Origin of the sequence: Bacillus sp. FSL K6-1366 (genome assembly GCF_037976695.1) — a bacterium.
Taxonomy (GTDB): domain Bacteria; phylum Bacillota; class Bacilli; order Bacillales; family Bacillaceae; genus Bacillus; species Bacillus subtilis.
The window spans coordinates 3294727-3410069 of the sequence record NZ_CP150268.1 but is presented as its reverse complement, the minus strand read 5'-3'; the positions used below and the strand labels follow the sequence as shown (position 1 = coordinate 3410069).

117 protein-coding genes, 3 pseudogenes, 1 riboswitch and 1 other annotated feature (2 of these 122 only partly in view) are annotated in these 115343 nt (G+C 44.4%); of the genes and pseudogenes, 51 read left to right on the top strand and 69 right to left on the bottom strand.

The features are described 5' to 3' along the window. The 3 genes in view from MHI44_RS17820 to MHI44_RS17810 are tightly spaced (at most 28 nt apart) and all read right to left on the bottom strand, a layout consistent with a single transcriptional unit that may run on beyond the window. On the bottom strand, positions 1-528 hold the 5' portion of the coding sequence (locus tag MHI44_RS17820; protein ID WP_339202502.1) for an NAD kinase. 273 nt of this gene lie to the left of the window's left edge; the window shows 528 of its 801 coding nt (coding positions 1-528); the start codon lies at positions 526-528; its stop codon lies beyond the left edge, outside the window. 18 nt (positions 529-546) lie between these two features. Continuing rightward, a complete protein-coding gene (yjbM, locus tag MHI44_RS17815) occupies positions 547-1182 on the bottom strand; it encodes a GTP diphosphokinase (protein WP_003245294.1) in 636 nt (211 codons plus the stop codon). A 28-nt stretch (positions 1183-1210) separates the two neighbouring features. Further along, entirely contained in the window at positions 1211-1579 is a 369-nt protein-coding gene (locus tag MHI44_RS17810; RefSeq protein WP_024573346.1) for a hypothetical protein, read from the bottom strand. Positions 1580-1703: 124 nt separating this feature from the next. On the opposite strand from MHI44_RS17810, the gene MHI44_RS17805 reads away from it, so the two are divergent. From MHI44_RS17805 to MHI44_RS17785, 5 genes are all read left to right on the top strand, one after another. Beyond that, positions 1704-2276, top strand: a complete 573-nt coding sequence (locus MHI44_RS17805; RefSeq protein WP_015715669.1) for a CYTH domain-containing protein — start codon at positions 1704-1706, stop codon at positions 2274-2276. Between the two features lie 14 nt (positions 2277-2290). Next, the gene (gene cwlQ / locus MHI44_RS17800; protein WP_339202501.1) at positions 2291-3025 is read left to right on the top strand and encodes a bifunctional muramidase/murein lytic transglycosylase; all 735 of its coding nucleotides are present in this window, start codon (positions 2291-2293) and stop codon (positions 3023-3025) included. Positions 3026-3279: 254 nt separating this feature from the next. After that, entirely contained in the window at positions 3280-3678 is a 399-nt protein-coding gene (locus tag MHI44_RS17795; RefSeq protein WP_003232928.1) for a group 2 truncated hemoglobin YjbI, read from the top strand. Further along, a complete protein-coding gene (spxH, locus tag MHI44_RS17790; protein WP_003245184.1) occupies positions 3675-4574 on the top strand; it encodes a protease adaptor protein SpxH in 900 nt (299 codons plus the stop codon). Before MHI44_RS17795 ends, spxH begins: the two co-directional genes overlap by 4 nt. A gap of 314 nt (positions 4575-4888) precedes the next feature. After that, positions 4889-5056 (top strand): hypothetical protein, encoded by a 168-nt coding sequence (locus tag MHI44_RS17785; RefSeq protein WP_003244944.1) that lies wholly within the window; start codon positions 4889-4891, stop codon positions 5054-5056. Positions 5057-5093: 37 nt separating this feature from the next. Here MHI44_RS17785 and pepF read toward each other — a convergent pair whose 3' ends face one another. Both pepF and coiA read right to left on the bottom strand, forming a co-directional pair. Beyond that, positions 5094-6923 (bottom strand): oligoendopeptidase F, encoded by a 1830-nt coding sequence (gene pepF / locus MHI44_RS17780; RefSeq protein WP_339202500.1) that lies wholly within the window; start codon positions 6921-6923, stop codon positions 5094-5096. Positions 6924-7152: 229 nt separating this feature from the next. Further along, positions 7153-8274 (bottom strand): competence protein CoiA, encoded by a 1122-nt coding sequence (coiA, locus tag MHI44_RS17775; RefSeq protein ID WP_339203578.1) that lies wholly within the window; start codon positions 8272-8274, stop codon positions 7153-7155. A 73-nt stretch (positions 8275-8347) separates the two neighbouring features. Here coiA and MHI44_RS17770 point away from each other — a divergent pair, with 73 nt between their 5' ends. Then, positions 8348-8467, top strand: a complete 120-nt coding sequence (locus MHI44_RS17770; RefSeq protein ID WP_339202499.1) for a hypothetical protein — start codon at positions 8348-8350, stop codon at positions 8465-8467. Here MHI44_RS17770 and mecA read toward each other — a convergent pair. Continuing rightward, the gene (gene mecA, locus MHI44_RS17765; protein ID WP_003232942.1) at positions 8462-9118 is read right to left on the bottom strand and encodes an adaptor protein MecA; all 657 of its coding nucleotides are present in this window, start codon (positions 9116-9118) and stop codon (positions 8462-8464) included. The genes MHI44_RS17770 and mecA overlap by 6 nt on opposite strands. Continuing rightward, positions 9085-9225: a hypothetical protein gene (locus tag MHI44_RS17760; RefSeq protein ID WP_119122854.1), complete on the bottom strand. Its 141-nt coding sequence runs from the start codon at positions 9223-9225 to the stop codon at positions 9085-9087. Before MHI44_RS17760 ends, mecA begins: the two co-directional genes overlap by 34 nt. Positions 9226-9394: 169 nt before the next feature. On the opposite strand from MHI44_RS17760, the gene MHI44_RS17755 reads away from it, so the two are divergent. After that, entirely contained in the window at positions 9395-10051 is a 657-nt protein-coding gene (locus MHI44_RS17755; protein ID WP_003232944.1) for a TerC family protein, read from the top strand. A gap of 42 nt (positions 10052-10093) precedes the next feature. Here the strand turns inward: MHI44_RS17755 and spx are convergent, their stop codons facing one another. The 8 genes from spx to oppA all read right to left on the bottom strand — a co-directional run bounded on the left by spx (position 10094) and on the right by oppA (position 18338). Beyond that, a complete protein-coding gene (spx, locus tag MHI44_RS17750) occupies positions 10094-10489 on the bottom strand; it encodes a transcriptional regulator Spx (protein WP_003245483.1) in 396 nt (131 codons plus the stop codon). A 180-nt stretch (positions 10490-10669) separates the two neighbouring features. Then, positions 10670-11248, bottom strand: a complete 579-nt coding sequence (locus MHI44_RS17745) for a GNAT family N-acetyltransferase (RefSeq protein ID WP_003224597.1) — start codon at positions 11246-11248, stop codon at positions 10670-10672. 163 nt (positions 11249-11411) lie between these two features. Next, positions 11412-12629 (bottom strand): MFS transporter, encoded by a 1218-nt coding sequence (locus MHI44_RS17740; RefSeq protein ID WP_339203575.1) that lies wholly within the window; start codon positions 12627-12629, stop codon positions 11412-11414. Between the two features lie 107 nt (positions 12630-12736). Beyond that, a complete protein-coding gene (oppF, locus tag MHI44_RS17735) occupies positions 12737-13654 on the bottom strand; it encodes an oligopeptide ABC transporter ATP-binding protein OppF (RefSeq protein ID WP_003245567.1) in 918 nt (305 codons plus the stop codon). A 1-nt stretch (position 13655) separates the two neighbouring features. Then, a complete protein-coding gene (oppD, locus tag MHI44_RS17730; RefSeq protein ID WP_014906294.1) occupies positions 13656-14732 on the bottom strand; it encodes an oligopeptide ABC transporter ATP-binding protein OppD in 1077 nt (358 codons plus the stop codon). 4 nt (positions 14733-14736) lie between these two features. Continuing rightward, entirely contained in the window at positions 14737-15654 is a 918-nt protein-coding gene (gene oppC, locus MHI44_RS17725) for an oligopeptide ABC transporter permease OppC (protein WP_003232954.1), read from the bottom strand. 3 nt (positions 15655-15657) lie between these two features. Next, entirely contained in the window at positions 15658-16593 is a 936-nt protein-coding gene (oppB, locus tag MHI44_RS17720) for an oligopeptide ABC transporter permease OppB (RefSeq protein WP_003245554.1), read from the bottom strand. A 107-nt stretch (positions 16594-16700) separates the two neighbouring features. Continuing rightward, positions 16701-18338, bottom strand: a complete 1638-nt coding sequence (gene oppA, locus MHI44_RS17715; protein ID WP_339202498.1) for an oligopeptide ABC transporter substrate-binding protein OppA — start codon at positions 18336-18338, stop codon at positions 16701-16703. A gap of 470 nt (positions 18339-18808) precedes the next feature. Continuing rightward, positions 18809-19023 (top strand) — a binding site (T-box leader). Between the two features lie 58 nt (positions 19024-19081). On the opposite strand from oppA, the gene trpS reads away from it, so the two are divergent. Further along, the gene (gene trpS, locus MHI44_RS17710) at positions 19082-20074 is read left to right on the top strand and encodes a tryptophan--tRNA ligase (protein WP_003245134.1); all 993 of its coding nucleotides are present in this window, start codon (positions 19082-19084) and stop codon (positions 20072-20074) included. Positions 20075-20108: 34 nt separating this feature from the next. On the opposite strand, the gene MHI44_RS17705 is transcribed toward trpS, so the two are convergent. The 9 genes from MHI44_RS17705 to fabH all read right to left on the bottom strand — a co-directional run bounded on the left by MHI44_RS17705 (position 20109) and on the right by fabH (position 29972). Next, a complete protein-coding gene (locus tag MHI44_RS17705) occupies positions 20109-20861 on the bottom strand; it encodes a YjbA family protein (protein WP_003232959.1) in 753 nt (250 codons plus the stop codon). Positions 20862-21065: 204 nt separating this feature from the next. Then, positions 21066-21977 carry an oligopeptide ABC transporter permease AppC gene (gene appC / locus MHI44_RS17700; RefSeq protein WP_003232961.1) on the bottom strand — a complete coding sequence of 304 codons (912 nt, stop codon included), beginning with the start codon at positions 21975-21977 and terminating at the stop codon, positions 21066-21068. Positions 21978-21993: 16 nt separating this feature from the next. Continuing rightward, complete coding sequence (locus MHI44_RS17695) at positions 21994-22944, bottom strand: ABC transporter permease (RefSeq protein WP_014476430.1); 951 nt, start codon at positions 22942-22944, stop codon at positions 21994-21996. An 81-nt stretch (positions 22945-23025) separates the two neighbouring features. Beyond that, positions 23026-24657, bottom strand: coding sequence for a peptide-binding protein (locus MHI44_RS17690; protein ID WP_029317612.1), 1632 nt, complete (start codon positions 24655-24657; stop codon positions 23026-23028). Positions 24658-24744: 87 nt separating this feature from the next. Continuing rightward, positions 24745-25734, bottom strand: coding sequence for an oligopeptide ABC transporter ATP-binding protein AppF (appF, locus tag MHI44_RS17685; protein WP_029317611.1), 990 nt, complete (start codon positions 25732-25734; stop codon positions 24745-24747). Further along, positions 25731-26717 (bottom strand): oligopeptide ABC transporter ATP-binding protein AppD, encoded by a 987-nt coding sequence (appD, locus tag MHI44_RS17680; protein ID WP_003232965.1) that lies wholly within the window; start codon positions 26715-26717, stop codon positions 25731-25733. Before appD ends, appF begins: the two co-directional genes overlap by 4 nt. Positions 26718-26908: 191 nt before the next feature. Continuing rightward, positions 26909-27694, bottom strand: coding sequence for a DUF2268 domain-containing protein (locus MHI44_RS17675; protein WP_014479439.1), 786 nt, complete (start codon positions 27692-27694; stop codon positions 26909-26911). A gap of 75 nt (positions 27695-27769) precedes the next feature. Then, positions 27770-29011, bottom strand: coding sequence for a beta-ketoacyl-ACP synthase II (gene fabF, locus MHI44_RS17670; RefSeq protein ID WP_003244890.1), 1242 nt, complete (start codon positions 29009-29011; stop codon positions 27770-27772). A gap of 22 nt (positions 29012-29033) precedes the next feature. Continuing rightward, entirely contained in the window at positions 29034-29972 is a 939-nt protein-coding gene (fabH, locus tag MHI44_RS17665; RefSeq protein ID WP_003232971.1) for a beta-ketoacyl-ACP synthase III, read from the bottom strand. Between the two features lie 164 nt (positions 29973-30136). Between fabH and yjzB the strand changes: the two genes are divergently transcribed. Continuing rightward, positions 30137-30376: a spore coat protein YjzB gene (gene yjzB, locus MHI44_RS17660; protein WP_003232972.1), complete on the top strand. Its 240-nt coding sequence runs from the start codon at positions 30137-30139 to the stop codon at positions 30374-30376. 29 nt (positions 30377-30405) lie between these two features. Here the strand turns inward: yjzB and comZ are convergent, their stop codons facing one another. From comZ to MHI44_RS17640, 4 genes are all read right to left on the bottom strand, one after another. After that, positions 30406-30597: a ComG operon transcriptional repressor ComZ gene (gene comZ / locus MHI44_RS17655; RefSeq protein ID WP_003224559.1), complete on the bottom strand. Its 192-nt coding sequence runs from the start codon at positions 30595-30597 to the stop codon at positions 30406-30408. A 14-nt stretch (positions 30598-30611) separates the two neighbouring features. Next, positions 30612-31565: a transcriptional regulator Med gene (med, locus tag MHI44_RS17650; protein ID WP_339203572.1), complete on the bottom strand. Its 954-nt coding sequence runs from the start codon at positions 31563-31565 to the stop codon at positions 30612-30614. 89 nt (positions 31566-31654) lie between these two features. Then, a complete protein-coding gene (locus tag MHI44_RS17645) occupies positions 31655-32212 on the bottom strand; it encodes a hypothetical protein (protein ID WP_015252365.1) in 558 nt (185 codons plus the stop codon). 81 nt (positions 32213-32293) lie between these two features. Then, on the bottom strand, positions 32294-33028 hold the full coding sequence (locus MHI44_RS17640) for a hypothetical protein (RefSeq protein ID WP_032721340.1): 735 nt from the start codon (positions 33026-33028) through the stop codon (positions 32294-32296). Positions 33029-33276: 248 nt separating this feature from the next. Here MHI44_RS17640 and MHI44_RS17635 point away from each other — a divergent pair, with 248 nt between their 5' ends. Beyond that, entirely contained in the window at positions 33277-33462 is a 186-nt protein-coding gene (locus MHI44_RS17635; protein ID WP_003245236.1) for a DUF2929 domain-containing protein, read from the top strand. A gap of 45 nt (positions 33463-33507) precedes the next feature. Here MHI44_RS17635 and MHI44_RS17630 read toward each other — a convergent pair whose 3' ends face one another. From MHI44_RS17630 to MHI44_RS17570, 13 genes are all read right to left on the bottom strand, one after another. Then, complete coding sequence (locus tag MHI44_RS17630) at positions 33508-33687, bottom strand: YjzC family protein (protein WP_003245356.1); 180 nt, start codon at positions 33685-33687, stop codon at positions 33508-33510. An 85-nt stretch (positions 33688-33772) separates the two neighbouring features. Then, the gene (gene argF / locus MHI44_RS17625) at positions 33773-34732 is read right to left on the bottom strand and encodes an ornithine carbamoyltransferase (RefSeq protein ID WP_339202497.1); all 960 of its coding nucleotides are present in this window, start codon (positions 34730-34732) and stop codon (positions 33773-33775) included. Continuing rightward, complete coding sequence (locus MHI44_RS17620; protein WP_339202496.1) at positions 34720-37812, bottom strand: carbamoyl phosphate synthase large subunit; 3093 nt, start codon at positions 37810-37812, stop codon at positions 34720-34722. The genes argF and MHI44_RS17620 overlap by 13 nt, the downstream gene beginning before the upstream one ends. Further along, entirely contained in the window at positions 37805-38866 is a 1062-nt protein-coding gene (locus MHI44_RS17615; protein ID WP_339202495.1) for a carbamoyl phosphate synthase small subunit, read from the bottom strand. The genes MHI44_RS17620 and MHI44_RS17615 overlap by 8 nt, the downstream gene beginning before the upstream one ends. A gap of 71 nt (positions 38867-38937) precedes the next feature. Then, the gene (locus MHI44_RS17610) at positions 38938-40095 is read right to left on the bottom strand and encodes an acetylornithine transaminase (protein WP_317680067.1); all 1158 of its coding nucleotides are present in this window, start codon (positions 40093-40095) and stop codon (positions 38938-38940) included. Then, entirely contained in the window at positions 40092-40868 is a 777-nt protein-coding gene (gene argB / locus MHI44_RS17605; RefSeq protein ID WP_339202494.1) for an acetylglutamate kinase, read from the bottom strand. The genes MHI44_RS17610 and argB overlap by 4 nt, the downstream gene beginning before the upstream one ends. 14 nt (positions 40869-40882) lie before the next feature. Beyond that, positions 40883-42103: a bifunctional ornithine acetyltransferase/N-acetylglutamate synthase gene (argJ, locus tag MHI44_RS17600; protein ID WP_212058995.1), complete on the bottom strand. Its 1221-nt coding sequence runs from the start codon at positions 42101-42103 to the stop codon at positions 40883-40885. A 19-nt stretch (positions 42104-42122) separates the two neighbouring features. Next, entirely contained in the window at positions 42123-43160 is a 1038-nt protein-coding gene (argC, locus tag MHI44_RS17595) for an N-acetyl-gamma-glutamyl-phosphate reductase (RefSeq protein ID WP_041850987.1), read from the bottom strand. A gap of 205 nt (positions 43161-43365) precedes the next feature. Further along, positions 43366-43860, bottom strand: a complete 495-nt coding sequence (locus MHI44_RS17590) for an MFS transporter (protein WP_010886476.1) — start codon at positions 43858-43860, stop codon at positions 43366-43368. Between the two features lie 44 nt (positions 43861-43904). After that, complete coding sequence (locus MHI44_RS17585) at positions 43905-45335, bottom strand: FAD-binding oxidoreductase (protein WP_328568509.1); 1431 nt, start codon at positions 45333-45335, stop codon at positions 43905-43907. 60 nt (positions 45336-45395) lie between these two features. Further along, positions 45396-45566 (bottom strand): YqaE/Pmp3 family membrane protein, encoded by a 171-nt coding sequence (locus tag MHI44_RS17580; protein ID WP_003232996.1) that lies wholly within the window; start codon positions 45564-45566, stop codon positions 45396-45398. Positions 45567-45630: 64 nt separating this feature from the next. After that, entirely contained in the window at positions 45631-45939 is a 309-nt protein-coding gene (locus tag MHI44_RS17575; RefSeq protein ID WP_003232998.1) for a metal-sulfur cluster assembly factor, read from the bottom strand. Positions 45940-46002: 63 nt separating this feature from the next. After that, the gene (locus MHI44_RS17570) at positions 46003-46770 is read right to left on the bottom strand and encodes a prolyl oligopeptidase family serine peptidase (RefSeq protein ID WP_339202493.1); all 768 of its coding nucleotides are present in this window, start codon (positions 46768-46770) and stop codon (positions 46003-46005) included. A 120-nt stretch (positions 46771-46890) separates the two neighbouring features. Here MHI44_RS17570 and yitU point away from each other — a divergent pair, with 120 nt between their 5' ends. From yitU to MHI44_RS17555, 3 genes are all read left to right on the top strand, one after another. Further along, positions 46891-47703 (top strand): 5-amino-6-(5-phospho-D-ribitylamino)uracil phosphatase YitU, encoded by an 813-nt coding sequence (yitU, locus tag MHI44_RS17565; protein WP_014476412.1) that lies wholly within the window; start codon positions 46891-46893, stop codon positions 47701-47703. 103 nt (positions 47704-47806) lie between these two features. Further along, on the top strand, positions 47807-47959 hold the full coding sequence (locus MHI44_RS17560; protein WP_017695668.1) for a hypothetical protein: 153 nt from the start codon (positions 47807-47809) through the stop codon (positions 47957-47959). Then, positions 47960-48157 carry a DUF3813 domain-containing protein gene (locus tag MHI44_RS17555; RefSeq protein ID WP_003245613.1) on the top strand — a complete coding sequence of 66 codons (198 nt, stop codon included), beginning with the start codon at positions 47960-47962 and terminating at the stop codon, positions 48155-48157. A 30-nt stretch (positions 48158-48187) separates the two neighbouring features. Here MHI44_RS17555 and MHI44_RS17550 read toward each other — a convergent pair whose 3' ends face one another. Together MHI44_RS17550 and MHI44_RS17545 are read right to left on the bottom strand one after the other, a co-directional pair. Next, complete coding sequence (locus MHI44_RS17550; protein WP_014479419.1) at positions 48188-48643, bottom strand: BsuPI-related putative proteinase inhibitor; 456 nt, start codon at positions 48641-48643, stop codon at positions 48188-48190. A gap of 18 nt (positions 48644-48661) precedes the next feature. Then, positions 48662-49504, bottom strand: coding sequence for a YitT family protein (locus MHI44_RS17545; RefSeq protein ID WP_003245017.1), 843 nt, complete (start codon positions 49502-49504; stop codon positions 48662-48664). A gap of 137 nt (positions 49505-49641) precedes the next feature. Here MHI44_RS17545 and MHI44_RS17540 point away from each other — a divergent pair, with 137 nt between their 5' ends. Further along, positions 49642-50493, top strand: a complete 852-nt coding sequence (locus MHI44_RS17540; protein ID WP_017695667.1) for a DegV family protein — start codon at positions 49642-49644, stop codon at positions 50491-50493. Positions 50494-50539: 46 nt separating this feature from the next. Here the strand turns inward: MHI44_RS17540 and nprB are convergent, their stop codons facing one another. The 4 genes from nprB to MHI44_RS17520 form a co-directional block, all read right to left on the bottom strand. After that, complete coding sequence (gene nprB / locus MHI44_RS17535) at positions 50540-52156, bottom strand: neutral protease NprB (RefSeq protein WP_009966979.1); 1617 nt, start codon at positions 52154-52156, stop codon at positions 50540-50542. Between the two features lie 135 nt (positions 52157-52291). Beyond that, positions 52292-52585, bottom strand: a complete 294-nt coding sequence (locus tag MHI44_RS17530) for a DUF3784 domain-containing protein (RefSeq protein ID WP_003233021.1) — start codon at positions 52583-52585, stop codon at positions 52292-52294. 19 nt (positions 52586-52604) lie between these two features. Next, the gene (locus MHI44_RS17525) at positions 52605-53192 is read right to left on the bottom strand and encodes a hypothetical protein (RefSeq protein WP_017695665.1); all 588 of its coding nucleotides are present in this window, start codon (positions 53190-53192) and stop codon (positions 52605-52607) included. Next, positions 53189-53536 carry a PadR family transcriptional regulator gene (locus MHI44_RS17520; protein ID WP_003245674.1) on the bottom strand — a complete coding sequence of 116 codons (348 nt, stop codon included), beginning with the start codon at positions 53534-53536 and terminating at the stop codon, positions 53189-53191. The genes MHI44_RS17525 and MHI44_RS17520 overlap by 4 nt, the downstream gene beginning before the upstream one ends. A gap of 177 nt (positions 53537-53713) precedes the next feature. On the opposite strand from MHI44_RS17520, the gene MHI44_RS17515 reads away from it, so the two are divergent. The 3 genes from MHI44_RS17515 to MHI44_RS17505 are packed head-to-tail and all read left to right on the top strand — an operon-like array spanning position 53714 to position 55745. Continuing rightward, positions 53714-54250, top strand: coding sequence for an SdpA family antimicrobial peptide system protein (locus tag MHI44_RS17515; protein WP_101172495.1), 537 nt, complete (start codon positions 53714-53716; stop codon positions 54248-54250). After that, on the top strand, positions 54235-55164 hold the full coding sequence (locus MHI44_RS17510; protein ID WP_167408047.1) for a sporulation-delaying protein SdpB family protein: 930 nt from the start codon (positions 54235-54237) through the stop codon (positions 55162-55164). Before MHI44_RS17515 ends, MHI44_RS17510 begins: the two co-directional genes overlap by 16 nt. Continuing rightward, a complete protein-coding gene (locus MHI44_RS17505; protein WP_003244950.1) occupies positions 55161-55745 on the top strand; it encodes a sporulation delaying protein family toxin in 585 nt (194 codons plus the stop codon). The genes MHI44_RS17510 and MHI44_RS17505 overlap by 4 nt, the downstream gene beginning before the upstream one ends. 52 nt (positions 55746-55797) lie before the next feature. Here the strand turns inward: MHI44_RS17505 and MHI44_RS17500 are convergent. Next, positions 55798-56695: pseudogene (locus MHI44_RS17500) on the bottom strand (S1 RNA-binding domain-containing protein). Positions 56696-56793: 98 nt separating this feature from the next. Here MHI44_RS17500 and MHI44_RS17495 point away from each other — a divergent pair. The 7 genes from MHI44_RS17495 (at position 56794) to MHI44_RS17465 (ending at position 64059) form a co-directional block, all read left to right on the top strand. Next, positions 56794-57285, top strand: a complete 492-nt coding sequence (locus tag MHI44_RS17495) for a YajQ family cyclic di-GMP-binding protein (RefSeq protein WP_014479415.1) — start codon at positions 56794-56796, stop codon at positions 57283-57285. Positions 57286-57391: 106 nt separating this feature from the next. Beyond that, a riboswitch (SAM riboswitch) is annotated at positions 57392-57509 on the top strand. An 89-nt stretch (positions 57510-57598) separates the two neighbouring features. After that, entirely contained in the window at positions 57599-59437 is a 1839-nt protein-coding gene (locus MHI44_RS17490) for a bifunctional homocysteine S-methyltransferase/methylenetetrahydrofolate reductase (RefSeq protein WP_003245847.1), read from the top strand. A gap of 89 nt (positions 59438-59526) precedes the next feature. Further along, positions 59527-59976 carry a GNAT family N-acetyltransferase gene (locus tag MHI44_RS17485; protein WP_305090547.1) on the top strand — a complete coding sequence of 150 codons (450 nt, stop codon included), beginning with the start codon at positions 59527-59529 and terminating at the stop codon, positions 59974-59976. 5 nt (positions 59977-59981) lie between these two features. After that, positions 59982-60830 (top strand): GNAT family N-acetyltransferase, encoded by an 849-nt coding sequence (locus tag MHI44_RS17480; RefSeq protein ID WP_305090548.1) that lies wholly within the window; start codon positions 59982-59984, stop codon positions 60828-60830. 111 nt (positions 60831-60941) lie between these two features. Then, positions 60942-62210, top strand: coding sequence for an MFS transporter (locus MHI44_RS17475; protein ID WP_003233041.1), 1269 nt, complete (start codon positions 60942-60944; stop codon positions 62208-62210). Between the two features lie 8 nt (positions 62211-62218). After that, a complete protein-coding gene (locus MHI44_RS17470; RefSeq protein ID WP_339202492.1) occupies positions 62219-63334 on the top strand; it encodes a mandelate racemase/muconate lactonizing enzyme family protein in 1116 nt (371 codons plus the stop codon). A 95-nt stretch (positions 63335-63429) separates the two neighbouring features. After that, on the top strand, positions 63430-64059 hold the full coding sequence (locus tag MHI44_RS17465; protein WP_009966972.1) for a YitT family protein: 630 nt from the start codon (positions 63430-63432) through the stop codon (positions 64057-64059). Between the two features lie 44 nt (positions 64060-64103). On the opposite strand, the gene MHI44_RS17460 is transcribed toward MHI44_RS17465, so the two are convergent. Further along, on the bottom strand, positions 64104-64862 hold the full coding sequence (locus MHI44_RS17460; RefSeq protein ID WP_086343688.1) for a phosphosulfolactate synthase: 759 nt from the start codon (positions 64860-64862) through the stop codon (positions 64104-64106). Beyond that, a complete protein-coding gene (locus tag MHI44_RS17455) occupies positions 64859-65545 on the bottom strand; it encodes a 2-phosphosulfolactate phosphatase (RefSeq protein ID WP_088325555.1) in 687 nt (228 codons plus the stop codon). The genes MHI44_RS17460 and MHI44_RS17455 overlap by 4 nt, the downstream gene beginning before the upstream one ends. 184 nt (positions 65546-65729) lie before the next feature. Here MHI44_RS17455 and MHI44_RS17450 point away from each other — a divergent pair, with 184 nt between their 5' ends. From MHI44_RS17450 to cysC, 3 genes are all read left to right on the top strand, one after another. Continuing rightward, complete coding sequence (locus MHI44_RS17450; protein WP_015252390.1) at positions 65730-66440, top strand: phosphoadenylyl-sulfate reductase; 711 nt, start codon at positions 65730-65732, stop codon at positions 66438-66440. A gap of 112 nt (positions 66441-66552) precedes the next feature. Further along, the gene (gene sat / locus MHI44_RS17445) at positions 66553-67722 is read left to right on the top strand and encodes a sulfate adenylyltransferase (protein WP_029317592.1); all 1170 of its coding nucleotides are present in this window, start codon (positions 66553-66555) and stop codon (positions 67720-67722) included. Beyond that, entirely contained in the window at positions 67719-68318 is a 600-nt protein-coding gene (cysC, locus tag MHI44_RS17440; RefSeq protein WP_003245829.1) for an adenylyl-sulfate kinase, read from the top strand. Before sat ends, cysC begins: the two co-directional genes overlap by 4 nt. Before the next feature lie 27 nt (positions 68319-68345). Here cysC and MHI44_RS17435 read toward each other — a convergent pair whose 3' ends face one another. Next, the gene (locus MHI44_RS17435; RefSeq protein ID WP_003245141.1) at positions 68346-69152 is read right to left on the bottom strand and encodes an alpha/beta hydrolase; all 807 of its coding nucleotides are present in this window, start codon (positions 69150-69152) and stop codon (positions 68346-68348) included. A gap of 205 nt (positions 69153-69357) precedes the next feature. On the opposite strand from MHI44_RS17435, the gene MHI44_RS17430 reads away from it, so the two are divergent. Continuing rightward, positions 69358-69996, top strand: coding sequence for a pentapeptide repeat-containing protein (locus MHI44_RS17430; protein ID WP_032721312.1), 639 nt, complete (start codon positions 69358-69360; stop codon positions 69994-69996). A gap of 7 nt (positions 69997-70003) precedes the next feature. Here MHI44_RS17430 and MHI44_RS17425 read toward each other — a convergent pair. Then, positions 70004-70339 (bottom strand): annotated as a pseudogene (locus MHI44_RS17425) (PLP-dependent aminotransferase family protein); the annotation flags it as partial. 183 nt (positions 70340-70522) lie between these two features. Here MHI44_RS17425 and MHI44_RS17420 point away from each other — a divergent pair. Together MHI44_RS17420 and MHI44_RS17415 are read left to right on the top strand one after the other, a co-directional pair. After that, complete coding sequence (locus MHI44_RS17420; RefSeq protein WP_339202491.1) at positions 70523-72388, top strand: DEAD/DEAH box helicase family protein; 1866 nt, start codon at positions 70523-70525, stop codon at positions 72386-72388. A gap of 14 nt (positions 72389-72402) precedes the next feature. Continuing rightward, positions 72403-72726, top strand: a complete 324-nt coding sequence (locus MHI44_RS17415; protein ID WP_339202490.1) for a hypothetical protein — start codon at positions 72403-72405, stop codon at positions 72724-72726. A 625-nt stretch (positions 72727-73351) separates the two neighbouring features. Here the strand turns inward: MHI44_RS17415 and MHI44_RS17410 are convergent. Continuing rightward, complete coding sequence (locus MHI44_RS17410; protein ID WP_339202489.1) at positions 73352-73504, bottom strand: recombinase family protein; 153 nt, start codon at positions 73502-73504, stop codon at positions 73352-73354. 74 nt (positions 73505-73578) lie between these two features. Here MHI44_RS17410 and MHI44_RS17405 point away from each other — a divergent pair. Further along, positions 73579-74067, top strand: a pseudogene (locus MHI44_RS17405) (LysE family transporter); the annotation flags it as partial. A 49-nt stretch (positions 74068-74116) separates the two neighbouring features. Next, positions 74117-74626 (top strand): DinB family protein, encoded by a 510-nt coding sequence (locus tag MHI44_RS17400; protein ID WP_339202488.1) that lies wholly within the window; start codon positions 74117-74119, stop codon positions 74624-74626. A 50-nt stretch (positions 74627-74676) separates the two neighbouring features. Here the strand turns inward: MHI44_RS17400 and iolX are convergent, their stop codons facing one another. The 3 genes from iolX to MHI44_RS17385 all read right to left on the bottom strand — a co-directional run bounded on the left by iolX (position 74677) and on the right by MHI44_RS17385 (position 77808). Next, complete coding sequence (gene iolX / locus MHI44_RS17395; protein WP_339202487.1) at positions 74677-75705, bottom strand: scyllo-inositol 2-dehydrogenase; 1029 nt, start codon at positions 75703-75705, stop codon at positions 74677-74679. A gap of 208 nt (positions 75706-75913) precedes the next feature. After that, positions 75914-76927: a transcriptional regulator DegA gene (degA, locus tag MHI44_RS17390; RefSeq protein ID WP_003245813.1), complete on the bottom strand. Its 1014-nt coding sequence runs from the start codon at positions 76925-76927 to the stop codon at positions 75914-75916. A gap of 17 nt (positions 76928-76944) precedes the next feature. Then, positions 76945-77808 carry an AraC family transcriptional regulator gene (locus MHI44_RS17385; RefSeq protein WP_003245539.1) on the bottom strand — a complete coding sequence of 288 codons (864 nt, stop codon included), beginning with the start codon at positions 77806-77808 and terminating at the stop codon, positions 76945-76947. A gap of 123 nt (positions 77809-77931) precedes the next feature. On the opposite strand from MHI44_RS17385, the gene MHI44_RS17380 reads away from it, so the two are divergent. Beyond that, complete coding sequence (locus MHI44_RS17380; protein WP_003233074.1) at positions 77932-79299, top strand: MATE family efflux transporter; 1368 nt, start codon at positions 77932-77934, stop codon at positions 79297-79299. Positions 79300-79328: 29 nt separating this feature from the next. Here the strand turns inward: MHI44_RS17380 and farP are convergent, their stop codons facing one another. After that, positions 79329-80153 carry a farnesyl diphosphate phosphatase gene (gene farP / locus MHI44_RS17375; RefSeq protein ID WP_144482589.1) on the bottom strand — a complete coding sequence of 275 codons (825 nt, stop codon included), beginning with the start codon at positions 80151-80153 and terminating at the stop codon, positions 79329-79331. A gap of 231 nt (positions 80154-80384) precedes the next feature. Here farP and MHI44_RS17370 point away from each other — a divergent pair, with 231 nt between their 5' ends. Continuing rightward, entirely contained in the window at positions 80385-80864 is a 480-nt protein-coding gene (locus MHI44_RS17370; RefSeq protein ID WP_021479592.1) for a DinB family protein, read from the top strand. 129 nt (positions 80865-80993) lie between these two features. Here the strand turns inward: MHI44_RS17370 and asnB are convergent, their stop codons facing one another. Continuing rightward, positions 80994-82838: an asparagine synthase (glutamine-hydrolyzing) gene (asnB, locus tag MHI44_RS17365; protein ID WP_029726288.1), complete on the bottom strand. Its 1845-nt coding sequence runs from the start codon at positions 82836-82838 to the stop codon at positions 80994-80996. A gap of 145 nt (positions 82839-82983) precedes the next feature. Between asnB and MHI44_RS17360 the strand changes: the two genes are divergently transcribed. Further along, on the top strand, positions 82984-83565 hold the full coding sequence (locus MHI44_RS17360; protein ID WP_124059933.1) for a DUF2777 domain-containing protein: 582 nt from the start codon (positions 82984-82986) through the stop codon (positions 83563-83565). 30 nt (positions 83566-83595) lie between these two features. Here the strand turns inward: MHI44_RS17360 and wprA are convergent, their stop codons facing one another. The 3 genes from wprA to MHI44_RS17345 form a co-directional block, all read right to left on the bottom strand. Further along, entirely contained in the window at positions 83596-86280 is a 2685-nt protein-coding gene (wprA, locus tag MHI44_RS17355) for a cell wall-associated protease WprA (RefSeq protein WP_339202486.1), read from the bottom strand. 167 nt (positions 86281-86447) lie between these two features. After that, complete coding sequence (locus MHI44_RS17350; RefSeq protein ID WP_003244937.1) at positions 86448-86804, bottom strand: YisL family protein; 357 nt, start codon at positions 86802-86804, stop codon at positions 86448-86450. A gap of 115 nt (positions 86805-86919) precedes the next feature. Further along, positions 86920-87825: a fumarylacetoacetate hydrolase family protein gene (locus MHI44_RS17345; protein ID WP_339202485.1), complete on the bottom strand. Its 906-nt coding sequence runs from the start codon at positions 87823-87825 to the stop codon at positions 86920-86922. Between the two features lie 154 nt (positions 87826-87979). On the opposite strand from MHI44_RS17345, the gene MHI44_RS17340 reads away from it, so the two are divergent. From MHI44_RS17340 to MHI44_RS17305, 8 genes are all read left to right on the top strand, one after another. Continuing rightward, the gene (locus MHI44_RS17340) at positions 87980-88903 is read left to right on the top strand and encodes a CotH kinase family protein (RefSeq protein WP_134991603.1); all 924 of its coding nucleotides are present in this window, start codon (positions 87980-87982) and stop codon (positions 88901-88903) included. 145 nt (positions 88904-89048) lie between these two features. Then, on the top strand, positions 89049-89219 hold the full coding sequence (yisI, locus tag MHI44_RS17335) for an aspartyl-phosphate phosphatase YisI (protein ID WP_003233086.1): 171 nt from the start codon (positions 89049-89051) through the stop codon (positions 89217-89219). A 422-nt stretch (positions 89220-89641) separates the two neighbouring features. Beyond that, positions 89642-89863: a spore germination protein gene (locus MHI44_RS17330; RefSeq protein ID WP_003233088.1), complete on the top strand. Its 222-nt coding sequence runs from the start codon at positions 89642-89644 to the stop codon at positions 89861-89863. 14 nt (positions 89864-89877) lie between these two features. Further along, on the top strand, positions 89878-90111 hold the full coding sequence (gene gerPB, locus MHI44_RS17325; RefSeq protein ID WP_003233090.1) for a spore germination protein GerPB: 234 nt from the start codon (positions 89878-89880) through the stop codon (positions 90109-90111). A gap of 22 nt (positions 90112-90133) precedes the next feature. After that, on the top strand, positions 90134-90751 hold the full coding sequence (locus MHI44_RS17320) for a spore germination protein GerPC (RefSeq protein ID WP_003245548.1): 618 nt from the start codon (positions 90134-90136) through the stop codon (positions 90749-90751). After that, positions 90748-90924 carry a spore germination protein GerPD gene (gene gerPD, locus MHI44_RS17315; protein WP_003233093.1) on the top strand — a complete coding sequence of 59 codons (177 nt, stop codon included), beginning with the start codon at positions 90748-90750 and terminating at the stop codon, positions 90922-90924. Before MHI44_RS17320 ends, gerPD begins: the two co-directional genes overlap by 4 nt. After that, positions 90924-91325, top strand: coding sequence for a spore germination protein GerPE (locus MHI44_RS17310; protein WP_010886467.1), 402 nt, complete (start codon positions 90924-90926; stop codon positions 91323-91325). The genes gerPD and MHI44_RS17310 overlap by 1 nt, the downstream gene beginning before the upstream one ends. A gap of 31 nt (positions 91326-91356) precedes the next feature. Beyond that, positions 91357-91575: a spore germination protein gene (locus tag MHI44_RS17305; RefSeq protein WP_003233096.1), complete on the top strand. Its 219-nt coding sequence runs from the start codon at positions 91357-91359 to the stop codon at positions 91573-91575. A gap of 36 nt (positions 91576-91611) precedes the next feature. On the opposite strand, the gene hlpB is transcribed toward MHI44_RS17305, so the two are convergent. The 5 genes from hlpB to addB all read right to left on the bottom strand — a co-directional run bounded on the left by hlpB (position 91612) and on the right by addB (position 103749). Continuing rightward, complete coding sequence (gene hlpB, locus MHI44_RS17300) at positions 91612-91914, bottom strand: HNH nuclease-like protein HlpB (protein ID WP_003233097.1); 303 nt, start codon at positions 91912-91914, stop codon at positions 91612-91614. A gap of 13 nt (positions 91915-91927) precedes the next feature. Next, positions 91928-95320, bottom strand: a complete 3393-nt coding sequence (gene sbcC, locus MHI44_RS17295; RefSeq protein ID WP_339202484.1) for an exonuclease subunit SbcC — start codon at positions 95318-95320, stop codon at positions 91928-91930. Further along, positions 95317-96492 carry an exonuclease subunit SbcD gene (gene sbcD, locus MHI44_RS17290; RefSeq protein ID WP_339202483.1) on the bottom strand — a complete coding sequence of 392 codons (1176 nt, stop codon included), beginning with the start codon at positions 96490-96492 and terminating at the stop codon, positions 95317-95319. The genes sbcC and sbcD overlap by 4 nt, the downstream gene beginning before the upstream one ends. A 71-nt stretch (positions 96493-96563) precedes the next feature. Further along, positions 96564-100262 carry a helicase-exonuclease AddAB subunit AddA gene (gene addA, locus MHI44_RS17285; protein ID WP_339202482.1) on the bottom strand — a complete coding sequence of 1233 codons (3699 nt, stop codon included), beginning with the start codon at positions 100260-100262 and terminating at the stop codon, positions 96564-96566. Further along, positions 100249-103749, bottom strand: coding sequence for a helicase-exonuclease AddAB subunit AddB (gene addB / locus MHI44_RS17280; RefSeq protein WP_339202481.1), 3501 nt, complete (start codon positions 103747-103749; stop codon positions 100249-100251). Before addB ends, addA begins: the two co-directional genes overlap by 14 nt. 183 nt (positions 103750-103932) lie before the next feature. Here addB and MHI44_RS17275 point away from each other — a divergent pair, with 183 nt between their 5' ends. Further along, on the top strand, positions 103933-104370 hold the full coding sequence (locus tag MHI44_RS17275; protein WP_003245806.1) for a ferritin family protein: 438 nt from the start codon (positions 103933-103935) through the stop codon (positions 104368-104370). A 117-nt stretch (positions 104371-104487) separates the two neighbouring features. Continuing rightward, the gene (locus MHI44_RS17270; RefSeq protein ID WP_032728981.1) at positions 104488-104814 is read left to right on the top strand and encodes a four-helix bundle copper-binding protein; all 327 of its coding nucleotides are present in this window, start codon (positions 104488-104490) and stop codon (positions 104812-104814) included. A 29-nt stretch (positions 104815-104843) separates the two neighbouring features. Here MHI44_RS17270 and MHI44_RS17265 read toward each other — a convergent pair whose 3' ends face one another. After that, entirely contained in the window at positions 104844-106571 is a 1728-nt protein-coding gene (locus tag MHI44_RS17265) for an SgrR family transcriptional regulator (RefSeq protein ID WP_339202480.1), read from the bottom strand. Positions 106572-106684: 113 nt separating this feature from the next. Between MHI44_RS17265 and MHI44_RS17260 the strand changes: the two genes are divergently transcribed. Both MHI44_RS17260 and MHI44_RS17255 read left to right on the top strand, forming a co-directional pair. After that, positions 106685-107890, top strand: coding sequence for an MFS transporter (locus MHI44_RS17260; RefSeq protein ID WP_247471468.1), 1206 nt, complete (start codon positions 106685-106687; stop codon positions 107888-107890). A 106-nt stretch (positions 107891-107996) separates the two neighbouring features. Next, on the top strand, positions 107997-109151 hold the full coding sequence (locus MHI44_RS17255; protein WP_015383286.1) for an AbrB family transcriptional regulator: 1155 nt from the start codon (positions 107997-107999) through the stop codon (positions 109149-109151). A 213-nt stretch (positions 109152-109364) separates the two neighbouring features. Here the strand turns inward: MHI44_RS17255 and ntdR are convergent, their stop codons facing one another. Continuing rightward, positions 109365-110354 carry an NTD biosynthesis operon transcriptional regulator NtdR gene (gene ntdR, locus MHI44_RS17250; protein WP_029317580.1) on the bottom strand — a complete coding sequence of 330 codons (990 nt, stop codon included), beginning with the start codon at positions 110352-110354 and terminating at the stop codon, positions 109365-109367. Between the two features lie 103 nt (positions 110355-110457). Here ntdR and ntdA point away from each other — a divergent pair, with 103 nt between their 5' ends. The 4 genes from ntdA (at position 110458) to glcP (ending at position 114946) form a co-directional block, all read left to right on the top strand. After that, positions 110458-111783: a 3-dehydro-glucose-6-phosphate--glutamate transaminase gene (gene ntdA / locus MHI44_RS17245; RefSeq protein ID WP_317680028.1), complete on the top strand. Its 1326-nt coding sequence runs from the start codon at positions 110458-110460 to the stop codon at positions 111781-111783. Beyond that, positions 111755-112603: a kanosamine-6-phosphate phosphatase gene (ntdB, locus tag MHI44_RS17240; protein ID WP_106073787.1), complete on the top strand. Its 849-nt coding sequence runs from the start codon at positions 111755-111757 to the stop codon at positions 112601-112603. The genes ntdA and ntdB overlap by 29 nt, the downstream gene beginning before the upstream one ends. A gap of 13 nt (positions 112604-112616) precedes the next feature. Then, on the top strand, positions 112617-113669 hold the full coding sequence (gene ntdC, locus MHI44_RS17235; protein ID WP_106073786.1) for a glucose-6-phosphate 3-dehydrogenase NdtC: 1053 nt from the start codon (positions 112617-112619) through the stop codon (positions 113667-113669). A gap of 71 nt (positions 113670-113740) precedes the next feature. Then, positions 113741-114946 carry a glucose/mannose transporter GlcP gene (gene glcP, locus MHI44_RS17230; RefSeq protein WP_080529148.1) on the top strand — a complete coding sequence of 402 codons (1206 nt, stop codon included), beginning with the start codon at positions 113741-113743 and terminating at the stop codon, positions 114944-114946. A gap of 147 nt (positions 114947-115093) precedes the next feature. Here glcP and MHI44_RS17225 read toward each other — a convergent pair whose 3' ends face one another. Further along, positions 115094-115343, bottom strand: the end of a protein-coding gene (locus tag MHI44_RS17225; RefSeq protein ID WP_015252419.1) for a MarR family transcriptional regulator. The gene runs 278 nt beyond the window's last position; the window shows 250 of its 528 coding nt (coding positions 279-528); the start codon falls outside the window, past its right edge — the gene reads right to left on this strand; it ends in the stop codon at positions 115094-115096.

Below are 115343 nucleotides of genomic sequence, written 5' to 3'. Positions count from 1 at the left end.
GATAGACGGATGGATAATCGCTCCGCCCAGCGCCTTATTGTAGGCTGTGCTGCCTGATGGAGTTGACAGGCAGAGGCCATCGCCCCGGAAGGTTTCAAAGAGCTGCCCTTTGATTTCCACATCAGCAACAAGGCTTCCTTCGATGCTTTTAATCGTACATTCATTCAAAGCTAAGTATCTTTCTTCCCGCTCGTTTTCGTGATAGGTCACAATGACTTCGAGAATCGGATATTCGACTGTATGATACGGCGTTTTCGCGATGGCAAGAACAAGTTTTTCAATTTCATGAGGAACCCAGTCGGCATAAAAACCCAGATGACCTGTGTGAACGCCGACAAATGCTGTTTTGTCCAAGCGGTCGCTGTATCTGTGAAAAGCATACAAAAGCGTTCCGTCGCCTCCGACTGAAATAACGATTTCCGGTTCATTTTCATCCAGTTCCATATCAAAATCCAATAAATACGCCTGTATTTTGCTTTTCAGCGTATCAGAAACTTGATCTCCTTTTGATGATACGGCAAATTTCATGCTCTTCTTCCCCTTTACCTATTGTTGCTCGCTTCCTTTTTTCTTTCTTGAAAAGGCAGCTTGAGCTTCCTGTACTTCACCCCTGATCTCCGACATCTCTTCATCAAGCCGGGAAGCCGCTTCAGAAGCGCGCTGAAGCCTTAGTTTTACTTTTTCAGGAATGTTTCCGCTGTATTTATAATTCAATGAATGCTCAATGGTCGCCCAAAAATTCATCGCCAGTGTACGGATCTGTATTTCTACGAGAACATGCTTTTCTCCGGATACCGTCTGCAAAGGGTACAGCACAACAAGATGGTATGATCGGTATCCGCTCTCTTTATGTTCCGCAATATAATCCCTCTGATCCACAACGGTGAAATCTTTTCTGGCAAAAAGCATCTCTTTTACGATTTGGATGTCATCGACAAATTGGCACATGATTCTAAGGCCAGCAATGTCCTGCATGGTTTCAATTTCATGCAGCGGTATGCTTTTCCGTCTCGCTTTTTCAAGTATGCTCGCCACAGGCTTGACGCGTCCGGTCACAAATTCGATCGGTGAATGGTCGTCCTCGTATTCATATAGTGTGCGGATCCCCTTGAGCTTCACTTTCAACTCTTCGACAGCCTGGCGGTACGGCACTAAAAAACGCTCCCATTGTTTGTCATCCATCATACATCCCCCAATTCCGAACCAGTTTCTATAAAAACACGCGTTTCACTTTTTCTTCCATTTCTTCTCCATAGTTTGCATTATCCTTTATATTTTCTAAAAGATATTCCAGCTCCTCATGCAGGCCTGCCAGTTCAATTGTTTGGTTTCCTGCCTCTAAAACAACCGGTATTTTTTGTGCATGGGCCTGCTTCAGTTCCGGCCATACATGTTCCTTTATAATGACATATTCAAAAGAATCAGCTAATTCAAGTATGTATACAAAAGCAAAGTGGTCAGAATCAACAAGCATTTGACCTGACGGCTTGCGTTCCGCTTCGTTTCCTTCTGTCTGACAGGCAAGGCGAAGCTGATCATCCGATAATGTTGCATTCAAAATTTCGATTCTGTTTTGCATAATGCTCTCCTTTTTTAAACAAAGTACAGATTCATTTTATCATATCGAGCTCGATATTGATAAACCTAACATCTAAAGAGATAATAGTAAAAATAAGATTTACAGGGCGGAAAGGAAGAGCATCATGAGCCAAGAAATTGAAATCGAATTTAAAAACATGCTGACCAAACAAGAATTCAAAAACATAGCAGCGGCACTCCAGCTGACAGAAAAAGATTTTACAGATCAAAAGAATCATTATTTTGATACAGACAGCTTCGCGCTGAAACAAAAACATGCTGCGCTTCGTATCCGCAGAAAAAACGGAAAGTATGTCCTTACATTAAAGGAGCCGGCAGATGTGGGGCTTCTGGAAACGCACCAGCAGCTTTCAGAGGTATCAGATCTCGCTGGATTTTCAGTTCCCGAGGGCCCTGTGAAGGACCAGTTGCACAAGCTTCAGATCGATACGGATGCCATACAATACTTTGGATCTTTAGCAACAAACCGTGCGGAAAAAGAAACAGAAAAAGGCTTAATAGTTTTAGACCACAGCCGATATTTAAATAAAGAGGACTATGAAATTGAATTTGAGGCGGCGGATTGGCATGAGGGCAGAAAAGCCTTCGAAAAGCTGCTTCAGCAATTCAGCATTCCTCAGCGCGAAACCAAAAATAAAATTCTGCGTTTTTATGAAGAAAAACGAAAGTCTATATAAGGTGGAATGACATCGTGAATGTAACGAATTGGGCAGCTTTACTTCAGCTTCAGGCACTACAGTCCATATCTAATGCACGCAGCAGCTCGGACACTCAGAATACGGAAAGCCCGCTTTCAAGTTTTAGCTCTTTGCTCAGCCAATATACAAACGGCCTGGCATCTCAGCAATCAGCACCTTCTTCATCGCCAAGCCCGCTCAGCATGCTGAACAGCGCGAATACAACAGCGCCGTCACTGCTTTCAGCGTATGGGCTTAACTCATATACGAGCAGCAATTCAGGTTCAATCACAAAAGCGGCAGAAAGCACTGAAACAGCTGCTGCAGATTCAGCTTCAAACAAACATGAAGCAAATCAGATCAGTTCGGGAGACTTCTCTATTGACAGTGCGATTAAAAAAGCCGCTGATAAATATGGCGTTGATGAAAAACTGATCCGCGCCGTCATCAAACAGGAATCAGGCTTTAATGCAAAAGCGGTCAGCGGAGCAGGTGCGATGGGCCTCATGCAGCTGATGCCGTCAACAGCAAGCTCACTTGGCGTTTCCAATCCGCTTGATCCGCAGCAAAATGTGGAGGGCGGAACGAAATATTTAAAACAAATGCTGGATAAATACGACGGCAATGTGTCTATGGCATTAGCGGCTTACAACGCCGGACCGGGGAATGTTGACCAATACGGAGGCATTCCTCCTTTCCAAGAAACGCAAAACTATGTAAAAAAAATAACTTCAGCTTATTACGCGTAACCAGAGGTGCTCTTTCCCTCTGGTTTTTTTGCGAAGTGAAATCTTACGCATTCCTGATTTTTATGTGATATGATATGAAATACAAACCCCGGCTGTCAGCCGAAATGAGTCATCAAACGCATAAAAGGCAGTTTGTTTGTAGAAATGATGCCTTGTTGCTAAAATAAATCTAGATGAAACAATGAAATACAGAAAATTACTTTTTGCAATAGGATTTATGATTCCTATTAGCCATATTTAAAGGAGTAGTCAACATGGGACAATCGTTTAACGCACCTTATGAAGCGATTGGAGAGGAACTTCTATCGCAACTTGTTGATACTTTTTATGAGCGTGTCGCGTCTCATCCTTTGCTGAAGCCGATTTTTCCAAGCGATTTGACAGAAACCGCCAGGAAACAGAAGCAATTCTTAACTCAGTATTTAGGCGGGCCTCCGCTTTATACTGAGGAGCACGGCCATCCTATGCTCAGAGCAAGGCATCTTCCCTTTCCAATTACAAACGAGAGAGCTGATGCGTGGCTCAGCTGTATGAAGGACGCAATGGACCATGTAGGGCTGGAGGGCGAAATTCGTGAGTTTTTGTTTGGCCGGCTGGAGTTGACAGCAAGGCATATGGTGAATCAAACGGAAGCGGAGGATCGATCATCTTGACAAACTATCAGCATGAGCTATACTTCGCCCATTGCCACGGTCATCCAAAAAAACCGCTTGAAATTTATATGTTTGTAGACCCTTTATGTCCTGAATGCTGGTCCTTAGAGCCCGTCATCAAAAAGCTGAAAATCAGATACGGACGTTTTTTCACCTTACGCATTATCGCTTCCGCAAGCCTTACCGCTTTAAATAAAAAGCGAAAAAAGCATCTTCTCGCAGAAGCATGGGAAAAGATCGCGAGCCGCTCTGGCATGTCATGTGACGGCAATGTCTGGTTCGAACAGGATCAGCCGCTTTCATCGCCTTATATGGCTGCTCTCGCTTTTAAAGCAGCCGAATTGCAAGGACGAAAAGCCGGCATGCAATTTCTCAGAAATATGCAGGAGAGCCTATTTGTTTCAAAGAAAAATATTACGGATGAAAACGTGCTTTTGGAGATTGCTGAAAATACAAGTCTCGATCTTGAAGAATTCAAAAAAGATCTGCATTCTCAAAGCGCGGTCAAGGCGCTTCAATGTGACATGAAAATTGCTGCTGAGATGGATGTTTCTGTTAATCCGACACTGACGTTTTTTAATACGCAGCATGAGGATGAAGGGCTTAAAGTTCCTGGCAGCTACTCATATGATGTATATGAAGAAATTTTATTTGAGATGCTTGGCGACGAGCCGAAGCCGTCGGAAACACCGCCTTTAGAATGTTTTATTGAATATTTCCGCTTCGTTGCCTCGAAGGAAATTGCTCTTGTATATGACCTGAGCCTTGAAGAGGTAGAAAAAGAAATGAAAAAACTGGCGTTTGCTAAAAAGGTTGCCAAAGTGGAAGCCAAACACGGAATGTTTTGGAAGTCTCTCAGCACTTATTCTGATGAATATCAATCATGTGAAAAATAGCCGCAGGCGTGCATATGCTTGAGGCTGTTTTTTTACGCCCTAAACCAAACGCATGTTCTGTTTTTAGCACTAAAGAAACCGCGCCGGGATAAGCGCGGTTTCATATGTCTTAACGACAACAAAGGGGATGGGAGAAATTTTTCACGGTCAAACAAAGGGGTAATGTTTGTTTGTGATCAATTTCACATCCTTATGATAACAAAAGATGTCGACTTTTGACAACCTCTATGCTTAATGTTCATATTTTTGTCACAAAACATAACGAAGTGCATTCACTCATATCCTTATAAGGAAAAAGAACGAGGAGGACCGCCATGATGTCTACTTTGATCTCAATTGTGTGCATTGCTGTTTTTTTCTGCTTGAATATCTTAGGCATGATGCATATGCTGCCGCTTTATATTACCTCTCCTCTGCTGTTTCTGTCTATTTTGTTTACCCTCTACCGCTTGAATCACCGGAAAACCTTTAAAGGGTTTTAAAAAAGCCTGTGCGTCATTTCCGCACAGGCTTACTTTTTTAAGACTGCTTGACTTTCATCAGCAGCTCTTCCATTTCATCAAGTTTTTCTTCAAACATTTTGCACGCGGCTTCGATTGGCTCTGGAGACGTCATATCAACACCCGCTTTTTTCAGGACATCAATCGGGTATTGTGAGCTTCCCGCTTTCAGGAAGTCAATATAACGGTCAACCGCCGGCTTTCCTTCCTTCAAAATCTGGCTGCTTAATGCTTGGGCAGCGCTGTACCCTGTCGCATACTGATACACATAGTAATTGTAATAGAAGTGCGGAATACGCGACCATTCAAGGCCGATTTCCTTATCAATCACCATGCCGTCTCCAAAATACTTTTTATTCAGGTCGTAATAGACATTTGTCAGAAGCTCAGGTGTAAGCGGCTCGCCTTCTTGCGCCTTAGTATGAATCAGATGTTCAAATTCAGCGAACATCGTTTGTCTGAAGACCGTTCCCCTGAAGCCCTCAAGCATATGGTTGAGAATATATAAGCGCTGTTTTTCATCCTCTAAATTGTTCAGCAAATATTCGCCAAGGAGCGCTTCATTTGTCGTAGAGGCAACTTCCGCGACAAAGATGCTGTAATTGCCGTATGGATAAGGCTGGTGCTTTCTCGTATAGTAGCTGTGTACGGAATGTCCAAACTCGTGCACGAGCGTAAAGAGATTATTGACGTTATTATGCCAGTTCATCAAAATATACGGATTCGTGCCGTAAGCTCCTGATGAATAAGCCCCATTGCGTTTGCCTTTATTTTCGTAAACGTCCACCCAGCGGTTTTCCAGTCCTTCTTTTAGGATAGAGGCATATTCTTCCCCTAAAGGTGCAAGGCCTTTCAGCATGTAATCTTTGGCTTCCTCGTATGTCACCTTCATCCCAGCATCTTTCACAAGCGGTGTATACAGGTCATAGATATGCACTTCATTAAGCTCAAGCACTTTCTTTCTTAGCGCAATATAGCGGTGCAGGAGCGGCAAATGCTTATTAATCGTCTTAACAAGGTTATCGTATACTTCCTCAGGAATACTGTTGTTAGAAAGCGCAGCCTCACGCGCTGACTTGTATTTTTTCACTCTCGCGTAGAAGTTGTCCTTTTTCACAGTGCCGCTAAGCGTCGTGGCCATTGTGTTTTTATATTGTCCGTACGTTTTATACACTGCGTCAAACGCATTTTTGCGGACTTCACGGTTTTCACTTTCCAAGAAATTAATAAAGTTGCCGTGAGTGATCTGTTTCTCATTCCCATCTTCGTCTTTAATGGATGGAAACGTTATATCTGCGTTATTTAACACACTGAATGTATTTGAAGATGACCCCAGTACCTCGGAGGCTTCAGCAAGCAGTGCCTCTTCCTTCTCGCTCAGCACATGCGGACGTTCCTTTGTAATCTCCTCAATCGCATGAGAGTACAGCTTTAATTCTTCTTTTTCAAGAATGAACTGCTGCAGTTTGTCTTCTTCTATGGATAAAATCTCCGGAACCAGATAAGCTGTCGCGCTTGCGGCCTGTGTATACAGGTTTCCCGCCTTGTCATTCAGCCCCTGGTAAAAGGAGTTCCCAGTATCCTGGTCAGAGCGCATATGCGCATATGTGTACAGCCTACCCAGCCGCTCCATCACTTTATCTTGATACGTAAGAGCCTCGTATAAATGATCAGCTGAATCTGCCAGCTTTCCTTTATACTTAGATAAATTCGGAATTAATGCTTTTACAGCTTGAAATTCTTTATTCCAGGCCTCATCACTAGGAAAAATATCCTCAAGTCTCCATGTGTCTTCTGCCTTTACCTCACTTCTGTCAGGCAGTTGGTTTGCTTTTTTTTCCTCAGCCATGGTGATCCCCCTCGTCTTCTTTGATTCAAGCCAATTGAAAAAACAGCTGTTTCTCAATAAACTTGTGTTGTGAATATCTTCCGGTTTTTCACTGCCTTTTGTCAAATCATATGCAGTAATGAAGAGAACGAATGCCAAAAAAGCAGTAAAAACACGAAAAACCTTTCCTTTTGTGCCTTTCACAGCCTGCCCACCACCTTTGTCTTAGGGTGAGCCAAATAAGACAAACTCATTCTATAAAACAGCTGCGGTCTCTTTCTATGAGATCCTGCATGGAGTGTATGCCACCTGCAGGCTGATTCAGCACATATACTTCTTTCTGAGTCTCCCTTAAAAATCCCTTCTTGCACAAAAAATCAATATACTGTTTAACCGCTTCTGAAAGACACTCTTCGCTGCATTCAAACCTGAGGGCAATGTTCTTATTATGAATGTGCAGTTTGCACTGCTGCAAAACGGCTGAAAAACGAATTGGCGCACGTTTACCTCCAAGATCCGTCATAAACAAATAAAGAAAACCCTGCCACACAAAAACCGGACTCTTAAAAACTGCCCCTTTTCTAACAGGAACAAACACTTCAGTCGGCAGAAAAGAAAAAGGCGTCTGCCGCTTCTCATAAAACAGCAGCCTAAGGCGATTTGTTTCCTTTGAGTTAAACCGATGGGGTTTATGGCGAAAACGGTGAATCGCTTTCGTCCAGCCTGAATATTGAATTGAGGGTTTCGGTTCAGTGAAAAAAAGATCGTCTGCACCTGCCCGATGAATAGGGATCGTTTGGACTGAGGAATAAGAATGGTTTGTGTAGAATGGAATGATGTGGCTGAGCCGGAGAAAAGAACGCCTTTCAGGACAATAACATATCAGCTCTCTGTATGGACTTGCATTGATAAACTGCCAATGAAAAGCTGAAAGCTGATAAAAGGACGAAGCAGTCCGTTTTAAGCGGCTGTATCCCATAATCCACTGCGGGATGATTCCTTCTTGTTTGAAGCCCTCTGTCCGCTTTTGAAAGACATCTGGAGCGATAGTGGCGCATTGATATTCAACAGCAAGCATATGCTCCTTGATCCTTGCCATGACGTCTGGTCTTTGGTTGATTGTCCTTATATACGGCTCCAATATTGGTGAAGCCCGTTGCGTTTTCAGCCATACATACAGCTGTCTTTTTCCTTCTAAGTGGTAGGCGCTTTCCGGTTCGATGTCTATGGAGCAGGACTTGTTCTGTTTATGGGCAAAATGCGGCGCTTTTTGAAGTCCGAGCTTCACAGCTAGCTCTCCCCCGCATACCGGACAGAAGAACCGTCTCCGCTTTAATTTCTGGTTTTGCTGAGCGCCTAGAAGGTGAAACATTTGGCCGTCTTCAGTCACAGCACTAAACAATTGTCATCTCTCCTTTCCAGATGAAGTATACTTTCTGGAAAAGATGATCAACTCCTGTTCGTATTTTCCGCTTGTCTATATGTTTTTGATTTTTCACATCTCTAAAATGGCATTTTCGTGCATAAAAAAAACCGATTTCCGGAAGGAAATCGGTTTGCTATGATGCAAAGTGTTTTTTTATCGTTTCTAGAGCATGCTCTGAAATAATCAGCTTGCCGTACTCTTCAAGACGGTGTATGCTGATTGAGGATTCATTTGCGTACTCCAGCAGGATGCTTAGCTGATTTTCAACCTCTTCATCAGTCATATTGCAAAAATCTACATATAAATAATATCGGTTCTCAAACGAATATAAAGTCGTTTTGCTTCCGTTAACGTTCAAATTAGATAGAGAAATAACATCCTCAAAATCGCCAAATCGCAAGACAAATTGAAGCTTTTGCTCCTTCTCTTCCTGATTGACGGCTTGCTCTTCTTTCTGGAAATCATCCAGCAAGGCGTCAAGATCCTCAGATGCTGGTTCTTGCTTTTTATCCTCAGGAATCGGCAGTTCGAGCTTTTGTCCGTCTTTGGAAAGCTGGGCTTTTGTGACGATGATTTCTAATCCTTTGTCCAGTGCCTGAACTTGAATCCAAAGTGGGCCTTCCACAGCGAATTCCTCTTCTTCATGAACTTCATCCATGACTTCCCAGAAAAGTTCTTCACTGCGCTCACGGTTATACCAAATTTCTTCTCTGTCAAAACCGCGATCTTCAATATCTCCGTAAGACATATAAAATTTTACTGTATGCTCGTTAATTCTTTCAATTTCCATTTGCCAACCTTCCCTTCTATATAAGATGTTGAAGGGACATCTAAGCTCCCGATTAATTGTACTTTACTACACTTTACCCATTCCGTCCACATCTTAACCTTAACCAAGGCCAGTGTGAATTCCTTTGTATTTCTATTTTATGATAAAACAGTCACAAAAGAAATAAAAATGCACCTTTGCCTAAAAAACGGCAGTTCAGGCGGCTGATATCATAAAATACAACCTGTCTCATATAGTAGTAGTACAAGCGAAGGACTGAAAGCGAGGTGCCGCTTCATGGAGCATGACTATCTGATTTCTCTGCTTGTCATTGTTGGGATTGACCTGATCCTCGGCGGAGATAACGCGGTTGTTATTGCCATGGCCAGCAGACATTTGCCGGACAAGCAAAGACAGCAAGCCATTATTCTCGGAACATTTATTGCCGTTGCCATGAGAATCGGATTAACAAGTGCAGCTGTATATCTTTTGAACATTCCGTTCTTGCAGTGCGCCGGCGGAATTTTCCTGCTGTATTTAGGATATCAGCTGCTGATTGAAAAAAAAGACACGAAGCACATTAAAAGCAGCACCTCCCTGTGGAGAGCGATACGAACGATTGTGCTTGCAGATCTCTTTATGTCGCTGGACAACGTTATCGCAGTTGCGGGAGCATCACACGGTGAGTTTTCTCTCGTTGTTATAGGTTTGTGTGTATCGGTTCCGGTTATTATTTGGGGCAGCAAACTCATCCATATTGCACTAGAGAAAATACCGCTTCTGATTTACGCGGGAAGCGGGCTGCTTGCTTATACTGGCGGAGAAATGATTGTCAGAGACAAAAAGCTGTCGCTTTTTATGGCGCAGCACGGCACAGTTGAAACGCTCCTCCCCATTTTGACGGTTGCGTTTGTCATCCTTGCGAGCATTTATTACCAGCAGGTTGAAAAATAAAAGAAGGCTGATGACTCAGCCTTCTTTTGATGATACGATCTATTAGTTTGCCAAACGCTGTGCTTCTCTTAATTGGAAAGAGCGAACTTTTCTTGGCAGGAAACGTCTGATTTCGTCTTCGTTATATCCGACCTGCAAACGTTTTTCGTCAATGATGATCGGACGGCGAAGCAAACCTGGATGCTCGTTGATCAAGCGGTACAAATCTTGCAGCGGCATAGATTCAACGTTCACATTCAGTTTTTGGAATACTTTTGAACGGGTTGAGATGATTTCATCTGTTCCATCCTCAGTCATTCGAAGAATTTGTTTTATTTCATCAATTGATAAAGGTTCAGAGAAAATGTTTCTTTCTACAAATGGAATCTCGTGCTCCTCGAGCCACGCTCTCGCCTTTCTGCATGAAGTACAGCTTGGTGATGTGTATAGTGTAACCATTCATCTTCACTCCTCTAATTAGTAGGATGAACATCTATTTTATTCTTAAATTGAAATTACTCTAAAAAAGGAATCTTTACAGGTATTATACTATAAAAAAGTAAGTGTGAACAGTATCCTAAGAAAAAAATGTGTCAATCCAGCAAATTTTTAATGTTCATGATATGTTCTAATTCTCAATTAGCTTAACTGATCGAAAATATTTTTTTGTTTTTCTTCATCAATGAGTTTCAGGACTTCATCCGTTTTTTCGTACGATTCCCCGTACCATTTCTCGTCTTTATAAGTATGAATGTTTTCATATGTTTGTTTCATGGCTTCAAGAATTTCTTCTTCTGATTCTGTTTTTGGTGACCAGTACAGAATCTCCATCTTGTTTACTTCATTCGTAGCCAATGACCGGCGCCGGTACCCAATTGACTGAGCATGCTTGAAATGCTCTCTTTGATAAAACCTCAGGCGTTTTTCTGTATCAGTATCATCTTCATCAACAGGTTCCACCTCGAGCAATATGGGCTTATTTTTCTTTTTCAGCTTCGCGATCAATTTGCCGCCAAGCCCCTGCCCTCTTGCATCCTTAGACACATACAGATAATCAACGAAGATAAAAGAATCGAATTCCGCAAACATTAAAATATGATGTTTGCCTTCATCTTTATGATAAATATCGCTTCGCTCTTTCAGAAGAGCTTCCATATGCGCTTTTGATTTCATTTCTTCAATTGGAAAGTACTCGCTAAGCTTTTCATACCAGTTCATTGATTTGCTCCTTATGAGTTCGTTGTCTTCATACTTTTAGATATACCCCATTTCTTCTTGTTTAAACAGCCTTACATCTATAAAGACGTGCGAACTTCCGCCATGGTTTCATTTTTTTTCAGCAAAAACCGAGCCAGCTGCTCCGTTCATTTTGAAGTGTATCTCATTGAACTCGATTTTCTCGCCTGTAATGAACCAGACGGGGCTGCGCCAGTGCAATCAGAAATGTCATGATATATAATGCAGCAGCCGCGATAAAAGCTATTTTCGCACCAGCAGCATCAGCCACTAGCCCCATAATGGAGTAGGTGACGCCTGACCAAGGAGTCAAAATCGCATTTTTTGCAGCCATGATTCCGATGCGTTTCTGCTCGGGAATAACCTCCTGCAGCATGGTTTCCTGGCAAATATCACGCACCTGATAAAAAGGCCCCATTGCAGCACAAGCCAGAGCGCATAAAAACGGGACTGGAGAAAATGAAAACAAAAGGGTCAGCGCCGACATTACAAGCGAGCTGAACATAATGGCATAGCCCATATTCCGCTCAAAAAAAGAAGAAAAACGAATAGCAATCACACTGCCGACAATTGCGCCTATAAAATAGGAAGCGTTAAACATCCCCCACCACACCTCTGTTTCATGCAAAACAGCCGCAGTAAATGCGAGGAGAATAGCAGATGACCATACGGAACCCGCCAAAGCTTCTAACATGTCCATTACAGTAATGTCTCTTACAATAGGGATGATCATTAAATCCTTCCATATACTTCTGGCAGAAGCTGTTTCAGCAGTTCCTGCAGCCTCTTCTTCATTTACATGCAGCACACTGATGGAAGCTCCCGATAGAACAAACAGGCAAATGGCAGCGCCGACAACGAGTTCAAAAGGGACGGCGTACGTCAGAAGGCCTCCAAGGCCCCAGCCTGCTGTTAAGAACAATTGATTCGAGAGGGAGATCACACCATTCGCTTTTACATATTGCTTCTTTGGAACAATAATCGGCAGCAGCGCAAATCTTGCCGGCTGAAAAAAAGCGCCCGCGAAGGAAAAACAAAACACAAACAGCAGCGTAATCCAAAAGAATGCCTGTCCGTGATGAGTGACGCTGTATGCCATCAGTATTATAAAGACCGCTCTCAGCAGATTCGCTCCCGCAAGCACCTTTTTAAAACCGAGAATGCGAAGCACCGGAGAGACGCAAAAGCTTGCTGCTATACTCGCAAACGACATGAACGATAAAATAAGGCCCGCCAAAAAAACAGAGTCAGTCATTTGATAGACCCGGACCATTAAAACGATTGTGACGAGGACTCCTGCTAAAGATTGAAAAGATTGAGACAGCAATAGTGCAAAAACATTTTTGTTATGCAGAAATTGAATCGTATTTCGCCTCCGTTTTTTTCCTCTAATTGTAAATGTTATCATTCTCACTTTCTATGAGGACGCAAAAAAACCCTTCAAGAGAAATCTCTTGAAGGATTGATGAATCATGAAAAAGCTTTAAATTCGGCTTCCGTGCACATCACAAAATGTCCCGGTTTGACTTCACGGAATTCCATCGTTTCCCCATCCTTTAATTGATGGACGGACGGATCATATTTCTGGCGAACGCGATTTCTCTCATAGTCCGGATCAGGAAGCGGAATCGCAGAAAGCAATGATTTTGTATATGGGTGAAGCGGATTTTCATAAAGCTCATCTGCCGGCGCAAGCTCAACCAGTTTCCCGAAATACATGACGCCAATGCGGTCACTGATGTATTTGACCATCGATAAATCGTGGGCAATAAACAGGTATGTGAGCCCTTTTTCTTTTTGCAGTTCTTTCATTAAATTCACGACCTGCGCTTGAATGGATACATCCAAAGCGGAAATCGGCTCATCCGCGATAATGAATTCCGGATCAACAGCAAGCGCTCTGGCAATCCCGATTCTTTGGCGCTGGCCGCCGGAAAATTCATGAGGATAGCGGTTCGCGTGTTCCTTGTTCAATCCCACTGTTTCCAATAGTTCATGAACTCGCTGCATCCGCTCTTTTTTCGTTTTCGCCAGCTTATGAATATCAAGGCCTTCAGCAATAATATCAGCAACTGTCATTCTCGGATTCAGGGATGCATAGGGGTCTTGGAAAATCATCTGCATTTTGCGGTTGAATTCCAGCAGCTTTTTCCGCGATTTTCTCCCGTGCACATTTTCGCCGTTGAACAGCACCTCACCATCGGTTGCTTCGTACAGCCTGATAATGCTTCGGCCTGTTGTCGATTTACCGCAGCCAGATTCACCAACCAGCCCTAATGTTTCACCTTTATAGATATCAAATGATAAATCATCTACAGCCTTAACCGTTCCCCTCGGCGTGACAAAGTGCTGTTTTAAATGTTTGATTTCTAATAGTTTTTCAGTCAATTCATTCACCTTCTCTCACTAAGACAGGTTTTTCAAACGTGTTTGCCAGTTTACGCATTTTCGCTTTTACCGCTTCAGGCGGCTCTACCTTTGGCGCGTCAGGATGAAGCAGCCACGATTTTACATAATGAGTATCGGATACCTTAAACATTGGCGGCTCCTGTTCAAAATCGATTTTCATCGCGTAAGAGCTCCGCAGGGCAAAAGCATCTCCTTTTGGCGGGTTTGTCAAATCAGGCGGCGTGCCCGGAATTGCAGTCAGCTCTTCCTCTCCTGAACTTTCCAGTGTCGGCATGGATGCAAGAAGCCCCCAAGTGTACGGATGTCTCGGATCGTAGAAGATTTCGTCTACCGTACCGGTTTCTACAATCTGTCCCGCGTACATGACAGCGACCCGGTCAGCAACGTTAGCCACAACACCAAGATCGTGTGTGATAAAGATGATGGACGTGTCAATTTTCTTTTGCAAATCCTTCATTAATTCCAAAATTTGCGCTTGAATCGTTACATCAAGAGCAGTTGTCGGCTCATCGGCGATCAGAAGCTTCGGATTCGCTGCAAGCGCCATGGCAATGACAACCCTCTGTCTCATCCCGCCTGAAAATTCATGCGGAAATTGGTTCACCCGCTTTTCCGGCATTGGGATACCGACTAATTCCAGCAGTTCAACCGCGCGTTTTTTAGCCGCTTCCTTCGAGATCTTTTCGTGTTTAAAAAGCACTTCCGTAATTTGTTTACCGACCTTCATCGTTGGATTTAAGGAGGTCATCGGATCTTGGAATATCATGCCGATCTCTTTTCCCCGGACATTTTGCATTTCTTTTTCGGACAGCGGCACCAGATCCTTTCCTTCAAACAGGATCTCACCGCGTTTGAAATAACCCGGAGGCATTGGAATCAGCTTCATAATCGCTTGAGAGGTTACACTTTTTCCGGAACCTGATTCTCCAACAATGGCCAGCGTCTCCCCTTTATCCAGATGGAAATTCACTCCGCGGATCGCCTGGACCTCTCCGCCATATGTTTTAAATGAAATTGCTAAATCTTTTACTTCTAATAGGCGTGTCACCCGTATCACTCCCTTATTTACGTAACTTAGGATCCAATGCGTCTCTTAATCCGTCGCCGACAACGTTAAAGCCAAACATTGTAATGCAGATAAATCCGGCAGGGAAGAATAAACGCCACGGATAATAGGTCAATGCAGGCAATCCGTCAGAAGCCATCGTTCCCCAGCTTGCCAGCGGAGCCGGAACACCAAGTCCCAAATAGCTTAAAAAGGCTTCTGTAAAAATCGCAGTAGGAACTGTCAGTGTCATCGTGACCAAAATAGAACCCATTGCGTTTGGCACGATATGTTTAAATAGAAGACGGGATGTTTTTGCACCCAGTGTCTGTGAAGCAAGCACATACTCCTGATTCTTCAGCTGCAGCACTTGTCCGCGCACGATTCTGGCCATATTAATCCAGCCTGTAATCGTCATGGCAATAATAATCGTAAATAGACCTTTCGGAAGAACAACCATCAGTAAGATAACCATTAATAATGAAGGAACTGCCCAAAGGATATCAGCGATACGCATCATGATTTCATCTGTTCTTCCTCCGCGGAAGCCTGAAATGCTCCCCCAAATGACGCCGATCAGCAAATCGAGAACAGCAGCTGCAACACCGATAAAGATTGAGATTCGCGCCCCTACCCATGTACGGACGAAAATGTCCCGTCCAAGATCATCTGTTCCGAACCAGTGATCTTTTGAAGGCGGCTTATCCGCATTTAAGAGATTAGTAGTTGAATAATCATACCTTGAGAACATCGGCGCAAAAATTGCCATAAGGATAATAAGTACGATAATGATAAGCCCGACCATTGCAAGCTTATTGCTGCGGAAGCGAAGCATCGCATCTTTCCAGAGGGAAAGGCTCTTTTTACTTATTTTTTCTGCATCGCCGGCATTCGCTGCGGCTGGTTCAAACATGTTTTTTGGAATGTTCTGCATGGCCTAGGCTCCTTTCTTTGCTTTGGAAAGCTTGATTCTTGGATCAATAATGCCGTATAACACATCTACGATTAATACACACAATAGCAGGATGACACTGAAGAACACCGTTACACCCATAATGACCGTATAATCACGGTTTGTAATACTGTTGACGAAGTGTGCACCAAGCCCCGGAATCCCAAAAATGGTTTCAATAATGAAGCTCCCCGTTAAGACCTGTGCGGCCATCGGGCCCATATATGTAACAACCGGCAAAAGCGCGTTTCGAATGGCGTGCCGCACTGTAACCGCTGGGCGGGAAAGCCCTTTCGCTTTCGCTGTGCGGATATAATCACTGTTTAACACTTCGATCATGCTTGAACGGGAAAGTCTGGCAATAAACGCCATCGGCATGGAAGCAAGTGCGATGGAAGGCAAAAAGGTGTATGCCCAGGAATCCCACCCCGCGACCGGAAACAGCCCAAGCTTCATGGAGAACACATATTGCAGAACAGCCGCCATGATAAAGCTCGGAACCGAAATACCAAATATCGTTAAAATCGCGACGGTATAATCCTGCCACTTATTATGGTAAAGGGCTGCAATGACCCCAAACAATACACCTAACGCTAAAGCGAGGAGAATAGCTTCTGCTCCAAGAGTAAATGAAACGGGGAAACCTGAACTGATCAGGTCGTTAACACTCTGACCTTTATATTTAAATGACGGTCCGAAATCCCACATTGCAACTGATTTCAAATAACTGACATATTGTACAAACAGCGGCTTGTCCAAGCCATAATGCGCATTTAAATTTGCTTCAATTTCAGGCGGAAGCTTTTTCTCACCTGAAAATGGCCCGCCCGGTGCTGCTTGCATTAAGAAGAATGTCACAGTTACAATCACAAATAGTGTGATAATCATATAGACTAAGCGTCTTCCGATATATTTTAGCAAGGGGGAACACCTCCATGGTTTTTACATTTTTATACTCCATCAGTAAGAAAGGTATATGGGGCTTTTCTCCCCATATACCTTGAGGTCTTTTATTTTCAGACGTAGCCTTATTTAAAATATGCGTTTCTGAAATAAACCTCACCAGTACCTGGCATGATAACACCTTTTAGGTTTTCATCCTGTACCCAAGTATCAGTATAGAAATAGATTGGGGCAACCGGCATTTCATCAATGAAAATACCTTCTGCTTTTTTCAGCAGCTCTGCACGTTTTGTTTTATCTGTTTCAGTTTGTGACTGATTCAGAAGCTTTTTGAATTCTGGATTTTCCCAGCCTGTATCGTTATTTCCTCCGTTTTTGTCGCGGAACAATTCAAGGAAGTTGATAGGATCATTGAAGTCGCCGAGCCAGCCCATACGGCCGATTTGATAATCTTGGCTGTGGAGCTTATCAATATAGACATTCCACTCTGAGTTATCAAGCTCAACATCAACGCCTAAATTTTTCTTCCACATTTCTTGTACTGCTTGAGCGATTTTCGCGTGTGCGTCATCAGTGTTGTAAGACAATTTGATTTTTGGCAAATCAGATGCCTTGCTTAAGCCCATTTCTTTTAGGCCTTTATCAAGGTATTCTTTTGCTGTTTTGACATCATTGTCTTTGAAGTATCCTTCTTTGTTATCCTCAAATCCCTTCATTGTAGGCGGCACTGCAGCCATTGCCGGGATTTGCTCTCCTTGCGTAACGTTTTTAACAATCGACTGACGGTCAAGCGAATATGTTAAAGCTTTACGGATATTGACGTTGTCTAATGGCTTAGCTTCAGTGTTGAATTTGTACCAATACACTCCTGCAATCGGCTCAACATGTAAAGAACCGTCTTTTTTCAGGGTCGGCAGGGATTCTGTCGGAAGCTGTCCGAGCGGCATACCGGCCCAATCAAGTTCGCCAGCTTGGAATTTTTTTAGTTCCGTATTGTTATTGTTGATCATAACCATATCGATTTTCTTCAGTTTGACTTTGTCTTTATCCCAATACTGGTCATTTTTTTCGAGAGTAATAGAGCCGCTGTGTTTCCATGCCGTCATTTTGAACGGCCCGTTTGATACATAATCATCTCCGGCATTTGTATTCCACTTTTTATTTTTCTCTGCAATTTTCTTATTGATCGGCATATACGTATAGAACGCAGTTAATTCAGTGAAATATGGAGTCGGGTTATTTAATTCAACCTTCAGCGTTTTGTCATTCACAGCTTTTACTGCCACATCGTCTAGGCTGCCTTTTCCGGTATTCGCCGCTTCAGCACCTTTTATGTAGTAGAGCTGGTAAGCGTATTGTGATTCATTATTAGGGTCAAGCGCCCATTTCCAAGCATATTCAAAATCTTGTGCAGTTACAGGGTCTCCATTAGACCATTTCACACCATCACGAATGGTAAATGTATATGTCTTTCCGTCCTTGCTCGTTTCAATTTTAGAAGCCATGCCTTCTTCAGGCTCACCATCTGCATTGATACGTGTCAATCCTTCAAAAGTCTGACGGATAACACCGCCTGATACTGAATCATTTGCCAATCCCGGATGTAAGGAGAACGGCTCAGTTTTAATATTAATGTTAAGTGTCGTCTTTCCTTTACTGTCCTTTTTCCCTTCACCGTTTGATCCGCTGCTGCCAAAGCCGCACGCGCTCAGCACGAGAGTGAAAATGAGCATCAACGTGACAATCGACCAACGTTTTTTCATATTCGCAAACCCCCTAATAATAATTTTCAGCTCCTTACGGCTAAATCCTCAGAAATATCAGACAAATGAACCTGAGTTTCCACAACTTTTATTCTGTTCCGTCTTTTCTGATTATTTTTGTAAAAAAGCTGTAACAATAGAGTGAACAAGTTCATTATAATGAAACAAATAATTTATTGCAATATTATTTTATCAATTTAAAATATTTAAACTTCGTTAGTTTTTCTTCCATGAACATAATATCCTTCTACCATTTAAAGCATAAATTGATTAAAAACTTTTTCATGTGTTTTCTGCCCATATTGCTTTTTACATATAATATCTGCCTGTTTTTACGCTGATAGCAGTTATCATTTAAGGATTTTACAGCACTCGTGTTATTTATATTATTACAATTTTACTGGAAAAAAGAATGTTTTTTCATGATGACAATTGGTTATAATTGATTTATAATGAAGCAATCAAAAGAAAAGCTTGCTATGAAAAAGAGTAGTACACGTTTCACCTGTTTGAAGAGAGTCTGCGGTGCTGGGAGCAGATAACGGGCAATGTGGAATGGACTTTGGAGCAGCTGACCGAACTGGAAAAAAGTAGGCTCAGCCGGAGCAGTCTCCGTTACAAACGTCAGAGTGATTCCATTTTAATGGAATAATCAGGGTGGTACCACGGTTCATTCGTCCCTTTTTTACAGGGGAAGAATGAGCCTTTTTTATTATGTTTTAAGAAATGAGGTTGATGTTTTCATGAAACAAACGATTTTTTCAGGTATTCAGCCAAGCGGCTCAGTGACGCTCGGCAACTATATCGGTGCAATGAAGCAGTTTGTCGAACTGCAGCATGATTATAACAGCTATTTTTGCATCGTGGACCAGCATGCGATAACTGTTCCTCAAGACCGGCTTGAGCTTAGAAAGAATATCCGCAATCTCGCAGCGCTTTACTTAGCTGTCGGACTTGATCCAGAAAAAGCAACATTGTTTATTCAATCAGAGGTCCCCGCGCATGCGCAGGCCGGATGGATGATGCAGTGTGTCGCCTATATCGGCGAGCTTGAGCGGATGACTCAATTTAAGGACAAATCCAAAGGCAATGAAGCTGTCGTCTCCGGCCTGTTAACATATCCGCCGCTAATGGCCGCTGATATTCTGCTGTACGGAACGGATCTTGTACCTGTCGGCGAGGATCAAAAGCAGCACCTTGAGCTGACGCGGAATCTTGCAGAACGCTTCAACAAAAAATACAACGACATCTTTACGATTCCGGAAGTGAAAATTCCAAAAGTCGGTGCACGTATCATGTCTCTGAATGATCCGCTGAAGAAAATGAGCAAATCTGATCCGAATCAGAAAGCTTATATTACATTGCTGGATGAGCCGAAGCAGCTTGAAAAGAAAATCAAAAGCGCTGTAACGGATTCTGAAGGCATTGTGAAATTTGATAAGGAAAACAAACCGGGCGTTTCAAACCTTCTTACAATTTATTCAATCCTCGGCAATACGACAATTGAAGAGCTTGAAGCAAAGTACGAAGGAAAAGGCTACGGCGAGTTTAAAGGTGATTTGGCAGAAGTCGTGGTGAACGCATTAAAACCGATCCAGGACCGCTATTATGAGCTAATAGAATCTGAAGAATTAGACCGGATTCTTGATGAAGGCGCGGAACGAGCGAACCGGACAGCAAACAAAATGCTGAAAAAAATGGAGAATGCCATGGGTCTTGGAAGAAAAAGACGCTAATCAAAAAACCGCTCTTTGCAAAGAGCGGTTTTTTTTAGTTGACCTTTGATTCGTTTTCCATTTCCCACAGCTTTTCGAAAAAAGGCTGTCCTTTTATTAGGTTTTCGCAAAAAGCTAGGTGCTTGTCCGACCAGCCTTCAATTGTTTCGTTATACAGCATGTCCCAAATCTCTTCAAAGCTCATCCTTTTGATTTGTTCATACATATGCGGATTCCACTCTGTGTACCAGTAGCCGATTTCCGCCCGGTTTTTCAGCCCTTTCAATTGGTCAAGCGCCATAAACATCAGCTGCTTGATTTGCCGTTCTTTTCTCGTCAGTCCTCTGACATGTTCTGGTGCTAATGATAAGATGTGATATTCCTTAGAGGATTCCAGCTTCTTTGGCTCAAATTCATATGCTTCAGGCTCTACATCTTTTACCATTTCATAAACGAGCTGCTCCTGTCTTGGGATCAGACGGCTTTTTCTGACAGGGATCGTGTAGCCGATCGTGTCGACAGCTAAAATGCCGATTCCGTCTGTTACGACAAAACAATACTCAAGCTTTGTCCGCTCATGATTTTTCCGAATGTACGATTTCTGATGTACGTCTTCAAGCAAACCTTCCGGAAGCTCTGACAAATCGTTTTCTATGTAATGAAACAGTACTGACGGCACCCTTAACAGCGGCACCTGATCCAAAAGCTCAACCGTATCTTCCTTGCGCCATTCGTGAAAGTGGCATACATTGTAGCCATTTTCTTCCCCTTCAAACCAATTGACCCACACATCATGAAGAAATAACATCTCTAACCCCTCACTTTTATAAAAACTGTTGTCCACAGTATAGGCAAGGGATAGAGAAATTATTCCAAAGAGATTGAGGAAATCTGGAATCACTGGGTTTATGTAAGAATCATAAAAAGCAGATCTCTTTGTATATTTTCTGACAAAAGAAGATCTGCTTTTTTCTGATTTGGTGATATTTTATCACAGATATGATATTCATTTTTATTTAATATTTTTCGGGTCAAGCGCATCCCGCAGGCCATCACCGACAAAGTTGAAGCATAAAACGGTCATTAAAATAAATAGCCCGGGAAATAACGGGTACCACCATGCTTGAATCATTACTGTGAAATTCTGTGCGTCTTGAAGCATGTTCCCCCAGCTAGCGATTGGCGGCTGGATTCCAAAGCCCAAGTAGCTTAGCGCCGATTCAGCTAGAATAACAGACCCAACTTTCAGCGTAGCTGACACGATAATCGGCCCTAACGCATTGGGCAGGATATGAGAAAAAATAATTTTGTGCGTTTTTGTTCCAATTGTTTTAGCAGCAAGAACATATTCCCTTGAACGGAGCGACAAGAATTCTCCCCTTACTAATCGTGCTGTTGTGGTCCATCCTGTGAGACAGAAAATTAAAATCAGTTTGTCCACACCCGGCTTGAAGATGGTGACCAGCGTGATCAACAAGAAAATATCAGGAATGGATAACACAATGTCAACTACACGCATAATGACAGCATCCACTATTCCTCTGAAATATCCGGCTAATGCTCCTAAAACCGTTCCGATCAAAATCGAACCGACTACGGACGCAAATCCAACCAATAAAGAGACACGCGCTCCATATAGGATCCGGCTGAAAATATCACGTCCAAATTTATCCGTTCCCATCAGATGTTCAAGGCCCGGCGCCTTATATTTATCAAGCAGGCTTTGCTGCTCTTGGGGATAAGGTGCAATTAAAGGGGCGAAAACAGCAGACATAATAATGATAAAAAGAATAACGGCACCTAAAATGGCCAGTTTGTTTTTCGAGAATTTTTCCCAGAAAATCTTTGTCATTGTTTCTGGCTTTTTCGAAATATTTTCTTTCAGCCTGATCTCCGGCGAGGGAGTTGTTTGCAGCTCTGACATCTCTGTTTCCCTCCTTTTAATATTCGATCCGCGGATCAACAATCGCGTAAAGGATGTCTGCAATGAGGTTTCCGACAACGACAAGAACCGCCGAGATCACAGTCATTGCCATGATAACCGGATAATCGCGCTGGAATGCTGAATCGACAAACAGCTTTCCTAATCCCGGCCAAGTGAAAATCTGCTCTACGACAACCGCTCCGCCAATAAAGGAAGGAATCATTAAGCCGAAAATCGTAATAACAGGCAATAGTGCATTCCGCAAGCCGTGCTTAAATAATACTCGATTCTCTTTGAAACCTTTTGATCTGGCAGTCCGGATATAATCTTGATTTAAAACATCAAGCATATTGGATCTTGTATATCTCGTTAAGCCTGCCATATCAGCTGTCGCCAGCACAAAAGCGGGTAAAAGCAAATGATGAATCCGGTCTACTATACTGAAATCTGAGTTAAGGGTGGCGACTCCCCCGGTTGGAAACCAGCCGAGATTCACGGCAAACACCATGATTAAAATCAAACCGAACCAAAAATTCGGGATTGCCAAACCGATAAATGAAGTAAATGTAATGCCGTAGTCCAGCTTCGAATAAGGTTTTTTTGCAGAAATTACCCCGAATGGGATGGAAATGATCAGCGCCAAAATTGTTGACACCAGCATCAAGAGGAGTGTGTTGGGCAGCCGTGCTAAAATCAGTTCTGAAACAGGCGTCCCTTTTCTGATGATGGATGTGCCGAAATCGCCTTGAACCATATTGCCCAGCCATTTTAAATATTGAACATACTCAGGGTCATTGAGACCGTACTTTTCAATAAACTGAGCCCTGTCTGCCTGGCTGATCGTAGGATCCATCATAAGTGTCATCGGGTCCCCTGGAGCGGCTTTCATAATAATGAAAGACAAAATTGTAATTCCCAAAAGAATAGGAATCGAAGATAACGTTCTTCGAATAATATATGTAACCATATTCTTGTCCCCTTCGTTGTTCTTTTTCAAATTCAAAGGGGAAGGAAACGCACTCCCTCCCCTGCAAGGGAAAATTATAAATTATTGGGCAAGCCACCATTTTTCAATTTGGTACAACTCGCGTTTTGGATGATACACATAACCCTCTAAGTTAGCCGGCATCGCCATATGGTTGTTCGGATAGTAAAGGAAGGTATACGGCTGATCTTCAGCAAGTTTTTGGTAAATCTTTTCGTAAGCTTTTGAGTATTCGTTACGGTCACTGATTGATTTTGCATCTTTGAGAAGCTTATCAACTTCAGGGTTTTTGTACCACATGTTATTTAAGCCTTTTTCAGACTGGCTAGAATGGAAGATATCGTAATGGTCTGGGAACGTTGATAAACTCCATCCTAAAACCATTGCGTCATAGTCCCAATTAGGTGGATTTGTCTGTTCTACTAATGCACTCCACTCAACGATTTGCGGCGTTACCTTAATCCCGACTTTCTTCAATTGTTCTTGAACAACAACTGCAATGTCTTCACGAACTTTATTTCCTTGATTCGTTTTCAGTGTAAACTCGAATTTTTTACCGTCTTTATCGAGGATGCCGTCACCGTCAGTATCTTCCCAGCCGGCTTCTTTCAACATCTTCTTAGCTTTTTTGACGTTGTATTCAAATTTAGGAACCTCTATATCTTTCGGATAGTTCCATGAAACCGGGCTTTCAGGGATATAAGCGACCTTCCCATCCCCATCTAATACAGTTTGCACCATTGTTTCACGGTCTAAAGCTGTCGTAAGCGCCTGGCGCACTTTTTTGTCTTTAAACAGCTCATTTTTCTCATTCCAGCCGATATACGTATAGCTTAACGCTAAATCTGTTACGACTTTGACATTATTAAACGATTCAGCTGTCTTATAGTCAGTTGACGGCACGTTAAAGAAATCAATATCTCCGGCCTGAAGCTGGGCAACTGCTGCATTGGCGTCAGGAATGATTTTATACGTGACACTGTCTAAATACGGACGGCCGTCATAGTAGTCATCATTAGCAACAAGCTTCACGTATTGTCCGTCTTTCCATTCTTTAAATTTAAAAGGCCCCGAGCCGATTGGATTTTTTCTATTAAATTCGTTATCTTCAAGCTCTGCAACCGGTACATCTTTTAAAATGTGCTCAGGCAGAATCCCGTAGCTGTCTAACGTATTGTTATAGAAGTTAGGATCTTTGTATTTCAGCGTAAATAAAACCTCATAATCTCCCTTTTTCTCTACTGATTTCAGCATTTCAAAGTTAGAGCCGCGCTCTCCTTTGTAATCCTTGTTAAGCGGAATGCTGTACGTAAAGACGACATCATCGGCAGTAAGCTCTTCTCCGTCATGGAACTTAACGCCTTTTTTGATTTTTACGTCATATTTCAATCCGCCATCCAGCTCTTTCACACTTTCCGCCAGTGACATTTTGACATTTAAGTTTTCATCGGTTTTCGTTAAAAAGCTGTAAATCATTTGTTCAATATCTGTACTTGATTCATCTGTTGAATATAATGAGTTGAAAAGTGTTGGCGCTCCGATTGAACCAACAACCAAATCCCCGCCTTGCTGCGGTTTGCCTGCTGATTTTTTCTCGCTGCTGTTGCTCGATTTTGATCCCGAGCAGGCTGATAAAAAGATGGCCAGAACCATCAATACACTTAGCATCATCAGTGCGGTTTTCCGTCTTTTCATTAGATATTCCCCCTCTTGAAATGTTCGTTCTTCTCAGCTGTTGTTTATGTAGTGTGCATACCCCCTCTCAAAGCTGTGCGGGCAACATTAGCTATAAAGGTGACAAGCCACAAAGTGGCTGGGAGCAGCTTCTTTAAATTCTGGTATTTGTTCCTTGCATATCGGTTTTGCAACAGGACATCTTGTGTGGAATACGCAGCCTTTTGGCGGTTTGGCCGGACTAGGCAGTTCTCCCTTCAGGACAATGCGTTCACGTTTGACAGATCCTCTTTTTCTTGTAACCGGAACGGAGGATAAAAGCGCTTGGGTATATGGGTGAAGCGGGTTGTCATAAAGCTCATGCTTGCCGGTCAGCTCCATCATTTTGCCAAGATACATTACTCCGACTCTGTCGCTGATATGGCGGACGACACTCAGATCATGAGAGATAAATAGATACGTAAGATTAAATTCTTCCTGTAATTCCTCCATCAAGTTAATCACTTGGGCCTGAATGGATACATCAAGTGCGGAAACCGGCTCATCTGCAATGATCAGCTCTGGATTCAAAGTGAGTGCTCTGGCAATGCCGATCCGCTGACGCTGGCCGCCGGAAAACTCATGGGGATAACGGCTGGCAAACGACGGGTGAAGCCCTACTCTTGCAAGCAGCTCTTCAACTTTTTCGTTTCGTTCACGCATGGTATACATGTTGTGCGTATTAAACGGCTCCTTTATGATGGAACGCAGGGTCTTTCTCGGGTTTAACGAAGCAAATGGATCTTGGAAAACCATTTGAATATTTTTGCGGACACTCTTCCGCAGCTTCTCCTCTGACAGATTGGAAATATCCTGCCCTTTAAAAAGAATTTGGCCCTCTGTCGGTTTGTACAGTCTGATCATCGTTCTGCCGGCAGTCGATTTTCCGCAGCCCGACTCTCCAACGATTCCGAGTGTTTCTCCTTTTTTTAACGAAAATGAAACACCATCCACCGCTTTTACATCACCGACTTTTCTTTGAAAAAGGCCTGACCGGATCGGAAAGTATTTTTTTACGTCACGAAGCTCTAAGATTGTTTCTTGATTAGCTGCTGTCATGATTGTTCGGCACCCTCTTCCTCATATAAAAAGCATCTCACCGTTCTTCCGCTTTTGTGTGTCAAAAGCGAAGGCTGATTTGTCCAGCACTTATCCATAGCTTTCGGGCACCTTGGGGCAAAACGGCACCCCGGCGGCAGATTATCCGGTGTAGGCACACTGCCTTTAATCGCATTTAATTTATCAATCTCTCCATCTATAACAGGAATTGACGTAAGCAGGCCTTCTGTATACGGATGAAGCGGTTCTAAAAATAAGTCATCAACAGTGGCGTTTTCTACGACTTGTCCGCAGTACATGACAATCACTCTATCGGCAGCCTCAGACACGACACCTAAATCGTGTGTGATGAGAAGAATTGATGTATTGAACTTCTGACAGAGATCTTTCATGAGCTCCAGCACCTGGGCTTGTATTGTCACGTCCAGCGCTGTCGTTGGTTCATCGGCAATGAGCAGTTTAGGATTACAGCTCAGTGCGATGGCAATCATCACCCTCTGTCTCATACCGCCGGACAGCCGATGCGGGTACTCCTTCATAATTTGCTCCGCCCGGGAGAAACCGACCATCTGCAAGAGTTCAACAGCTCGTTGACGGGCTTCTTTTTTCTTCATGTTTTTATGGTAAATCAGCACTTCGGTAATTTGTTCTCCGATTGTTAACACCGGATTAAGGGAGGTCATTGGTTCCTGAAAGATCATGGATACTTCGTTACCGCGGATTTTGCAATAATCGTTTTCAGTGAATGAGGTGAGGTCTTTGTCTTCGAGTTTAATAGAGCCGTCCATGATTTTTCCGCCTGAGCTTTGGACGAGGCCCATAATTGATAAAGAAGTAATGCTTTTTCCGGAGCCCGATTCACCTACAAGCGCGACGGTTTCGCCTTTGCTGATGTGAAAATCGACTCCGTCAACCGCAGGGATCGGCTCCTTTTTCCTGAAAAAATATGTCTTTAAATTATTCACTTCTAAAAGTGTGCTCATGCTAGCTCCCCTTTCCCCCCTCTTGTTGTCAAACGTTTTCAAGAGAAAGCAATCCCCTTATTCAGAAATAATAAATAATATTGAATTATCGAAAAATTTTATAGTTGTATATTATTACAATCATTTTGCAAAATCAAGAATTTTTTAGGATAAATGTAATATTATTAATGAAATTCCATTATTTTATCCTTTTAAAGCATTGCATCCAAAAAGGTCTCAGCAGGAATGGACAGCCCGTCTGCGGCGCTTGCCTTGCTGGCGGTTAAATATTTTTTTACAATATTGAATCCAACTGCGTATCCAAGCATTTTTGGCTGATATCCTTTGCCGAATAACAGCTGGGGAAATAATCGATTATCCCGTTTGATATCCCGATGGGGCGCAATCTTTTTTTCATATAAAGCCTGAAGCTGCTCCGGTGTATACCAAGTCGTCCACTCAGCCGTTTGACTTCGGCCGAACCTCTCATAAACAGCATATTCCGCCAGCCCTTCCATGATGATTGTATCAAGTAATGTGACATCCTTTTCCTCTTTTGTCAGATGACCTAACCGGCAAACGTGATGATACTCATGCGTCATAAGGGCAGATACCGACCCAAAATCTAAATCTGACGAAAGAAAAAGGAACATTTTGTCTTGAAAGGCGAGTCCTGATTTTGATCCGAACTCTAAACGGATTCTCCTGTTTCGTTCATCAACCGGCAGCGTAACAATTGGTACATCAGGACCTTGCCATTTGTTTTTGAGGTACTGTTCTTCCTTTTGAATATGTCCGTAAAAACCTTTTTCCTTCAGCTTGGAAACCGTCTGAATACCCTCTTTTATGTTTTTAAACATCCCATGATGCTGAAGGTGTCCCAGAATGCCCTTCCAGTTCTTTTTCTCCGCACCTGAAAAAAGCGGGATAATGTAGTGCGCCAAATCATCTATTGAACCGGCCTTCCTGAGCCAGCTATATGTTTGTTCTACACTCATGTGATCGCCTCCTCTTTTAATCCTATGCACACAAAAAAAACCGGCTACCCTTTAAGGGCAGCCGGTTTGGCTTGATTATGATTGATATTTCTTAAAGATTAATGTTGCGTTGTGTCCGCCGAATCCTAATGAGTTGCTGAGAACATAATTAAGTTCCTGTCTGCGGGCTTCATCAGGCACATAATCCAAATCACATTCTTCGTCAGGTGTTTGAATATTGATTGTCGGCGGAATCACGCCTTCTTTAATGGCAAGGATAGAGAAAATGGCTTCAATACCGCCGGCTGCTCCTAAGAGGTGGCCTGTCATCGATTTTGTAGAGCTTACCGCAAGTTTATGCGCATGCTCGCCAAAAACGGTCTTAATCGCCATTGTTTCGTATTTGTCGTTGTAATACGTGCTTGTCCCGTGAGCATTGATGTAATCAATTTCCTCAGGTGCAATGCCTGCATCTTTAATGGCTTCTTGCATCGCTCTCGCTCCGCCTTCGCCGTCTTGGGCCGGCGCTGTGATATGATAAGCGTCTCCGGTTGAGCCGTAGCCGACAATTTCTCCGTAAATTTTAGCGCCGCGGGCCAGGGCATGCTCAAGTTCTTCAAGAACGATAATCCCTGCACCTTCCCCCATGACAAAGCCATCACGGTTTTTATCAAACGGGCGGCTCGCTGTTTTCGGATCTGGATTAGTAGACAGCGCTTTGTTGGCACTAAAGCCGGCGAATGACATTCTTGTCAGCGGCGCTTCTGTTCCGCCTGTGACCATCACGTCTGCATCACCGCGCTGAATAACCTTAAACGCGTCACCGATGGAGTTCGTTCCTGTAGCACATGCTGTAACCGTACAAGAGTTCACCCCTTTTGCTCCTAATGCAATAGAAATCTGGCCTGTCGCCATGTCAGGAATCATCATTGGCACGAAAAACGGGCTTACCCGTCTTGGGCCTTTTGTTAAGAAGATTTCAAATTGAGACTCTAGTGTTTCAAGTCCTCCGATACCGGAGCCTACCCAAACACCGACTCTCGGCGCGATCTCATCGGTAATGTTAAGATCTGCGTCTTCAACCGCCATTTTCGCAGCCACAACCGCATATTGTGTAAAGCGGTCCATTTTTCTGGCTTCTTTTTTATCCATATAATCTTCAACATTAAAATCTTTTAATTCAGCGGCAACTTTTGCCGGATATTCTTCAGCGTCAACACGAGTGATCGGACCGATTCCGGACACACCGTTGATTGCGTTATTCCAACTTGTATCGACGTCGTTGCCAAGTGGAGATAATGCTCCAAGTCCTGTAACAACTACTCTTTTTTTAGTCATCTTGTGTGCACCTCACCTTTTTTTATCGGCCCCAGCGGATTGCAATGGCGCCCCATGTTAGTCCTCCGCCGAATCCTACCATAACGACCACATCGCCGTCTTTGATTTTACCGGCTTCCAATTCTTCTACAAGAGAGATCGGAATGGATGCGGCAGAAGTATTTCCATATTTATGAACAGTTTTAGACATCTTTTCGACAGGAAGCTCTAAACGCTCGCGAGCAGCTTCCATGATACGGATGTTCGCCTGATGCGGAATCAAAAAGTCGACATCCTCTTTTGAAAGTCCGGCTTTTTCAATGACATTTACGCATGATTCTCCCATTTGGCGGACTGCAAATTTGAAAACTTCTCGTCCATTCATGATTGTATGTCGTTTTTCATTCAGATACAAGTGCTGACCGCCTGTGCCGTCGGCTCCTAGTTCAAATGAAAGGATTCCTCTGTCATCACTGACTGGCCCGACTACCGCAGCGCCTGCTCCGTCTCCAAACAGAACGGCTGTATTGCGGTCTTCCCAGTCGGTAATGCTTGAGAGCTTCTCTACACCGACAACTAGAACATGCTTGTAGGTACCGGATTCAATAAATTGTTTTCCGGTTACAACCCCGTACATAAAGCCTGCACAAGCCGCGCTGATATCCATAGCACACGCTTTCTTCGCGCCGAGCTGTTCTTGAATCATACAAGAGACCGTAGGAAATGACTGATCAGGTGTAACAGTTGCAACCAAGATCATATCCAGATCCTCAGCAGCCACTTCAGCTTGTTCCAGCGCATTTTTCGCTGCTGCAACAGCCATATGTGATGAAAACACATCATCTGCTGCGATTCTTCTTTCTTCTATTCCTGTTCTTGTACGAATCCACTCGTCAGAAGTTTCAACCATTTTTTCAAGATCATGATTTGTTAAAACCTTCTCAGGAATGTAACGTCCAACACCAAGTATTCCAGCTTTCATTAGGGAAGACTCCTTTATATCTTAAATTTAGAAGATCAATCAGGTTGTGATCAATTATTAGTATCAGGTACTAATTCTATCCTATTTTTTTTCACATGGCAATATATTCGTCTAAACTATCAGTTCATCTTACTCATAGAGTATGGTATATGGAAAGGAGGCGTATGCAGTTGGATGTGTTTTCAAGAATGATGTTCGGCGATGCAGCAAAACCAACAGAAGAGAAGGAGGAGGAACAGCAAGAGGAAGTTTCTCAGGTTTCTCAGACAAACGACGAAGAGACGATTAATTACATGCATATTATGGACCAAATCGGTTCAATTATGAACTCTCTTGATCAAATCAAGCCCGCTTTAAAGGAGCTTGCGCCCATGCTCTCCGCTATTAAAAAGAAAATCATGTGAAAAGCCACTTTCAAAAAAGTGGCTTCTTCTTATTCTGTTTCAGATTTAGCGTCAGACTTGCCAAGCTCATAAGCTTCCGCCATTACCGTTGTAAATAGATTCATAAACGGCTGGATGGCCTCCATTGAGAGCTCAATGCCTGATTTCTCAAGCTGTTCTTTCGCTTCAGGGAGATATTTCATGGCAATTTGCAAGAATTCAAGTGATTTTTCGTGCTGCATGTGACGTCACTCCATTACTCGTTTTTTGGCAGCTCGCCTGTTTTGTTGTATGTTTTGATCAGCTTGGCGATTCTTTGCTGAAAGTCTTTGTCGACGAGCGGGCTGAATGTTCCCATCTCAACGACTCCCGTATTCAGGTCGTAGTAATGATCGCCGTCCTCAAGGGTGCCTTTATTAAATTGTTCAGCAATGATTTCATAGGCCTTGTCCACATTTTGCACCGTGCTGGTTAATACGGTATTCTCGCCCAGATCCGATTGATCTGTGACGTAGCCAATGGCATAAAGACCGTCTTTTTTGATTTGCTGAATAACAGGAACATTATACCCGTCTCCGGCGGGATACACAACATCCGCGCCTTCGTTCTTCATTTTCTGATAAAGCTTTACTGCTGTTGTATCATCATCCCAATGATCCGTATATTTCGTATTTACCTCTATATCCGGATTTTCATACTTGGCCCCTTTGATAAAACCGTCAACCTCAGGCTGCCACGTAAAGGAGGCAATTACACCGACCTGATTCGTTTTCGACATATGGGCAGCAGTCATTCCTCCAAAAAAGCCCATTGCTTCCCCGCTAAAATGGACACTCGTTACATTATCAGCTTTCGCTTTCGCATTGGAAATGACGAATTCCATATCTGGATAATCTTCGCCGACCAAGTTAAACACCTCAGCATATTCACTCCCATGGCCATAGAGCAGATTGACGCCCCTCTTATGAAAATCCTCAATCGCATTTATGATATCTTCTTCTGTTTTAACGCCTTCTTTATAATAGACGTCCACATTGTATTTGGATTGTATATTCAGTAATCCTTTATACCCTTTTGTACCCCATACGAGGTCATTAATCGTATCAGGAAAGAGCATGCCGACCTTCTCAATTTTTCCTTTGAACGGAGTTTGTCCACATCCACTCAATAAAAGGAGGACAGAAAAGATCATGACAAGCCTTGTGATCAAGTCATGTTCAACTCCTTTTGACAAGCTATAACATGTTTATTTTTATACGTTTATTGTATCTAGAAAACTCGAAACATGGAAGGTTTTTCTTAATATTTGTCGAAAATTGATGAAAATTGTCTTTTCCACTCGATAATTTTTGTTTTTGCTTCATCTTTTGAGGTTTTTTCTGTGACTTGCAATTCAAAAAGCTGATCTTTGCTATGACGGCTTGGTTCTAACAGGAATCTCAGCAACTCGTCAGCGACGTCGTTTGTGTAATAGCCGTCTTCCTCTGTTTCTTCTTTCCATGGCCCATACATTTTCGGCAGGATCACGGTTTTTTCCGAGCCTGTTTTTTCACGTTTTTCCCATTCTTTTCGGTCTTCTTCATATACTAAAATATAAGGAGAATCACATTGGTCTAAAGGCAAAAAACTTCCGAACTGGATACAAATTGTATCATACTTTTGATCTCCAATGTGTTCAAGCTGGCGAAAGAGTTCATTTCTCCCAAGCCACATGAGTCTTTCTTCTAAGTACATTTGTCTCATTTTATCTTCTGTTTCCGCCAGAACAACGTCAACATGTATGCCTTCATCCATCATTCGCTCACATAATGAAAGGCCGAAAAATTCGTCCGCACCTACAATCAGCGTTGATTCCATTGCATCTGCCGCCCTTCCGGTTTTTCATTTCCCAAAACAAAACAGCCTCCGCAAAAGAGAAGGCTGTTGTCATTATATTCTCTATAATTCTTTTTCATGACTATGAAAGAATTTGCAAATTGATGCATAAATTCTGCTTGGATGCTCAAATAAATGAAATGTCATGTCGACCGGTGAGCCTTGCTTTTGCTGTTTTTCCTTGAAAACTTCCGCATGTACGCTGTAGGGATATGGAGCTCCGGTCATACGCTGCCATATATGAACCGGTACGCCGCTCGGGTAGCTTTGAATTGTTTTATAACGAAGCGCTTCCGCTTCTTTTTCAGAAATTCCGTAGCTTTTCGATACTTCTTTCAAAAATTGCTTATAGAAAAATTTATTTTCTTTTTCCGATTCATAATGTGCCTGAAGATCGAGACAAGGATTCAACATTGCGGCTGAGCGGATATGATCCGGGGAAAAACGAAGCAGTTCATCGGCCACGAGAGCACCCATGCCTTCTGCTAAAATATGAATCTTCGGATTGAGGATTTCCTGCTTCAGCACAGAATGTATCAGCTGTTTGGCATAGGTGACTGCTTTTTCCGCCCCCCAATGCCTTCCGAACAGATTGCTGTTAAAAAGAGTGTATCCTTCATTCATCAACATGCTCAGAAGCTGATTTCTGCCATAATGCTGCTGCCAAAAGCTTGAATCATGTCCGACAAAGTGGGTTCTGTCCCCCAAGATAAAGATGCCGAAGCCGTTCGGGCGATAGGGCAGATGAATGACATTATGCTCCGTTCCCAGTTGAAAGTATCTTTCCGTTATTCCCATCGCTTGCCCGCCTCCTTTCACACTTCATCTCACGCTATCTTATGTAAATAGAAAAGAAACGAATAAGGTAAAGTCCTAGCCTTTTACATTTTTGGCTATTATACTGATTGACGTTTTATATTTTACCATTAAAGTGTGACGAATCAGACTCTTTTGTCACCTCACTTTCTGCTAAAATTGGATTCCCCCTTCGCTTTTTGTATGGTATGATAACTTTTAGAATAGAATGAGAAGGACGAGGTGGAAACGTGCGATATATTATTGCCTTTATTTGGACGTTCCTTTTATCACATATGGCATGCTACTTGGTTGCAAGCATGAACAGCGTTACGTATAATTTCAAAACATCATCTGTCATTGCTGTTGTACTGTATGTCTTAATCATGGTTTTAGCAGAAATCATGCCTATGAACAAAAATGCAAGCCAGCATTAAAAAGCCAAAAACCCAAAACATTTATTGTTTTGGGTTTTTTAGTGGTCACGGCTTTCTTTTGTAGGTCCACAGCCGGTTGTGGTTTGATGTTTCGGGGAACATTTCCCCTGCTGACAGATGGACCTTTTGAGGGTTTTTAACCATGCTCCCTGTCTCGCCGATTTCTACGTAGACACCGTTATTAGGCGCTTTCTGTCCGGGCCGGAATTGGTGCTGCTGTCCCACTGTTTTTCCTCCTTTTCCTTTTTGCTGTAGTATGCGCCTAAGCGGCTGTGAATATGTTGCCATCAAAAAAACTGCTGAGTTTGGCTCAGCAGTTTTTTGATGATTCCCCTTTATATAAAATGGCCTTCAGCAGTGCTTTTTGCACATGAAGACGGTTTTCCGCCTGCTGGAACACTGCAGAGTTCGGCCCGTCAATAACCTCTGCAGTCACTTCTTCCTCACGATGCGCAGGGAGACAATGTAAAAATGTATAGTCAGGCTTGGCATGGCTGACCAGCGCCGCATTTACCTGATAAGGCGCAAAGACAGCAAGACGTTCTTGCTCTTCCGCTTCCTGCCCCATGCTTGTAAACACATCAGAATAAATCACGTCCGCGTCTTTTACAGCTTCAACCGGATCATCTGTCAGTGTGATAGAAGAGCCGGATTGAAGTGCGTATGTTTTTGCCGCTTCAGCTGCTTCATCTAACACTTCATATCCCTTTGGCGAAGCGATCGAGATATCACAGCCCATTTTCGCACAGCCGATCATCAAGGAGTGCGCCACGTTATTTCCGTCACCGATGTATGCGACTTTTACGCCTTTAAGCTTCCCTTTTATCTCCTTAATCGTCAAGAGATCCGCCAGCGCCTGGCATGGGTGGTATTTATCGGTAAGTCCATTGATCACCGGAATGTCAGCTTCTTTGGCAAGTTCCTCCACCTTTTCATGTTCAAAGGTCCGGATCATAATGGCATCCACATAGCCTGACAGCACTTTCGCCGTATCAGCGACAGTCTCACCGCGCCCCAGCTGCAGATCTTTCTGGCTTAGAAAGAGGGCGTTCCCGCCGAGCTGCGCCATGCCCGCTTCAAATGAAACACGGGTCCGCGTTGATGATTTTTCAAAAATCATCGCCAAGGTTTTGCCATGGAATATAGGCTGAATTTTGTTTTGTTTCAGCTCACCGGCCTCTGTGAGCAAGGCGTTTATATCCTCTTCACTAAGGTCCTTTAACGTTAATAAATCTTTTCCGTATAAACTGGTTTGCGTCACTGTGTGCATGATGCCACTTCCTTTTTATAGAGGTCTTTGAGAGATACAGGCTGCGGATGGCCTGAACCGCTTTGTAAAAACGCCCGCACAGTTTCTTCTTCTGTAAAGACGGGGATGCCGTGCGTCATGGCTTCCAAACGTTCTTTGCGTGCTTCTTCAGAACCGCTCAGATTAATGTGGAGCGAGTTTCCTTCCTGTTCCATCCATGAGGCAAATGTTCCTTCATGTATTGTAAAACCTGCGTTTTCTGCTAACTCCTGCACATCTTCCGGAACGTTTTGCAAATAAATGCTTCCTTTTTGACTCCAGACTCTTGTATAGATTTTTTTCAAGGCGCTGTTAGAATCATATGCGACACACATGCCTTCTCCCGTTGATTTCATTTCCGGCCCAAGCTTGACATCCACATCCTGGATCGCATGAGAAGAAAAAACAGGGAACTTCACGGCAACTCCATGATGATTTTGAACTGCCGGATCTAGATCTTTTAAGGACGCTCCCGCCAGCAGACGTGTGGCGAGCGGAATCATCGGAACGCCCATTACTTTGCTGACGACAGGAACCGTGCGGCTCGCTCTCGGATTCACTTCAAGAACGAGTATGTTTCCATTGTCGATCACAAATTGAATGTTCATGATGCCTTTAAATGAAAGTTTTCGGGCAATTTTTTGTGCCGCATCTTTCATGCCCTGCTGCAGCCCGCTCATGATGGACGGCCCGGGAAGAATGGCAAAGCTGTCCCCTGAATGGACACCTGCCCGTTCAATATGCTCGGTATATGTCGGGATAAAGACATCCTCGCCGTCGGAAATCAAATCAATTTCGACTTCCTTTCCAGACACATACTGATCAATCAAAATCGGGTATGGCATGCTGTCCTCATCATTCAGCAGCTGAGAAAGCTGGGCTTGCGAGTCAACAATGATCATGCCCATTCCGCCGATAACGTAAGATGGGCGGATTAACACCGGATAGCCGATCTCACTCGCTTTTGAAGCGGCTTCTTCTTTTGTATAAGCAATTTCTCCTTTTGCGTGCTTCAATCCCAGCTCGTCAAGAAGCTGATAAAATTGATCCCGATCCTCTAACACGTCGAGCGTTTGAAATGATGTGCCAAGAAGAGTAATGCCGGCTTTTTCGAGCGCTTCAGCAGCATTGATTGCAGTTTGGCCGCCGAATTGCACAATTGCAAAATCAATATTTTCCTGCTCCGCCACGTTTACAATATGCTCCGTTGTCATCGGTTCAAAATACAGGCGATCCGCAATTTCATAATCGGTGCTGACCGTTTCCGGGTTATTGTTAATCATGATGGTTTCGAATCCAAGCTCTTGCAGTGTCAGCACACCGTGAACAGCACTATAATCAAATTCAACGCCTTGGCCGATCCGAATCGGGCCTGATCCGATAATGAGCGCGCGTTTTTTCTCTTTGCGGCTGATGTCTCCATCGGTTTCTCCGAAATATGTGGAGTAAAAATAGTTTGTTTTCGCATCAAACTCTGCCGCGCATGTATCTACGATTTTAAAGGAAGGCGTAATGCCCATCTCCTTGCGAAGCGCGCGCACCTCTTCCTCTGTTTTGCCGATCAGTGAGGCAATCGTTGCGTCTGAGAATCCCTTTTCCTTTGCTTTCTTCAATAATTCAAAAGAGAGATCGCTCCCTGCTTCCATCAGGCGGTTTTCCAATTTGATGATGTTGTCAAAGGTATGAAGGAAAAACGGATCAATTTTTGTTTTTTCATGGATGTCATCAATCGAGACGCTGCGGCTCAACAGCTCCATGACAACGAAAAATCTGCGGTCATCCGGAGTGATTGCCAAATCCCATAGCGTACCAATTGACAACCCGCTGAGCTCTGGAAGGTGTGTCCCGATATTTTTTAATTCAAGCGACGCGGCTGCCTTTTGTATCGCTGCTTCTAAATTCCGTTCAATCGCCATCACTTCACCGGTGGCTTTCATTTTTGTGCCAAGCTTGCGGTCTGCGTTTTTGAATTTATCAAACGGCCAGCGCGGAAATTTGACGATCACATAGTCCAGTGCCGGTTCAAAGCTTGCGTAAGTCGAGCCTGTGAGCGGATTTTTCAGCTCGTCAAGAGTGTATCCGACTGCCAGTTTCGCGGCCATCTTCGCAATCGGATAACCGGTCGCTTTAGATGCGAGAGCCGATGACCGGCTTACACGCGGATTCACTTCAATGACGTAATATTGCTTGCTGAATGGATCAAGCGCGAATTGAATGTTACAGCCGCCTACAACATCAAGTGCTGAGATGATCGTCAGACTTGCTGTCCGCAGCATTTGATAGTCTTCGTCTGTCAATGTTTGTGACGGCGCCACAACGATAGAGTCACCTGTATGCACGCCGACCGGATCGATATTTTCCATATTGCAGACGGTAATGCATGTGTTATTGCTGTCACGCATGACTTCATATTCAATTTCTTTAAAACCGGCAATGCTTTTTTCGACAAGGCATTGATTGATCGGACTTGCTAATAGCGCCTGTTTAATCATAGCTGTAAAGGCTTCTTTATCAGGGGCGATTCCTCCGCCCTTTCCGCCTAATGTGTAAGCCGGTCTGATAATAACAGGAAAACCGATGGATTCCGCAAAATGGAGGGCATCGGCCTCGTTATCAACAATTTCACTCTCCGGTACGGGCTGTTTTAATTCATTCATTAACGAACGGAATTTTTCCCGGTCCTCTCCTTTTTGTATCGTTTCAACGGATGTGCCGAGGAGTTTGACGCCGTGCTCTTTTAAAACACCCGTTTCTTCAAGCTCCACCGCTAAATTCAACGCGGTCTGACCGCCTAAATTGGCAAGAAGCCCATCAGGCCGTTCTTTCTTAATGATGGCTGTCAGGCTTTCTGCTGTCAGAGGCTCAAAATAAATTTCATCAGCGAAGGCTTCATCAGTCATAATTGTCGCCGGATTGCTGTTGACGAGAATGACCCGGTAGCCCTCCTCCTTCAGCGCGATGCACCCTTGAGTGCCCGAATAATCAAATTCTGCCGCCTGCCCGATGATGATCGGGCCTGAGCCGATTACTAATATGCTTGAAATACTGGTGTCTTTAGGCATGCGCGATTTCTCTCCTTGCTGGTATCACATTCTTTAGATAATCATCAAAAATCCATTCGCTTTCCGCAGGTCCGGGATGGGCTTCCGGGTGGAATTGAACACTCATGACAGGCAGTTTTTTATGGGCAAGCCCTTCAACTGACGTATCATTGACATGATGAAACCTGATGGTGAGCTCTTCTTCATTAATTGACTGTTCATCAACCACATAGCTGTGGTTTTGGCTTGTCATAAAGACCCGTTTCGTCTCACGGTCAATGACCGGATGATTAGCTCCCCTGTGCCCGAATGGCAGCTTAAAAGTATTCCCTCCAAACGCGAGCGCGATCAGCTGATGTCCGAGACAAATGCCTAGAGTCGGAAAGCGGCTGATGATGCTTTTGATCTTTCCTAAATATGGATGGATTGCTTTCGGATCTCCAGGTCCGTTCGATAGCACAATGCCATCGGGTTTGATGTTGTATACGGTCTCCATTTGCTGGTATGGCACCACGGTAACCTTGCAGCCTCGTTTGACAAGTGATGATGCGATTGACTTTTTATAGCCAAAATCAATGAGAGCGATATGTTTATTCCCGTCGCCGAATGTGCTGATTTCCTGGGCGGAAGCCTGCTCTGCCACATTCTCTGGTTGAAGAGCAATCTCAGCTCCTTCTTTAGAGGCTGTGACTGTCGCACCCATCGTCCCGTTTGCCCGGATTTTCTTCACGACAGCCCTCGTATCAACATGGGTTAACAGCGGAATGTTCCATTTCTGTAAATACTCCTTGAGGCTGTATACCGCTTCATAATGAGAAAAGTGATCACACGCCTCATAGACAACCGCGGCTTTTACTTGCGGTTTCTTGCTTTCAAAATCCTTTTCATTTATGCCGTAGTTGCCAATCAGCGGGTAGGTAAATACAATAATCTGTCCCTTATATGATGGATCTGTCAGCACTTCCTGGTAGCCTGTCATTCCTGTGAAAAAAACAGCTTCTCCCGTACAGTTTTCATGACCGTCCAGCTCGCCGCTGAACGATGTCCCATCTTCTAACACTAAATAACCTTCCATCTAACAGCCCACCTCTTGATGAATAATTAATTATAAAAATGAATTTTTATGCCTTTACATCGAAAAAAAAATCACTGGTTTACAGCGGAATGATGAGCGATTGCCTGTTTCAGCTTGCTGACGGCTTCTGCTATTTCATCCTTAGTCACGGTGAGCGGCGGCAGCAGCCGAATCACGTTCGGGCCGGCCGGCAATACAAGCAAGCCTAATGTCTGCAATTCAGCAATAATGTCAGCAACCGGGCCATCACACTCAATTCCAAGCATTAATCCTTTACCTCGGATTTGTTTAACAAAAGGGCTCTTTAGCTCTGCCTCAAGCTGTTCTTTTAAAAACGCCCCTTTGTCAGCAGCCTCTTGCAAAAAGTCAGGCTGGAATACAATTTGCAATGTGGCATTCACAGCAGCCATCGCCAGCATGTTTCCTCCGAAAGTCGTTCCGTGAGAACCAAGGGTAAACGCTTCTCCAAGCTGTTTTTTTCCGATGACAGCGCCGACCGGAAAGCCGTTTCCCAATCCTTTGGCGACTGTGATGATATCCGGTGAGAGTCCGAAGTGCTCATATGCGAAGCCTTTTCCCGTCCGTCCGATGCCGGTCTGGATTTCATCAATGATGAGAAGGGCTTGCTTTTCCTTGCAAAACGACTGTACGGCTGATAAAAATTCAGCACTCGCCGGATTGACTCCTCCTTCTCCCTGCACTGTTTCAAGCATCACCGCGGCAATATCGCCTTCCTCCCCAAGAGCTTTAAAAGCAGAAGGATCATTGTATGGCAGGTAGTGAAAGCCTTCAAGCATCGGGCCGAAGCCTGTTTTGATTTTATCCTGTCCGGTCGCAGCCATCCCTGCATACGTGCGGCCATGGAACGACTGAAGAAAAGTGATGATTTTTGTTTTTCCAGTTGCTTTTCGGGCAAGCTTTATCGCACCTTCATTCGCCTCCGCGCCGCTGTTGCAGAAAAAGACAAGATCTCCTGCACTATGCGCCGCCAGCTTCTGCGCCACTTGCTCTTGGAGACTGTTTTGAAACAGATTGGATACGTGCCATACGCTGTCAAGCTGTTTTTTGACTGCTTCTGTCACCGCTTCATGGCAGTGTCCTAGATTTGACACCGCAATCCCCTGAATGAAATCGAGGTACGTTTTGCCGTTTTGATCCTCAACGTACGTTCCCTTTGCTTTTTTGAGGTCAATATCCCAACGGCCGTAGGTTTGAAACAAGCTGCTCATGAAACAGCCTCCTTTGCTTTGACGATTTTTGTCCCTTGAAAGGTTTGTTCTGCGAAGAATGATCCTTTTCCGTTTACGATCATGACTTCAGACACCTGATCTGATAAAGCTGACAAGGCTGAATTGACCTTCGGGATCATCCCTCCTGTGATCACTTCCTGCTTGATCAGCATCTGAATCTCCTTAGAGGTCAGGACGTCCAGACGCTGCTTTTCCTTCATGATTCCATCGACATCCGTGACGAACATCAGCTTATCGGCTTCAAGCGCTCCGGCGACTGCTGAAGCAGCCAGATCAGCATTTACATTCAGCGTTTTGCAGTCGCTTGTCATAGACAGCGGCGCAATAACGGGGATGATGCCATTTTCCATCAGCGCGTTCACCATGGACGCATCGACTTTTTTGATTTCTCCCACTTCTCCGTATGTTTCCGGATCTAGATAATCAGCCTCCAAAAGACCGCCATCCTTACCAGAAATGCCTGCGGCTCGCAGTCCGTGTTTGGCAAGCTCAGCAACGAAAAATTTATTGACAGAACCGGATAAAACCATTTCCGCCACTTCCAGCACCGGCTTCGTTGTTTTCCTCTGTCCGCCCGAAAACTCTGTCTTGATATTTAACCGTTTCAGCATATTCGTGATTTCCGGTCCCCCGCCATGTACGATCGCCAGCTTCCAGCCTGACGCCATCAGCTCTTTCAGATTTTGAAAAAATTCCTCCGACAGCTCACGGATGACGCTTCCCCCGCATTTAAAAACGATAGTTTTCTTCATTTCGCTCCCCTTTATTACGTGCGATAGCTCGCGTTAATTTTGATATAGTCATAGGTCAGGTCACAGCCCCACGCTCTCCCGTTTCCGTCCCCTTCATCCATCTTGATGACAATGGTGATTTCATCTCCTTCAAGGTATTCCTTGGCGAGAGATTCAGAGAATGGCTGAGGTTCGTTATCCTTAAACAGGCATTGGCCGCCAAGATAAACCTCTACTTCTTCTGCCGTCACCTGTGCTGCGGAGTGTCCGATGGCTCCGATGATCCGCCCCCAGTTGGCATCTGTTCCGTATACTGCCGTTTTTACAAGATTTGAGCCGACAATCTTTTTGGCAATGACGTTTGCATCAAGATTGTTTTTCGCTCCCTGTACTTGGGCTTCAATTAGTTTTGTCGCGCCTTCTCCGTCTCTGGCAATCTCTTTAGCCAGATCCTCACAAGTGAGCAAGAGCGCTTTTTTAAAGACCGGCCAGTCTGGATGGTCTTCTGTCAGGCACTCGTTTTCGGCGCAGCCATTCGCCATAACTAATACCATATCGTTCGTGGATGTTTCTCCGTCAACTGTGATTTGGTTAAATGAAACGTCAGTGATTTCCCGAAGCGCCTTTTGCAGCGCTTTTTCTTCGATTGCCGCGTCAGTTGTCACAAATCCCAGCATCGTGGCCATGTTCGGGTGTATCATCCCAGAGCCTTTGGCCGCTCCGCCGATCGTGACTGTTTTGCCGCCGATTGCCAGCTCATAGCACGTCTGCTTGATTACCGTATCAGTTGTTAAAATCGCTTCCTCAAAATCGCCTGATCCCGCAGGTGTTTCTTTCAGCAGCTCGATCCCCGCGTGGATTTTTTCCATGTCTAAATGCTCGCCGATGACACCCGTTGATGAAACAGCGACAAGCTCCGGCTCAATGCCAAGCTGTGAAGCAAAGCTCTCCCGCATTGTGTATGCGTCCTTTAGGCCTTGTTCTCCCGTGCAGGCATTGGCAATGGCACTGTTGACGATAACGGCTTTCAGTGTCGGTCCGTGCTTTAAGCTGTCTTGTGTCACTTTGATCGGAGCAGCCTGAAAGTGGCTTTGGGTATAAACTGCTGCACTCACAGCCGGTGTCTCGCTGATAATGACACCGAGGTCTTTTTTCGAGTAGCGCAGCCCGCAATGCACACCCTTTGCCTGAAACCCTTTTGGCGAGGATACATCACCTGTTACTTTTACAATTTGATCTTCACTTAACTGAATCATGGTTCGATTCTCTCCCGTTCTATGGATAAATTGGCGTGATGGTGAGTCCAGTTTCTTCATTCCAGCCATTCATCAAATTAAAGTTTTGCACTGCCTGACCGGCGGCACCCTTCATTAAATTATCGATTACCGAGACGATCGTGACTCTGTTCGTTCTCTCATCGAGGGTCACGGCGATATCACAGAAATTGCTGCCGTACACTTCTTTCGTTTGCGGGTACTGACCTTTTGGCCTCACTCTCACAAAATATGAATCTTGGTAAAATTCCGAATATAAATCATGCAGGTCATCTGCGGATAGGTCACAGGTTAATCTGGTATACATCGTCGCCATGATGCCCCTTGTCATCGGAACCAAGTGAGCCGAAAATGTAATGGGCCCGAGACCTGGCTGCCATTCATTCAGCGCCTGCTCAATTTCCGGCGTGTGCTGATGTTCATTGACTTTATAAATTTTAAAATTGTCGTTCAGCTCAGAAAAATGAGTTCCCATGGATGCTTTTCTTCCCGCTCCGGAAACACCGGTCTTCGCGTCAACGATAACAAAAGATTCATCGAGCAGATTCTTTTGAGCCAATGGCGCGAGGCCAAGCAAAACAGCTGTTGGAAAACAGCCTGGATTGGCAATGAGTTTCGCCTGTTGAATTTGTTGTTGATTCAGTTCTGCCAGACCGTATACCGCCTCTTGAATCACTGCCTTCGGTGCCGCTGTCCGTTTATACCATTTTTCATATTCAGCCGGTTCTTGTATCCTCAGATCACCTGACAGATCAATAACCGGAATTCCCGCGTCTGCCAGCTTTGGAGTCAATTCACTTGATACTCCGGGCGGCGCAGCGAGAAACATGATATCTATTTCGTGTTTGATCGTATTCATATCAATCGGCTTCAGCTTCTGATCCGCTAAGCCGGTAAGATGAGGATAACCCTCGCTATAGACATTCCCTTCTCCGCTGGATGAATAAAGTATGCATTCCTCTGCATGAGGATGATGCGAAAGAATCCTGACAAGTTCGGCGCCTCCATATCCTGTAGCACCTACAATTCCTATTTTCAAAACAAGTTCACCCTCTTGGTCTTTGTGAAATTATTTAACATTATAACATGAATAAAAATTAATTCAATCGTATATTTAATATTTTTATTCATTTATAAATTTTCTGTTCAATGGAAATTCCGCTCAAAAAAATCAGCACGACTCCAGCACAAAAACGTTGATGCGGCGCCGCATTTCAGCCGCATAAAAAAACAGGCTGACCGCGTCAGCCTGTTTTCATCATCATCAATCCACTCAAAAAGTATAGAATAGAGCTTGCATAAAAAATCATTTGCACTGTGAAAAAGTCAGCGAGAAAGCCCCCGAGCATAATGGCTGCTGCCGAAAAGACAGCTGTCCAAAAATGGTAATTCCCAATCTTCTTTCCACGCTCTCCGCTGTCTGTAAAATTAGCGATCAGCACTTTTTCTCCATGCTTTTGCATCGCTCCAAAGAGCCCTAACAGCACTTGAACGATATACACTTGAACGACGCTTCCGATATGCGGGACATATAAAAGCAGAACAGCCATCCCCCACGAGTTCAGAAGCAGAAAATAACGGCTGTCAAACCTTTCAGACAGCCGTCCGAGGAGCGGGTAAATGAGCGCTCCGCTCAACCCGAACAATCCGTAGGAAAAACCGAACTGTGTGTAGCTTGAGCCGATATTTTTCACAAACAGAATATAAAACGGAAAGATTAAGCTGCTTGCGAAAAACACGCTGCTTTGTGATAATGTCAGCCATTTTAATTTGTTTTTCCCCATTATTTATACCTCTGATAAAAGTAATTCATAAAGCGCTCATCCGGGTCATAGGTTCGTTTTTTCTGAAAAAACGCTTCACTTTTCGGATATGCCTGTCTCATTTGCGCTTTTGTCTGGTAGGTCATATAAGGCAGATAATAGCTGCCGCCGTGCTTGATGGCAACGTCTGTCATGCGCCTGATGATTCGGGCAGTATCTGCCTGGTCTTCTTTTGAAAAGCCCTCGTTTATTAATAGCACGAGCGAAAACATATCGTCCTTCGCATAGGAAAGGTCGGCCTTTTCATTTTTCTGCACGTAGCGGATCGTAATGTTCAGCAGGTTCAGATCTTCGTCCGACAGCGTTTGTCTCAGGTCATCAATATAGGACCCATACTCCTTCACGGGCACAAAGTATTCTTGCAAAACATCTGTGTTGTCATTATTTTCATACTCAAGAAACTTTGATTCAGACCGCATGACGTTATTGCGTGAAATCTCTGTGCCGTTTTGGCTCAGGAAATAGGATTGCTGTGTGTCCCACAGCCAATTCCTGCCCCATTCATACCGTCTTGACAAACCGAGTGCAAACTTTGTGGCTCCCGTATACTCATCTTCTTTGAGATCGCTGTATGATGGCAGCTGATCCTGATGATCAGCCAATACGTAATTTGTGACATACATGTCTTTCAGAAATCCTTTTTTCGCTGTTGAAATTCGCGCCAGATGCATTCGGACATCTGGATTTCCTTTTACATGCTTTGAAAAATAGTCTGAGTATGTGCTGTAATTCATTTTTTCTGTCTTCATGACATACAGCTCATCATCTGTCAGCTCAAGCGTTACATCAAGAATCACGCCAAAAAGGCCGTACCCTCCGATGACCGCCGTAAACAAATCATCTTTTGGAGTTACAGTGATAATCGTCCCGTCAGCTTTTAAAAGCCGGAATGATTTGACTGTATCAATTAGCGAGCCGTAGCGAATATCACGTCCGTGTGCATTTGCGCTGAGAGATCCGCCGATTGTAAAAATGTTTTGTGACTGCATGACTTTTACCGCGAGTCCGTATGGATTCACGTATTTCTGGATATCATTCCACGTTGCACCGCTTTGCACCCTGATGGTTTTCTTCTCTTGATCGAGTGACAGGATTTTGTTGTAGCCCGTCATGTCGAGAACGATGCCGTCCTCATAATATGTATGGCCGCCCATGGAGTGCTGGGCCCCGGCGATTGAAATTTTTATGTTTTTTCGATTTGCCTCTTTGACTGTGTCAATGAGCGTTTCCTCTTCCTGCCCTTTCACTGTCTGCTTTATTTTCACAGGCATCAGGCGGCTGACATCCGTCATCTCGCTTGTGTCTGTTTTTTGCTCTGAGTGCACAGAGTACGCAAACAGGGCCGCATACGCGCCAGTACAAAGCGCGAATGCAAGCAATTTCTTTTTCATAGTGCTCTCCCTGCTGTTTTTATGACCATTATACCATGACTGCGTCCTCATTTTTCCAAATTATCTTCTTGCCCGTTTTTCGGCACGGCGGTCTGCGACGATAAAGCAGGCGTGAATCGCGCCCGGCAGCCAAAAGATACAGGTCAATATGAGATTCAGCAAGGCCTGAAACGGTTTTCCCGAAAACAAAACAGCAAGCGGCGGGCATAAAACTGCCAGCAGGTACATCATTCCCTTTCACTCCTTTCAGCTGTAAAAAAGGACAGCCTCACATATCAGGCTGTCCTCTTTTGTTTTATTGAATGCCAAGCGCAATTTTTGCGTATCTGGACATTTTATCCCTAGTCCAAGGCGGATTCCATACAATGTGAACCTCTGTGTCTTTCACTTCAGGAAGGTCCGCTAATGCTTTTTTCACCTCATCCACGATAATCGGCGCTAAAGGGCATCCCATTGATGTTAGCGTCATGGTGATGTGCGTCAAGCCATCTTCATCCATATCAACGTCATATACCAAGCCGAGGTTCACGATATCAACGCCAAGCTCAGGATCGACAACCTGTTCCAGGGCGCCCATGATGTTTTCTTTTAATGCTTCTTCCACGTTCCCTCACTCCTTTTTTCTACAGTATAACGTAAATTCAGCTCTTGTTAATAACTTAGTGCTTTATAAGTACGTTTCAAACCATTCAATCGTTTTTAACACAGCTGCCCGCGGGACTTTATGGTCAGCGTTTTCATCTCCGATAAATTGCAGGCGTTCCGGCTGCTCGCTGTAATGGGATTTGATCGTGTCATAAAATGTCCGGGTCGGCGCGTAAGGCACAACCTTATCTTTTGCGCCGTGCCAAAATAAAAGCGGGCGCTGTTGCAGTTTCTCCGGCTGAAGGCTGAGATCCCGCAATTCGAGACGTTTCATCAGCTGCTGCACCTTCTCTTCCGGCACATCGATTTCAATGCCCTGAGATTGAATATGGTCAATCTGCTGCTGAAACAGCTCCACGTAATTCGGGCTTCCCATCAGGCTGACGCCGGCTTTTATCCAATCATATGCAGTCAAAGCGCCAAGCGTTGTGATGCCGCCCATTGACGTGCCTGCGAGACCGATGCGGCCGCCGTCTATCAGGCCCTCTTTTTCAAAATGGTTTTTAAGCACGCCGATCTCTTCAATCTCGTTTAGGACGATATCCCAAAAATGCCCCGCCAGCTCTTCGACAGCCATTTCTTCTCCCCGTACCCCATGGTGCAAAGCCTCCGGCAGAACGGCTCTAAAATCCTTCTCCGCAAGCAGATAAGCAATATGAAGGTTGTGTTCCTTCGCGCTTGTAAAACCATGTATAAAGATCACGAGAGGAACAGCGCGGTGCCTGTTCTCTTCCTTTACAATATGTAAAAACGGAATACCGGAAACGGTTTGATTCTCAATTTGTATCACAATGTGCCCCTCCTTAGGATAACCATAATCATAAGTGTAACATGTAGACAATAAAGATGGTAAAAAGCTACACTGTAAGTAAGGAAAAACAAGCAAAATCTAAGGTTAAAGGAGCTTTTCATGGAGACAAAACCCTATTTAATCGCATTAGATTTAGATGGAACATTATTAAAGGATGATAAAACCATATCTGAAAACACCCTTCAGACGATACAGCGCCTAAAAGATGACGGGCATTATGTCTGCATCTCAACAGGCCGTCCGTATCGTTCAAGTTCCATGTACTACCAGCAGATGGAGCTGACAACGCCAATTGTCAATTTTAACGGAGCATTTGTCCATCACCCGCAAGACGACAGCTGGGGACGGTATCATACGTCACTGCCGCTTGATGTTGTCAAACAGCTCGTGGATATCAGCGAGAGCTACAACGTACATAACGTGCTTGCTGAAGTGATTGACGACGTATACTTTCATTACCATGATGAGCACCTGATAGATGCCTTTAATATGAACACAACAAATGTAACGGTCGGAGACTTGCGGGAAAATCTTGGTGAAGATGTGACGTCTGTACTCATACATGCAAAAGAAGAGGATGTGCCGGCAATACGCTCATATTTATCGGATGTGCATGCCGAGGTAATCGACCATAGAAGATGGGCCGCACCGTGGCATGTCATTGAAATTATCAAAAGCGGCATGAATAAAGCGGTCGGCCTGCAGAAAATCAGCGATTATTACGGCGTGCCGAGGGAGCGGATCATTGCTTTCGGGGATGAGGATAACGATTTGGAAATGCTTGAATTTGCAGGCTGCGGCGTTGCAATGGGAAATGGAATTGACGCGGTCAAGCAGATTGCCAACCGAACAACGGCTACAAATGAAGAGGACGGCGTTGCAAGATTTTTGAAAGAATATTTCTCACTTTAAAGAAGGTCCGTATTAATTTTTCCCACTCATAAACCTTACTTTGCCCCACCATACTATTGAAGACGACTCATCTCGTCAAAGTATGGAAGGGGGCAGTCTCAAAATGGGTAAACGAAGCAAATCCAGAAGGTTTATTCAGCAGGGTAAAGACTCCATCGGGCTACACGCCGCAAGATTTCCATATCGGTCTACTTTAGAAGAAGCTCACCAGCATGCCGCGGCACGAGACTCGGCCGAAAGCCAGGTTGAATATTAAATGAGAAATGAACTGTTTCAGCAGGCAAAATCATTTGTTCAACAGGCGGTCATGGTGACAAACGGCTTTGAGGAAGGCGATCAGGAGCAAGCGATTCTGAGAGCCAAAAATGCTGTATCTTCTGCGTATGCCAATTCGACAGATGCGGAACGTCAACAGCTGCATCAATTTCAAAATCAGCTGGACAAACTCCAATAAAAAAAGGCTATGGCGACTCGCCATAGCCTCTTATTTGACTTCAAACTGCTGAACAGCCTGAACCTGCTTGAGATTTTCCGCCCTGCCCTTAAATGTCACCTTTACCTCATAGGTTCCGGGCTCTGGGACTTCCTTCCACACATCAGAGAAATCATATGTTTCTCCAGATTCAAGCGTCAGGTTTTGAAAAGCCTGCGTAAACATTTTGTCTTTCGAATAACGGTATCTTTCTTTGTGCTCAGAATCATACACGACAAGTTCAAATTTTTGCCCTGTGCTGAATTGAAACTCAATAGCACGTTCACTTTGGTTCTTCAGCGACATGTTAAACTTGATTTGTTCAGGCTCCTGAATTGCGTCAATAGATAAAACAACCTCTTGATTCTCCATTCCGCCTGATACCTCCTTATCGGGTTCTGTCTGCTCATCTTTCCCGCAGCCTATCAAAAGCAGCACGGGGAGGAGCATCACAAGCAGCCGTTTCACGACTTCCACCTGCTTTCGTCAGTCTTTTCTAAAGAAACCAAAAATCCCTGTCGTTTGAACAATGTTCGTAAATGCTTTCGGATCAACTTCTTTGACGATCTTTTCTAAATCGTACAGTTCATACCTCGTGATGACGATAATCATCATTTCTTTCTGTTCGTTCGTAAAAGCTCCTTTTGCCGGAACAGTTGTGATGCCGCGCACCATTTTTCCGTAAATGGCTTCCTTGATTTCGTCCGCCTTTTTCGTCACGATCATTGCCGTGAGCTTCATGTGGCGAGTGTGAATGGCGTCGATCACCCTTGTTGTCACATACAGCGTAACCAGGGTATATAATGCTTTCTCCCAACCTTGCAATAATCCTGCCGTCAAGATGATAATCCCGTTCAGAATGAAGAAATACGTGCCGACGGGTTTATCCTTCCACTTTGCAAGCACCATGGCGACGATATCAAGCCCGCCTGTCGAAGCTCCGTATTTTAATGTTAAGCCGATACCGACTGCGGAAATGACGCCGCCGAACACCGCGTTCAGCAAAATGTCATGTGACAGGCTTGTTTCCGGCAGGATCCCCATAAACAGAGTAGTGAGTGCGACACTTAAAATGCTGTACACTGTAAACGATTTGCCGACCTTCAGCCATCCTAAAATACCGACCGGAATGTTTAAGAGGAACAAGAGCGTTCCCGTCGATATGTAAAAGGGGGCATATTGATCAACGACGCTTGATAAAAGCTGGGCAACACCTGTAAATCCGCTGGCATATACATCTGCAGGTATCAAAAATAAGTTCAGCCCGGCAGCATTGAGTAAAGCGCCGATGATGACGATGAGTAATTTTTTTGTTTGATCTAGTACCATGGCATGTTCCTCCGCTCTTTCTTCTTTATTATGTTTTCCCTTAAAACAAATATTTGAACACGATTTTGGCAAATTAATATGATATAGTTGGCTTAACTCTCATGATAACGAGCGATAACGGAAAGAAGGGAAGCAATATGACAGTTCATCTCATCGCTGACAGCGCCACTGATTTGCCTCGTTCTTATTTTGAAGAAAAAGGCATTGGCTTTATTCCACTCAGGGTTTCTCTCGGTGATAAAGAATTCGAAGATGCAGTCACAATTCAAGCGGATCAAATATTTGAAGCGATGCAAAATGGAGAAACGCCTAAGACGTCCCAAGCCTCACCGCAAACGATTAAAAATGTGTTTTTGCAATATGCCGAAACAGGTGATCCCGCTCTTTACATTGCCTTTTCCTCAGGTCTCTCCGGCACGTATCAGACAGCTGTAATGATCGCCAATGAAGTGAAGGAGGAATTCCCCGATTTCGATTTGCGGGTCATTGATTCCAAATGCGCTTCATTAGGATACGGTCTGGCTGTCCGGCATGCTGCCGATCTCTGTATCAACGGGAATACAATACAAGAAATTGAAACGTCTGTAAAGAACTTTTGCAGCCAGCTTGAACACATTTTTACCGTTGATGATTTAACATATCTCGCGAGGGGCGGCCGGATATCCAAAACGTCCGCTTTTGTCGGCGGCCTGTTGAATATTAAACCGCTGCTTCAGATGGAGGACGGCAAGCTTGTGCCTCTGGAAAAAATCCGCGGACAGAAGAAACTTTTCAAACGGATCATCGAGCTTATGAAAGAGCGCGGGGATGATTGGAGCGATCAAACCGTCGGGATCAGCTACGCCGCGAACAAAGAAAAAGCCACGGACATGAAACACCTGATTGAGGAAGCGTTCAAGCCGAAAGAAATCATTATGCATCCAATCAGTTCAGCAATCGGCTCGCATGCCGGTCCAGGTACATTGGCGATATTCTTTTTAAGAAAATGAGCAAACAAAAACAGTCAGACTCTGTGTCCTGACTGTTTTTGTTTGCTCATAGAATGCCGACAGCCTCATACGCCTTTTCGACTGAAGCTGATTGCTTCGAGCCTTCACCGTATAAATCATTGGCAGCTTCAATCGCCGCTTGCTTCATCATGCTGAAATCTGTAGATGCCGTTACATAATATGTTAAAGCCCGATAGTAAATTTGTTCACTTGCTTCACGCCCAATCCCTTCAACCTGTACACCGTGGTGCACGCCTCCTTCTGCAAGAAGATAAGCTGCTTTATTGTGAATGGACGAATTGATATGGACTCCGCCATAATCCTCTGTTCCTGTGTAGCGGTTCGAGTAATGATCTGGATTTCCCTGCTTAGATGGGTCCTCCAATGACCGCAATGAATCTCCTGCAATACCAGGAGTATAGACATCTTCGCCGATCTCCCAATCATCACGGTCAGCCATCGCGCCCATAATGTCAGAAATGGACTCATTTAATGCACCGGGTTCTCCTTGATATAAAAGACCGGCGGAATACTGTGTGACTGCGTGTGTGATTTCATGCGCGACAATGTCGAGCGATCCAGACAGCGGCTTAAATTTCGAACCGTCTCCATCCCCGTATACCATCTGGACACCGTTCCACGCAGCATTGTTCCATTGTTTGCCGACATGCACGGTAGACGTAATCCTTGCTCCGTTTTGATCAAAAGAATCACGGCCAAATGTCTTGCTGTAATAATCGTAAACGGCTTGCGCATTTGCGTGTGCGTCTACAGCCGCAGGTTCATTAAATACGGACGTGCCGCTGACTATTTCTTTGCCCGTATACCCGATCAGTTGAGACAAAAGCGTAAACAAGGTTTCGTTCAGGTTCTTCGCGTCAAATGTATTGATCCCTTTTCCCCTTGTTTCGTCAGCCAAATAAAAGCGCCCATTTTGTTCTGTGACGTCAAAGCTTTTTTCATCACCTGACACGCCGATTCCTGTACCTGCCGCTTCATGAATGGCATTAAAGGACTCGATGACCTTTCCGTTTTTGGCATCGATGAAATAATGCCAATAGCCAGGCTCAGGTTCAGATGTCGAGAGTCTCACAAGGTAGGCGAGATCATATTCACCGTCGTGTGGATAGATATATAATTCGCCTTTTGGTTCCCCATCAAGATATTCGATTTTTCCAATGGAAGCCTCGAGCTCACGCCTTGCTGTATGTATTGCTTTTTTCTCAGAAATAGACGGTGTGACGGAGACGTCCTTGATTTGCGGATGCACCTTTCCAAAGAAACTTTTCACTTGTTTGTTTTCCTTCATCGCGACCGCTTGTTCAAAGCCGTAAATCGGAATTCCTTTGTAAACCTCCGTTAATTTAAAAAACGTTTGTTTTGTCTTTGGATCCTTTATGGTTTTCGAAACGCGAAAATGGCTGTTCGCATTCCCTTTGAGCTTAAACTGCGTTTGATGCTTGTCAAGATAGGAAAATAGCGATTCTTTCTGGGTTGTGTTTTGTACCGGCTTCTGCGGTGACTTTTCGATGATGTATGAAGGGGTTTGATACGTATGGTCGTATTCGATGCTTTCTTCAGCTGAGGCATGTGTTACAAAAACCATTTGGGCCGCTGTGCATAAGCCGGCCAGTAATAGAGATGTCTTGGTCAGGTTGCGCAAAACACCACATCCTTCCTATTTTGGAATCTACCATTTTTCTTCATCCTATCAAAAATACAAAAACTTGTATGTGGTGCTTCGTTCTTATTTTCCCAAAAAAGAAGGGCAGAGATATTTCGCTCTGCCCTTCTTTTTCTACTCTACTAATTTTTTATTGACATAAATAATAACCCCTGCTCCATATGCCAGTATAAGCGGAGGTATGAGCTGCTCCTGACCTTGAAATGAGATAAAACTATTCAGCAAAATGAACAAACCGGAATTCAAGAAAAAGTAGCCTGCTATTCTGGCCAGCCGATCTTTATCCCGTATACGCGCCTCGTTAAACCCAGCCAGCATCCAGGTTTGTTTTTTGATTCCGACAAAATAGGCAACCACAAAGAATAAAAGCGCGATGACAATTAATAGATAATTGATGCTGATTTCCATCTTACAGCCTCCTACAAGATTACTTGATGTTAAGAAAAAGAAAAAAAGCGGCGCAGCTTACTGCAATCAGCAGCAGGACGACAAGCGCATTGAGGAACGGGCTCAAAAGAAGCAGCACTGCTAAAAACAGCAGATAAACCGCACCGACTCGCGAAATCTTGACAATCTCCTTTTGAGAGCGCATTTTGTTTTTTCTGACACCTGCAAACATCATCAATTTTTTCCGCTTCCATACATATCCGGCGAGCACCATTAAATAAACAGCCAGCGGCAGATGTCTGAAGTCGGACGGCAGCAGCGGCAGGGCGATAATCGTGACAATGAGAAGGACCGAAAGCCAGCTTTTGCCCAATAAAGACCTCCTCCTTTTCGTCTCTCCCCCATCACCCATCATCAATTCGGCAAGCTCCTTCGGATGAGAAAATTCAGATTCAACAGCTTCCTGCAGTTCCTCTTCACTAAGGCCGGCTTTGATTCTGTCTTGAACGAAAGCGGTGATATGCCCCTTTAATTCGTCGATAGCGTTTTCTCTCTCTACATCAGGCATATTCGCCAGCTCTGCATTTAGTTCCTCCATGTATCGGTCAATGATAAGCTGTCCATTCATAGCAAATCCCCCGATAAAGACAGTAAGGCTTGATGGGTTTCCAGGTATTTCTCCAGCCGTTCTTTTAACATTTCTTCTCCTTTTTGCGTCATTTTGTAATACTTTCTTTTCGGGCCGTCCAGTGAATCTTCCCAAAAAAATTCGATCCATCCCTTCTCGGTCATACGTTTCAAAATCGGATAAATCGCTCCCTCTGAAATAGCCAGCGCCGAGGTGGTTTTTAAGGATGACGTCAGCTCATAACCGTACATCGGTTTAGAACGCAGTAGGGATAGGATGGCCAGCTCGAAAATCCCTTTTCGAAATTGAACAATCCAGCGGTCATTAACTTGATTCGTTTTCATGGTTTAAATATATCGAAAAAACCACTATATATCAATCACATATAGCAGTGTAAAATGTCCTGTTTTTTCTTTTAACAAAAATGGGATTTCTCATACTTTTTAACCTTTTTATTACATAAATGTTTTTATATTATGAAAAGTGTAAAAACGATTCTTCAGGTTAAAAGGAGCAGTCGAATGCAGAAATCGATATCATTTTTTTTCATTTTTTCAATCCTTTGGGGTTCGCTATTTCTGTTTTCTATTATTGGCAGCTTAGGGACAACCCCGATTCCGCTGACAAAGGACTCCAAATTTCTCATGTCCAGCATCCTCCCTCAGGGCTGGGGCTTTTTTAGCAAAAATCCGCGTGATACTGCAATCGGCTTATATGAGGCTGAAAATGCCAGCACCAAGGTCAGATGGCCCAATATGAGGGCTGACAACCTATTTGGCCTGTATCGGTATGGGCGGTCACAAGGCGTTGAAATGGGCGTGATCTACAGCCAAGTCGGCAAGGAACAGTGGACAGCATGTAAAGAAAAGGACCTCGGCGCATGCAAAAGCAAAGCCAAAACCGTGCAATTAAAAACACCCGCTCCCCGCCCGCTGCTTTGTGGAAGCTACTATTTGACGAAAGAGGATATTGTTCCTTGGAGCTATTCTAAATACACCCCTTCGTCTTATCAGGTAAAAAGCATAGTCAAGGTTGTGATCTCATGCTCGAAAACATAAAACAGACCATCACCAGATGGGACGAAAGAAACCCGTGGACAAATGTATACGGCCTCGCGCGAAGCATCATTGCGCTATCCAGCCTGCTGACGCTGCTCATCAATCACCCGAGCCTCATTATGAAGCCAGCCAGCGGGATCAGCAGCTATCCAGCTTGTAAAATGAATCTCAGTCTCTTTTGCCTCGGCGAAAATAACTATATGATGTTAAATCTTTTCAGATGGGTCTGCATTGCCATTCTGGTGCTTGTTGTCATTGGCTGGCGCCCCAGAATCACCGGGGTTCTGCATTGGTATGTCAGTTACAGCCTGCAGTCATCGCTGATCGTCATCGACGGAGGCGAGCAGGCAGCAGCCGTCATTACCTTTTTATTGCTTCCCATCACGCTGACCGATCCGAGAAAATGGCATTGGAGTACGAGACCTATAGAGGGCAAAAGAACACTTGGAAAAATAACAGCTTTTATTTCTTATTTTGTGATCAGAATCCAAGTGGCGGTGCTTTATTTTCACTCTACCGTCGCTAAGCTGTCTCAGCAGGAATGGGTGGACGGAACGGCCGTCTATTATTTCGCCCAGGAAAAAACCATAGGCTTCAACGGCTTTTTTCAGGCGTTAACGAAGCCAATTGTAACAAGTCCGTTCGTGGTGATTCCGACATGGGGGACGCTGCTGGTTCAAATTGTCATCTTCGCGGCGCTGTTTGCGCCGAAGAAGCATTGGAGATTGATTTTGATCATCGCTGTTTTTATGCATGAGATTTTTGCAGTCATGCTGGGCCTCATCAGTTTTTCGATTATCATGGCCGGCATTTTGATATTGTATCTCACTCCTATCGATTCCACGATTCAATTTACATATATTCGCAGACTGTTGTGGAATAAAAAACACAAGAAGGGAGAGGTTTCAGTTTGAAGAAGGCGTTTCTAGTATTTTTGTCGGTTGTATTGGTGACGACTGTGTTTTTGGTGAAGCAGCAAGAAAGTGTGGCACAGGCAAAGCAGCTTGAGTATTCAGGTGAGGAAATTTTTAAAGGCTTTGTGTTTGCCCAAGGGGAAGTTGGCAAACAGCTTCCAGAGGTCTTTAATAAAGCGATGACAGACAAACTCAACACAAAACAGGCAAAGGCTTTTGCCAATCAGGTTGTCGCTGATATTAAAAAAGAGGATGCTGACTTTTTTGATAACCTGAAGAAAGCTGTTTACAGCAAAGATGCATTGAAAGTGGATGAACTGCTGAAAAAAGCAGGTCAAATCGTTGAAGAAAAAGTAGAAGCTGCAAAGGAAATCGCCGCTTCCAAGGATGATACATCCAGAGTTCAGGCCGAGCTTGTCAACACTGTTGATACCGCTAACTATTTCTATTATGTTTCTTATGTTGCTGCAGCAGGTGCCCTGATTCTGATCATTCTCGCCATTGATATTACGCCGATTGCGATTTCAGACAATGTGGATCGCGAAATGGCAATCAGAACACTGGTTGATGAATTAAACTAGACATAAAAAAACGGCTCGCTCCGCAGTCTGCTGCAGGCGAGCCGTTTTCATGCTATTTTTTCTCGTATGTCCATCCATTTTCCTGATACACTTTTCCGTTTTTCATCAAATGGCCCAGTGCGCGTTTAAAGGCGGCTTTGCTCATATTAAAACGTTCTCTGATATCGTCAGGCTGGCTTTTGTCACTGTACGGCATGGCACCGTTTCTCATTCTCATATACGTTAGAATGCACTCAGCATCAACTGACATTGCATCCTGTTTTCTCGGAAGCAGCGACAAGTTGACTGAACCGTCTTCTTTCACTTGAATCACCCGGCCTGTGACTCTTGAACCCAGTCTTGGCTCCTCTTTTCTTTCTGACGGGTGAATAAAACAGCGGATACCGTCATCCGTGATCACGAATGAACCCGATGCGATCAGCCTGTACACCGTACCTGTCAGCTCTTTATTCATCAGATCTTCTGAAGCGTCGGTAAACAGTTCGCTGATGATATCTTCCGGCGCTGGTTTCGCAAACATGCGCCCCCGGTTCGTCACCTTCAGCATACAGTAAAGTTTGTCCCCTTTTTGCGGCCAGACATCTTCGTACGGCGGCAAATGCTCAGTTGCGACTAGTGCGTCCTTCGATAAACCGACATCAACGAAAACGCCCATATCTTCCACTTTATCCACCACTTCAACCCAGCCATATTCATCCGCGCTGATGACCGGAATTTTCATCGTGGCCGCAAGCCTTTCCTGCTGGTCGACGTATATAAAGACTTCTACTTCGTCTCTGTCCTCGATATCCTCAGTCATTTCACTGTTATGTAAGAGAATCGTATCTTCCCCATCGGTTAAAAAGTAACCGAAGTCGGTTTGGTGATCTATACTCAAGGTTAATTGCTGCCCTGGTCTCATGCTATCGTCCTTCCTGTTCCGCTTATTCCTCTGCGGATTTTGTTAACATTTTTTCCAATCATCACAAATTGATTCTTTGTTCTGTTGGAAGTTTCTCTTTATTCTACTATAATCAACACATAAGTTAAATGTTATGGAGGTTTTCATATGGCTAAAGAAAGCTCATTTGATATTGTATCCAAGGTGGAATTGCCTGAAGTGCAAAACGCAATCCAAATTGCACTGAAGGAAATCAGTACCCGATATGACTTTAAAGGCAGCAAAAGCGACATTTCTTTAGATAAAGAGGAGCTCGTCCTCGTTTCCGATGACGAATTCAAATTAAGCCAGCTGAAAGATGTGCTGGTCAGCAAATTGATTAAACGAAACGTACCGACAAAAAACATTGAGTACGGCAAGGTTGAAAACGCGTCAGGCGGAACGGTACGCCAGCGTGCAAAGCTTGTTCAAGGCATTGACAAGGACAACGCAAAAAAAATCAATACGATCATCAAAAACTCCGGACTGAAAGTAAAGTCTCAGGTGCAGGATGATCAAGTGCGTGTCACCGGAAAAAACAAAGATGACCTGCAGCAGATTATCTCAGCTGTGCGGGGAGCAGATCTGCCAATTGACGTTCAATTTATAAATTTCAGATAAATTTTCTGATTCCTATTGATTATTGTCTTTATTTTCGGTAAATTTGGAGAAAGGGAAAAACGCCAGGTATCTTTTGGCACTTCCTGACACGAAAATTTCATATCCGTTCTTATCAAGAGAAGCAGAGGGACTGGCCCGACGAAGCTTCAGCAACCGGTGTAATGGCGATCAGCCATGACCAAGGTGCTAAATCCAGCAAGCTCGAACAGCTTGGAAGATAAGAAGAGACAAAATCACTGACAAAGTCTTCTTCTTAAGAGGACTTTTTTTATTTCTCTTTTTTCCTTGCTGATGTGAATAAAGGAGGCAGACAATGGGACTTTTAGAAGATTTGCAAAGACAGGTGTTAATCGGTGACGGCGCCATGGGGACGCTCCTCTACTCCTATGGCATTGACAGGTGTTTTGAGGAGCTCAATATTTCAAAGCCGGAGGAAATTCAGCGCATACATAAAGCGTACGTTGAAGCGGGAGCCAACATTATTCAAACGAATACGTACGGGGCCAACTATATTAAATTATCCAGACACGGGCTTGAGGATGACATCAAAAAAATGAATCAGGAGGCCGTAAAGATCGCGCGGGCTTCAGCAGGCGATGCATACGTGCTTGGAACGATGGGCGGCATACGCACATTTAATAAAAACGCATACAGTCTTGACGAAATTAAGCGCAGCTTCCGCGAGCAGCTGTATCTGCTGCTGCATGAAGAGCCGGATGGCTTGCTGTTAGAAACATATTATGATTTGGAAGAAGCCCGTGAAGTGCTGAAAATCGCGCGCAAAGAGACTGATCTTCCGATTATGCTCAATGTCTCCATGCACGAGCAAGGCGTATTGCAGGACGGAACGCCGCTTTCTGACGCATTGCGCTCGATTGCGGATCTCGGAGCTGATATTGTCGGCATTAACTGCCGCCTCGGCCCTTATCACATGATTGAAGCGCTAAGCGAAGTGCCGATTTTTGATGACGTATTCTTATCCGTTTATCCGAACAGCAGTCTTCCTTCGCTTGAAGAGGGACGGCTCGTCTATGAAACAGACGACACGTATTTTCAAAACAGCGCGTCAGAATTCCGTAAGCAAGGTGCGCGGATTATCGGCGGCTGCTGCGGCACAACGCCGAATCACATCAGGGCGATGGCGGAAGCAGTTGGCGGGCTGGCTCCGATTACGGAAAAAGAAGTCAAAACCCGGGCCAAAGAATTCATTTCTGTTCATCACGAGCGAACCGAGCCCGGCCTGGATGAGATCGCAGCGAAAAAACGCTCTATTATCGTAGAACTGGACCCGCCGAAAAAACTAAGCTTTGACAAATTTCTATCGGCGGCTGCTGAATTAAAAGAAGCGGGAATCGATGCCCTGACACTCGCCGACAATTCTTTGGCGACCCCGCGGATCAGCAATGTTGCCTGCGGTGCCCTTGTCAAGCAGCAGCTCGATATGCGTTCCCTTGTCCATATTACGTGCCGTGACCGTAACATTATCGGCTTACAGTCACATTTAATGGGCCTTGATACGTTAGGGCTGAATGACGTGCTTGCTATTACAGGTGACCCTTCTAAAATCGGGGATTTTCCTGGTGCGACGTCTGTATATGATTTAACATCTTTTGATTTAATCAGGCTGATCAAACAATTCAATGAAGGTCTGTCTCTGTCTGGAAAACCGCTCGGCAAGAAAACGAATTTCTCAGTTGCCGCCGCATTTAATCCTAACGTCCGCCATCTGGATAAAGCGGTAAAACGGCTTGAGAAAAAAATAGATTGCGGCGCAGATTATTTTGTTTCTCAGCCTGTCTATTCCGAGCAGCAGCTTGTCGATATCCATAACGAAACAAAACATCTGAAGACGCCGATCTATATCGGCATCATGCCGCTGACAAGCAGCCGGAATGCCGAATTCATCCATAATGAAATTCCCGGCATTAAGCTGTCTGATACGATTCGCGAAAAAATGGCCCATGCCGGTGAAGATAAAGAAAAGCAAAAGGCGGAAGGCCTTGCAATTGCACGCTCCCTGCTGGATACGGCATGCGAGCTGTTTAACGGCATCTACTTGATAACGCCTTTCCTCAGATCTGACTTAACCGCTGAGCTCACATCATATATTCAGCAAAAAGATGAGCAGCGCCAAAATATCTTTTTGCATTAATTTCCAAAAGACTGCCTGATCGAATCGGGCAGTCTTTTTCAACGAGATTCGTGTTACGATATAGAAAAACAATCATGAGGAGGAACATTATGCTCGAAGTCAAAACCATTTCCGCGGAAGATACATATGAAATCCGGCATCGCATTCTGCGTCCCCATCAATCCATCGAACAATGCAAATATAAAGAGGATCACGCAGAAGGCTCCTTTCATCTCGGCGTGTTTTATGATGGAACGCTGATCAGCATCGCTTCTTTTTCCCCGCAAAGTCAGCCTTTATTAACGGAAGCCCCTGCGTATCGGCTGAGAGGCATGGCAACGCTCGAGGGATATCGCGATCAAAAAGCTGGAAGCACGCTGATCAAACACGCGGAGCACAAACTGGCGGAGAGCGGCGTTCAGGCAGTCTGGTGCAATGCCAGAAGCCATGTGAAAGGCTACTATTCAAAACTTGGCTGGGAAGAACTCGGCGAACCGTTTGAGATTCCCGGCATAGGCACACATATCATCATGTATAAAAAACTCGAAACAAGCAGGTGATCTGTATGAGGGTAATCGATAAGCTGATTAAGCTTCATGAAGAACATACCCCTAGTCTATTGCGGCTTTGCAGGCAAGCCGGGTGGCCGGATTACGGCGAACAAGAGCTGGCACTGCTTGTCCAGCAAGGACGCTTTTTCGGCTATCAAAATGTCAGCGGTGATATTATTTCCTGCATCGGCTTGTTTTTGTTTGGCCGTCTTGCTTCTATCGGCCTCGTTATCGTGGACAAAGAATATCAACGGCTCGGTCTCGGCCGGCGTATGGTAAACGCCTGTATCACCCAAACGGATGAAAACACAGCCATCAGGCTTTGCGCCACAAAAGAAGGTTTGCCGCTTTATGAAAAAGCAGGTTTTCATACGGCAGGTTCAGTGCGAAAGTACAGCTGTCATAGTTTTCAACCTTATACAAAAAAGCTTGACGCTGAACTGACATCCTTTAGAGAACAAGACTTTCACGACTTAACCACGGCGGATCTGGCTGCCTTTGGCGGAGATCGATCAAACCTTTTGCAGCAGCTTATTTCTGCTTCATGCGAATGTATCATCGCCAGAAATCAGGACGGACAGCTCATTGGCTACGGACTTTCTGTACAGACACCGGCCAATTTGAAATTCGGCCCTATCATCGCTCCATCATCAGATGTTGCAGCACAAATAATTAACAGGCTGGCGGCCGGCAAACAAGGGCCGATGCGAATCGATATACCGAGTGAACACACGTCTCTGCATGACAGCCTGATAGAAATGGGATTTCATAAAGATGATGAACCTCCGCTTTTGTTCTATCAGAAAAAAGCGCCTATTCAAAATGGACACTTACATGCTTTGATTTCACAGGCTCTCGGTTAACCCTCTTTTTTCCCGAACAGGTATCTTCTGTTCGGTTTTTTGCTGTCTGATCGCTGAATAAACGAAGCCATCAGGGACATTCTAAGCAGAAGAAAAGGAGTGTGCTCTGAGATGGAATCATCAAAACAAAATAACGGAATGACGATTGTAGCGATCGGTTCAATCCCTTTAATATTAACCCTAGGAAACTCGATGCTTATTCCGATTTTGCCAAAAATGAAATCTGAACTTCATTTATCACAATTTCAAGTCAGTCTCGTGATCACAGTATTTTCCTTGATTGCAGCATTTGCGATTCCGATTGTCGGTTATCTCGCAGACCGATTCTCAAGGAAAGTCATCATTATTCCCTGCTTAATTTTGTATGGTGCCGGCGGTTTGTTAGCCGGGTTTGCGGCAGGTTTTTTTGACAATGCCTATCCTTGGGTCATGGCAGGACGAGCGTTACAGGGAATCGGGGCAGCCGGAACCGGCCCAATTGCCATGGCACTGACGGGAGATCTGTTTAAAGGCGCCCAGGAGAGCAAGGTGCTCGGCCTTGTTGAAGCTTCAAACGGCATGGGGAAAGTGCTGTCGCCGATCATTGGCTCGCTGATCGCCCTGCTTGTCTGGTATGGTGCGTTTTTTGCCTTTCCTGTGTTTTGTATCATTTCGATCGTACTGACTTGGATTTTTATTAAAGAAAAGAAAAAGGAAAAAGAACCGCCACCAATCGGAAAATATGCAAAAGGGCTGTTAAGTGTCTTTAAACATGAAGGCAGATGGCTGTTTACCGCTTATTTAGCCGGTGCGACCTGTTTGTTTACTTTATTCGGCATCCTGTTTTATCTCTCAGATGTTCTTGAAAAAACATACGACACCGACGGCGTGAAAAAAGGCTTAATTTTAGCGATCCCGCTTTTGGTTATGTGTGTGACGTCCTATACAACAGGAAGCAAAATCGGGCAAAAGCAATCGTTAATGAAAAAGCTGATTGTACTTGGATTGGCGTTCATGACCGTATCCTACGCGGCACTGTCATTCATTGAAAATCTTGTCCTTTTTATCAGTGTTCTTGTACTGAGCAGTATAGGCTCAGGTCTTGTCCTTCCTTGTGTGAACAGTTTCATTACCGGGGCTGTCGGCAAAGAAAGACGGGGATTTGTCACCTCGCTGTACGGCTCTGTACGTTTCTTAGGGGTAGCGATCGGTCCTCCGATTTTCGGCCGCCTGATGCAATGGTCCAGACCCGGCATGTTTTTAAGCATCGCGGGATTGACTCTCGTTGTCGGGATTCTTGTGATGATGCTCATCCATGTGAAGCAAAACAATGAAGAAACAAAAGAAAAAGAAGACCCTAAAATGGCTGGCAATCGGCTCCAGCCCGCTGAGGAAAGGTAGCACCCAGTGTGAAAATTGTACGGATTGAAACCTTTCCGCTATTTCACCGATTAGATAATCCATACGGAGATGCCAATGGGTTTAAACGATATCGGACTTGTTATCTCATCAGGATTATCACCGAAAGCGGGATAGACGGCTGGGGAGAATGCGTTGATTGGCTCCCTGCTCTCCATGTCGGTTTTACGAAGCGGATCATCCCATTTCTATTAGGAAAACAGGCTGGCAGCCGCCTGTCATTAGTGCGCACGATTCAAAAATGGCACCAGCGGGCGGCCTCCGCTGTAAGCATGGCGCTGACAGAGATTGCAGCCAAAGCTGCGGATTGTTCGGTTTGCGAATTATGGGGCGGGCGATACAGAGAGGAGATTCCTGTGTACGCGTCTTTTCAATCGTACTCAGACTCCCCGCAATGGATCAGCCGCTCAGTCTCCAATGTTGAAGCCCAGTTGAAAAAAGGTTTTGAGCAAATCAAAGTCAAAATTGGCGGGACTTCATTCAAGGAGGATGTCCGGCACATCAATGCGCTGCAGCATACAGCAGGCAGCTCCATTACGATGATTCTGGACGCAAACCAAAGCTACGATGCCGCTGCGGCTTTTAAATGGGAGCGCTATTTCTCCGAATGGACGAACATTGGCTGGCTTGAGGAGCCTTTGCCCTTTGATCAGCCGCAGGATTACGCTATGCTTCGAAGCCGTTTGTCTGTTCCTGTTGCCGGCGGAGAAAACATGAAAGGCCCGGCGCAATATGTGCCTCTCCTTTCACAGCGCTGTTTGGATATCATTCAGCCCGATGTCATGCATGTCAACGGAATTGATGAGTTTCGGGACTGCCTCCAGCTCGCGCGTTATTTCGGCGTCAGAGCATCCGCCCATGCATATGACGGATCGCTCTCACGGCTCTATGCTTTATTTGCACAAGCCTGTCTGCCCCCATGGTCTAAAATGAAGTACGATCACATTGAACCGATCGAGTGGGACGTCATGGAGAATCCTTTTACAGATCTCGTCAGCCTGCAGCCTTCAAAAGGAATGGTCCACATCCCGAAAGGAAAAGGCATTGGAACAGAGATCAATATGGAGGTCGTCAATCGCTACAAGTGGGATGGCTCAGCATATTAAGCTGGGCCATTTCTTTATTTTGAGACATAAATCATGGACAGCCTCATAAAATGAAAACAGCGGACAAGTCTTTTCATAAAGGAGCAAATGACTTAATGGCTGAACTGCTGATGAAAGCAAAACTTACGTTTATGATTGTCGTAGGCGGCGTACTACAGGGACTCGGCATGTCCTTGTTTTTATTTCCGCATGATATTCCAACAGGCGGTGCAGCAGGTATTGCGGTGCTATTGCATTATCTGTTTCAAATCCCCCACGGATTTTCAGTGTGGGCTGTGAATGTATCAATGCTTTTTACCGCTTTAAAATGGCTGGAGATGAGAACATTCACCGGCACCCTCGCTTCTATCACCGTCACCTCTGTCTCGGTATTGATCTTTGATGCGGTTTTTCCGGATATCACATCTAATCTGTGGCTTGATCTGGCAAGCGGCGCAGTGTTATTGGGACTCGGCATCGGACTTTTATACAAATATAAAATTTCGAACGGAGGATTCGGAGCCCTTGCTCTGATGATTTCTATCTACCGCGGCGGGAATCCTGGAACGATCCTGCTCATCATGAATTGCATCATTTTTATGGTCACCGCGTCTATTATTGACTGGGGCATCGTCATTCAAGCCCTCATATGCCAGGTGATATCGACAAGAGTCATCGACTTCATCTACAACATCCGCCTGACCTCTCTTCCCTATCTCACGCCTATGTACCGCCATAAAAAATAATAGGCAGAGGCTCTCTTCACGACGAGAGCCCCGCAGCCGCTGTTTTACAGAAAAAAGGTATCGGATCTTAGCCCTAAACGCAGCGTTTCCAACGCGATGGCATCATGAAATGGAATATTGGCCAGATTCACATTCGGCCCGATTTTTTGAATAAACCCTTGCTGAAGCATTTTGTTAGGCGCTTCAAAAATCAGCCTGTTGATATCAATATCCGAGGAAATGATGTCGTCAACAATTTGAAACCTGACATCGCCGCTGCTGGAACAGATCCCTCCCGTTCCGCTTTCTCTGGCTTCTGTAATCACTTTTTCCGCGCCCGCTTCCATATCCTCAACGATATATTCAAGCCATTCCTCAGAGCTTTGCCGGCTTGCTAATTCCGCATCCTTGCTGCCCACCTCACTGAGCACAAGAAATTCATCAGAAAAATCAGCAATGTAAGCCGCTTTCTCTTTATTTGTCATCGGGAGCGTACCGTTTGAAATCTCAATATATTCACAGCCGAAATAGGTGCAGTACCGATGAAATTCATTCACTTTTTTCTGGCTTACGTACTTCTCAAACAGTGTGCCGCCAAAGAAAAATGTAATGTCATGTTCTTTCAGTGTGCTGATTTTTTCTTCAAGATCTTTCGTAAGTAATGAGGTGCCCCAGCCGAATTTCACAAAATCAATATAGTCGGACGCTCCAGCTATGACATCTTTGAAAAATTGCAAGGGATAGCCGTTATCAATTAAAATGGACTGCCCGGTTTCTCTCGGCTTGTTTGTTCTCACTGGCAATTCTAGTGAAAAATCATTCATATTATGACCCTCTCTATCGTTGGAACTTCTCCATCTTGTTTCACTTTCATCACAAAATCGCCCGTCAGTTCTTTTGTACAGTAAACGATGTCTTCCGAATCAAACAATGGCTGGCGGCTGTCAAAAAACTTCTCCGCAACAGAAGAGCCTTTTATTCTTTGAATCGCCTCCGCAGCCGTTACCGCATTTGTCCCTTCAATGATGCCTTTGATATACTCCGCACATGCCATATCGTCATCACCGGATGGATGGGAAGCCACTATGTTTATGACACAATCGTTTGCGGCGAGCTTTTTCACATGCTGTGCCGTTGTTTTGGCATTGGAAAATCCAGTTACGAACAGATGCTTTGCGTTCAGCGCCCCCAATGCTGCTGTGACGCCGTTTGTTGTTTTCTGGATCAGGCTTTTATCCGTCATATTCTGCCCAGCCATACGTTTTGGAGAATTATCTAAATCAAATCCGCTGATACCGACCCCCTTTTCCTCTCCCGTCAAAACATAATCCGGATAGGTGTCTTTCAGCGCAAAGGCTTCATCAGCTGTCCGGACCAACAAAATCTCTTTCGCCCCGCCGATAAACGCATAATGGGCGACCGTAAAGGCTCTGATGACATCAATGACGATGTTAATGTCCGCCGGGGCAAGCGAATGATGATGCCCCTGATAAATGGCAATCGGCATACTACCTCTCCTTGGGCATAAAACCATTTTGCTAAAAAGCATATTCAGCCGGGCTCTTAATGGTTCCGCACCTCATTTTAGGCGGGCGCGGCACCTAAAACCTGAACCTTTATGCAAAAAATGAATAGTCTGCCTATAACTCGATCAATAGATAAAAAAAGCAGATGCAAACGGGGGGAAAACATTGAACGAAACCATCACATATGACACTTGGAACGACATGCTGTCCAAACGGATAACGGATCAATTGATCGATGAGCTCGATGTGTTGAAATGGGCTTACCGAACGTACGGAGAAAAGATTGTGTACGCCTGCAGCTTTGGCGCAGAAGGAATGGTGCTTCTCGACTTAATATCAAAAATCAACAAAAATGCACACATCATCTTTTTGGATACCGGGCTTCATTTTCAGGAAACATATGAGCTGATCGAGACCGTCAAAGAGCGATATCCGGGATTTGCAATCCAGATGCTCGAACCCGAGCTGAGCTTAACAGAACAGGGGACGAAGTACGGCGGAGAGCTGTGGAAGCATAACCCGAACCTCTGCTGCCAATTGCGGAAAATCGAACCGCTCAAAAAGCACCTGTCCGGCATGACAGCTTGGATTTCAGGACTGCGCCGGGAGCAGTCACCAACGAGAAAGCATATTCAATACGTAAACCTGGACCAGAAGTTTGAGCTCATCAAAATTTGCCCGCTTATCCACTGGACATGGGATGACGTTTGGACGTACATCCGCCTGCACAATTTGCCTTATAACAAACTGCACGATCAACATTATCCGAGCATAGGCTGTGAAATGTGTACACTGCCTTCCCCGGACCCGAACGATGAGAGGGCTGGAAGATGGGCCGGACGGGAGAAAACAGAATGCGGCCTGCATCAAGAATAGCGGATGGCAGGTTCTTGATGTGAGAATCGAAATGATGTTAAGGCGCTGATGTCAAACTTTCATTAAGTGCAGAAAAGAAAACAAGGAAACGTATAAATGGAGGTTGAACACGTTGAATGGAAACGAACCCCACGGAGGGGTATTAATCAACCGCTGTGATCCCGCATGCCATTTTGAAGGGTGCGCGTGCCAAGCAGAGCTGGATCAGCTTGCACTGAGTGATCTGGAGCTTATTGCGATCGGCGGCTACAGCCCGTTAACAGGTTTTTTGGGAGAAAAAGATTATCATTCCGTTGTGAAAGAGATGAGGCTGGCAAACGGCTTGCCGTGGAGCCTGCCGATTACGCTGCCTGTCGGAGAAAAAACAGCAAAACAGCTGTCTGCCGGAGATCACGTCAAGCTTGTGAAAGACGGTGTTACCTACGGCATGATCACAGTCACCGATATATACCAGCCTGATAAAACACAAGAAGCACTGTCTGTTTTTAAAACAAACGATCCTGCCCACCCAGGCGTAAAAAAATTGCTGGCGCGCCCGGATTACTATATCGGAGGGCCTATCACGGTCAGCCGCCTGCCTGACAAATCTTTCGAACAGTTTTATGCAACGCCCGCTGAAACAAGAGCGGCCTTTCAAAAACTCGGCTGGAAGACGATTGTCGGCTTTCAAACCAGGAACCCTGTTCACAGAGCGCATGAATACATTCAAAAAACAGCGTTAGAAACGGTCGACGGTCTGCTGCTTCACCCACTTGTCGGAGAAACAAAGTCAGACGATATCCCCAGCGATATCAGAATGGAGAGCTACCAGGCTTTGCTTAATCACTATTATCCAAAGGATCGTGTCATGTTATCGGTTTTCCCTGCCGCCATGCGTTATGCAGGTCCGCGGGAAGCGATTTTCCATGCGCTCGTCCGAAAAAATTACGGCTGCACCCATTTTATTGTAGGCCGTGATCACGCGGGTGTCGGCAGCTACTATGGAACATACGACGCCCAAAATATTTTTCAATCATTCACAGAGGAAGAGCTGGGCATCAAGCCGCTGTTTTTTGAGCACAGCTTTTATTGCCGAAAATGCGGAAACATGGGCACCTCCAAAACATGTCCGCACAGCCCGAGAGACCACATCCACTTATCAGGCACAAAAGTGAGAGAGCTTCTCCGCCAAGGCAAAAAGCCGCCTAAAGAATTCAGCCGGCCTGAGGTCGCAGCCGTGCTGATCAAGGGACTTCACCAACAGCCTGTTGCCATCAAGCAAAACAGCGGGGAATTGCAATGACACACAATCCGAACATCATTTGGCATCCCGCTGCCATCTCAAAGTCTGACAGACAGTCCTTAAACGGACACAAAAGCTGCGTCCTTTGGTTTACAGGTTTGTCCGGCTCCGGAAAATCGGTGCTGGCCAATGCTGTCGATGAAAAGCTTTACCGCAAGGGCATTCAGAGCTACGTGCTTGACGGTGATAATATCCGCCACGGCTTAAACAAAGATCTTGGATTTCAGACTGGTGACAGGATTGAAAACATCCGCCGGATCGGAGAAGTGGCGAAGCTGTTTGTCGACAGCGGGCAAATGATTTTAACGGCTTTTATTTCTCCATTCAGAGAGGATCGGGACATGGTTAGAGCGCTCTTTCCTAAAGGTGAGTTCTTCGAAATTTATGTGAAGTGCCCGCTGCATGTTTGTGAACAGCGCGATCCAAAAGGGCTTTATAAAAAAGCGCGAAACGGAGAGATCAAACATTTCACCGGGATCGATTCTCCGTATGAAGCGCCGCTTTCACCCGATTTCATCATTGAGTCAGACCAGACCTCTATTTCCGATGGAGCTGATCTCATCATTAACGCACTGCAAAACAGAGGAATTATATAAAAAACCCGATCAATGTCGGGTTTTTTCTTATGAGTTGGAGAACTGCGCAATCAAACTGTTGATCTTCTCTTTTTCCTCATAAAATGCTCCGTGCCCGCTGTTTGCAAACGGAACCAATTCCGACTGTTTGATGCCGCGCTTCAATTCTTTCGCAAAATCAAACGGCGCAATTCTATCCTTTCTCCCGTGCAGGATCAGCGTCGGCACCTTGATTGCAGCAAGTTCCTTTCTGAGATCTTCGTCTCTTAATGCGATGCCCGAGTGGATCGTCCCGTAGGAGGAGGCCTCCAGCATCAGATTGAGAAACCACTGTCTAAGCTCTGGAGACACTTTTTTCTCAAAAAACTGTTTCCCTAAATCAGCCAGTGTTTTGGGCCGATCAGCTTTGAACAATTCAATCATATCGTCAATATCCTGCTTCCTCATCCCGTACGGATAACCCGGGCGTTTTGTAAACGCGGGGGCCGCCGCAGACAGTAAAATCAGCTTATCAACATCGGCTCCTTCATGCCTTGCCATATAACGGATTGCAATGGCGCCGCCCATTGAAAAACCGGCAAGAATCGCATTCTCAAGCTGCAGCGTATAAATGACTGCTTTCACATCATCGGCCATCGTGTCATAATCGTAGCCTTCCCAAGGGCGGTCAGATTGCCCATATCCCCGTAAATCAACGCCGATAAAACGAAATCCCCTTTTCGGAAGCTCATTCATTTGATATTCAAACATCTTATGATTCAACGGCCACCCGTGCAAAAAGATGATCGGCCTTCCATGTCCGATATCCTCTACAAACAGTGTCACATGCTCCTCGGTTTTGATGTAATGCCCCATTCCGCATTCCTCCTGTTCCCTTTGGCTTTTTCGGCCTGTAAACGCCTTGACGTATAGGAAGCTTTCCATTTATGCTTACAAAACAAGCGGGCTGCTGTACCAAGAAAAGGCTCTTCACGATTTACTATATGTATCAATTTCCTTAACGATCTATTAAATTGAACCCGGAAGCCTCTGTTTTTCGGGCAGCAAAGGATGTCATGACATGAATAAAATCGCAATTCAAAAACCGAACATACCGGAAAACCTGCAAACCGCAGATTTTCATGATGCCGTGACGCAGGATGATGTAATCAGCATGCATTTGTTTGAAGATTGTACAATCTGCGGCGAAGATATCGAAAGACTCTGTGTGGAAAAAACGGTATTCAGAAATGTCGTCTTTATCGATGTGTCTTTTCGGCATATTGAACTGACCGATGTGATCTTTGAAAAATGCGATTTATCAAACGCCGATTTCAGCGGGGCTGTCATTCACAGAACTTCAGTTAAGCAGTCAAAAATGGTTGGAATGAATGTGGCGGAAGCAACGCTCCGGAATGTTTCATTCGAGGAATGCCACGGACATTTCAGCTCATTTTCGTATTCAAATATGAAACAAGTTCGATTTGATCACTGTGCTCTTATGCAAAGTGAATGCAGCGATACGGTGCTCCAGCAGACACACTTTGACGGATGCGAATTGGAAGGCGCCAGCTTTACCGGCACGTCCCTTCAAAACATGGACATCAGCACGTGCCGTTTTGAACAGCTTCATGTCTCCCTCGACAAATTGAAAGGCTGCAAAATCGCACCTGAGCACGCGATTGCCTTCGCCAGGTCACTGGGAGCTGTCATCGTATAACCAAAGCTTAGGACATCATCAGGCGGCGTGCTGTTTCAGCTGCCGCTTTAATGCCAGTTTCCAAATCTCCAAGAGATGCATAGGAATATGACAGCCTGATGCTGTTTCGGTCTTCACCGTCATAAATGCAGCCGGGATTCACAAGCACCTGCCGTTTCAGCAATCCATAAAAGAAACGGCTGACAGGCAGGTTTTTGTGAAATGTCACCCAAATATAAAAGCCGCCTGCGGGAATCCGCCACGTGGCAATGTCCCCGGCATACCGCTCGAGAAAATGAACGGCGGCGTCTCTCCTTTCTTTAAGCTTCCTGCGTACCCAAGTCAGATGCTCTTCGTAATACCCGTGCCTCTAAAGGGCTCTAGTTTGTGAGTTAGACATGTATGGAACTGTTACCAAACTGATTCCCTCTCCTCAAAAAATTCCATTGTCTTATTTTGTCGAAATAGTCCAATAGTATCCCTATCTCATGTGGTTTATAATATATTTTGTATTAAGTTGGAATTTTCAAATCAATGGGGGAAAAATATGACTTACTTTAAAACCGCAAATCCAAACATATTAGAGAACAGCTACTTAAGAGAACCACAAATTCAAGCCTATGAAAAACTTAAAGAACACTTTCTAACTAAACAAAGCACAGAACACGCCCTTGTAGTTTTACCTACTGGTACTGGCAAAACTGGGCTTATGGGAATCGCTCCATATGAAATTTCTGATGGAAAGGTACTAATAATAACTCCTCAAACGGTTATAAGAGACTCAGTACTTGGTTCTCTTGATCCAGCATACCCTAATAATTTTTGGCTTTTCACAAGAATTTTTCAAAATTATACCGAACTACCGTCAGTGATTGAATATGACAAAACCTTAACAGACGAGATATTAGATCAAGCTGATATTGTAATATTGAATATTCATAAACTACAAGAAAGGTTGCATTCTTCCCTAATAAGACGGGTGCCGAAAGACTTTTTTGATTTTATTATTATAGATGAGGCTCATCACTCGGAAGCTAATACATGGAAAAAAGCGCTAGAATATTTTAATAATGCCAAAGTACTAAAAGTGACCGGAACTCCATTCAGAAGTGATGGGAGAAAAATTCAAGGTGAAGAGATTTATACATACAGTCTTGGAAAAGCAATGGCCAAAGGATATGTAAAGAGTCTTGAGAAAATTGATTATATTCCTGATAAAGTGTATTTAACATTAGATAAAAATAACGAAGTGGTTTATACAATAGAAGAAATAAGAAAAATGGGGATAAAAGATGAAGATTGGATTTTAAGATCTGTAGCCTTATCTCCAGAAAGTAATAAAAGCATTATTTCTCAGTCAATACATTACTTAGAGGAGAAAAAAGAAAAAACAAACCACCCACATAAAATTATTGCTGTGGCCTGTAGTATTTGGCATGCCGAACAAATAAAAAATTTGTATGAAGAGCAAGGTTACTTATGTTCAATTGTACACAGTAATTTAGAGAAAACTGAAAGGGAAAAGGAATTTCAAAAAATCGAAAAGCACGAAGTAGATGTAGTTATAAATGTAGCAATGTTAGGTGAAGGTTATGATCACAAATTTTTATCTATAGCAGCTATTTTTAGACCATTTAAAACCCTTCTTCCTTATGCTCAATTTATCGGCAGAGTATTACGTTCTTTATCAGATGAAGATGTAAATGATAACGTGAATGAAGAGGATAACATCGCTGTAGCTATTCATCATAAAGAGCTTGGTTTAGATAAACTTTGGGACTTTTACAAAAAAGAAATTAAGAAAAGAGATATTATAAAGAAAATCAAAGCAGATTACCCAATTGAACCAACAGACCGAGAGCCTAAAAACGTTTCCTTTGGCTATGTAAAAGAGTCAGAAGATTTTAAGACTGAGAAGGATTCTTTTATTGAAAGTGAATTATTGAAAATACGAAAAGAAAAACAAGATGAAGAAAAGAAAAAAATAGAAGAACTGAAAAAGTTATTAAATGTATCTGAAGAAAAGGCCAGATCTTTTTACCAACAAAGCTTGATCTCGCAAGATAAAGAGCGTTATTTAAGACCTGATTTATATTTAAAAAACAAAAAACAAGAGATTGACCAATTAGTAAGAGAGGAAGTAATCCCTCAATTATTGGTTGATTTTAATTTAGATCTTCAAGGTGATGAACTTATTAGGAATCGATTCTTAGTTCCAAGAAAATATTCATTTTTATATCGGCAGGCTAATGAAAATGGGGCTTTACTCGGGCTATACTTTAATATATCATTAAAAGATCATATTGGCGCGGCAAGAAGCGAATGGGAATTAGACGACTATGATCGTGGTATTGACTTTGTTAAAAAGTTAGACTCTCACTTAAGAAGTATAATCACCAAAAATTTAAAGTAAAGAGGTGTTTTAATATGAGTATAATTGAACATCTTTACGATGAAATACACGGACCCAAGCTAACTCCTTATGAGTTACTCGAGAACGTTAAATTACCAAATTATATTTCTGTCGATTTTAAAACTGAAAATGATTTCATTATCGGTATCAGTAAATGTAAAATTGACAAAGATGAAATAGCAACTTTCACTTACTTTTTTAATAAAGAGAATAAATTAGTGCGACTAACTTCAAATGTCAATGGAGAAAACTCAGAAATATATAATAGAGAGAAAGCCATTAAAGAATATTATACATTAGCCAAAAAAACATTATTTTCTGACAAAGCTGCAGTGTAGTAAATAAAAGCTCGATTGGGCTTTTATTTTTCGATCGAAAACGAACATACATTCGCTAAAGTCATGCCCAATATGTTTTTTTAAAATGACACTCATCAATTAAAAAAGAGCCTGTAATTGAGAAAAGGCATTCTTTATATTTGAAATGTCAATCCGTATTTCTTCATGTTCAATTAAGAACAGTTTGTCATTCAGTTGCTGAATTTGTTCATCGGTCTCTTTTCTCTTCGCCTGAAATTCCGCTTTAGAGATCAGTTGATCTTCCAGATATAATTAAATCAAACACTGTTTCTTTTTTCAGCGTTTTCAATTAGTTTTTTAGTTTGTTTGATCCGGTTTTTCTTACGCTCTTCAACATCCGAATTAAATTGAGTCTTAACTTTCTTCCCTTTTGTTTCAGCATTCTTATAACAAAAGCTCGTGAATCTTTATATTAGACTGGATAATGATTCACGTAGAGAGCCATACCTCTACGACGATAGGCGTTAGATAATTTACCTCTTTCTTCTATTGTATTTGTCGATATTGCATCCGCATACAGCACATTTCATAAGACCACGCATTTCATTTTTAAGGTTAAATCGTTTTTTCGCAGCTTGTGTTCCCTATTGTTGGCTTTCTCATATTATTCTTCGGATATGATTTTAGGACACATGTCTTTGTAAATGGTCCACTTTTCTTTCGAGTTTCTAATGAATTTTTCGCCTGCTTTAACATGTGTTTGCCTGTTCGCAGTAAAAAAACCACAGTAAATGGGGTTCTTTAAGATTGTTTGCACAGTAGACAGTTTCCAAAAATACGCCTTTCTCGGCTTCAGAATATTCCCGAGTGCTAGTTCTTCATTAAGTTTGAGTCATCAGTGCTTCAGTCTGCGATACCCTGTTAATCGTATTAGCCGTTGCGGGCGTGTCTGTCATTGTGCAGGAGCTGCCTGTGTTTGAGACAGTCATGATGGCCGGCGGATTTTTATTTTTGCTCTATATGGGCTGGGTGACTTGGAACAGCCGTCCGAACACAAACCAAAATGAGAAACATACGTTCACACCAAAAAAGCAAACTGTGTTTGCGGCCGCTGTTTCTCTTTTAAACCCGCATGCCATTCTGGACACGATCGGCGTCATCGGCACGAGCTCTCTTCAATATTCGGGGCTTGAGAAATGGCTCTTTATGGCCGCCTGCATCGCTGTGTCTTGGATTTGGTTTATCAGCCTTGCAATAGCGGGCCGGTTGTTTCAGACGATAGATACGAGCGGCAGGCTTATGCTGATCGTAAACAAATGCTCTGCAGCGGTAATGTGGGCAGCGGCAGGATATTTTGGGGTGTCACTCTTTTGCAATTGAAGGAGAAACAAAAGAAAAAAACGAATTTCTTAGAAAAGGAGGCATGCTGATGACTGATGCAAAACAGTTTTATGACTATCATTCTTGGGCAAACAAGAAAATATTTACCCATATCGAAAACCTGCCGGAGGAAACTGCCTATCAAGAAGTAAAGAGCATATTTCCTTCTGTCAGCGACGTGCTGCTTCATATGTGCAGGGCTGACTACATTTGGCTGAATGTTCTTTCGGGAGTGGCCTACCAAGAGATTATAGACAGCGCAGGCAAATTAGAGTCCGCGCAAGGTAATATGGCAGCGATTAAACAGCACGCTGCCGAGCTGGAGTCACAGTATCATGATTTCTTCAGCCGCCAGACGGACTTAGAACAGACCTTCACAATGCAGCATCCGAAACTAGGTACACTGGAATCAACCTATGCAGACACCATCCTGCATGTCGTCAATCACGGCACTTACCACAGAGGGAACGTAACCTCCATGCTGAGACAGCTGGGCCATTCAGGCGTACCTACTGATTATATGTACTATTTATATGAGAAAAGAGAAAGCAAGGGCTAAAATGTCCTTGCTTTTTTTTGCGGAAAGCCTCAAATGCAACATATTAGCTTTTACATACCTGTATAAGCGCGCTTCACATCTAGCTGTACCGGCATGCCGCTTCGAAAGGAATTGGTTGCGGCGATACCCACTTCTAAATTGATCGTCGCATCAATATCAGTCACAATCGGTGTTTTTCCATTCCGAACACACTCGGCGAAATGCTGAAGCTCCAAGCAGTAGGCTTCATGAAAACGAGTTTGAAAGTCTGGAATGATATCAAAACTGCTCCCTTTAGCCGATAGGATGGTCACATGTTGATGTCTCAATGTCCCTATGAAAATACTGCCCTCTGTCCCGATAACCTCCGCCCGGATGTCATGTCCGTATGGAGAGGTTCTGCTTGCCTCGACGTCCCCCGCTGCGCCGGAGTCAAATTCAATATACGTCAGCGCCTGATCCACATCGCCATACTGCTCCATAAACGGATTGTTCAGAATCCTGCCGTGTCCTGAAACAGAAGTGATTTCCGCCCCTAGCAAATAACGGGCAATATCATAGTCATGGATGGAACAGTCGATAAAAATCCCACCGCTGTGTTTGATAAACTCTGCGGGAGGTGCGCCTTGGTCACGCGTAAAGCCTTTATAATAGATAGGTTTGCCGATTTCACCCGCGTCAATCCGCCGTTTGGCATCTGCGTATGCTGGATCGAACCGTCTCATAAAGCCGACTTGGCAGATGACACCTGTCTCTTTCACTTTTTCAGAAACTGCTCTTGATTCCTCAAGGCTTAATGTCAGCGGTTTTTCAACGAAGATCTGTTTGCCGTTCTCGGCTGCTTTGATGATCATATCACCATGTGTGCTTGTCGGCGTTACGATAATGACAGCGTCAATGCCGGGATCTTCTAACACTTCATACGGGTCCTCTGACCATTTTTCGATACCGAGTTCTCTGGCAACCTGCTCCGCTCTCCCTTTTAACGGGTCACTGACACTAACCAGCTTTGCCCCCGGCACACTGGTGACGAGATTTTTCGCATGATAATAACCCAGCCTTCCTAGCCCTAATACTGCACACCTTACTTGATGTTCCACGTCCCATCCTCTTCTTTTTCTCATTTCAGGCTCGCCTTGAGAAAGCGCTTTCTCTTAACAGCTAAAAAAACAGCGGTTCTATCCGCTCTGCCATTTTGCGCAAGCGCTTTCTCAAAAGATGGTTTCATTTTACACTGCCATTGGTTTACACGCAATATGTTTTTTTGGCTTCAACTGTCATAATGAAAAAACCCGCTCATTAGCGGGCTCATGTGTTGAGCGGTGATGTAGAATGTCTGACTACAAGCTCAGGCGGGAGCACTATTTTTTGTTTCGCCTTTCGTTTTCCCTCTATTGCTTCTGCCAGCAGTTCGATGACGCTCCGCCCCATCTCTTTTATCGGCTGGGCTACGGTTGTCAGGGGCGGAGCCGCCATTTCTGCGAGTATCGTATTATCAAAACCAATGATAGAAAGATCATCCGGCACTTTTATGCCTCTTATTCTCGCAGCTTGTATGGCGGCACAAGCCAATACGTCGTTGAAGGCAAAAATAGCAGTCGGAGCGTTTCTGTCGAGCAATTTTCCCGCTTCTTCCTTGCCGCTTTCCAAGGAAAACCGCGTCTGGATGATAAGTGATTCATCAATGGGCACGCCCGCTTCCTCCATCGCCTGACGGAAGCCTTTGATTCTATTTTTTTCGCCTGTCGTTGACCCGTCTCCAATAATGCAGGCGATGTTCGTGTGGCCGAGTGACAGAAGATGCTTGGCAGCCTCATATCCGCCACGAACGTCATCTATCACAACAATATCCATCGGAAGAAGCGGCTTATCCTGAGAAATCATGGCAATCGGAATTTGTTCACTGGCGATTTCCTCCAAAGCAGACATACTGTCATGGCTTTCAATCCCTGTTGCAAAAATAATGCCATCCACCTTTTTCTGCTTCAGCACAGAAAAATACTTTGTTTCTTTTTTCGGATCGTAATCGGTGCTGCAAATCAACATTTGAAAACCGAGCTCATCCGCTCTTTCCTCAATGCTTTTGGCCAGTTCGCCGTAAAACGGATTTGAAATATCAGGCGCCACGAGAGCAATCATATTCGTTCGTTTTCCCGTTAACGCCGCGGCGTGAACATTGGGCGTGTATGCCATTTCATTCATGACATTCATGACCTTCTGCCGTGTTTTATCGCTGATTCTCCCCGTATTGTTTATCACACGGGACACAGTTGTGATCGAGACACCCGCCGCCTTTGCCACATCGTAAATTGTTGTTTTCATGTTCATCCCTCGTCTGGTTATTGAACTTTCCGGCTGACAATTTTCCGGTATTCAATTGGTGAAATGCCTTCTATCTGCTTAAAGAGTTTTGAAAAGTATGTCGGATCTTCCATTCCGACCGTTTCCGCAATAACGCCCATTTTATCATTTGTAGAGGATAAAAGACGCTTCGCTTCCGTCATTCTCACCCGGTTCGTGTATTGTGCCGGAGTTACGCCGAGCACCTGCTGCATGCAGCGGCTCACATAATCCTGATGGTAGTGAAGGGCGAGCGACAGATCCTTGATTGTCGTCTTTTCCTTATAGTGCTCCTGTAAGTACCGGGCCGCCTCCCAGGCTACCCGCTCTTTCGCAGACGGTATTTGGAACGCTTCTTTTTGAAGATGCAGCATCAGCTCCTCAAATAAGATTTGCTTTCTGAGCGGCAAATCAGAGTTTTCCGCGGAGTAATCGATCAGCTTTTCAAACTGCTGCGCCATAAACTGCGGGCGCTGCACCTTGCCTTTTCTCGGCAAGGCCAATCCGTAGCGGGCCGGCTCTTCGAAGCTCCCTTTTTCCTGCTGAAGCTCAGACCAGTTGCTGCCTCCCTTTGCCGTAAATTCATATCGATGTTCATCGAAGTGAAGCCAATAGTAGGAGGTTGCTTCATCACTGCCCTTCGTCCCGTAGTGTTCAAGACCGGGAGAAAGCAAGATGTACTCGCCGCCTTCAACAGAAAACGATGTTTCATTTTCCGTTATATATAACGTTCCCTGTTTGACATATATCAGATCAAACACGGAGAATACACGTTTCACATGGGTTTCTCCTTTTTTAAAAACCCCTTCCCCAGCTGCAATAAATACCGGAAAAGGCGGGACTGTAAACAGGATGCGGGGCATTTGAATCATCCTCCTTTTTAAGTCGGATTTTTACAAGAAGTATCGTTTCTATCCCTTTTTATTATAAGGAAATGGAGGTACACTTTAAAACGTTGATTTTATTTACGAAAGGGGTTAGACACTATGAAACAAGCTGTCTTCAAATCAACTGCTTTGAAAAAACCCGCTGACAAAACGTTCTCATTATTTTCGCTTACTTGGCCGATCTTTATTGAGGTCTCATTATATATGTTTATGGGTAATGCCGATACACTGATGCTCAGCCAATACTCGGATAACAGCGTGGCAGCAGTCGGCGTCAGCAACCAGATTTTAAATTTAATTATCGTGATGTTCAGCTTTATCGCAACAGGAACGACCGTTATCATTTCACAATTTCTAGGCTCACGGCAAAAGAAAGAAGCCATGGAAGTCGCTTATGTGTCAATCGGCGCCAACTTCTTCATCAGCCTGGCCATCAGCGCCGTCGTCTTTTTCGCGGCTGTTCCTCTGCTTCATATGATGGGATTATCAGACGCACTGATGCCTGATGCGAAAGTCTTTTTACAAGTTGTCGGAGGTCTGTCCTTTATTCAGGCTTTAATCATGACATTCAGCGCGATCTTAAAAAGCTACGGCTACACAAAAGATACAATGTTTGTCACTATCGGCATGAACATTTTAAACATTGCCGGAAACTTTGTTGTGATTTTCGGTTTGTTCGGCTTTCCTGTTCTCGGCGTTGCCGGTGTGGCCATGTCCACATCTATCGCCCGCGTCATCGGATTAATCGCGATGATTGTGATTGTCAACAAACGCATCCAGCTGAAGATGTCGCTGAAAAAAGTCTTTCATATGCATAAAGAGCATTTGCGCAAGCTGCTGAAAATCGGCATTCCTTCTGCGGGAGAGCAGCTTTCATACAACCTTTCGCAAATGATTGTCACGTATTTTATCGCCATCATGGGCGCGCAGGCGTTGACAACAAAAGTGTATACGCAAAATATTACGATGTTTATTTTGCTGTTCGGCACTGCGATCAGCCAGGGTACACAAATCTTAATCGGCCGTTATATCGGCGGCAAACAATTTGATGCCGCTTATGAGCGCTGCATGAAGAGCTTATATTGGGCACTCGGAATTGCTGCGGCTACCTCTGTTTTGATGACGATCTTTTCAAAAGACCTGATCGGACTCTTCACACAAAGCCCTGACATTATAGCAACTGCAAGCCTATTGATTGCCATGACCATTATTCTTGAACCAGGCCGCTCGTTTAATGTCATTATCATTAACTCTCTGCGGGCTGCGGGGGATGCGAAATTCCCGGTTTACATGGCAATGATTTCAATGTGGGGCATCGGCCTCCCGCTTGCTTATCTTTTCGGCATCCACCTCGGTTTCGGTCTTGCCGGCATTTGGATTTCTTTTATCGCGGATGAATGGGTCCGGGGAATCTTAATGTACAGAAGATGGCGCTCACGTATCTGGATTCAAAAAGGTATGGCGTAACACCCGGCTCAATCAAGGCCGGGTGTTTTTTAGATATCAGACAGAATCTGCTTCACTTCGGTCTCTGTGAGAGCGAAGTGATATTGAAATACATCGTGCTGCTTCGCCCGGATTTTTTCTAAAACAGCCCGGTGCAAATGAAGAGCGGCTTTCACCGTTTTTTGAGAATACTGCGGAAATAGCGGCAAGGCATCCTGACACTCTTCAAGGTAGGCTTCTGCTTCAAAAGCGATATACTCCCACGTCATTGTGAACGCTTTATTTACGGTGCCTTTTTGGAGATCAGCCTCTGTATAGCCGAATTGCTGCATTACCTGACGGGGAATGCGGTTTTTTTGCTGATCTGTGCCAAGATCACTTAAGAAGCGAACCAGCTGTACGGCCAAGCCTAGAGAGACGGCTGCTTGTTTGAGCTGATCTTGTTTTCGGCGTGTCAGTATCGGCAGCAGCATCAATCCGGCAGCACCGCCCGTCCGATATGCGTACATGAGCAGTTCATCAAGGTCATCATACGGCTTGGCGTCTTCTTTTTGTGCGGCAATAAACTCCCGAAAAGGTTCGCTTTCCAATGTAAAGGTCCGATACGCATGATCAAAAGCCTTCCATAGATGTTGATTACCGTTATTTGTCCTTTGGTAAACATGATCAGCTTTAGCTTCAAATGCGGACAATACCTTTTCGTCTGCACTGGCCGCCGTGTGGCAAAACGACAATACTGCCCAAGAGGCTTGTCTTTGCTTTAGCGGGAGATATGATAATGCTTTGAAACAGGCTGGCGCGTATTCGCCAACAATCTGTCCGCATTGCTGGTAAGCTTCTTTTATCTCTTTCATTTTCTCACTCCTATGTATCACTGCTTCTTCAAGTCTAGTATGTTTTTTCCTAATTGTATATGAAGAAAATGCCGATTCTTACTTTGTAAAAGTAACAAGACGCACAGCATCATCGACGAGATATGCATTATTATTTTTAATGCCATACAACAGGTAGAATGTAAACATTTCTCAATCATCACTTCAATAATAGAGGAATCACGGAAAAAAGGGCTAATTGTTATGATACATGATAGTATTGGAGTGAGTTCAGTGATAAAATTTTTTGAATATAACTGGCAGGTTAGAGATCAATGGTTTACTTGGTGTCATCAACTAACCACTGAAGAATTACTTAAAAACCGTCTTGGCGGAGTAGAGAATATTTTATATACCCTTTTTCATATTATTGATGTGGAATATAGTTGGATTCGTGCTATCCAAGGAAAAGAAGATATCGCTGTTCAGTTCGCTGATTATCAAACACTCAATAAAGTGAAATCTCTCTCAAATACATTCCGAACTGAAATAATTGATGTTTTACAAACACATTCAGATCAAATAAAAGATGAACTTGTAAGCGTTCCTTGGGAGACAGGTGTTTTATATACGCGAGATGAAATATTACACCATATCATCGCTCACGAAATTCACCATATTGGTCAACTTTCTGTATGGGCTAGGGAATTAAAGTTAAGCCCGGTATCAGCTAGTTTTATCGGCAGAACATTAAAACCTATTCATTCTTATTGAAGGAATGCGGGGGCAATTCGATAGTGCTGTTGTACAAAAAAGGATAGATAGAGCATATATTTCCCTGCTCATCTATCCTTCTTATTTAAATCTATACATCTCTGGCTTTTAATCACATTTGTATTGAACCTACCTCTCGTCAATATCAATGCGATACGCTTCAAACCATGTATGAATTTGAGCAAGATGGGCGATCAGCTGAGGCCCCTTCATGAGCTGCCCGAACCACGGCACCTTGAAGGAGGAGCCTTCCGTTTCTAAAAGCTGATCTAATTGTTTTCTGTCCAGCAAGGTATGGAGCACTGAGTCCTTTTGGCTTCTGATCGTTTTCAGCCATTCGCTGACGCCTTTTGTATATTCCGGATGGTGTGTTTTCGGATACGGGCTTTTTTTGCGATACAGAATGTCATCAGGCAAAATACCTTCAAGCGCTTTGCGTAAAATGCCTTTTTCCCGATTATCATGCATTTTCATTTCCCACGGAATATTCCAAACATATTCCACAAGCCGGTGATCGGCGAACGGCACCCGCACTTCCAGGCTCGCCCCCATGCTCATGCGATCCTTCCGATCCAAAAGGTTCGTCATAAACCAAAGCATATTTAAATAGAACAGCTGTCTTCTTGCTTTATCCACACCCGTTTCTCCGTCTAATAATGGCGTTTCTGCCAAGGTTTCTTCATATTTGGCATTTACGTATTCTTTCAGATTCAATTTTTTCTGCCATGAGTCAGAAAGCAGCTTGATCCGCTCCTCCGTTGATCTCATCCATGGAAAGCCAGACTCAACATCTGCCGTATGGAACCACGGGTACCCGCCGAAAATCTCATCCGCGCACTCTCCCGATAGGCTGACGACAAAGTCCTTTTTGATTTCCCGGCAAAACCACAGCAGGGATGAGTCGACATCCGCCATTCCCGGCAAGTCTTTGACCAGTACAGCTTCCTCCAAATGATCAACGAGATCTTTTTGGCTGATGACGCATTTGTGGTGCGTTGTGCCGAAAGCCTCTGTCATTTTTTCAATCCATGGTCCGTCATCATTCGGCTGAAAAGCGCTTGCTTGAAAAAATTTATCGTTCTCTTCGTAATCAATCGAATAAGTATGAAGCGGTGCTTTTCCTTCCTTTTCAAAATGGCCCGCCGCAATCGCTGTAATTGCGCTTGAGTCCAGACCGCCTGATAGGAATGTGCAAACCGGCACATCCGACACAAGCTGCCGCGTCACCGCGTCCTGAAATAACGATCTGACATTGGCAACCGTGTCATCAAAACTGTCCGTATGTTTTTCGCTTTCAACATTCCAATAACGCCAAATATTAAGTCCGTCTTTGGAAAATGTCAGCGCGTGAGCCGGGCGGATTTCTTTTATGCCTTTAAATATGCCAGTGCCCGGGGTTCTGGACGGTCCAAGACCGAAAATTTCAGAAAGTCCCGTTCTGTCCACTCTCGCTTTTATATCAGGGTGCGCGAGGATTGCTTTGATTTCCGAACCGAAGAGAAATGAAGAGCCTTCCTTCGTGTAAAAAAACGGCTTTACGCCGAGACGGTCTCTCGCGGCAAACAACAAATTTCGCTTTTCATCCCACACAGCGAAAGCGAATATGCCATTGAGATGGTCGACACAGTCTTCCTGCCATTCGATGTAGCTGTGCAGAAGCACCTCGGTATCTGACGTACGCTCGAATTGATGGCCCCGCGCCCGCAATTCTTTGCGCAAATCTTCCGTGTTATAAAGCTCGCCATTGTAAATAATGGTGTACGTATCCCCTTTATAGGTACACGCCATCGGCTGGCGTCCGCCTTCAATATCAACAACCGCAAGTCTTTTATGTCCGAATAAAACATGGTGCTCCCCCCAAACGTTTGAATCATCAGGCCCTCGTTTGGAAAGAGTGTCTGTCATTCTGTCCATCGTTTGTTTTTCCTGGACGAGCTGCTTTTTAAAATCGACCCAACCCGTAATTCCACACATGTGACATCAGCTCCAATCCCGTTTCTTTCGTAACAATTTCGTTTCTTTCAGCACCTTAGTAAGTTTATGCATCTATAGGCAGATAGTTGATTTGTCCATAAAAGAGTTGTATGGGACAGGCTTGAATTGGAAAGAAAAGAGAGGAATGAAGAAAAAGGAGACAGCATGGATGAAACGGAAACAATTGATATATACAGGGGAACGAAAATGGGAATACGGCACCATCCTCATCGAAGACGGCATCTGTTTAATCGAAAACGGAGAAGGCGATATACTGCTGGCGGACAGTCTCCAACACAGCCCAATCTGGATCCATCATAAAGGAAAGTGGGAGCAAGCCGGCTTTCAGGACAAGTTGGTTTTGGCATGCGGTGCAGAAAACATCTCCCTTTCCGGCGGAGAACGCATCCGCTATGAGAAATCAGTCAAGCGGCCGCTCATGGCGCTTTTGGATTCTCTTGACGACGAAACCTTTATCGCGTTTCTGCAGCACTTGCACAGCTTCGGCTTATCGGTATTCGATTGCGTCTTTTCTTATAATAAAGGAGTCTTTTCGAATTCTTCGGCGGAGCAGGGTGTGTCCTTTTATCACTTTTCAAATGACACCGCCCAATGCGCGATGCAGCATCACTACAGCAGCGAAGGGACAGGAGACCGTTTTGAATGGACGGCTTCAAACGGAAAGCGATCCATTATGTATTCAGCAGTCCAACGGGGGGGCAAATAAAAAAGCGGTGCATCGAGCACCGCTTTTTGGTTACTTTTCAACAACCACTTTTGCTTCCTTGCTTTCTTTTTTATCTGTATCCGCAGCCGTGACGTACAGCACCGTTCCGGCTTTTTGTTTTTTGATTTTCACCGAAAACGTTCCTTTTGCGTCAGCTTTGGCAGAAGCAATGACTTTCTTTGATTTGTTTTTCACTCTGATCATCGCTTTGCTGTTTGCCTTCCCTTTTACTGCCGTATCCTTCGTTTTCACCGCGTTTACTTTCGGTGTGCCGGAAGGTTTTCCTTTGACGACAACAACTTTATACGATGTTTTCGCATCGCCTTTTGTTGCTTTCACATACAGTACTTGATCCTGTTTTTGAGTCGCGATATTAACCTTGAACGCATTGTCTTTTCCGGCTTTGGCGCTGCCGAGTTTCTTTTTGCCGTTCATCACCTCGATAAGTGTGCCTTCCTTCGCGCTTCCTCTGACAGCTGTTTGAGTGCTTTCCAGCTTGTTGACCTTAAGCTGTAAATCAGCTGCGCTGACAGCCTTCATGACATTCAGCCGCCCGTAGCCTGAATGCCAGTCTACACCAGGTGTCTTCGGAATTTCAATCGGATCGCCATAATCGTCATACAACTCTTCTTCTCCGCCATCGACACTTTCAAAGGAAATATCATCTGCCGTCTTTTTCAACATATCCTCAACTTCTGTTCTTTTCAGCTTAGGATTTTGAGCAAACAGCAATCCTGCAGCAGCGGCAGCATACGGCGTCGCCATAGACGTTCCGCTCATGTACGTGACATTTCCGTTCGGCACTAAGCTCGGGATATCAGACCCTGGAGCAGATATGTCCAGACCTTTTCCATAGTTAGAGAAATCAGCGGTCATATCCATGCGGTTCGTTGCGCCGACTGACATCACATATTTAGAAGATGCAGGATAAGATAAGGCATTTTCTCCATCATTCCCGCTGGCTGCGGCAATCAAGACATTTTTGTCAGCTGCGTACTTCAAAGCAAATTCAAGCACGCGGCTGTAGCCTCCGCCTAAACTTAAATTAATCACCTTTGCTCCTTTGTCAGCAGCATATTTGATGCCGAGAGCAATTTGTTCAGTATCTCCGGAACCTGCGGAATCAAGCACTTTGACAGGGATGATTTTTGCTTTGGCATTCAATCCAGTCATTGAATAGCCGTTATCGCTTTGGGCCGCAATAATGCCTGCGACATGCGTCCCATGCCCCTGATCATCCATTGCATTGTTATTCCGTCCGACAAAGTTGTGTCCGAGATCTGTTCTTACTTTTCCTTTTAAATCAGCAAGCGTGCTGTCTACGCCTGTGTCTACTACTGCAATGAGTGTATCGTTAAGCTTGCGTTTGGACAGCAATGTGTTGGCAGGCTCATATTTCACATCCGCATTTTTGACACCGCCGTTTTCACCGTTGTTTTTAAGCGGCCATTGATAAGGGTACTGAATATCGTTTGCCAGGCTTTTGTATTCCTGCACGGGTTCCGCAAACTCTACATTGGACATCTTGGATAGTGTCGCAGCAGCGCTTTTGACCCTTTTGGCGCTTGCCGTATATGCGCCGTTCTGTTTCTCATCTTTCGGAAGTTCAAATGAATACAGATTGTCAAACAATTTCTTTGCCTTTTTCACATTAGATATGTCTTTTTTCGATTGCGCGCTTGCAGAAAAGCCCTTCATTTCATTATGTACGGATGAGAGGCTTTTATTGTCCTTCACCTTGAAAATAACCTTTGTTGTCTGAACTTCACTTTTTGCTGCAATATTGTTTTCTGTTAAAATGGCTCCGGCTGTTTTGCCTTGCAGCTGCTTCATATTTAGTCGGTCCGCTTGTTTCTTTATCTCCTCTTTAAGGAATGACGGGACTGATTGTAAAGCTTTATCATATAGCCGGTTGATCGCTTTTTGATCCTTTTCAGTGACCTTATACGAAGATGATGCTCCGTTTTCTGACACATCGTCAAATAACGGCTTTAATGTCACAAGATCCTGATAGATTTCATTTCTTGCTGTTTTATTTAGTGCGAGCTTTGCAACGATAAACGGTGCTGCTTTGTAATAAAGGCTTGTCAGTTCTTTGCCTTCTGCTGTTTGGCTCAGCTGCTCATCACGAATCGATCTCAACTTATCCAGGATGCCTTTTCCTGATTTCTTCTGATCGACACTCATTTCAACCGGACAAGCTTCTTCCTCTTCTAAATCTGACGGCTGTTTTTTGGTGCCTTTATACCCAATCGTATACTTGGCTTCTGCAGCTGCTTCTGCCGTTCCGCCGTCCTCTGGCTCTTCTTCTCCGAGGTATTCAACTTTTACATAGTAAGGGCCGCTCCACGCGTATGGAAAAATGACTTCGCTTTTTCCATCCTCCGCTGTGAAAGAACGGTACATCTCAAACGTCTCATCTTTAAGCGCTTTTTCCTTACTTGGATATACAGATACATTCAGTACTGAATCACTCTTTACGGTCAGTGCCATATGTGAGTTTTTCTGAATATCCGTTGCTCCCGGGGTCACTTTGTACCATTTCACCTGTTCCGGCTCCTTCATGGCGCCTGTCTGCTCTTTGCCGTTTTCCAGAGCAGCCGCCTGATCGATCGCGCCGGCCGCAGCAGCTTTGGTTCCCGGAGAAAAAAGGCTGAAAATCAGTGCAAAAATAAGCACTGCCGCCACAACCGAGCTGAATTTTCTGCGTTTCATGTTATCCCTCCTGCAAAATAATGAATCTCCTTGAAGGTATCATAATTTCATAGGACGAGATACCGCTTACAGGGAATTTTAAGGTTATTTTAAATGATTTGGAATATGAGGGGATAAATATAAAAAAACCCAACTCTATCAAAGAGCCGGGTTCATAGGTTTTTCTATTAAAACAATTGAAAACCAATTGGCAAATGCAGACCGAGCAGCACTGTCAGCAAAAGGACAATGACGAAGCCGACCCACAGGCCTCCTGTTGATTTTTCTTTTTTCTTGCGGATGAGGAGCATTTCCATCAGGCCGATGGTGATAATGCCCAGAATCATTTTGCCGGCGTATTCTCCGTTCCAGTTGGCGAAACGGACAAACAGCTCAGCTCCTGTCAAAATAATAAGGATATAGAATAACCGCAGAATCATATGAGTGATTTTTGCGCCCTTTGCACTTCCTGACGAATACAGCGAGTAGCTGACGAAAAGCAGAATCAGCGCTACCACCCATGTCGTAATATGTAGGTGTGTCATATATGTTCCCCCTATCAGATAAATTACCCCACTTATAGTACCATGAACTTGTCCTCTGCCACAAAGATGATTATCAGAAAAAACGGGCGGGTCCGGGTCCGCCCTCCAGTTTTATTCAGCCAATTTGGTTTGACAGCGTTCCGATCGGATCAATTGTAATATCAATTTTGTCACCTGACCGCAAGAATTTTGGAGGCGTAAACCCCTTGCCGACACCAGACGGCGTACCGGTGGCAATGATGTCGCCCGCTTCAAGCGTCATCCCCTTTGAGAGGGTTTCAATTAATTCCGGAATGGAAAAGATCATATCGCTTGCCGAACCGGATTGGCGCAGCTCGCCGTTGACTCTTGTTTCAACCTTGAGGCGCTCTGGCTCCTGAATCGATGATTTATGTACAAGCACGGGCCCCATCGGACATGTCGTATCCAAGCTTTTTCCGATAAAAAACTGCTTATGCCTTTTTTGCAGATCACGCGCCGTGATATCATTCACAATCGTATATCCGAAAACATGGTCATATGCATCTTCTTTTGAAATGCGAGTCCCGCTTTTTCCAATCACGACAGCAAGTTCTCCCTCATAATCAAGCTGAGAGGTAACCTCTTCATGGCTCTTTACGATATCACCATGCCCCGTAACCGTTACCGGTGATTTTGTAAATACCATCGGATGCTCCGGAATATCAGCCTCGCTCCCCATTTCAATCGCGTGATCCCGGTAGTTTTTGCCGATGCAGATGATATTTTTTGATGGCTTCGTAATGGGTGCATGGAGCTTCACCTCAGATAATGAATACATAAATGATCCCAGCTCATCATTCGGTTTCTTTGCCCACTCGGCCAGCTGCCTTGCATGCGCAACGAATTTATCCCCTTCTGCGATACATTCAATCAGCGATCCCGGAATCGTCTCAAGTTCAAACAGTTTTTTTTCAGCCTTCTGCAAATCCATAATTTTCTCATCGTCAATGATCAGGCCGACAAACATTCGGTTGTAAAGTTCCCCTGTCGCAAATTTCATGTTATTCCTCCATCATCTTTTAAATCAGAATGCTCCTTCATGTATTCTCTGTCGAATGCTGAAATCCCTTTTTCTCCTTTCCGTTTTCATTTCGTTTCAGGACGGGCTTGCTCTACATATCATACAAATGTCGTTTTGAGAAGGAGGAAAGAATATGGAGCGCGTGCATTTATTTTTTCATCGGGAGCAGCTGAAAAGGAAAGGTACTGCCAAGGGGCTTTTCGTAACAGATCGATCTGTTTCTCCCATTCTTCTCACACAGCGTGACAGAGCGGAAAAGGCATCCTATGAAATCAGCTGGGAAAAGTCTCTGCTTGGTGAAAGGACACTTTTTTTGAATGCAGAACAGGATGATCCGTCCCTGATGCGGCGCAGACTCGCCTATTGTTTTTTTGACCAGATCGGCGTACCTGCTCCCGTTGCCTCGTACAGCTTTCTGACCATCAATGGCCAGCCTGAAGGCATTTATTTGAACATCAAGAACCATCAGCCAGCCGGTAAAAGGAGTTACGGAGTGAAGACGGCCGATCCAAGGGTTCCGTTGTCCCTTTTTAACAATGATTCCTCGGCATTCTTACATGAATTTTTCATACTGATCCGCACAGCCGGAGATGACGAATTGGCTGAAAGGATTAAATTGTATCTGGATGTCAAGCTGTTTTTTTTGTGGCTGATCGGCAACGCCTGCACCAATCAAGGCTTTTACTACACATTTTGTTTAAACGAATCCGGCCGGCTTTACGTTTCCCCGATGGAGACAAGATCGCTTGCCGTACAAGAATGGTATGAAGAAGACCCGCTTCTGACAAAAGGAAAGACGCTTTCGTCAAGGCTTCTATCCATTCCCGCCTTCCGGTCGCAATATCACACCTTAATGAAAAACGTGCTGAAGCGGTCGTTTACTATTGAACGATTATCTCCTCTCATCAACGAATGGCACCTTGACATTTGTCAAAGTGCTGCTGATGATCCTTTTATCAAAAAAAGCCCCTTTCAGATCGAAAAGGAGCAGACAAACATACTTAGAGAAATTGAGGAACGGCAGGACTTTTTGCAAGCACACTTAGCAAGACTTTAGTCCTTTCTCCATTAAAAAAGGCTGCAGCAAAAATTGTCGCTTTTTTAGTCAAATTGACGAAAGGCAACCTTTTGAGCCAAAATAGGTTATACTAACGATATCCTGTATTTATATCAAAATAAAATCTAGAATTGGAGATAGCGTAATGAACAGTAAAATTGAAGAAATGAGGATCACACTAATTGAAACCGCACAAAAATATGGCATGAATTCAAAAGAAACGATTCAATGCAGCCAAGAGCTGGATATCCTGCTGAATACCCGGATTAAAGAAGAAATGATTTTTGGGAGATATCTTGAAAACTCCCGTATGTAAATCATTTTCTATAACAATTAGAATACACCACATGTAACTCCGCTTTTTGCTCAGCACTTCTGGGATATACCTCAGGGCGAGAATGTGCCCGCCCAAAAATCGAATACCGCAGCACGACATACTCCAAAAAGCATTCTACACGCAAAAACATCAAAGAAATAAACAAAAATCACCATAGGCGGATAGCGGCATCCTTCGCCGCATTTCCGCTCAATTTATACCCAACATCCTCTTTTGCCATGTTTAAACATAACGGCCCGAAAAAATAAAACGCTTTCATCAAGAGCCGATATGTCCCCTTTAAATTTCTCTCACACATATGTGCGTTTGTCATAAGCTATCGTGAATAGCCCAATTGAAATCAGAATTGTCATTTCACTTTACCTGTCTTTTTTTAATTTTTCAACAAAGGATGTGCTCGTATGCCGGCCATTGTCGGAGCGTTTAAAATTAATGCGATTGGTACGAGCGGAGTCGTTCACATCGGGGACTGCATTACGATTTCTCCTCAGGCTCAGGTCAGAACGTTTGCCGGTGCTGGCAGCTTTAATACCGGCGACAGCCTCAAGGTGATGAATTATCAAAACGCGACGAATGTGTATGACAATGATGCTGTTGATCAGCCGATCGTGGCCAATGCATAAAAGGAGTGAGGCTCATGAACTTCTATATTAATCAAACCATTCAAATCAACTATCTCCGGCTGGAATCAATCAGCAACTCCTCCATTCTGCAAATCGGGAGCGCCGGATCAATCAAGTCACTGTCAAATTTGTATAATACAGGAAGCTATGTAGAACCGGCACCAGAAGTTTCTGGCTCAGGACAACCGCTCCAGCTGCAGGAGCCCGACACAGGTTCATTGGTCCCGCTCCAGCCTCCTGGCCGTTAATCATATGAAAGAGGTGAAGAACATGTATGATCAATCTGTTTCCTCTTACCTGCAAAACTTGAATTCCTTCGTTCAGCAGCAGGCGATTCACATTCAGCAGCTCGAACGTCAGCTGAAAGAGATTCAAACTGAAATGAATACGATGAAACAGCGGCCGGCCACTACCATTGAGCGTGTGGAGTATAAATTTGATCAGCTGAAAATCGAAAGGCTCGACGGGACTTTGAACATCGGTTTAAATCCGACTGACCCGAACAGCGTCCAAAACTTTGACGTCAGCCAGTCGACACCGCAAATCGGGATGATGCAGCAGGAAGAGAGCGCTCAGCTCATGCAGCAGATCCGCCAGAATGTCGACATGTACTTAACCGAGGAAATCCCAGATATTTTGGAACAGCTTGAAAATCAATATGACAGCAGACTTGACGATACAAACAGGCATCATGTTATTGAAGACATCAGAAAACAAATGGACAGCAGGATTCACTATTATATGTCCCATATCAAAAAAGAAGAAAATACACCGCCTGCACAATATGCAGAACATATCGCTGAGCATGTGAAGCGTGATGTCATCCGCGCTGTAGAACACTTTCTGGAGCATATTCCATCAGAAATGAAAGGAGATGAGCAAGCATGATCTTTACAGTCATCAACCGCAGCTTGGAAGTCGGGGACATCCGGATGAACGGTGTGTCCAGTTCCTCCGTTTTCCACATCGGAGACACTGAATCCATTTACCTGTCTTCTATTTTTGATACACCGCCTGAATCTCTTATTATTGGGCCGTTTGCTCCGCTTGCGCCAGAATAATGCTTAAACGCATATCACGCATCAGACTAGTTAAGTTTAATTCCCTCGGGATCGCAAGTGTGTTTCAAGTTGGCGACACAAATGAAATCGATATGAGTGTAAAAGTATTTGCTGTGCAGCGTTCTCTGTCCACGTTTTACCATAATGAAGGCTCATTTAACAAAAAGGAGTATCAGATCTTTCAGCAGCAGGCCGTGAAGCCGCTCCCCGAAACAGGTGTACAAAGCGCATTTTGCCACGAGGTGCCGGCTATTTATGTTCGCAGCATCAAAATTCAAGGGGTCTCAGCCTCTTCTGTATTACATGCCGGATCAGCTTCGCTTATTCGCGGTGATGCGAGACTCAAACATATCAGACAGATTCAGTCTCCCCGCTCACAATCGCCCGCCAAGAACATATAATAAACAGAGACTTCGATAAAGGGTGTCGTTTATGCCAGCAATTGTCGGGCCTATAGCTATCAATTCCATATCGGGCGGAGTCGTAAACTTTGGTGATTCCTTTTACCTTTCTCCGAAAAGCTCTTCAAAATCTGCGCTCGGTTCGGGAGCAGGAAACACGGGAGATTTCCTTCTATTAAATAACGCAGTCAACGCGACAAATTATATAGACCCCGATGTCAACGATCAGGATATGGTTGGAAACGGATAAAAGCAGCCGCTCTGCAAAGAGAGGGCTGCTTTTTAGTCATTTTTTCTTTTTTCGTTCATTTGATTTCTTTGTTTTGATCAGCTTCTCAGGCGGCTGTTTTCTGATCCATTTGACAAACCGGGCAAGCTCTGGATCGCTTCTGAGTTCAGCCATTCCGTTTAAACGTACGGCGAGCTCTTGATTGGTATATAAGGCATGAATCTGTTTATGGCAAGGAATACAGAGCATCGCTGTCGGCAAAAACGTTCCGCCTTCCTCTTTCGGTGTGAGATGATGCTCTGTCAGCTGGACATCGCTCCGGCCGCACAGCTCACATATTCCGGCAGTCTGCTTTGCCATATCCGCTCCTCCCTCACATCAACTCAAGTGATACCCGCGTACCGCGGCCGCTCGGTTCAGCCGGATGGACGATCAGCTTTTTCGGAAGCCGTGCACGCAGTTCCTGCACATGGCTGATGACACCGACAGCCAGATTGTCTGACTGAAGTTTTTCCAAGGCCGTTACAACCGTATCAAGCAGATCTTGATCCAGTGTGCCGAAGCCTTCATCTAAGAAAAAGAACTGAAGCGGGTATTCCCCCCGAAGCTGAATCTGCGCAGACAGCGCAAGAGCAAGTGAAAGCGAGGTGAGGAAGGTCTCTCCTCCAGACAAACTGGAAACCGGGCGTCGTACGCCTCCATTCGCGTCATCCCGCATCACGAAGCCGCCTTCTGAGTCTACTTCGATGGCATAGCGCTGTCTTGTCAGCATACTGAGTCTTGCTGAAGCGTCCCTCGCAACGCTTTCAAGCTGCTCCTCAGCTAAAAATTCGACGAAGGTATTGCCTTTAAACACAGCTTGCAGCTTGTCCAGCCTGTCGATATGCGTCTGCCATTTTTTCAGTTCAGCTTCAATTTCATTAAACCGTTTATGATGGTCGCGAATGACAGCCAGTGCTTTTGCTGCCGCGCCTTTTTCCTCAATAGCAGCGCCAAATGCGTCCTCAGCTTCTTGTAATGCTGCAACGGTTTCGTTCCATTCGCTCTCTGATAATGCTCTGCCGGCAAGTATCTCTGCTACTCGTTTTAAGTTTGCAGCATTTTGCTTCAGTTTATCCATAAACTGGTCTATGCCGGTTTTCATCTTTTCAAGTTCATCAGCTGGGATGAGACTTTGTTCAACCTCCTCAGTCCGGGTAATGGAGGTGTTTTTTGTATGCTCAAGCCAAGCAGCTTTTGCTTTTTCCAATCTGCCCTTCGCCTCTTGAAGAGTGAGCTCGCTTGCAGAAGCCCGGCTTTTCGCCTGGTTGAGCTTCATTTGGGCGCTTTGCAGTTCTTCATATAAAGATTGTTCTTTTTCCTTTAACAGCTTTAGATCCTGCTGGACAGAGCGGAGTTTGATTTGAATCGAATCTCCTTTTGCATAATCTCCGAGTTCGTGCTCATAATCAGCTATCACGCTCTTGATGCGTTCAGCCGCATAATGAAGCTCCAGCTTTTCCCGCTCAAGCCGGTGTCCAGATTCCCGCAGTTTTTCCTTTTGTGCTTCATGCTCAGCAAGAAACGCGATACTCTTCTCAATTCGTTTTTCACATTCTTCTGCAGCCCGGTCCTTTTCTTCAATGGCTTGCTGCCATTTTTCTGCTTCGTCCACAGATTGATTCTGAAATGCTTCTTTAAACATGTTCAGACTGCTGTCCATTGAGGATTGAAGCTCGCTGATGATGCTTTCAATACGGTCAGCTTCTCTTTTTTCAAAACCGATTTTTTCATTAAGCTGCTCGGCTTTTTTTAAAGATTCCTGATAGGCGCCGATCATTTGTGCCATTCGTGTCTTAACAGAAAGAATGTCCTGCTTGATTCGTTTCCATTCGAATTTGACAGTTTCAAATGCTTCATACACCGGCTGATGTTCGAAGGAAGCTGCCGCTTCAAGGTTCTGTGCTTGAATTGTCTGCAAAAACGGACACTGTTCAATAAAGCGCGCGGACTGTTCTTCAAGCGTAATTTTGGCTGAAAGAATCTCCTGGCTGAGAGCTGCAGCTTCCGTCAATAACACATCTGTCCGTTTGATGTCCTCTTCAAGATGGCTGTCGGCTTCATACGTTTCATGTACTGAGGCAGATGGATCATGATCGGTTGAACCGCATACCGGGCAAGGCTTTCCGGCAGTCAGCTTTTGGGCTAACTCTTTTGTCAGCAGTGCCACCCTTGCTTTTTCACGCTGTAAGTGAAGCGTGTGTTGACTCTTTCTAGCCTCTTCCGTCATATGTGTTAATGAGCGTTCCGTTTCGCACACCAAATGGTACACAGTTTGTACAGTCTCATATGCCTGAATGATGTTGTTTTCTTCCGCTTCCGTCTTTTGAACGAGTGTATTCTTCTCTTCATTCATCTTCTGCAGCACGAGGTTCAATTCTTCACTTCGTTTTTTCTCTTTTTTGATTTGCTCCTCGGTTTGTCTGATGCGCAATGCCATTTCTGCAGCCTGCTGGCAGCTTTTTCGCTCATTGGATGTCACCTGCAGGGATTTGAGCTGCTGCTTCAATTCTGTCTGTCTGTTTTGCCCTCGTGTCAGGCGGTCTGTTACCGTCTCCAATTCATTCATGACAGATTGAAGAGCCTCTTCTTTCTGCCGAAGGTCAGCCTTTTTGCGCTCTTCCTCTTGCTTGGCCTCACTCAGTTTGATTTCGATTTCCTGCAAGCGTGAAAGCTGTTCCTGCTCTGTTAAAAGCTCAGGCTCTTTCTCGCTTTTATGCTGGCGCCACGCTTCATACTCTTCATGTTTTTGCTGAAAGAAAGCTGTCCGGTCTGCTAAATCCTTTTGGGCTAGCGTTTGTTCCTTTTCAGCTTGCTCCTCATGCTGGATCGCTTCTGCGTACCGGTCCGCATAGGGCTTAAGGGCTGCTGCTGTTTCTGCTTCCAGCAGGCGTTTTTGCATGCTGTCTATATGCGACTGTTCTTCTGCGAGACGTTTTTCCTCTTCTTCATAAGCGGATTTTTCCTTTTGGACATTCCATATCTCCTGATGCTCTGTAAACCGCTCCTTCGCCTGATCACGGTTCTTCCTCATCGCTTCCAGCCGGGCTTCAGCTTGTTCGAGAGCCTTTTCAGCCTGCTCCACTGCCTCTGAGCTCGCCTCACCGAGACCGGACTGTTCAGCAAGCATTTCATTTTTTCTCGCATTGGCTTCCTGCGCCTGCCGTCTCAGCTTTTTCACAAGCCTGTCTCCATATTGCTCCAAATTAAATAAACGCTGAAGCATATGCCTGCGCTCTGCCCCTTTTAAAGACAGAAATTCAGCAAATTTCCCTTGGGGCAGCACCACCGCTCTCGTAAAATCGTCGATCGTCAGACCCAAGAGCTCCTCAACTCTTTTATTCACTTCGCTGGCTTTATCAGCCAGCACCGTATGCTCGTCCTTGATTTCGATGAAGCGGCAAAGTGCCGTTTTTACCTTCATTTCATCCGTTCTCTTAAACACACGCTCGACTTTGTATGAGATTTGGTGATTCGTCTGAAGCGCAAAGGTAAAGGAAACAGACAGCGTATCTTCCGCCTGGTTTAAGATACCGTGCGTATTATTCGCCGCCCGTTCCACCTTTCCGTATAAAGCAAGCGTCATTGCGTCGAGAATAGAGGATTTACCGCTTCCTGTCGGGCCGAAAATGCCGAAAACACCGGCACCGGAAAGGCCTTCAAAATCTATCGTCTGCTCCTCTCTAAAGCTGTGGAGCCCCTTAATGCTTAAAGCGATCGGCTTCATTTCACATCCTCCTCTTCAACGCCTGATGCAAGCTCTAAAAACAGCTTCACCATTTCTTCATCCGGCACCGCACCGCCAGTTTGTTTTTCATAAAATTTCTTAAAGCGGTCCTCGATTGAGACATGTTTAACCTCGATCCGTTCCCGGTCTTTGTTCTGTTCTTCAAAAACCGGCCTGATATGGATAAAGCCCGGGTGCGCCTTCCGCAGCCTGTGAATCTCTTCAAGTGACAGCTGGTCCGCGACACGGATTTCCAGGTCAATCCAAGCATTCTGATCTCTGCCTTCATCCAGCCAGCTGTACACCTCACTCAATCCATTTGCCGCTTTCCACTTCACAAGTGGCTTGCCGCTTGATAATAACACCTCTTGCCAAGTGGCCTCTTCCCCAGGCTTTGCGTCCACAATCGTCACTGATTTTGCGTAGCCCGCTTCAGAAAAGCTGTAGGCGAGCGGAGATCCTGAATAACGCGCAAGCGTCCGCGCCCGCTTGATCGTTTGCGGGCGATGCAAATGGCCAAGCGCCACGTAAGCGGCATCTGCCGGCAGGCTTTCAGCAGCCACCGTGTATGCACCGCCGACTTCAATCGGCCGTTCTGAATCGGTTTGGTTTCCGCCTGCCACATAAATATGGCTGGCGGCAATCTTCACTGCATCGTTCCGGAACCGGCTTGTCATATGCTCAAACGCCTGCCTGATTTTCACATCATAGTGATCACGGAGCAGCTTTTCATCAAACGTATCGGATAGCACTTCATTTAACCGCGCTTCAGATGGATACGCCAGCGCTCCAACCGCCAAAAGCTCTCCTGCTGAAGGCACTTCAATATGAATCGGCTCTGTTGTCGGATAACCGATTAAATGAATGCCGTTTTCATGTGTCAGCGGTGAAGCGGCGGACAAACGGTCAGGATTATCGTGGTTTCCGGCAATGACTACGATCGGGCGCTTTCCTCTGTCGCTAAGCGCAGACAGGCTTTCATAAAACAGCTGCTCGGCTAAAGCTGGCGGGTTTACGGTGTCAAATGCATCCCCCGCCATTACAATGGCATCGATCTGCTCATCCTTTACAATCGTATTCATTTCATCCAGCACATCGGCCTGTTCACTCAGCCTGCTTCTTCCTTCAAGCGTTTTTCCAAGATGCCAGTCAGCCGTATGTAAAATCCGCAAATGCTTTCACCTCTCTTTTATATAGAAAACGAGACCCGCTCCGCCTGAAATTCCGGAGCTTATGGATCTCGCTATAATGTCAGAATGTGCCCTCCGTCAAAGAAATAAAGCGCACATCCCTTTACCTTTGTTTTTGCAATTTGCTCCACTGCCTTCGTGTACAGCTGAATTTGCGTTTCATATCGTTTCTTCAAGATCGGGGCCGCTCCTTCAAATCCATGCTGGAATTTGCCCTCAATCCGGTCCGACTTATAATCCAATAGATATAATCCGTCCTCAGTTTCATAGAGACAGTCAATGATCCCCTGCACTAAAAGCGGCTCATCTGCCTCCTGTGCATCAGGATAGATCTCCTTGGCCGGAAGCGCTAAGCTGAATGGTATTTCCCTGTCCTTCCACTTTGCGCCGATCAGCTGTCCGCCGATTTCTGTATGGAAAAATTGCACGATTTCTTCTATATCAATAGCGTCTTTTTGTTCTTCAGTGAGAAGCTCTTTTTCATAAAGCCTGTGAACCGTCTGCTCAGCTTCTTCTATCGACGGCACATGTGACAGCGGGATATGCTGCATAACCGTATGCATGGCAGTCCCTTTCTCTGCTGCTGTCAGGCCTTTTTTCATCATAAAAGCGGGACGTCTGAACAGAATGCTTCCATCAGCCGGCTTTACAGGGGCCCTGCCGCTGTATTCATCCTCGTACTCTCTTTTTCTTTTGATCTCAGAAACCGATTGCTTTGTCCGAATTTGCGTCACCTCGTGATGCGGGTATGTCCAGCTCAGCTGCTCGCGGGCTTTTTCATCAAACGCAAACGAGCCGGGAACTGGTTCACCTCGGCGGATCGCTTCTAGGCGCTCGCTTTTTTCTTCCATTCTTTCTTCCAGATCATCATCAAGCAAATCATGGGAATGGATCATTTGAACGGCAAAACGAGCCGGGTGATCTGAGATGTCAGCGTGTGCTGGCACACCAGCCAAATCCTCCAAGTCTCTGTGCCTGGCAAGAGCCGGCCCGATGAAATCTAGATACGTTTTCGCCTGATAGCGGTCAAATTCTGGCAGAAGCCAATCAGTTTGGGACGCGGATGCCTGCCATTTTGCAAGCTGTTTCTGATGATCCTTACATGAGCCAATCAGAAACAGCTTTTCCTTCGCTCTCGTTAATGCAACATAGAGAACACGCAATTCCTCTGACAGCAGCTCCCTGCGCATTTTTTTCTTCATCGCAATGAGCGGAAGCGTCGGATAGCTGATGCGTAATTGCGGATGAATATACTTCGTGCCAAATCCGAGCTCCTTATCCAGCAGGTGCGATTTGTTCAAATCCATCATGTTGAAATTCCGGCCGAGACCTGCTGCAAACACGACTGGAAATTCGAGCCCTTTGCTGCTGTGAATCGTCATTAAGCGGACAACATCCTCCTGCTCGCTGAGCGCTCTCGCCGTACCAAGATCATCGCCCCGCTCCTGCATGCGTTCGATAAACCGCAGGAAACGGAACAAGCCGCGAAATGCCGTTGATTCATATTGACGCGCCCTGTCATAAAGAACACGCAAATTGGCCTGGCGCTGTTTTCCGCCCGGCATCCCGCCGACATAATCCATATATTTGGTGTCGCGGTACACTTCCCAAATCAGCTCAGATACTGAGTGGTTTTTCGAAAACGCGCGCCATTTTTGCAGATGTCCGTAAAACGTATTTAGCTTTTGATAAAGCTCATCGTTCCGGTCACCAGCAGCCAGGTAGTCTTTCATCGCCTCATAGTACGGCGCTTTTTTATTTTCAAGCCGGATCAAAGACAGCTCGTTTTCATCTGCTCCGACAATCGGTGAGCGCAGCACAGAGGCAAGCGGTATATCCTGATACGGATTATCGATTACCTTCAGCACAGAAAGCGCGACGGCGACTTCGACCGCTTCAAAATAGCCTGACGTCAAATTGGCGTAAACCGGTATGCCCTGTGCTCTCAGCTCCTCCATGATTTGCGGAGCCCAAGGCATGGAGCGGAGCAAAATCACGATATCCCGGTATTGAATATTGCGATGTGTTTTCGTTTTTCCGTCATACACCTTAAATGGCGATGAAATCAGCTTGCGAATTTCCTTAGCGATGGCTTTTGCCTCAAACTGCACCGTTTCAAGCTCTTCTGCTTCCTCGCTTGCATCCGTATCTTCTGCGTTGTCGATCAGCAGCAGCTCTGTTTCCGTCTCGTCATTGTCCGGATACGCTGCACCAAGCTTCAGCTCAGCCTGCTCGTCATAATCGACCTCACCGATTTTGCCGCCCATCAGCTGTTTAAATAAAAAGTTTGTGCTGTCTAAAATATCAGCCCGGCTTCGGAAATTTTTATTTAAATCGATTTTCCGCCCCGTGCCTTCTCCGCTCTCTGTAAACCGTTTGTATTTAGAGAGGAAAAGAAGCGGCTCCGCAAGCCTGAATCGATAAATCGACTGTTTGACATCTCCTACCATAAACAGGTTACCAGTCTCCTCCGGCCCGCTTGTGACAAGCTGCAGAATCGATTCCTGCACGAGGTTGGTATCCTGATATTCGTCAACGAGCACCTCATGAAACTGTTCCTGATAAAACCTTGCAGCCTCGCTCGGCCCACGTTCACCTTTGTCATTCTCAGCTGTCAAAATCGCTAAACAGTAATGCTCCAAATCAGAAAAATCGATGATTGATTTTTCCTGTTTCGCAGCTTCGAATCGTTTTCCATAGCTGATGACAAGCTGTACGAGCGTTTCAATGACAGGCTTCATCTCGGCTAGGCTTTTCAAGTGCTGTTCAGGACTTCGCGTGAAGTAGTCGGTTTTGAGCTTTTCAAGCAGTTTTTTTGCGCCGTTTCTCAAATCTGTCGCCTCATCAAGGAGCGCTGGATCGAACTCATCCCCTTTTACTGCTTTGGCACGCTTAAAAGAGACGGCGGGCACCCGCTTATATAGTTCACTGAAATCGTCCTGATGCTGAATCAGTTCATCAATCTGAGCAAGATCATCAAGAAAATTGTCAGCACGCGGCGCCGGGCCGCCCGGCGCTTTCGTCAGCTCAAGCGCGCGCAAGAGCTTTTCCTTCGCCCCGTTAAGCACCATTGCAATATCCTCTTTGACATATTGATAAAACGGCAGCTCCTCGATGGCGCTTTTTTCTGATACATCATACAAATGAACAAAGCTTTCCAGCCACGCCTCCGGGTTGGGATGGGATCGGGAATACTCGTACACCTGTTTAACGAGAAATTGCAGATCCAGATCATGCCGGTCTGTCGTATAGCGGTCAACAAGCTCAAAAAACGCCTTTTCACCCTTTGCGTATTCGTCTTCAAACAGCTCGTCAAGCACTTCATCCCCGAGTAGCTCGCCTTCCGTCTGATCAGCTATCCGAAAGCCCGGATCAAGATCGATCAAGTAGTAATATTTCTTCAGCACTTGCAGGCAAAAGGAATGGAGCGTCGAAATGCTGGCCCGGTTTAAAAGAGACAGCTGGCGTCTAATATGCAGCGAGCCGGGGCGCTGTACAAGCTCTTTTTCCAAGGCTTCTGCGATTCGGTGCTTCATCTCTGCCGCTGAGGCGTTTGTAAATGTCACAACGAGAAGACGGTCTACATCTATTGGGTTTTCCTCCGCGGTGATTTTCCGAATCATTCGTTCAACGAGCACAGCGGTTTTACCAGAGCCCGCAGCCGCTGCCACAAGAATATCCTGGCCGGTTGAAACAATGGCATTCCATTGGTCATCTGTCCATGTGCTGTCTGCCGGTTTAGGAATGTTCATTGCCATCCGCCTCCTTTTTTATCCACTCAAGTATTGTCTTGTCCTTTTCAGCCTTTAATGGGCGATACTCGTTTTCTTCCAGTGATTCATCAAATTGGCATACTGATTTGAACGCACAGTATGTGCACGGCGTCTTGTTCTTCATTTTGTACGGCTCAATGGATACGCGCCCGTCGGTGATTTGTTCGCCCGCTTCCTGGAAGGTGCGGCGCACATGCTTTGTCAAAAGATCAAATTCCTTTTCACCGACTGCTGCCGAGTCTGATCTAAGAGATCCGTCTTTTTTCAAGCCGGCGTTTATGATATTTGAACGTCCCTCTTGAAGGGTTGTATCCATGAGGCGAACCACTTCCTGATCACCGAGGAGCAAGCCCTTCATTTTAAATTTCTTAAAGATCTCCTGTTCAATCTCGTCAAGCCCAAGCGGGAGATTAGATTGAATCATCGGGTCATGAATGTGGAAATACAGCACTCCGGCAGGCGTCGCCCTCATCCCGAGCCAGTCAGCTGAATGTGTAATCGATAAATCAAGGTACGTCAGCATTTGCAGTGCCAATCCGTAATATACTTCCGCTAAGTCAAGGCCTTTGTCGCTTGATTTATAATCGACAATCCTGAGGAGCAGGCCTTTTGAGCTTTCAGCCTTATCAACACGGTCAATTCGCCCGACGAGTTCCATCGTACAACCGTTTTTCAGTTGAAAGGTCAGCGGCGGAAGCGGCCCTTTTCCTCCAAAGCCCAGTTCAAGCCCGATCGGTACGAATCCGCTCGCTTTCGCATGCTCGCTTAAAATGCCGGACACACGTGTCACAATTTTTTGCAGTTTTTCCTTCACATAATAATGCCGGTTTGAGCTGAGCAGAATTTCCTTTTGCAGTTTCGGTGCCAGCCGCTCTACCGCATCATAGGAAAACAGCTCGCACTGCTCCTTCGTTAAATCGCGCCAATCCAGCTTTTGCTCACGCAGCCTGTCCGAAATCAGCTTTAAGCTGGAATGAAACAGCTGGCCGATATCCGGTGCTTCAAGCTTGAAGAATTGCCGTTCCTTCAAATGCAGCCCGTGTGACGCAAAATGGGAAAACGGGCATGCGTTAAAGGTTTCCATTCTCGATACACTGCCCTGAATGCGTTCACCATAGAGCTGTCTCGACACGCTGCGTTCAAGCTGCTTCACTTCATTCCGGAAAAACAGGCTTGAGAACAGCTTTTTCGACTGCAGCCTGTCCGGCTCACTCATCAGCACATTGTACGTGCTCCACCAGACGTCGCTGATGTCGTATTCCCGAGTCCATAACCTGAGCTGGCTCGCGGTAAAGGACTGTGCCACGCTTTTATTCACGACATACATCAGCTGTTCCTCATCGCTGACCTGTTCAGGTTCATTTGTTAACAGGCGCTCCTTATGATATGGAAACAGTTCTTCCAGCCGCTTAACGATCATCGACGGCAAAAGCGTTTTTCCTTCTGCATCTGCAATCGGATACGATACGTAAAGCCGGTCAGACGGACTTGAAAACGCCATGTAGATGAGGAAATGCTCATCAAGCAAACGCTCCCGTCCGCCTGAGGATAGCTCAACCCCAATCGTTTTCAGCCATTCCCGGTCATCATCCGACAGGACCCCGTTTTCATCAGGGCGTGCCGGCAGAACGCCGTCGTTTGCCCCGAGCACAAAGGTGCAGGAGGTGCCATACATTCTGGACAAATCCATATTGCCGACAAACACCTGGTCAAGCGCAGGCGGAATTAGAGAAAACGTAAGCGACTCCGCGCCGGCTTCTATCATTTGCTGAAACAAATCAAGAGAAATCTCATCATCTCCCATCATTTCAACAAACTCCTCAAGCAGCTGAATGACTGCGTCCCACGCCTGCTGATGCTGCTGCGCTTCAATGATTCTGCCGTCATCCTCAGCACGCTGCCTTTCCTGATCCAGCTTCAGCGGCACATCCGTCTCTTCTAAATAACGATAGAGCGCCTCCGCCTTCTCTTGAACCGTCTTCGCTTTTTTCATGCGTTTTTGAAGCTGAAAAAGCGGCGGAACAATCCAATCGCGGGTGTCATTCAACATGTTTTCCATTTCGATTTCCTGATCAGTCTGCGCAAAATCATCATCCAATGACACAAAACGCCTGTATTGGAACCGATCGCCCTTTGTCCAGCGGTCGCCTTTAATACCATAGGCGATACAGTAATTTTCGAGCTGATCGACCTGTTCTCTCACTTTGGCCTTCGGTTCATTGAGCGGGAATAGCAGTTCGGTTTTCACGCAGCGAAACACCGCTTCATAACGCCAATTCCCTTTCAGAACATCAAGGCTTGACCGGATAAATTCAATTAACGGATGGTTCAGCATAGATGCTTTTCCGTCAATGAAATAAGGAATCTCGTAATCTGCGAAAACTTCCTTCACCATATCCTTGTAGTCTTCCGGCTGGCGCGCAAGAATTGCTACATCCTTATAGCGATATCCCTTCTCTCTGACTAGGGCGTGAATTTCCCGAGCAATGCCTTCCAGCTCAGCTCGTCTGTTTGCGGCCTGCATCACAGTAAGGGCTTCTTGTTTTTCTGCGTATGGAACGGCCGGACGCGCTTCATACTGTGCCTCTAGATGCGCCAATTCCGGCGTCTTTGTATGCCGCTCAGTCCCGCTCAGCTCTTTATACGTAATGTCCAAATTCAGTTCCTTCGCCTTCTGATGCAGGCGGTAATAGGTTTTCCCCGTCATTCTGAACAATTCCAGTTCATGCGGCTCCCGCTCATATGACGGCTTGTCCGCTGTGAGCGAAAACGTGATATGCTCCGCATGAACCATAAGCTGCTCCAACACCCTGAATTCCTGCGGGGTAAACTGATAAAAGCCATCCACATAGATATGGGCGCCTTTTATATCTTCCGCAAGCGGGATATGCTCTGCCAGCAATGTCAAATAATCCTCAGAGTGAAGATATTGATCTGCGAGGCTTTTTTCCATTTGCTGATACAGAATTGATAAGTCATGGAGCTTTTCAGATAAAACACGTTCTCCGCGATACTCGGAAGCCGTTCCGCTTTCCGCCATCCGGCGGATATCCTCCGGTTCCAGACAATAGCGCTTAAACTCTGTCAGCATCCGCTCAACCTGTGCGGTAAACCCGCTTTTGTCACTCGCTTTTTGATAGACTTTGAACTCCTGTTTATGCTCCTCAATGAGCTTCCGCAGGAGCATTTGTACGCCGGTGCTCGTCAGAAACGGCCTGCTCATTCCTCCCGTATGCTGGAGGATGCGCCAGGCCAATCGTGAAAAACTGAACACTTGAGCGCGTATCATCCCGCCCATATCTGGCGTTTTAGCAAGCTCGTATTCCATTAAAAACGTCATTTGATCCGGGACTAGAAAAATGATCGGCTTCCCGAATGGAGCCCGGCGCAATTCATCCTGAATGCTGTCGATGATCAGCTTCGTTTTTCCACTCCCGGACCTGCCTACTAAAAACTCTGCTCCCAAATTAGAAGACCCCTCTCTTTTTATCTCTATATATTTTATCGAATGTTGACGAAAATGACCAATCTGATCTATTGGTAAAAACGGCCTTTTCACATATAAAAAGCTGATTATCTCCGCACATCTCTCCCTGCCCAACATATACTTTTACAGAAGCCCAATTCCTAAGAATGGAGTTGAATCCCCTTGCATTACAGCTACTATCCCTATCCGGTGCCATACAGGGAAGATCCTGTTTTGATTCGGAATTTGCAGAAGGCCATCAACGGAGAATTCAGTGCCATTCAATGCTACCGCAAGCTTGCCGAACTCGCCCACAGCGATGAGGTCAGAAAACAGATTGAAGAAATCAGGCGTGACGAGATTCGCCACCTCCGTGAATTTTCCACACTGTATGGTTCAATTACCGGCAAACACATCATGCCGAAACAAACGGAAGAATGCCCGGACAATTTCACAAGAGGACTGGATGCCGCTTTTAAAGATGAACAAGAAACCGTCGACTTTTACTTGCGTGCGGCCGAGGAAACGTCAAACTTAAAAGCGAAAGGCGTCTTTACGCGCGCAGCACGTGATGAACAAAATCACGCTGTCTGGTTCCTATACTATCTGATGGAACGTTAGATATACCCGTTCAGGGTATATGTACATATCCCCTTAGCTAAAAACACACTCCCCTGTTTTTTTCAAATGCAGCCGGGAAACATAAAACCATATACTGTCATACAGGGGGAATCCACCATGGAGCAATATTCTGAAGCTTGTATTGAGGCTTGCATCGATTGTATGAAGGCTTGCAATCATTGTTTCACTAAATGCTTGGAAGAAAGCGTGCAACATCATCTCAGCGGCTGCATCCGGCTTGACAGGGAATGCGCGGATATTTGCGCGCTGGCGGTCAAAGCCATGCAAACGGACAGCCCGTTTATGAAAGAAATTTGTGCACTTTGCGCCGATATTTGTGAAGCATGCGGCACTGAATGCGGAAAGCACGATCATGATCATTGCCAAGCATGTGCGAAAGCCTGCTTCGCCTGTGCTGAACAATGCCGCAGCTTGGCAGTTTAAAAAAGAGGGTTCAAAAAAGAACCCTCTTTTTATTTGGACAGCCATACGGAGTACAAATCAACCCATCCCTCTTCATCAAGCACCAGGCCTTTTACATTTTTACTTGATGTCACCTGGAGCACATTTTGATACAGCGGAATCGCATTCAGCTCCTGTATCATCTGCCGGTCAATGTCACGTAAGATGTTGATTCTCGAACAACGGTCAGGCATGGAAAACATCTGCTCTGTCATTCCTGAGCATATCTGTGTCAGCTTTTCAGATAGATGCTGATACAAGAAACTGTTCTCCGACAGCAGCAAATGCAGAAAACCAAACTCGCTGTCTTGATAAAACGTCGCACTGTCATGAATGATATCCGCCATCTGCACGGTTTCCGGCCGTCGCAGATCAGCAGCATCACAGAATTGAAGTGTAAGCCTGATACCGTGCTGGGCGCAAATATTTTGAATCCATTCGGCGTCCTCACGATGATCTGTTTCCGAAAAGGTATAAAGCACGATTGTTTCGCCCTCGTATCCGCTTTTCTTCAACAATTCAGATGGCGAAACGCCCTCCCACTCAAAAGAACTCGGATGCAAAAAGGACGTAACCGGGATTCTTCGGTGCCCTCCCGCTTCACGAACGAGCCGTTCAGAGGAAATCAGCAGCCGGAGCGCTTTTCTAAAGCTTCGGTGCTGAAGAGGCCCCTTCTTTTTTAGATTAAGCGACAAATACTGAACATGCCGCTCATCAAAAACAGTTTGCTGCTCAGGACATGTTTGTTTTTCTTGAATGGTAAAACCGTTCATCTCTCCGGCTTGCTCAGAAAACACAAACTCAACGCGATCCAAATAGGGGCGTCCCTTGAAGTAGCGCTCATTGGCTTCAAGCACAAGCATCCCGCTGTGTTGCTGATTCACCTGAAAAGGCCCTGTTCCATTTTTCCCGCCGCCCTGTTCTGCCGGCAGTATGGACAGCCGTTCATCACAAAGAGCATACGGCAAAAGCGCATTCGGCTTATCGAGTATGAGTTCCACACAATAAGGGCCCTTTTCTAAGACTTGTTTCACTCCGTGCAGAAGCCATTTATACGGGTTGTCAGCCAGTTCCAAAAAGCGCTGAAATGTAAACGCAGCGTCCCGCGATGTCAGCGGCTGTCCATTATGAAATGACACACCTTTTCGAAGAAAAAATCTCCATTGTTTTTTTCCGACCTCTTCCCATCCATGAACCAAATGAGGCTTCGGCTCCTGCATATCCGAATCAAACGTGAAGAGTGTATCAAATATCTGTTTGACGAAATGGCCCTCAGACCGCAAAAATATTTGGCATGGATCCAAACTGCTGACAGATTCAGGCGTAATGAACAGCCGCAGGACATCCTTCGCCCCATTCTCGCCTGTCTCCGTCACAAATCCGAATACCTCTGAAAGCCACATGTTATATTCGTTTTGAAGCCCTGGAAACGCGGACTGATACTGCTGAAGCAGCTCCTTTGCCTTTTTAAGCTTTCCTGACATGGTATATTCCTTTGCAGTTTGAAGAAGCAGTTCCTCAGGCCTCCGAAGAAACGCGATTTTAGATTTACGGCCGCGCCCCGCCCCGCTTTCCCGGATAATCCAATTGCTGTTCTCCAGCTTATGTAAAATGAGCTTTGCATTTCTTTCTGTACAAAATAAACAGTCGGCAATCTCAGTAAGCGTCATTTCGTTCATTTGCCCATACTCGGCGCAGCCTGTTTTTACAAGCGCCACGTAGTGCTCTATCAGCTTCAATCCCCGCACCTCCCGACAAAAGGGGAACTTTTATCTCTTCTTTTCTTCACTTTTTGGGCCGCCGCCCCTTCTATACACTACTACTATATCAAACAGCGAAAGGCGGCGATCACATGTTGGCCAGTTTTCACTCTATAAAATCGAGATATACCGCTCCCGTTCGGCTCCGCTTTTTCGGCGAATTGCTGACAAGCCTGACAGGTGCAATGATGGGACCTTTTATGGTGCTGTATCTGCATGAACAATTAAACGGCAGTATCATGATGCCAATGCTGATCATCAGCCTTCAGCCATTTGCTGATATTTTCCTGACGCTCGCTGCAGGAAAGGCGGCGGACCGGATTGGGCGGCGCACAGCGATTTTGACCGCATTGCTTCTTCAATCAGCGGCAATGACAGGGTTTGTATTTGCTGAGCATGCGTATGTTTTCGCTATTCTCTATGTCATGAATGGCATCGGAAGATCGTTGTACATTCCCGCTTCCCGCGCCCAAATTGCTGAAAGCACGCCGGAAAGCAGACGTTCGGAAGTGTTTGCGGTCATCAATGCGATCTATTCGGCGGGTCTGACGGCAGGGCCGCTAGTGGGGATGCTTCTGTACAATCATAACCCCGTGTGGATATTCGCATTAGATGCTGCAGCATTGTTTATCTACTTTCTGATCGCTGCACTGAAACTGCCTGAGACAAAGCCGCTACACCCAGCTGTTACCCCGAAAATGTCCGCGAGCTTTACGATATACAGGCCTGTCCTGCTTCTTTTGCTGCTTTCTCTCCCCATCAGCATGTTATATGCACAAACAGAAACAACATACAGGCTGTTCAGCAAAAACATGTTTTCTGATTATCTGTCCATGCTGACCATCTATTCAGCAGCAAAAGCTTTATTCAGCTGTGTTCTCCAAGTACCTCTTGTCAAAGGGACCGAAAAGCTTTCAATGAAAACAATCCTCTTCATTACTTATATTTGCTACTCCCTTGCGGCTGCCGGTTTTGCATGCTCAACCTCCCTGACAATGCTTTTAGTGACGGCAGCGGTGATGACGGTTGGCGAAAGCATCGGGCTAACCCACATCCAGACCTTAATATCGAAATTGGCGCCGCCTCATTTGCTGGGCCGGTTTTATGCTGTCTATGGTCTGCATTGGGATATATCCCGCTCAATCGGACCGCTGGCAGGCGGGCTGATCCTGACATCATTTGGCGGAGAAGTGATTTTTTACGCTCTTGCCGTGTGTCTGCTGACAGCGGGTTTATCTCTGACTTACACAATAGAAAAGCTCGAACACAAGGTCATAAGAAAAGTGAATCGCTTATAGAAAATAATTCATAATTTCTTTATCAACAAAAATATACTATAGTAATAAATACATTCACTACGTGAACAATTGGAGTGTTACGTGAAAAAGGAAGAAGGGTTTTACATTGAAGAAAGACGAAAATCTCCTCAAAGATCTATGGTTTATCGCAATCAGTGCAGCCGGGGGGTTTATTCTTTCATTAACCGGAATATCAATTGGATGGATGATCGGAACACTGATTGTCGCCTGCTGCCTCGCCATGATACGGCCGGCATGGCTGATGATGGCACCAGACCAAAAAGGAATTAACCGACGATGGCTCGCCCTCGGGCAGATGATCCTCGGCATCGAATTGGGCCAAAAGCTGAATTTATCCGTTCTCTCTGTTCTCAAAGACCATTGGTTTTCAGTCGGCGTTATGCTGATATTGTCTATCCTGCTGGCCATGCTGTCAGGATATGTGCTTTGGCGTTTCAGCAAAACGGATATGATGACTAGCTTTGTCGGCACCGCTCCCGGCGGGCTTTCCGCCATGCCGAGCATCGCACAGGAAGTAGGCGCCAATACCGCTATAGTCAGCCTCGTTCAAATGATGCGTGTGCTGCTCGTGGTGCTTTCCATTCCGTTTTTAGTCATTCTGATCTATACAAAACAAGATCGTACCGCAAGTGCCGCAGCAGAGACGATTTCTTCTGCAACGACAGATTTTAGGCTCGCTCCCGTTTTGTGGACCGTCATTCTTATTCTCGCTGCCTGGGGAGCTTGCAAAGCTGCGAAATTTTTAAAATTTCCAGCTCCATGGCTGCTCGGCAGCATGCTCGGTGTAGCAATTGTACATGTTGGCGGAGCTGCGGTGACAGGGCACGACATGACGGCATGGTGGCCGTCACAAGCTAACCATGTATCACAAGTATTTCTCGGGGCAACGATCGGCTCTAAGATGTACAAAAGCATGTTTGCCGGCGTCACCCGTATTATCATCGTCGGGTTTGTCTCGTCCGTCGGTTTAATCGCAGCAATGTTTTTGAGCGCCGTGATCGTTTCCGAGCTGACAGGAATTTCGCTCATCACTTCTGTTCTGGCATTTGCGCCCGGCGGGATTGCAGAGATGGCGACGACGTCAGTTACCTTACATGCTGATTCCACCTTTGTCGTTGCGGTTCAGGTCATTCGCGTCATTCTGGTTATTGCCCTGCTGCCGCCGTTTTATCGGCTGCTTCACCATCTTCATGGTGAAAAAAAAGACAAAAAGAGCTCGATCAGCGGCAGTAATGCCTAGTTGAAAAAAGGGTTCAAGAACTTTTAATTCGCAAACCATCGAGATGGGGAAATATAAGCGGATATTTCGTTGTTAATGGATCAGATTTGAAGTGAGTGCTGCCAGAGGGTGAAATGAAAGAAATAATTGACGACTTACGATTGAAAAAGAGGTTAAAATGAATAACCTCTTTTTCTTATATAAAGATATAAAATGTTAAAGGGAAATCTATCGTTACGTTGATTCTCTTATAATAAGCTTTGTTGGCAGTTTAATAATTCTTCTGTTTAAAGAGGCATTACCCGAAATGGACTCGATGATTTTCAACACAGCCTGTTGGCCTAATTCTATTACGGGAATATCAATTGTTGTTATGGTCGGAGTAACAACTTGGCAGATCAATTGGTTGTCAAAACCAATTACAGCTAAGTCTTCTGGAACTTTAAAGCCATTTTTCATCGCCTGTTTAATAATCCCTGCGGCGACTTGATCATTTCCTGTAAATATTGCTGAGGGTCTGTCCTTTAGATCCTTTATCTTATGAAAAACACGAAAGCCATCCTCGATATTAAACATTTCGCCGAATATCCATTCGCTTCTATGATGTAAATTGTAATCTTGTAAAGCTTTCAAATAACCCTCTTTCCTCTGACATTGAGCTTCGCTATATGGAGTATCAAAACAAAACCCAATTTTTTCATGCCCTCTTTCAATTAAATGTACTACCCCCATGTATGCGGCTTCAAATTCATCATACCCAATTATCGTGATGTCCGCTGAGTGATGATATTCATTACATAATAAGATAGGACCATACTTTAAGAAAGGGGATATCTGATCCCATTCATTTTCTAAAGTTCCAAGAATAATACCATCCACTTCTTTATGCTTCAATAACTCTAATAATTCTAGCTCTGTCTGTTTGTCATAAAAGGTCTGAAATACAATTACCTTGTAATTCTTAAACAGTGCTTCATGAGAGACCCCTTTTATTAATTGAGCAAAAAATGGATGGTCGATACTCGGAACCGATAAAGCTATCGTTTGTGTCTTATTTCTCCTAAAATTCCGAGCTAAATAATTGGGAGTGTAGTCAAGTTCGTTAATTGCCTTTAAGATCATATCTCTTTTTTCTTTCGACACATAAGGATGATTATTCAATACTCTTGACACTGTGGTTTTAGACACATTGCATAATTTTGCTATTTCATCAATTGTAGGCATATTTTCCCTTCCTTAAAAAAGTTGTTGACATGTTACCGATTTCAGAAATTAGGATAAATTTGTAATAAATTTTTAGATTATAAAATCATTGGAGGTACTGTTCATGCAAAAACAGGTTAAGATTTCAGGTAAAAGCAAAGAAAACATGTCACTATTAAAACACTTAAAAGGTGACGTACAAGGAAAAGAACTTGTTATTGAAGACAGTATTGTAAACGAGCGGTGGAAACAAGTATTAAAAGAAAAGATAGATATTGAACATGACCTTTTCAACTATCAAAAAAATCGTGAAATCAGTAAAGTCCCTTTTTTGCCTGTAGACAGATTAATAACCAATGATGAAGTGGAAGATATCTTAAATACATTAACTGAAGTTTTGCCAACTGGAAAATTTACGAGTGGTCCCTATTTAGAGCAATTCGAAAACGTTTTATCTACATATTTACATAAAAGGTATGTAATTGCAACCAGCAGTGGAACCGATGCTATTATGATAGGTTTATTGGCTTTAGGGTTAAACCCAGGGGATGAAGTTATCATGCCGGCTAATAGCTTTTCAGCTACTGAAAATGCTGTGTTAGCTTTGGGAGGCGTTCCTATCTATGTAGATATTAACCCACAAACATTCTGCATCGATCCTGACAAAATTGAAGAAGCAATAACTCCTTATACAAAGTTTATTCTACCTGTGCATTTATACGGAAAACATTCAGACATGCAGCATATCCGTCAAATCGCAAATCGTTATGAATTAAAAGTAATTGAAGATGCCTGCCAAGGAATTGGACTGACAGACTTAGGAAAGTATGCAGACATCACTACATTAAGTTTTAATCCCTATAAGAATTTGGGTGTATGTGGCAAGGCTGGGGCAATAGCAACTGATAATGAAGAACTCGCTAAAAAATGCATTCAATTTAGTTATCACGGTTTTGAAGTAAATGTAAAAAATAAGAAAGTCATCAATTTTGGATTTAATTCAAAAATGGACAATTTACAGGCAGCAATTGGTTTAGAGAGAATGAAGTACCTTTCATTAAACAACTTCAAAAGACTGTTCTTGGCGGATAGATACATTACCCAATTAGCAGAGTTGCAGAATAAAGGCTATATTGAATTACCAGAATTAAGTGAAGATCATGTATGGCATCTGTTTCCTATTAAGGTAAGAACAGAAGATAGGGCAGATATCATGACTAAATTAAATGAAGATTTTGGTGTTCAAACAGATGTATATTATCCAATACTGTCTCATATGCAAAAAACTCCTTTAGTACAGGACAAGTATGCAGGACTCCAATTGGTTCATACGGAAAAGGCTCATAGTCAGGTACTGCATTTGCCTTTATATCCGTCATTTACTTTAGAAGAACAAGACAGAGTAATGGAGGGACTGTTTCATGTTATTAAGCAAGAAATCGGAGTATAAAACGTTATCCACGGTTGAACATCCTCAATATATTGTTTTTTGTGATTTTGATGAAACGTATTTTCCGCATACAATCGACGAACAAAAGCAACAAGACATCTATGAACTCGAAGACTATCTAGTACAAAAAAGTAAAGATGGGGAGCTAATAATCGGATGGGTTACTGGAAGCAGTATAGAATCTATTCTCGATAAAATGGGACGAGGAAAATTTAGATATTTTCCGCATTTTATAGCTAGTGATCTTGGAACTGAAATTACGTACTTTTCTGAGCATAACTTCGGACAGCAAGATAATAAGTGGAACAGTCGCATAAATGAAGGGTTTAGTAAAGAAAAGGTTGAAAAACTTGTGAAACAGCTGCATGAAAATCATAACATTCTTTTGAATCCTCAAACTCAATTAGGAAAGTCACGGTATAAGCATAACTTCTACTATCAGGAACAAGATGAAATAAACGACAAGAAAAACCTATTAGCAATTGAAAAAATCTGCGAGGAATACGGCGTTTCAGTAAATATAAATCGGTGTAATCCCTTAGCAGGCGATCCAGAAGACAGCTATGATGTAGATTTTATCCCCGTAGGGACAGGAAAGAATGAAATTGTAACGTTTATGTTAGAGAAATACAACCTAAATAACGAAAGAGCTATCGCATTTGGGGATAGTGGAAATGATGTTCGTATGTTACAGACAGTAGGGAATGGATATCTGCTAAAAAATGCAACACAAGAAGCCAAAAACTTGCACCACCTTATAACTGATAGTGAGTACTCAAAAGGAATTACTAATACCTTAAAAAAATTAATTGGATCATAAGGAGGAAATAAAAATGAAGAAGATAGGCATCATAGGTGCAGGTGGTATTGCAAGAGCGCATGCAACTGCTTTATCTACAATAAAAAATGCAGAGTTAGTAGGGGTATATGACATAAATCAACAAAATGCGGAAAGCTTTGTGAAAACTTTCGGCGGGAAGTCATTTGAAAACGCAGATGAACTAATTGATGCCTCAGAAGGTTTAATTGTAGCATCACCAAACTTTTGCCATAAAGAACATGCTTTGCAAGCATTAGCAAAACATAAGCATGTATTGTGTGAAAAGCCTATGGCTATTTCTCTTGAAGAAGCAAGCATAATGAAAGATACCGCTGAAAGGTTGAGCGTAAGAGCCAGTATGGGATTTAATTATAGATATTTATCTTACGTAAATATCTTAAAAAGCTTAATTATCAATAATGAACTAGGTAACATACTGTCCATAAAAGTACACTTCAAGAAAAATAGTGCACTTAGGCGTAAGAAATTTACTTGGAGAGATGACGCTAACAGTAAGAAGACGAGTGGATCATTGGGGGATCTGGGTATTCACCTTATTGACATGGTATGGTATTTGTTCGAGAGTGATTTCATCACAGAATCAGTAAGGGCAAAAATGAACACAAATGTAAAAACAAAAGAGGATAAACAGGTACTCGTAGATGACTATGCAGAAATTTATGGCCAGCTGAAGAACAAGGTATTTGTAAATATCATCACATCAAAATGTTCTGTACCTGAAGACTGTGGTTTTAGCATTGAGGTAGTTGGACACAAAAAAGAGTTTAAATACCACACAGGTAATCCTCACGTTTACAAGCTCATAGATGGCTTGAACGTGGTAGACTGCCCAGTACCGCAAAGCCTATTAAACGATCCGCCAAACGAGTTTTATGGATGGGCTGATTCTTTTAGAAGCGAGTTAATCAATTGGATTGCATCAACTCAGAATGATTGGGTTGAGATCCCTTCTTTTAGTGATGGTTTTAGATCTCAGGAAGTGTTAGAAATGTTCTTTGAGAAAGACAGCAACTCTCAACCAATGTCTGTTTCAGCAGTCAACTAGTATTTCGAAGAGAGAAGTTACTAAAAAAGCAGGAATTTATTTTCCTGCTTTTTCATATAGGGGTGTAATGAATGTTAAGAGGGACATATTTATTTGGATATGCTTTCTTTTTTACAGTAGGTATTATCCATATATCAACAGGGAGTTTGACACCATTTCTATTAGAGGCTTTTAACAAGACAACAGATGATATTTCAGTCATAATCTTTTTTCAGTTTACCGGATTTCTAAGCGGAGTATTAATCGCACCGTTAATGATTAAGAAATACAGTCATTTTAGGACACTTACTTTAGCTTTGACAATAATGCTTGTAGCGTTAAGTATCTTTTTTCTAACCAAGGATTGGTATTATATTATTGTAATGGCTTTTCTCTTAGGATATGGGGCAGGCACATTAGAAACGACAGTTGGTTCGTTTGTTATTGCTAATTTCGAAAGTAATGCAGAAAAAATGAGTAAGCTGGAAGTTCTCTTTGGATTAGGCGCTTTATCTTTCCCATTATTAATTAATTCCTTCATAGATATCAATAACTGGTTTTTACCGTATTACTGTATATTCACCTTTTTATTGGTCCTATTCGTAGGGTGGTTAATTTTCTTGTCCAAGAACCGAAAGTACGCTAAGAATGCCAACCAACAAGTGACCTTTCCAGATGGAGGAGCATTTCAATACTTTATAGGAGATAGAAAAAAATCAAAGCAATTAGGCTTTTTTGTATTTTTTGCTTTCCTATATGCTGGAATTGAAACAAATTTTGCCAACTTTTTACCTTCAATCATGATAAACCAAGACAATGAACAAATTAGTCTTATAAGTGTCTCCTTTTTCTGGGTAGGGATCATCATAGGAAGAATATTGATTGGTTTCGTAAGTAGAAGGCTTGATTTTTCCAAATACCTCCTTTTTAGCTGTAGTTGTTTAATTGTTTTGTTGATTGCCTTCTCTTATATAAGTAACCCAATACTTCAATTGGGTGGTACATTTTTGATTGGCCTAAGTATAGCGGGCATATTTCCCATTGCTTTAACACTAGCATCAATCATTATTCAGAAGTACGTTGACGAAGTTACAAGTTTATTTATTGCTTCGGCAAGTTTCGGAGGAGCGATCATCTCTTTCTTAATTGGATGGAGTTTAAACCAGGATACGATCTTATTAACCATGGGAATATTTACAACTATGGCGGTCATTCTAGTAGGTATTTCTGTAAAGATTAGGAGAACTAAAACAGAAGACCCTATTTCACTTGAAAACAAAGCATCAAAAACACAGTAAAAAACGTATAAAATAAAGATACTAATAGACATATCGTATAAGCAGTGCAAATTCCTGAACATCTCTTCAAGAGGAAAACTGATTTACGTTACAGCCTTGAAAAAGAAGGAAGAAACGCGAAAAACACGCACCGCAGTGCGTGTTTTTTTATTTAAAAATGCTAGGAAGCCCCTCTTCAATTTCTTCTGACGACGGGTACCATTTTGTCACCAGATCCCGAAACAGCCGTTCCGCAAAAAGAATCTCTTCCTCGGTATAGCGGTCAAAAAATGACAGAAAACGCTGTTCAGCCTTCTGATGATAATATTTGTGCAAACTGTGCAGCTTTTTTCCAGCAGGCGTCAATCGGAAGTAGACCTCCTTTTTATTATCGCTGAGCTGTGTTCTGTGAAGGAAG

Bases quoted from the DNA above. Each gene is read 5' to 3' on its own strand.
- yjzB (WP_003232972.1), top strand. From the start codon at position 30,137: ATGCAGTTGGATGTGTTTTCAAGAATGATGTTCGGCGATGCAGCAAAA.
- MHI44_RS17620 (WP_339202496.1), bottom strand. From the start codon at position 37,812: ATGCCTAAAGACACCAGTATTTCAAGCATATTAGTAATCGGCTCAGGC.
- pepF (WP_339202500.1), bottom strand. From the start codon at position 6,923: ATGGCTGAGGAAAAAAAAGCAAACCAACTGCCTGACAGAAGTGAGGTA.
- appF (WP_029317611.1), bottom strand. From the start codon at position 25,734: ATGACAGCAGCTAATCAAGAAACAATCTTAGAGCTTCGTGACGTAAAA.
- MHI44_RS17585 (WP_328568509.1), bottom strand. From the start codon at position 45,335: ATGAAAAAGAAATTGCTTGCATTCGCGCTTTGTACTGGCGCGTATGCG.
- MHI44_RS17640 (WP_032721340.1), bottom strand. From the start codon at position 33,028: ATGGGAATAACGGAAAGATACTTTCAACTGGGAACGGAGCATAATGTC.
- degA (WP_003245813.1), bottom strand. From the start codon at position 76,927: ATGAAAACAACAATTTACGATGTGGCAAAGGCGGCGGGTGTCTCGATC.
- MHI44_RS17465 (WP_009966972.1), top strand. From the start codon at position 63,430: ATGGCTGAACTGCTGATGAAAGCAAAACTTACGTTTATGATTGTCGTA.
- MHI44_RS17490 (WP_003245847.1), top strand. From the start codon at position 57,599: ATGGGACTTTTAGAAGATTTGCAAAGACAGGTGTTAATCGGTGACGGC.
- MHI44_RS17770 (WP_339202499.1), top strand. From the start codon at position 8,348: ATGATCAACTCCTGTTCGTATTTTCCGCTTGTCTATATGTTTTTGATT.
- hlpB (WP_003233097.1), bottom strand. From the start codon at position 91,914: ATGGCAAAGCAGACTGCCGGAATATGTGAGCTGTGCGGCCGGAGCGAT.
- fabF (WP_003244890.1), bottom strand. From the start codon at position 29,011: ATGACTAAAAAAAGAGTAGTTGTTACAGGACTTGGAGCATTATCTCCA.
- MHI44_RS17310 (WP_010886467.1), top strand. From the start codon at position 90,924: ATGCTTAAACGCATATCACGCATCAGACTAGTTAAGTTTAATTCCCTC.
- MHI44_RS17810 (WP_024573346.1), bottom strand. From the start codon at position 1,579: ATGCAAAACAGAATCGAAATTTTGAATGCAACATTATCGGATGATCAG.
- gerPD (WP_003233093.1), top strand. From the start codon at position 90,748: ATGATCTTTACAGTCATCAACCGCAGCTTGGAAGTCGGGGACATCCGG.
- MHI44_RS17360 (WP_124059933.1), top strand. From the start codon at position 82,984: ATGAAGAAAAAGGAGACAGCATGGATGAAACGGAAACAATTGATATAT.
- sbcC (WP_339202484.1), bottom strand. From the start codon at position 95,320: ATGAAGCCGATCGCTTTAAGCATTAAGGGGCTCCACAGCTTTAGAGAG.
- MHI44_RS17695 (WP_014476430.1), bottom strand. From the start codon at position 22,944: ATGGTTACATATATTATTCGAAGAACGTTATCTTCGATTCCTATTCTT.
- MHI44_RS17385 (WP_003245539.1), bottom strand. From the start codon at position 77,808: ATGCCCCGCATCCTGTTTACAGTCCCGCCTTTTCCGGTATTTATTGCA.
- MHI44_RS17340 (WP_134991603.1), top strand. From the start codon at position 87,980: ATGGAGCGCGTGCATTTATTTTTTCATCGGGAGCAGCTGAAAAGGAAA.
- MHI44_RS17545 (WP_003245017.1), bottom strand. From the start codon at position 49,504: ATGGTACTAGATCAAACAAAAAAATTACTCATCGTCATCATCGGCGCT.
- MHI44_RS17560 (WP_017695668.1), top strand. From the start codon at position 47,807: ATGGGTAAACGAAGCAAATCCAGAAGGTTTATTCAGCAGGGTAAAGAC.
- MHI44_RS17540 (WP_017695667.1), top strand. From the start codon at position 49,642: ATGACAGTTCATCTCATCGCTGACAGCGCCACTGATTTGCCTCGTTCT.
- MHI44_RS17530 (WP_003233021.1), bottom strand. From the start codon at position 52,585: ATGGAAATCAGCATCAATTATCTATTAATTGTCATCGCGCTTTTATTC.
- MHI44_RS17460 (WP_086343688.1), bottom strand. From the start codon at position 64,862: ATGAATGATTTTTCACTAGAATTGCCAGTGAGAACAAACAAGCCGAGA.
- argJ (WP_212058995.1), bottom strand. From the start codon at position 42,103: ATGATTCAGTTAAGTGAAGATCAAATTGTAAAAGTAACAGGTGATGTA.
- wprA (WP_339202486.1), bottom strand. From the start codon at position 86,280: ATGAAACGCAGAAAATTCAGCTCGGTTGTGGCGGCAGTGCTTATTTTT.
- MHI44_RS17420 (WP_339202491.1), top strand. From the start codon at position 70,523: ATGACTTACTTTAAAACCGCAAATCCAAACATATTAGAGAACAGCTAC.
- cysC (WP_003245829.1), top strand. From the start codon at position 67,719: ATGACACACAATCCGAACATCATTTGGCATCCCGCTGCCATCTCAAAG.
- comZ (WP_003224559.1), bottom strand. From the start codon at position 30,597: ATGCAGCACGAAAAATCACTTGAATTCTTGCAAATTGCCATGAAATAT.
- MHI44_RS17690 (WP_029317612.1), bottom strand. From the start codon at position 24,657: ATGAAAAGACGGAAAACCGCACTGATGATGCTAAGTGTATTGATGGTT.
- MHI44_RS17510 (WP_167408047.1), top strand. From the start codon at position 54,235: ATGCTCGAAAACATAAAACAGACCATCACCAGATGGGACGAAAGAAAC.
- MHI44_RS17805 (WP_015715669.1), top strand. From the start codon at position 1,704: ATGAGCCAAGAAATTGAAATCGAATTTAAAAACATGCTGACCAAACAA.
- oppA (WP_339202498.1), bottom strand. From the start codon at position 18,338: ATGAAAAAACGTTGGTCGATTGTCACGTTGATGCTCATTTTCACTCTC.
- gerPB (WP_003233090.1), top strand. From the start codon at position 89,878: ATGAACTTCTATATTAATCAAACCATTCAAATCAACTATCTCCGGCTG.
- fabH (WP_003232971.1), bottom strand. From the start codon at position 29,972: ATGAAAGCTGGAATACTTGGTGTTGGACGTTACATTCCTGAGAAGGTT.
- MHI44_RS17580 (WP_003232996.1), bottom strand. From the start codon at position 45,566: ATGATGTACCTGCTGGCAGTTTTATGCCCGCCGCTTGCTGTTTTGTTT.
- yitU (WP_014476412.1), top strand. From the start codon at position 46,891: ATGGAGACAAAACCCTATTTAATCGCATTAGATTTAGATGGAACATTA.
- MHI44_RS17400 (WP_339202488.1), top strand. From the start codon at position 74,117: ATGACTGATGCAAAACAGTTTTATGACTATCATTCTTGGGCAAACAAG.
- MHI44_RS17555 (WP_003245613.1), top strand. From the start codon at position 47,960: ATGAGAAATGAACTGTTTCAGCAGGCAAAATCATTTGTTCAACAGGCG.
- MHI44_RS17350 (WP_003244937.1), bottom strand. From the start codon at position 86,804: ATGACACACCTACATATTACGACATGGGTGGTAGCGCTGATTCTGCTT.
- MHI44_RS17675 (WP_014479439.1), bottom strand. From the start codon at position 27,694: ATGAGTGTAGAACAAACATATAGCTGGCTCAGGAAGGCCGGTTCAATA.
- MHI44_RS17495 (WP_014479415.1), top strand. From the start codon at position 56,794: ATGGCTAAAGAAAGCTCATTTGATATTGTATCCAAGGTGGAATTGCCT.
- yjbM (WP_003245294.1), bottom strand. From the start codon at position 1,182: ATGGATGACAAACAATGGGAGCGTTTTTTAGTGCCGTACCGCCAGGCT.
- MHI44_RS17455 (WP_088325555.1), bottom strand. From the start codon at position 65,545: ATGCCGATTGCCATTTATCAGGGGCATCATCATTCGCTTGCCCCGGCG.
- MHI44_RS17380 (WP_003233074.1), top strand. From the start codon at position 77,932: ATGAAACAAGCTGTCTTCAAATCAACTGCTTTGAAAAAACCCGCTGAC.
- MHI44_RS17525 (WP_017695665.1), bottom strand. From the start codon at position 53,192: ATGAATGGACAGCTTATCATTGACCGATACATGGAGGAACTAAATGCA.
- MHI44_RS17270 (WP_032728981.1), top strand. From the start codon at position 104,488: ATGGAGCAATATTCTGAAGCTTGTATTGAGGCTTGCATCGATTGTATG.
- MHI44_RS17795 (WP_003232928.1), top strand. From the start codon at position 3,280: ATGGGACAATCGTTTAACGCACCTTATGAAGCGATTGGAGAGGAACTT.
- MHI44_RS17430 (WP_032721312.1), top strand. From the start codon at position 69,358: ATGAATAAAATCGCAATTCAAAAACCGAACATACCGGAAAACCTGCAA.
- ntdA (WP_317680028.1), top strand. From the start codon at position 110,458: ATGCAAAAACAGGTTAAGATTTCAGGTAAAAGCAAAGAAAACATGTCA.
- appD (WP_003232965.1), bottom strand. From the start codon at position 26,717: ATGAGCACACTTTTAGAAGTGAATAATTTAAAGACATATTTTTTCAGG.
- appC (WP_003232961.1), bottom strand. From the start codon at position 21,977: ATGTCAGAGCTGCAAACAACTCCCTCGCCGGAGATCAGGCTGAAAGAA.
- MHI44_RS17755 (WP_003232944.1), top strand. From the start codon at position 9,395: ATGGAGCATGACTATCTGATTTCTCTGCTTGTCATTGTTGGGATTGAC.
- MHI44_RS17705 (WP_003232959.1), bottom strand. From the start codon at position 20,861: ATGTTATTTCTTCATGATGTGTGGGTCAATTGGTTTGAAGGGGAAGAA.
- MHI44_RS17745 (WP_003224597.1), bottom strand. From the start codon at position 11,248: ATGAACTGGTATGAAAAGCTTAGCGAGTACTTTCCAATTGAAGAAATG.
- argF (WP_339202497.1), bottom strand. From the start codon at position 34,732: ATGCACACAGTGACGCAAACCAGTTTATACGGAAAAGATTTATTAACG.
- asnB (WP_029726288.1), bottom strand. From the start codon at position 82,838: ATGTGTGGAATTACGGGTTGGGTCGATTTTAAAAAGCAGCTCGTCCAG.
- spx (WP_003245483.1), bottom strand. From the start codon at position 10,489: ATGGTTACACTATACACATCACCAAGCTGTACTTCATGCAGAAAGGCG.
- MHI44_RS17520 (WP_003245674.1), bottom strand. From the start codon at position 53,536: ATGAAAACGAATCAAGTTAATGACCGCTGGATTGTTCAATTTCGAAAA.
- MHI44_RS17480 (WP_305090548.1), top strand. From the start codon at position 59,982: ATGAGGGTAATCGATAAGCTGATTAAGCTTCATGAAGAACATACCCCT.
- MHI44_RS17645 (WP_015252365.1), bottom strand. From the start codon at position 32,212: ATGGAATCAACGCTGATTGTAGGTGCGGACGAATTTTTCGGCCTTTCA.
- argB (WP_339202494.1), bottom strand. From the start codon at position 40,868: ATGAAGAAAACTATCGTTTTTAAATGCGGGGGAAGCGTCATCCGTGAG.
- MHI44_RS17305 (WP_003233096.1), top strand. From the start codon at position 91,357: ATGCCAGCAATTGTCGGGCCTATAGCTATCAATTCCATATCGGGCGGA.
- MHI44_RS17485 (WP_305090547.1), top strand. From the start codon at position 59,527: ATGCTCGAAGTCAAAACCATTTCCGCGGAAGATACATATGAAATCCGG.
- glcP (WP_080529148.1), top strand. From the start codon at position 113,741: ATGTTAAGAGGGACATATTTATTTGGATATGCTTTCTTTTTTACAGTA.
- MHI44_RS17785 (WP_003244944.1), top strand. From the start codon at position 4,889: ATGATGTCTACTTTGATCTCAATTGTGTGCATTGCTGTTTTTTTCTGC.
- MHI44_RS17610 (WP_317680067.1), bottom strand. From the start codon at position 40,095: ATGAGCAGCTTGTTTCAAACCTACGGCCGTTGGGATATTGACCTCAAA.
- addA (WP_339202482.1), bottom strand. From the start codon at position 100,262: ATGAACATTCCTAAACCGGCAGACAGCACATGGACAGATGACCAATGG.
- MHI44_RS17260 (WP_247471468.1), top strand. From the start codon at position 106,685: ATGTTGGCCAGTTTTCACTCTATAAAATCGAGATATACCGCTCCCGTT.
- trpS (WP_003245134.1), top strand. From the start codon at position 19,082: ATGAAACAAACGATTTTTTCAGGTATTCAGCCAAGCGGCTCAGTGACG.
- MHI44_RS17515 (WP_101172495.1), top strand. From the start codon at position 53,714: ATGCAGAAATCGATATCATTTTTTTTCATTTTTTCAATCCTTTGGGGT.
- MHI44_RS17345 (WP_339202485.1), bottom strand. From the start codon at position 87,825: ATGAAATTTGCGACAGGGGAACTTTACAACCGAATGTTTGTCGGCCTG.
- MHI44_RS17435 (WP_003245141.1), bottom strand. From the start codon at position 69,152: ATGGGGCATTACATCAAAACCGAGGAGCATGTGACACTGTTTGTAGAG.
- MHI44_RS17415 (WP_339202490.1), top strand. From the start codon at position 72,403: ATGAGTATAATTGAACATCTTTACGATGAAATACACGGACCCAAGCTA.
- MHI44_RS17615 (WP_339202495.1), bottom strand. From the start codon at position 38,866: ATGGAAGGTTATTTAGTGTTAGAAGATGGGACATCGTTCAGCGGCGAG.
- MHI44_RS17320 (WP_003245548.1), top strand. From the start codon at position 90,134: ATGTATGATCAATCTGTTTCCTCTTACCTGCAAAACTTGAATTCCTTC.
- ntdB (WP_106073787.1), top strand. From the start codon at position 111,755: ATGTTATTAAGCAAGAAATCGGAGTATAAAACGTTATCCACGGTTGAA.
- yisI (WP_003233086.1), top strand. From the start codon at position 89,049: ATGAACAGTAAAATTGAAGAAATGAGGATCACACTAATTGAAACCGCA.
- ntdR (WP_029317580.1), bottom strand. From the start codon at position 110,354: ATGCCTACAATTGATGAAATAGCAAAATTATGCAATGTGTCTAAAACC.
- oppC (WP_003232954.1), bottom strand. From the start codon at position 15,654: ATGCAGAACATTCCAAAAAACATGTTTGAACCAGCCGCAGCGAATGCC.
- ntdC (WP_106073786.1), top strand. From the start codon at position 112,617: ATGAAGAAGATAGGCATCATAGGTGCAGGTGGTATTGCAAGAGCGCAT.
- mecA (WP_003232942.1), bottom strand. From the start codon at position 9,118: ATGGAAATTGAAAGAATTAACGAGCATACAGTAAAATTTTATATGTCT.
- MHI44_RS17475 (WP_003233041.1), top strand. From the start codon at position 60,942: ATGGAATCATCAAAACAAAATAACGGAATGACGATTGTAGCGATCGGT.
- MHI44_RS17330 (WP_003233088.1), top strand. From the start codon at position 89,642: ATGCCGGCCATTGTCGGAGCGTTTAAAATTAATGCGATTGGTACGAGC.
- coiA (WP_339203578.1), bottom strand. From the start codon at position 8,274: ATGTTTCACCTTCTAGGCGCTCAGCAAAACCAGAAATTAAAGCGGAGA.